Consider the following 110,876-nt stretch of genomic DNA (forward strand, 5'->3'; position numbering starts at 1 on the left):
GCGCTGGAACTTTGATTTCAACCCAGAGCACAGCCTGTATATCCAAGGCTCGGCCCAGCAATGGAACCGCCGGCAAATCTGGAAAGCCTGTGACGCCAAGGTCTCGTTCAGCCCCGAGCTGACCCAGTTGTGGCAGCTCAACCCCAACTACGCCGAACGGCTGGCCCGGCATATGGACACCTACAGCCAGGGCTCCGCGCCACCGGGCAGTGCTGCCGAACAAGCCTTGGCCAACCAGGTACTGGACCAGTGGCGCAACGGCGCCAACCAGAGCGTATGCGGCGACATCGACCAGAGCACCCGCGAAAGCCGCTACGACGTGGAAATTCAAGACACCCTCAGCCTGTCCGACAGCCTGCGCCTGGTCAGCGGCATGAACTACCGCTACGACCGCGCCGACTCCGACACCTACTTCAACGGCACCTTGGACGACACCACCTGGCGCCTGTTCGGCCAGTTGGAATGGCGCGCCAGTGAGCATTGGCTGCTGCAAGGCGGCGCCATGTTCGAAGACACGCACCTGAGCGGCCCTTCGCTGACGCCAAGGGTGGCAGTCAACTATTTGATCAACCCGCGCCACGGCTTGCGCGCGGTGTACTCGGAAGCCATCCGTTCGCCGGACATGTTCGAGAACAATGTCAACTGGAGCTACCGCGTTACCAACCTCAGCTCACCGGCCTATGGGCAGAGTTCCGGACAGTACTTCGTGAAGACGCGGGGCCCGGGCAATCTCGACAAAGAACTGATGCGCTCGCGGGAACTGGGCTACAACGGCTTCTTTGCCGACATCGGGCTGAACATGGACGTGAAGCTGTTCTACGACGAAATCACCGATATGATCAGCTCGCCGCTGCGCAATAACCAGTACATTGCCAGCAACGCCAACAGCTCACGGTTCACCGGCGCCGAGTCCCAGTTCGACTGGCGCGTGAGCAACGCCGACCGCCTGCGGCTGACTTACGCTTATGTCGACGCCACCACCAGCAACCCACTGGACAAAGCACAGACCGCGCGTAACAGTGGCTCGGCCGGCTGGTTGCGCGAATGGGGCCAAGGTTGGTCCAGCGCGCTGTTCTACTATGGCGACGACGCACTCAACCAATATCGTTTCGAACGGGTCGACCTGCGGGTGGCCAAGCGTATTGCCCTGGGCAAAGCCAACGTGGAGCTGGCCGGCATGTTGCAACAACGCCTCGATAACCAGCCCACTACCTGGGCCGACAACACTTACGACCATCGTCACGTACTCTACTTCAGCGCGGAGTTAGAGTTCTGACATGAGCGACTCGTCACGGATGACCTTCTTCCTTATCTATAAGCTGCGGCGACTTGCCGTGCTGCTGGCCGGCCTGTTGCTGTGCGCACCGGCGTGGAGCGCCGAGATCCTGCTGACCGCCGCCGAAGACGGTGCTGGGGTGCAGGCCTTTACCCAGGCGCTGGCCCAGCAACGCCCCGAAGACCGCGTCACCTTCACGTCCCTCGCCGACTTGCCAGCACCAAGCCACCTGCCCGCCGGCACGCGTCTGATCCTGCTCGACCTGCCCGGCCTCGACTGGCGCCTGCGGGATACCCAAGGGCCGCCGACGCTGGTACTGCGCATCAGCCGGCTACAAGCCCATCAGCGCCCGGAGGCCTCACGGCACGCGCGGGTCAGCCTGTTGTGGAGCGACCCACCGCTGGAGCGGCAGTTGCGCCTGATCACCAGCGTCATGCCCCAGGCACGGCGCATCGGCGTGCTCTACGGTGTCGACAGTGAATTCCTGCTGCCCGAACTGCGCCAGCATGCAGCGGCCCTGGAATTGGAGATCGTGCCGCAGCGCTGGGACAACACTAACGACAGTCGTCCGCTGCAAACCCTGTTCAGGAACAGCGACGTGCTGCTCGGCCTCGATGACCCGCAGCTGTACAACCCGAAGACCGCGAAGAACCTGCTGCTGAGCAGCTATGCCCAGCAATTGCCGCTGTTCGGGCCCAATGCAGGGTTTGTGCGCGCCGGCAGCCTCGCCAGCACCTACAGCGACCAGGACGATTGGCTGGCGGTACTCGATCGTTTGCTGGACCAGTCGCCGGCCGGTTGGCCACGCGCGCTGTACCCCGAACACTTCAAAGTCGTGGGCAACGCGCAGGTCGCACGCTCACTGGGCATCGAACAGGTGGACGAAACCAACGTCGCCGCCCGAATGGCCGAAGGAGAAAAACGCCCATGACCTTGCGTCGTCGTTGGGACATCAATACCCGCACCCAGCTCATCACCCTGGGCCCGGCGCTGTTGCTGACGTTGCTGTTGATCAGCTTCTTCACCTTCGTGCGTATCCAGGACCTGCGCCAGGAACTGGACCACACCGGCCAATTGATCGCCAACCAACTGGCACCGGCCACCGAATATGGGGTGATCTCGGGCAACAACGATGTGCTCGACAGCCTGCTGCGCGCCACGCTGGCCACGCCCCATGTGCGCTTCCTGGAGATTCAGGACAGCAGCGAAAATATCCTGGTGTACGTCGAGCAACCCTCGGAGAAGCACGACCGCGCGCTGTCGGTAAAAGTGTTCCAGGCGCCGATCCGCCTGCAGCATATCCAGCTGGGCAACGACTTTTTCCAGGACAACCTCAACGAACCCAAGGCCCCCCGCGCGGACTACCTGGGCCGGGTGATCGTCGGCATGTCCAATGACGCCTTCAGCCAGCGCCAGCAGGAGATCCTGTTCAAGGCCGGTATTCTCGCGCTGTTCGCCCTGCTGTTTACTTTCCTGCTCGCCCGGCGCCTGGCGGCGAGCCTGTCGCAACCGATCAGCGCCATGGGCAATGCGGTCAAGGCCATCCAACAGGGCGACTACAAGACGCAGTTGCCGATTGTGGATGACTCGGAGCTGGGCGACCTGTCGCGGCATATCAACAACCTCGCCGAAGGCCTCAACCAGGCCAGCCGCGAACAACAGCAGGCCATGGCCCAGTTGATCCAGACCCGCGAAGAGGCCGAACGGGCCAACAACGCCAAGTCAGACTTCCTGGCCATGATGAGCCACGAACTGCGTACGCCGATGAACGGCGTACTGGGCATGCTGCAACTGCTGGAAACCACCGAAATGACCGAGGAACAGACCGAGTACGCGGCGCTGGCCTCCGAATCCACCGAGCATTTGCTCAAGGTGATCAACGATATTCTCGACTTCTCGCGCATTGAACGCGCGGCCCTGGAGCTGGAACATATCCCCTTCAACCTGGCCGACCTGATCAACAGTTGCGCCCAGGCCTTCCAGCACAGCGCCCAGCAGCGCGGGCTGGCGCTCAAGCTGCCGATCCCGCCCGGCATGGACGCACTGCGGGTACAGGGCGATCCGACACGGATCCGCCAGGTACTGGTAAACCTGATCGGCAATGCCTTGAAGTTTACCGAACACGGCACCGTCAGCGTCGAGCCCCACTGGCAGGTGCTCGACCATGAGTTGGTGTGGTTCACCTGCACCGTGCGTGACAGCGGCATCGGGATTTCCGCCGAGCGCCTGGAATTGATGTTCGATGCGTTCCAGCAGGCCGACAGTTCCATTTCAAGACGTTACGGCGGTACCGGTCTCGGGTTGCCCATCGCCCGCACCCTCGCCGAACGCATGGGTGGCACCCTGCGCGCGCAGAGCGAGGAAGGCCGTGGCTCGGTGTTTACCCTGGAGATCCCCCTGGCCATCGACCAGCACAGCCAGCCGTCGATCGCCCTGGATGCCGAGGGCAAGCACAGCGCAGGCGAAGGTCGCCATGTGTTGCTGGTGGAGGACAACCCGGTCAATCGCACCGTGGTCGAAGCCATGCTGCGCAGCCTGGGCTTTGAAGTCAGCCTGGCCACCGATGGCGCCGAAGCGATCCGCAGTGCCGAGAGCCTGATTTTCACCGCGATCCTGATGGATTGTCGCTTGCCCTTGATCGACGGTTATGAAGCCACCCGGCAGATTCGCCAACTACCCGGCTGCGCCGATCTGCCGATCATCGCCCTGACGGCCAACGCCTTGCAGGGCGACCGGGAAGCGTGCCTTGCGGCCGGAATGAACGATTACCTGGCCAAGCCGTTCAAACGCACGGATTTGCAGCAAATCCTGCAGCGCTGGGTGCAATAGCGACGCGCCATCAGCCAACTGCGACTGGCGTGAAAGACGAAAGTGCGGCAGTCTTAGGCACCCGAACGGGCCCCTAAACAGGCTCGGTTTAAAATTTCAGTGAACAAGTGTACATTCAGTGCCTTGCCGCTGTGACTTTCACTACAACGCAATAGTCTATGTGTAGGCTGCCGACATGAGGCATGAACGCTTCATTCGGTTCGGGAAGATTTGCCCTACCCTGCCGCATGGGATTATTGAGGAGCTCGCATGACCAAACAAAACGCCTTTACTCGGGAAGACCTGCTGCGCTGCAGTCGCGGTGAGCTGTTCGGCCCAGGTAACGCGCAACTGCCCGCCCCGAACATGCTGATGGTGGATCGCATCACCCATATCAGCGAAGAGGGTGGCAAGTACGGCAAAGGTGAATTGGTCGCCGAGCTGGATATCACCCCGGACCTGTGGTTCTTCGCCTGTCACTTCGAAGGTGACCCTGTGATGCCGGGCTGCCTGGGCCTCGACGCCATGTGGCAACTGGTCGGCTTCTACCTGGGCTGGCAAGGCCTGCCAGGCCGTGGCCGCGCCCTGGGTTCGGGCGAAGTGAAGTTCTTTGGCCAGGTCCTGCCGACCGCCAAGAAAGTCACCTACAACATTCAAATCAAGCGCGTCCTCAAGGGCAAGCTGAACCTGGCAATCGCCGACGGTTCGGTGACTGTCGACGGTCGCGAGATCTATACTGCCGAAGGCCTTCGGGTCGGCGTATTTACTTCCACTGACAACTTTTAAGGGTTATCCGCATGCGCCGCGTCGTTATCACTGGTCTGGGCATCGTTTCTTGCCTGGGCAATGACAAAGAGACCGTCACCGCTAACCTGCGTGCAAGTCGCCCTGGCATCCGCTTCAACCCGGAATATGCCGAAATGGGTCTGCGTAGCCAGGTTTCCGGCTCCATCGACCTGCCCCTCGAAGAACTGATCGATCGCAAGATCTATCGCTTCGTGGGCCACGCTGCCGCCTACGCCTACCTGGCCATGAAAGACGCCATCGCCGACTCCGGCCTGAGCGAAGACCAGGTATCGAACGTACGCACCGGCCTGATCGCCGGCTCCGGCGGCGCATCGACCCTCAACCAGATGGAAGCGCTGGACATCCTGCGCGAAAAAGGCGTGAAGCGCGTTGGCCCGTACCGTGTCACGCGGACCATGGGCAGCACCGTTTCGGCCTGCCTGGCCACGCCGTTCCAGATCAAGGGCGTGAACTACTCGATCTCCTCCGCATGCGCCACCAGTGCACACTGCATCGGCACCGCCGTTGAACAGATCCAACTGGGCAAGCAGGACATCGTGTTCGCCGGCGGCGGTGAAGAAGAACATTGGAGCCAGTCGTTCCTGTTCGACGCCATGGGTGCCCTGTCCACCCAGTACAACGAAACCCCAGAAAAGGCCTCCCGCGCCTACGACGCCAAGCGTGACGGTTTCGTCATCGCCGGCGGTGGCGGCATGGTGGTGGTCGAGGAGCTGGAACACGCCCTGGCCCGTGGTGCCAAGATCTACGCGGAAATCGTCGGCTACGGCGCTACTTCCGATGGCTACGACATGGTTGCGCCAAGCGGTGAAGGCGCCATCCGCTGCATGCAGATGGCCATGTCCACCGTGGATACCCCGATCGACTACCTGAACACCCACGGCACTTCGACTCCGGTCGGCGACGCCAAGGAAATGGAAGGCGTGCGTGCGGTATTCGGCGACAAGGCTCCGAAAATCAGCTCCACCAAGAGCCTCTCCGGTCACTCCCTGGGCGCCGCCGGCGTTCACGAAGCGATCTACTGCCTGCTGATGATGGAAGGCAACTTCATGGCCGGCTCGGCCAACATCGACGAGATCGACCCGGTCGTCGCCGATATGCCGATCCTGACCAAGACGGTTGAAAACGTAAAAGTCGACACCGTGATGAGCAACAGCTTCGGCTTCGGTGGCACTAACGCCACCCTGGTGCTGAAACGCTGGCAGGGTAAGTAAGCCCCGCAGGTTGAGTAGATGAAAAAGCCCCGACTGGTTCGGGGCTTTTTTATGGGCGACTGGATGCCCCCGCCCTGCAGCCGGTCTCCTGGAAGTTATCAGCGCTCCGCCGCATTGGCGTAAGACGAAAACGAAATATCAACGCGCCCCCTCATCGCGACGAGGTTTAGGCAGGATGGCCAGGAAGTTATCCCTCGCCACTTTGTGGGCAACGTCTTCAGGCAATGCATCAAGGAACACATCAAAGCGGTGCATTTCCTTACCCAGCTTGTTGAAACGCCCGACGACGTCCGAACCCAGCATAAAGCGCTCCGGGAAGCGTTCCACCAGCGCTACCCACTCCGGCCGAGGCTTGCCCGCATCATCCAGTAAGTACGGCGTGAGCATGCTCCACGACAGGTCGATATACAGGTTGGGGTAAGCCTCGAGCATGCGGCTCAAGGTGGGCAGCAAAAAGTCCATCTGCACCTGGTGGCGATGAATTTCCTTGCTGGTGCCAGCGTGGGCCCAGATAAAGCGGGTGTGCGGATGGTTGCGCAGCGGCTCTTCGATTTCGGCCAAATACAGCGGGTTACGCTCGCGCTTGGAGGTGATGTTGGAGTGCAGCATCACCGGCAAGTCGTTTTCCGCCGCCAGATGATAGATGCGTGTCATGGCTTCGTTATTGGCGCGCGGGGTATCCCCCGATGTGAGGGCGGTAAGGTCGTCGTGACGGGTAAACACTTCACCGATGCCCTGCCACAGCCCCGGGTTGAGGTCGAGCATGCGCTGGATATGGGCATCCGAGTTCTTGTCGTTGGGGTTGAAGCCGGACAGAAACGGATGAAAGTGCTGGCGTTGTTCAGGTGTCAGTCTATTTACCGCTGCGGCAACAATCACGTCAGTGGCGCTGTACCAATAGGCATCCGCGTCATCACCGGCGTAGTAGCGTGGGCGCTTGGGTTCGTCTTCGTGCCATTTCTTTGCGACGGGAATGCCGGAAATCATGACATGCTCGATGCGATTTTCTGCCATCGCCTTGAGCAACTTGTCCATCCCCGCCGTTTCCTGGAAGAAATCCACGTAATGCAGGTGCGCATCGCTGTAGGCATAGTCGCGAGCCTGTGCGACAAGGCTGCTGGCGGCGAGCAACAGGGCGAAACTCAGGCGGGTCCAGGGCACGGTACAACCTCGATAAGGGCGAATACCGGTAGACCTTGCGCGCCATACCGGGGTTCAGCCAGCAAAAAATGTGGAACACCCCAGCGCCTGCATGCTCTATAACTGCATGACCTTCATTCTGCCACCCCGTGAGGTTTGCCATGCCTGTTACCGTCAATACGCTGAACGCAGACAACTTCCGCCACAGCGTCAATATCAATAACCACGAGCTGTTTACCGACCTGCCCAAGAGCCTGGGTGGTGACGACTCGGCGCCCTCTCCCCATGATTATTTCGACGCCGCGCTGGCATCATGCAAGGCGCTGACCGTCAAGCTCTATGCCCAGAAAAAAGACATCCCGCTGACCGGTGTCACCGTGGAAGTCACCCACGACGACACCGAAGAGCAAAAGGGCAAATACAAGCTCAACGTCAAGCTGACGCTCAAGGGCGTACTCACCGACGAACAGCGCGACGAGTTGCACCGTGTGGCCGATCGCTGCCCGGTACACAAGCTGATGACCACCGCCGAGGTCACCATTGAAACTCGCCTCTCTGAAGGCGCGTTCAGCCAATAGCGGCAACATCTCGTCGGGCGGGTTATGCTCAGCGCCATCTAACCCGCTCAGACTGGGACGCACCATGAACACCCTCACCGTGATCCGCCCACGCCCTGAAGATGTCGAAGGCCAACCCATCCTGCGCCCGCTGCCTTCGCGCGAATGCCGCAGCGTCGGGCCGTTCGTGTTCTTCGATCATATGCTGCCCACCCGTTATGCACCGGGGAGCGGCATGAATATCCGCCAGCACCCGCATATTGGCCTGTCCACCCTCACCTACTTGTTTGAAGGCGTACTGCAGCACAAGGACAGCCTGGGTTCCGACCAAGTGGTAGAGGCCGGGGACGTCAGTTGGATGACCGCCGGCAGCGCGATTGCCCATGTCGAGCGCACACCCGAGGCACTGAAGGCCAATGGTTTCACCCTGCATGGCCTGCAAGTGTGGCTGGCATCGCCCAAGGACCACGAAGAGGGGCCGGGGCATTACAGCCATCACCCTGCGGCGAGCCTGCCGGTGAGTGACAACCTGGGCGTGCGGATTCGCCTGATCGCCGGCAGTGGCTTCTGCCTCAAATCACCGGTGCCGGTGCTGTCGCCTACGTTGTATGCAGATGTGCACATGCAAACGGCCACGACCCTGCTGATTCCTGACGAGCACGAGGAACGCGCGGTGTATGTGCTGGAGGGTGAAGTACAGCTGGAGGGTGAGCGGCTTGAGGTGCACAGCCTGGTGGTATTGCCGGCCGGGCAGGAAATGACCCTATTCGCCGAAAGCGATTGCCACGTGGTGGTGTTTGGCGGGGCACCACTGGATGGGCCGCGGCGGATCAACTGGAATTTTGTCGCTAGCGATCCGCTGAAGATCGAGCAGGCCAGGCAGCGCTGGGCCGATGGGGATTGGCCGACGGTGCCGGGTGAAACTGAAAGAATTGAGTTGCCTGTGAGATAGCTATCGGGGGCAAGCCCCCTCCCACACTTGATTGGATTCACACGGTCAAAATGTGGGAGGGGGCTTGCCCCCGATGAAACCGGAACAGGCGCTGAAGATTTAGCCCTTGAACACTTCGTCCAGCAAGTTATGCATCGACTGGAAGGCCCGCGCAGCGGTCTTCGCGTCGTACATCATCTTGCCCGGCACATTGGCATCCGGGTCAGTGAAGGAATGCACCGCACCGCCGTAGCTCAGCAATTGCCAATCCACGCCCGCCGTGTTCATTTCAGCTTCGAACGCTGGCAGTTGCTCTTTCGGCACCAGCGGGTCGGAAGCCCCGTGCAGCACCAGCACTGAACCCTTGATGTTTTTCGCATCTGCCGGGTTCGGCGTGTCGAGGGTGCCGTGGAACGATACGGCTGCCTTCAATGGCGCACCGGTACGCGCCAGCTCCAGGGAGCAGCAACCGCCGAAGCAGAAACCAAAGGTGGCCAGCTTCGAGGTGTCCACTGCCGCTTCGGTCTGGCCCAGCAGCTGCTCAAGGGCAGCCTGCATGCGCTTGTTCAGCAACGGGCGATCATTCTTCAACGGCATCATTGCGGCACCGGCTTCATCGCCATTCGACGGGCGCACGGTTTGCCCGTAGAGGTCGGCGATCAGCACCACGTAGCCCTTGGCGGCAACGCTCTTGGCGATTTCTTCGGCACCCGCACTCACACCCATCCAGTTCGGCGCCATCAGCAGGCCGGGCAGCGGGTTCTTTTGGCTGGCATCGAACGCCAGGCGGCTTTCATAAGACTGGCCATCAATCTGATAGACCACGGAACGCACAGTAACTTGGCTCATCATTTACTCCAGTTGAAGATCACTAGAACGGAAATGGGCTGTAGGAGCGAGCTTGCTCGCTCCTACAAACGAAAAAACCCGCCGAAGCGGGTTTTTCTACAACGGTGTCAGATCGACAGTTCAACCAACAGCTTGTTCAGTCGGCGCACGTAGGCGGCCGGGTCTTTGAGGCTGTCGCCAGCGGCCAGGGCCGCCTGGTCGAAGAGGATGTGCGACAGGTCGCCAAACCGCTCTTCGCTCTGCTCGCCGTCGAGTTTCTCGATCAGCGGGTGAGCCGGGTTGAATTCGAAGATCGGCTTGGAGTCCGGGACCTTCTGGCCGCTGGCTTCGAGGATCTGGCGCATCTGCATGCCCAGGTCCTGCTCGCCAATGGCCAGGATCGCCGGGGAGTCGGTCAGACGGTGGGAAACCCGCACTTCGCTGACGGCATCGCCCAGGGACGCCTTGATCCGCTCAACCAGGCCTTCTTTGGCCTTCGCGACTTCTTCGGCTTCTTTCTTCTCTTCTTCGGAGTCCAGGTTACCCAGGTCCAGGTCGCCACGGGCTACGTCGACAAAGGATTTGCCGTCGAACTCGTTGAGGTAGCTCATCAGCCACTCATCGATACGGTCGGTCAGCAGCAGCACTTCGATGCCTTTCTTGCGGAAGACTTCCAGGTGCGGGCTGTTCTTGACCTGTGCGTAGGTTTCGCCGGTCAGGTAGTAGATCTTGTCCTGACCTTCCTTGGCACGAGCCAGGTACTCGGCCAGGGAAACGACCTGCTCGCCCTCTTCACCCTGGGTGGAAGCAAAGCGCAGCAGACCGGCGATTTTCTCCTTGTTGGCGAAATCTTCTGCCGGGCCTTCTTTCATGACCTGACCGAAGTTTTTCCAGAAGCCCTTGTATTGCTCAGGCTCGTTCTTCGCCAGTTTTTCCAGCATGTCGAGTACGCGCTTGGTCAGCGCCGACTTCATGGAGTCGATGATCGGGTCTTTTTGCAGGATTTCCCGCGACACGTTCAGCGACAGGTCATTGGAGTCGACCACGCCCTTGATAAAGCGCAGGTACAGCGGCAGGAACGACTCTGCCTGGTCCATCACGAACACGCGCTGCACGTACAGCTTCAGGCCTTTCGGCGCTTCACGCTGGTACAGGTCGAACGGCGCACGGGCCGGCACGTAAAGCAGCGAACTGTATTCCAGCTTGCCCTCGACCTTGTTATGGCTCCAGCTCAGCGGGTTTTCGTAGTCGTGACCGATGTGTTTGTAGAACTCCTGGTATTCCTCGTCCTTGATCTCGGTACGCGGACGGGTCCACAGGGCACTGGCGCGATTGACGGTTTCCCATTCCTCGGCAGGCTTCTCTTCACCTTCGGCAGCGGCTTGTTCTTTCGGCAGCTCGATCGGCAAGGCGATATGGTCGGAGTACTTCTTGATGATATTGCGCAGGCGCCAGCCATCGGCGAACTCGTCTTCACCGGATTTGAGGTGCAGGACGATGCGGGTACCACGGTCAGCCTTGTCGATGGTGGCGATTTCAAATTCGCCCTCACCTTTGGAAGCCCAATGCACGCCTTCGCTGGCGTCAAGGCCGGCACGACGGCTGAACACTTCAACCTTGTCGGCAACGATGAAGGCCGAGTAGAAGCCCACGCCGAACTGGCCGATCAGGTGCGAATCTTTCTTCTGGTCGCCCGACAGGTTTTTCATGAAGTCGGCGGTGCCGGATTTGGCGATGGTCCCCAGGTGGGTGATCGCATCGTCGCGGCTCATGCCGATACCGTTATCTTCGAGGGTGACGGTATTGGCGTCTTTGTCGAAGCTCACACGGATTTTCAGTTCCGCGCCACCTTCCAGCAGCTCAGGCTTGGACAGGGCTTCGAAACGTAATTTGTCGACAGCGTCAGAGGCGTTCGAGATCAATTCGCGAAGGAAGATTTCCTTGTTGGAATACAGCGAATGGATCATGAGGTGCAGCAGTTGCTTCACCTCGGTCTGGAAGCCCAGGGTTTCCTTTTGAGTTTCCACACTCATGGTCATCAAACTCCAATTGGATGGCAGTGGCCGCGCCCTTGAGGGTTGGCGGCGGGTTGTCATCAAAGTTGGGGGCTAAGACCAGGATTTCAAGGGCGGCTTCCTTCCTCGATCTTGAAATGCGCACGAGCGGTGGCAATCGGTTCGGCAGCGGTGCTTTGCCAGGCAGTGATCGCGACATTCGCCACCCGTCGGCCCTGGCGCCACACCTGGCATTTGGCGTAAGTGTCGCGAAACTGGCCGGCGCGCAGGTAATCGAGCGAGAAATCGATGATTTTCGGGATACCCGGCGCTCCGGTAAACACCAGCAGGTGCAACGCCGCTGCCAGCTCCATAAAGCCGGCGATCACCCCGCCGTGAAGCGCAGGCAATATGGGGTTACCAATATTGTCCTTGTGGGCCGGCAGGCGAAACAGCAATTCATCCCCCAGCCGGGTGCATTCGATACCGATCAGTTTGGCGTAGGGGATCAGGTCCAGCAGGGCCTCGTAGTTGCCTCGCTGATGGGCCTGTTCCAGGCGAGTCTTGAATCGATGTGTCATGCCTGCTCTCCCTTGATGGCGCTGCCCAATCCGTGGGTGCCCTTGAGACGCTTGCCCATGCGCATGAAGGTGCCCACCACATGGGCGATGGGTTGTTGCGGGTCGTCCTGGTAGGCAAAGCCACGGGTAAAGATCACGTCGGTGGTCACCCGGTAGCATTGGGCGAAACCATATACCGGCTTATGTGGCTCGGCGGGATGCATATAGTCGACACGCAGGTCCAGGGTCGGGCACACCTCGAACTCCGGCAGGACACACAGGGTGGCCATGCCGCAGGCAGTGTCCATTAAAGAGGTCAGCGCGCCACCATGGATCACGCCGGTCAGGGGATCTCCCACCAGTTGTGCGGCGTAGGGCATGACCAACGTGATGCCCTCCTCGCTGGCATGATGAGTGGTGATACCCAGCACCTGGCAATGGCGCAAGGCCGAGACAAAGCGCTTCGCGCGCTCTAACAAGGGATTTTCGGTCATTCGTTGCAGACTCTTATTAGTGTTGATGTGCGAAATAGACGGTACGCGCGAAAGTTCCTCTGAGACCGTTGTTTATATATCTGTGGAATAAAAGGAACTAATGCTGAACGCCCATGCTCGAAAGGCCAGTAGATATCTTCACTAAGGAGAAACACCCCATGCGTAAGACTTTAGCTATTTCCATGATGTTGGCCGCTGCCCTCGGTCTCGCTGCTTGCGACAAGAAATCCGAAGACAAAGCCCAAGATGCCGCAGCGCATTCTGAGCAAGCTCAAAAAGACATGGCGAAAGCTCAGGATAAAGTGAACGACGCTGCGAAAGAAAACGCCGATGCTGCCAAAGCTCAGGCTGAATCGAACGACGCCGCCGCAAAAGAAGCAGCACCTGCTACTCCTGCCACCGGTTCCTGATACCGCAGCATGAAATAGCTTCGCTGCAAAAAGAAAGCCCGCTTATATAGCGGGCTTTACTTTGTCTGCTGTTTTTAACCCGCCGCGTCACGCATTAAATCTCCTCTTTGGCGGCCTCAGGCATCGGTGTATCCGTCTGCGTATACACCATCACTTGCAGTACGTCGGAATGAAACTCCCGACGATACAACACGAACACCACCCCGGCACTCATCAACATGAACAACCAGGGGCTGACGAACCACGCCAGCATGGTCATGCCGAAGTAATAAGAACGCAGGCCAAAGTTGAACTGGTTGGCGGCCATGGAGATCACTCGCGCCGCACGCAGGGCAAACGCCTTGCGCTCCTGCTCCGACACATGCCGCTCACCGATCATCGGCGCCGACCCTACCAGCACCGCGGCAAAGTTGTACTGGCGCATGCACCAACTGAAGGTGAAGAAGGCATAGACAAAGACCAGCGCCAGGCAGAGCAGCTTGATCTCCGACATGCCCTGGGAGGCCTGCTGCACCATGGGTATGTCGGCCAGCAATGACACCGCCCGCTCGGAGGCCCCCAGCACCGTGAGAATGCCGGCGAGGATGATCAAGGTGCTGGAGGCGAAGAATGAGGCATTACGCTCCAGGTTGCCGATCACGCTGGCGTCGGCAATCCGGTTGTCGCGCAGCAGCATGCGGCGCATCCAGTCCTCGCGATACAAATGCAGCACACTGGCCAGGCAAGCAGTGTCTCGGGCTTTCCAGGTGGCATAACGGGTGTAGCCGCCCCAACACAGGACGAACCAGAGGGCAGCAAGCAGGTGAATCTGATTGGCTTCGACGAACGACATGCGGGTCCTTGCAGAAAGGAGATTGAAAAACTTTTTGCGTCTGTTCGACGTTAGCGCAAAGAAAAAGACACGGCCCGCCGCTCAAAAAAAATGCCCCGTATCGATTGATACGAGGCATTTCCGTACTGCATGAAACCCGCTTGTTATGCGATGGCTTCGCTGCGCTTACCCAGCATACGATCAATGACGACCGCCACACCCAGCGTCATCACCGACGGCACCAGCCACGCCAGGCCTTGCTCGCTCAGCGGCAGGTTCGCCAGCTGCGAAGGCATCCAGCCTGCCAGGCCTGCGCCCTTGAGCGCGTCGATGCAGCCAAAGATGAACGACACCAGCATCACCGGCCCGACGATACGGCCCTGCTCCTGCCAGAAGTCTTTGCAGAAGCTCAGGGCCACCAGCACGATGCACGGCGGGTAGATCGCGGTGAGTACCGGGATCGAGAACGCAATCAGCTTGGTCAGGCCCAGGTTCGACACGAACAGCGAGAACAGCGCCAGGATCACTACCAGAGTCTTGTAGGACAGCGGCAGGATTTTGCTGAAGTACTCGGCGCAAGCACACGTCAGGCCGACCGCGGTGACCAGGCACGCGAGCGAAATCAACACCGCCAGGAAACCACTGCCCAGGGAGCCGAAGGTGTGTTGCACATAAGCGTGCAATACAGCCGCGCCATTGGCAGCGCCGGCAGCGACTTCATGACTGCCCGCCCCGAGGCGGAACAGACTGATGTACACCAGCGCCAAACCTACGCCGGCAATCAACCCGGCAATGATCGCGTAGCGGGTGATCAGCTTGGGCGATTCGACACCACGGGAACGGATCGCGTTGACGATCACAATGCCAAACACCAGCGCACCCAGGGTGTCCATGGTCAGGTAACCATTGATAAAGCCCTGGGAGAACGGTGCAGCAACGTATTCCGGGGTGGCGACACCCACCTCACCGGCCGGCAGGGCAAACGCGGCAATGCCGAGGATGGCCAGCGCGATGATCTTCAGCGGCGCCAGGAAGCGACCCACGGTGTCCAGCAGTCGGCCTGGGTACAGGGAGACAAAGAACACCACCAGGAAATACACCGAGCTGTAGAGGAACAGCGCCAGCGGGCTTTCGCCGGTCAGCGGCGCCAGGCCCACTTCAAACGACACGGTCGCGGTACGCGGGGTGGCGAACAGCGGCCCTACCGCCAGATACGCAGCCGCCGCGAGCAGGCCACCGGCGATCTTGCCGATCGGGCTGCTCAACGCGTCCATGCCGCCGCCGACCTTGGCCAGGGCGATCACAGTGACCACCGGCAGGCCAACGGCAGTGATCAGGAAGCCCAGCGCCGCCATCCAGACATGAGGCCCGGACTGCAAACCAACGATAGGCGGGAAGATGATGTTGCCGGCGCCCACGAACAGGGCGAAGGTCATGAAGCCCAACGCCAGGATGTCCTGGCTTTTCAACACTTTCATTTGAGGAAATACCACACTACTGAATCGGAATTTAGAGAGGGATTCCCTATGGATGAGGGAAATGCTGCCGGCCCTTATGGGCACCGACCGGTCTAGCGCGCGGCTTCCTTTTGGGAGGCGGACGCATAAAGAGGCGGCTAGCCTAACGAATTTGCGGGTCAAACGCACTGTTGGGGGGCGAACTGTCCGATAAGCGACATTTTTATGTCGCGTTTTTATATCTAAATTTTGAAATGCGATCGGATGTGGGAGCGGGCTTGCTCGCGAAAGCGGCGTGTCAGTCAGCTCACGAGTGGCTGATACACCGCTTTCGCGAGCAAGCCCCCTCCCACATTTTGATCTTCGCCAACTTCAGAATGCACAAAGGCCACCCGAAGGTGGCCTTTGCTGGTAAAGCGTCAGCTAAGCGCGAGGCTTACTTGACAGCCCAACCGGTCAGCTCAGCCAAGGCCTTGCCGATGTCTGCCAACGAACGCACGGTTTTAACGCCTGCGTCTTGCAGTGCAGCGAATTTCTCGTCTGCAGTGCCTTTGCCGCCAGAGATGATTGCGCCAGCATGGCCCATGCGCTTGCCCGCAGGGGCAGTCACACCAGCGATGTAGGAAACAACCGGCTTGGTCACGTGTGCCTTGATGTAGGCAGCCGCCTCTTCTTCAGCCGAACCGCCGATCTCACCGATCATCACGATCGCTTCGGTCTTCGGGTCTTCCTGGAACAGCTTCAGGATGTCGATGAAGTTGGAGCCTGGGATCGGGTCACCGCCGATGCCGACGCAAGTCGACTGACCGAAACCGGCGTCAGTGGTCTGCTTCACAGCTTCGTAGGTCAGGGTGCCGGAACGGGAAACGATACCGACTTTACCTGGCAAGTGAATGTGACCTGGCATGATGCCGATCTTGCATTCGCCTGGAGTGATCACGCCTGGGCAGTTAGGGCCGATCAGGACTACGCCCAGCTCGTCGCACTTAACTTTAGCGTCCAGCATGTCCAGGGTAGGAATGCCTTCGGTGATGCAAACGATCAGCTTGATGCCGCCGAATGCCGCTTCCAGGATCGAGTCCTTGCAGAAAGGAGCTGGAACGTAGATCACGCTGGCGGTGGCGCCAGTGGCAGCTACAGCGTCTTTCACGGTGTTGAACACTGGCAGGCCCAGGTGCTCGGTGCCGCCTTTGCCCGGCGTTACGCCGCCAACCATCTTGGTGCCGTATTCGATGGCTTGCTGGGTGTGGAAACTACCTTGCGAACCGGTAATACCCTGGCAGATAACTTTGGTGTCTTTATTGATCAGGACGCTCATTATTTGCCCTCCGCAGCTTTGACAACTTGTTGAGCAGCGTCGGTCAGGCTGGTAGCCGCGATGATGTTCAAACCGCTTTCTGCCAGTACTTTAGCGCCCAGTTCAGCGTTGTTGCCTTCAAGGCGAACAACAACCGGGATTTTAACGCCGACTTCTTTCACTGCACCGATGATGCCTTCGGCAATCATGTCGCAACGAACGATGCCGCCGAAGATGTTGACCAGTACTGCAGCGACGTTGGAGTCGGACAGGATGATCTTGAAGGCTTCGGTTACGCGTTCTTTGGTAGCACCACCGCCCACGTCGAGGAAGTTGGCTGGTTTGCCGCCATGCAGGTTGACGATGTCCATGGTACCCATGGCCAGGCCAGCACCGTTGACCATGCAACCGATGTTACCTTCCAGGGCTACGTAGTTCAGTTCGAACTTGGCAGCGTGCGCTTCGCGCGGATCGTCTTGCGACGGATCGTGGAAAGTCTTCAGCTTAGGCTGACGGTACATGGCGTTGGCGTCGATGTTGATCTTGGCGTCGAGGCAGTGCAGATCGCCGTCAGCCTTGATCACCAGCGGGTTCACTTCCAGCAGGGCCAGATCGTGATCCTGGAACAGTTTGGCCAGACCTACGAAGATCTTGGCGAACTGGGCAACTTGCTTGCCTTCCAGACCCAACTGGAAAGCCAGCTCGCGACCCTGGAATGGCTGGGCGCCAACCAGTGGATCGATAGTGGCTTTCAGAATTTTTTCTGGGGTTTCGTGAGCGATCTTCTCGATGTCCACGCCACCTTCGGTGGAAGCCATGAACACGATGCGACGGCTCGAACGGTCAACGACAGCGCCCAGGTACAGCTCTTTAGCGATATCAGTGCACGATTCAACCAGGATCTTGGTGACTGGCTGGCCATTGGCATCAGTCTGGTAGGTCACCAGACGCTTGCCCAGCCACTGCTGTGCGAAGGCCTTGGCGTCTTCTTTGCTGCGAACCAGCTTAACGCCGCCCGCTTTACCGCGACCACCAGCGTGGACCTGGGCTTTGACAACCCACTCGGTGCCGCCGATCTTGTCGCAAGCTTCTGCTGCTGCTTCCGGGGTGTCTACTGCGTAGCCCTTGGAAACTGGCAGGCCGTATTCAGCGAACAGCTGCTTACCCTGATACTCGTGAAGATTCATGCTTTTTACCGTCTTCGTTAGGTACTGCGCATTCGGCGCTGCGCTCATTATGAGTGCCGCGCCACCTGTGACTGCTGCTTGCGCAACTTGCGGGGCTCAAGGCCCGTAAAGCTGCGCAAGACTGCGTCCAGCGGATATTCCGCGGTGAGTCTTGCGCGCAAGGCTCACGACGGGCAACTCCGCCGTGGTTTCTTATTATCTCGCTTAGCGCTTCTTCTTGTTGGCGATGTGGATGGCATGACCATTCACTGCCAACGCGGCTTCGTGCAGCGCTTCGGACAGGGTCGGATGGGAGAAGACCATCATGCCGATGTCCTCGGCACTGGTGCCGAATTCCATACCGATCGCGCCCTGCTGAACCAGTTCTGCTGCGCCTGGGCCAATCACGTGGACGCCCAATACGCGGTCAGTCTTGGCATCAGCGATGACTTTGACAAAACCACCGGTGTCGTTGGCTGCCATGGCACGGCCAGAAGCGGCAAACGGGAAGGTGCCGACGTTAACTTCAACGCCTTCAGCTTTCAACTGCTGTTCGTTCTTGCCGACCCATGCAATTTCCGGGTGGGTGTAGATAACCGACGGGATCAGGTCGTAGTTCATCTGGGTTTTGTGACCCTTGATGCGCTCGACAACCATGATGCCTTCTTCGGAAGCTTTGTGCGCGAGCATCATGCCGCGAACCACGTCGCCAATGGCGTAGACGCCAGGAACGGTGGTAGCGCAGTGATCGTCAACGTGGATGAAGCCACGCTCGTCGATGTTCACGCCGCTGTCGGAAGCCAGCAGGTCGGTGGTCACTGGACGGCGACCTACGGCTACGATCAGCTTGTCGAAAGTGATGGTCTGTTCGCCATCCTTGTCGGTGTAGGTCACAACGACTTCTTCGCCGTTAACCTTAGAGCCGGTCACGCGAGCGCCCAGCTTGATGTCCAGACCTTGTTTGGTCAGGGTTTTCAGCGCTTCCTTGGACACTGCGGTGTCGGCAGCCAGCAGGAACGTGTCCAGGGCTTCCAGCACGGTCACTTCGGAACCCAGGCGGGACCAGACCGAACCCAGTTCCAGGCCGATCACGCCAGCGCCGATCACGCCCAGGCGCTTAGGCACAGCCTGGAATTCCAGGGCGCCGGTCGAATCAACGATCACGTTCTGGTCGACAGGAGCCGGTGGAATGTCGATTGGACGCGAGCCTGGAGCCAGGATCACGTTCTCGGCTTCGATGATTTCTACCGAACCGTCCGGCTTGGTGATTTCAACTTTCTTGCCGGCCAGCAGTTTGCCGTGGCCTTGCAGGGAAGTTACGCCGTTAGCCTTGAACAAAGTCGCAACGCCGGAAGTCAGGCCTTTAACGATGTTGGCTTTACGGCCGACCATTGCTGGCACGTCCATGGTCACGCCAGCATGGTTGATGCCGTGGATCGCGAAGCCGTCTTGGGCTTCGTGGAATTTCCAGGAGCTGTCCAGCAGCGCCTTGGAAGGAATGCAACCAACGTTCAGGCAAGTACCGCCCAGTGCCAGTTTGCCTTCCTTGTCGGTGTATTTTTCGATGCAAGCAGTCGAGAGGCCCAGTTGTGCGGCCTTGATGGCGGCAACGTAGCCGCCAGGACCCGCACCAATCACTACAACGTCAAATTTCTGCGACATGAAAATAGTTCCTCTATTTAGCAGCAAGCTTTCAAGCCGCAAGCCCCAAGCCCAACTGCCTTATCCGGCAATCTGTCACTTGAGGCCTGCAGCTGCTTCTATCAGATATCCAGCAGCAGACGAGCCGGGTCTTCCAGCAGGTTCTTGATGGTCACCAGGAAAGTCACGGCTTCTTTACCATCGATCAGACGGTGATCGTAAGACAGCGCCAGGTACATCATTGGGCGGATCACGACTTGGCCGTTGATGGCCATCGGACGCTGGATGATGTTGTGCATGCCCAGGATTGCAGCTTGTGGCGGGTTAACGATCGGCGTCGACATCATCGAACCGAAGGTACCACCGTTGGTGATGGTGAAGGTACCACCGGTCATCTCGTCGATGGTCAGCTTGCCGTCACGGGCTTTCTTGCCGAAGCCGGCGATGCCGCCTTCGATTTCGGCCAGGCTCATCAGCTCGGCGTTACGCAGGACCGGAACCACCAGGCCACGGTCGCTGGACACGGCAACGCCGACGTCTGCATAGCCGTGGTAAACGATGTCGCCGCCGTCGATGGAAGCGTTGACTGCCGGGAAGCGTTTCAGCGCTTCGGTGGCCGCTTTCACGAAGAACGACATGAAGCCCAGGCGCACGCCGTTGTGGGACTTCTCGAACAGATCCTTGTACTTCGAACGCAGGGCCATGACTTCGGTCATGTCGACTTCGTTGAACGTGGTCAGCATCGCCATGTTCGACTGTGCTTCAACCAGACGCTTGGCCACGGTGGCGCGAACGCGGGTCATCGGTACACGCTTCTCGGTGCGGTCGCCGGCAGCGAACACAGGCGCGGCGGCAGCCGGTGCAGCAGCCTTGGCAGGCGCGGCAGCCGGAGCGTTTTTCTTCGCTTCAACCGCGGCAACCACGTCTTCCTTGGTCACACGGCCGTCTTTGCCAGTGCCTTTGATGGAAGCCAGGTTGATGCCGTTTTCTTCAGCCAGCTGACGCGCAGCCGGTGCAGCGATTGGATCTTCGCCACCCGCAGCCGGAGCGGCAGCAGGCGCCGAAGCAGCGGCCGGTGCAGCAGCGGCAGCAGGAGCAGCGGCAGCGCTGCCCTCTTCGATCGAGCCCAGCACCTGGTTCGACAGAACGGTAGCGCCTTCTTCGGCAACGATTGCGCCCAGCACGCCGTCAGCTTCGGCCAACACTTCCAGCACGACTTTGTCGGTCTCGATGTCGACGATCAGGTCGTCACGCTTGACGGCCTCACCTGGTTTCTTGTGCCAGGTGGCAACGGTGCCATCGGCAACCGATTCCGGGAATGACGGGGCTTTGATTTCGATAGCCATTATCTGTGGGTCCTTAAAATTCGGTTTCAGTCAGCGCGAAGGCGTTAAACAGTGAAAGCATCTTGCAGCAGTTTTTCCTGCTGCTCGGCGTGCATCGACGCATAACCACACGCAGGTGCAGCGGAAGCATCACGGCCGGCGTACTCCAGGCCCAGGGCCTTGTTGTGGTTACCGATGCTGCGACGCAGGTGATGCTGGCTGCTGTACCAAGCGCCCTGGTTCATCGGTTCTTCCTGACACCACACCACATTCGTGAGGTTGGTGTAAGGCGCGATGATCTCCATGAGGTCATCTTCCGGGAACGGGTAAAGCTGCTCGATACGCACGATGGCGATGTCTTCGCGGCCTTCGGCACGGCGTTTTTCCAGCAGGTCGTAGTAGACCTTGCCGCTGCACAGGATCAGGCGAGTGACCTTGGCCGCGTCCAGCGTATCGATTTCTGGAATCACGGTCTGGAACGAACCGTCCGCCAGATCTTCCAGGGTCGAGATGGCCAATTTGTGACGCAGCAGCGATTTCGGGGTCAGCACTACCAGCGGCTTGCGCAGCGGGCGGATCACCTGGCGACGCAGCAAGTGGTAGATCTGGGCCGGGGTGGTCGGCACGCACACCTGGATGTTGTGCTCGGCGCACAGCTGCAGGTAACGCTCCAGACGGGCCGAGGAGTGCTCCGGACCCTGACCTTCATAACCGTGTGGCAGCAACATGGTCAGACCGCACAGACGGCCCCACTTGTGCTCGCCGCTGGTGATGAACTGGTCGATCACCACCTGGGCACCGTTGGCGAAGTCGCCGAACTGGGCTTCCCAGATCACCAGCGCCTGCGGCGTGGTGGTCGAGTAACCGTATTCGAACGCCAGTACGGCTTCTTCGGACAGGAACGAATCGTACAGGTCGAAACGCGGCTGGCCTTCGTACAGGTTCTGCAACGGGATGTAGGTGCCCGCGTCTTTCTGGTTGTGCAATACCGCGTGACGGTGCGAGAACGTACCACGGCCGATGTCCTGGCCGGTCATGCGGATCGGGTGACCTTCGAACGCCAGGGTCGCGTACGCCATGGTTTCGGCATAACCCCAGTTGATCGGCAGGCCGCCGGCTTGCATCTTCTGACGGTCTTCGTAGATCTTCGCAACCTGGCGCTGCACCACGAAGCCTTCCGGAATTTCCAGCAGCTTGGCGGACAGTTCCTGCAGGGTCTTGAGGTCGAACGAGGTGTCGTGACGCGCGGTCCAGGTGTGACCCAGGTACGGACGCCAATCCACGAACAGCTCTTTGTTCGGCTCTTTGACCAGGCTTTTTACGACATGCAGGCCATTGTCCAGCGCGTTGCGGTATTCATCGATTTTCGCCTGAACACGCGCGTCATCCAATATACCGGCCTTGGTCAGGCTTTCGGCATACAGCTCACGGGTGGTGCGCTGCTTGGTGATCTGCTGATACATCAACGGCTGGGTGCCGCTTGGTTCGTCGGCTTCGTTGTGACCGCGACGGCGGTAGCAAACCAGGTCGATCACCACGTCACGCTTGAACTGCATGCGGTAGTCGACAGCCAGTTGGGTCACGAACAGTACGGCTTCCGGATCATCGCCATTCACATGGAGGATCGGCGCCTGGATCATCTTGGCAACGTCGGTGGCGTACTCGGTGGAACGCGCGTCCAACGGGTTGCTGATGGTGAAACCCACCTGGTTGTTGATGACGATGTGAACGGTACCGCCGGTCTTGAAGCCGCGAGTCTGCGACATCTGGAACGTTTCCAGGACCACGCCTTGACCGGCGAATGCCGCGTCACCGTGGATGGAAATCGGCAGGACCTTTTCACCGGTGGTGTCGTTACGACGATCCTGGCGAGCACGGACCGAACCCTCGACCACTGGAGAAACGATTTCCAGGTGGGATGGGTTGAAGGCCATGGCCAGGTGAACTTCACCGCCGGTGGTCATCACGTTGGACGAGAAGCCCTGGTGGTATTTAACGTCACCGGAACCCAGCTCGACCTTCTTCTTGCCTTCGAACTCGTCGAACAACTCACGCGGGTTCTTGCCGAAGGTGTTGACCAACACGTTCAGGCGACCACGGTGGGCCATGCCGATCACGATTTCCTTGGTGCCGTAGGAACCGGAACGCTGGATCAGCTCGTCGAGCATCGGAATCAGGCTCTCGCCGCCTTCCAGGCCGAAACGCTTGGTGCCCGGGTATTTGGTACCTAGGTATTTTTCCAGGCCCTCGGCTGCGGTCACGCGCTCAAGCAGGTGGCTGCGCACGTCGTCGGACAATACCGGGCGGCCGCGTACGCCTTCCAGGCGATGCTGGAACCAGTGGCGTTGCTCGGAATCGGTGATGTGCGTGAACTCAGCGCCGATGGTGCGGCAATATGTCTGCTGCAACGCTTCGTGAATTTCGCGTAGGCTCGCTTCCTCTTTGCCGATGAACAGGTCGCCGGCACGGAAGGTCGTATCAAGATCGGCATTGGTCAAGCCGTAATGATTGATCGACAGGTCTGCAGGTGCAGGACGCTGCCAGAGCCCCAGCGGGTCAAGCTGGGCCGCCTGGTGGCCACGCATCCGGTAGGCCTGGATCAGTCGCAGTACTTCAACTTGCTTCTTCTCGTGCTCACTGCTCACGCTTCCGGCGGAAACCGGCTGGGCGCGGCGCTGGTTCTTTGCCAGCAGCACGAACTGATCGCGAATTGTTGCGTGCGATACATCGGTGGCAGCGTTGCCGTCTGAAGACAACGTCTGAAATTTGGTGCGCCATTCTTCTGGCACAGCGTTAGGGTCGTGCAGGTAGAGCTCATAAAGCTCTTCCACATAGGCAGCGTTACCACCTGAAAGATAGCCGCTGTTCCACATGCGCTGCATCACGCTTTCTTGCATGCTTGGTCACCCTCGATTTGGGGACACCACCGGCGAAAACACCGAGTTTGCTTGCAAAAGGCCAAGTGCAGCGACCAAAACAAGCCACTTAGGATCACGCTGATAGTTCGGGTACCAACCCGAATGCCCCTGCTTGTCTCATTTCTTCAAAATAAGAGCCGCGGCTTTGTAAGTCGCTGCTCAAGTTAAAACTACGGCGCCGGTTGAAGCCTGCGCCGCAGCATTTACGGGCACAACGGTCCTGCCTTGTTACAACGTCAGTTACACGCCACTCTGCAGCAGCATGTTACGGATGTGACCAATGGCCTTAGTCGGGTTCAGGCCTTTGGGACATACGTTGACGCAGTTCATGATCCCGCGGCAGCGGAATACGCTGAACGGGTCATCCAGCGAAGCCAGGCGCTCGGACGTCTTGGTATCACGGCTGTCTGCCAGGAAGCGGTACGCTTGCAGCAGGGCAGCTGGACCCAGGAACTTGTGCGGGTTCCACCAGAAGGACGGGCAAGAGGTCGAGCAGCAGGCGCACAGGATGCACTCGTACAGACCGTCGAGCTTTTCACGCTCTTCAGGGGACTGCAGACGCTCGATGGCCGGAGCCGGCGTATCGTTCTGCAGGAACGGCTTAACTTTCTCGTATTGCTTGTAGAAGATGCTCATATCGACGACCAGGTCACGGATAACCGGCAAACCTGGCAGAGGACGAACGATCAGCTTGTTGCCTTTAACAACAGCAGACAGCGGCGTGATGCACGCCAGGCCGTTTTTGCCGTTGATGTTCATGCCGTCGGAACCGCAAACACCTTCACGGCAAGAGCGACGATAGGAGAAACCCTCGTCCTGCTCTTTGATCAGTGCCAATACATCCAGCACCATCAGGTCTTTACCACCGGTATCGACCTGGAACTCCTGCATGAACGGCGCAGCGTCCTGATCAGGGTTGTAGCGATAAACACTGACTTTCAACATGGCAGCCACCCTTAGTAAGTCCGAATTTTCGGTTCAAACGTCGGAACCGTCTTCGGCGAGAAGTTCACAGCACGCTTGGTTACGCGCTTGTCACCCGGGAAGTACAGGGTGTGGCACAACCAGTTTTCGTCATCGCGATCTTCAAAGTCTTCACGAGCGTGGGCACCACGGGATTCTTTACGAACCTCGGCTGCGATCGCAGTCGCTTCAGCCACTTCCAGCAGGTTTTGCAGCTCAAGGGCTTCGATACGAGCGGTGTTGAACGCCTGGCTCTTATCGTTGATCTTGACGTTGGCGATGCGCTTGCGCAGATCGGCCAGCTGGGCAATACCCTTCTGCATGTATTCGCCGGTACGGAATACACCGAAGTAGTTCTGCATGCAGTTCTGCAGTTCGCGACGCAGGGTTGCCACGTCTTCGCCATCAGTCCGCTCGTTCAGAGCGTTCAGACGCGCCAGGGCGGCCTCGATGTTGGCGTCGGTGGCGTCATCGTATTCGATGCCGTCGGTCAGGGCTTTTTCCAGGTGCAGGCCAGCTGCGCGGCCGAATACCACCAGGTCGAGCAGCGAGTTGCCGCCGAGACGGTTGGCACCGTGTACCGATACACAAGCCACTTCGCCTACTGCGAACAGACCGTGGATGATCTCGTCCACGCCGTCGGCGTTCTGGGTGATCGCCTGGCCATGAATGTTGGTCGGAACACCGCCCATCATGTAGTGGCAGGTTGGAACAACCGGAACCGGAGCAACCACTGGGTCAACGTGGGCAAAGGTCTTGGACAGTTCACAGATACCCGGCAGGCGGCTGTGCAGCACTTCTTCACCCAGGTGATCGAGCTTCAGCAGCACGTGGTCACCATTCGGGCCACAGCCGTTACCGGCGATGATTTCCTTAACCATCGAACGAGCAACAACGTCACGACCCGCCAGGTCTTTCGCGTTCGGAGCATAACGCTCCATGAAACGCTCGCCGTGCTTGTTGATCAGGTAACCACCTTCACCACGGCAACCCTCGGTCACCAGTACACCTGCGCCGGCGATGCCGGTCGGGTGGAACTGCCACATTTCGATGTCTTGCACCGGCACGCCGGCACGCAGAGCCATGCCGACGCCGTCACCGGTGTTGATCAGGGCATTGGTGGTCGACGCGTAGATACGACCTGCACCGCCAGTCGCCAGAACAGTAGCCTTGGCGCGGATGTAGGTGGTTTCACCGGTTTCGATGCAGATGGCGATCACACCGACGAACTCGCCTTGTGCGTTCTTGACCAGGTCAACCGCGTAGTACTCGTTCAGGAACGTGGTGCCGGCTTTCAGGTTGCCCTGATAAAGCGTGTGCAGCAACGCGTGACCGGTACGGTCGGACGCGGCGCAGGTACGGGCAGCCTGGCCGCCTTTACCGTAGTCCTTCGACTGGCCGCCGAATGGACGCTGGTAGATACGACCTTGTTCGGTACGGGAGAACGGCAGACCCATGTGGTCCAGCTCGAACACCGCGGCCGGGCCTTCCTGACACATGTATTCGATAGCGTCCTGGTCACCGATATAGTCGGAACCCTTGACGGTATCGTACATGTGCCAGCGCCAGTCGTCGTTCGGGTCGGCGGACGCGATGGCGCAGGTGATGCCACCCTGGGCCGATACGGTGTGGGAGCGCGTCGGGAACACCTTGGTGATCACGGCAGTCTTGTGACCGCCCTGGGCCAGCTGCAACGCCGCGCGCATGCCAGCACCGCCGCCACCAATAATGATGGCGTCGAATGAAATAGTTGGAATGTTAGCCATGAATCAGATACCCCAAAGAATCTGCACACCCCAGACGAAGTAAGCGAACATCGCGACGCCGCATACTGCCTGGAAGAGGAAACGGACTGCGGTCGCGGACTTGCCCAGCGCCATCGGCGTCAGGTAGTCAGTCGCGATGGTCCACATGCCGACCCAGGCGTGAGCGCCCAGGGCTACAAGGGCCAGCAGGCTGAAGATTCGCATCGCATTGTGGGAAAACAGCCCGTGCCATTGCTCGTAACCAATGCCCGGGTTTGCGACGAGGTATCCGATCAGGAAAATGAAATAAGCCGCGAGAACGACCGCAGACACACGCTGCGCCATCCAGTCATAGAGGCCCGAACGCGATAGGTTCGTAACGCTGGTTACCATATCCAAACTCCTGCCAGAACGATCAGCACCACGGAAATGGCGATGATGATTTTCGAGCCCAGGCGGCCGCCTTCCAGCGTCTCACCGATGCCCATATCCATGATCAAGTGGCGCACACCGGCTACCAGATGATAAAGCAGAGCGGACAGGAGGCCCCATGCTACGAACTTGGCCAGCGGGCTGGTCAAGCATGCCTTCACCTCGGCGTATCCTTCCTCGGAACCCAGGGATTTGCTCAATGCATAAAGCATGATGCCCAAGCCCAGGAACAGGATGATGCCGGAAACACGGTGCAGGAACGACGTAACGCCGGTGATGGGGAGTTTGATGGTCCTTAGGTCTAGGTTTACAGGTCGTTGGCTATTCACGGCTTTTTTTCACACTGAAGAGCCCCTAACAATCAGGGCAAAGTTGTTGGGGAGTGCACTGGTCAGGTAAGCACCACCCAGGGAGTGCGACCCCCAATGAAAGCAAGCCCAAAAGCCCTTGGCGGTCGGTGGCCGAGTATAGACAGTTAGGTTACTAATGACAACGCGCGCTCCTCACCCTAATAGCGGATTGCGCTGGCGAGATAAAAGGCGTAAATGGCAGGCAATTTCGAGGAAAAAGTACGCTTAAAGCCTTCTGGGGCAAGACTTTAGGCAAATTGACATCTGAATTTATCTCACTATAGTGGTGCGGGCCCTGCGTGGGGGGTCTGTCTGATGATTTGAAGCATAAATAGGAGGCCACATGGCTGACAAAAAAGCGCAGTTGATCATCGAGGGCGCAGCCCCCGTCGAGCTGCCCATTTTAACCGGCACCGTTGGTCCCGATGTTATCGACGTACGGGGCCTGACGGCCACGGGCCGTTTCACTTTCGACCCAGGCTTCATGTCGACCGCCTCTTGCGAGTCGAAGATCACCTATATCGACGGCGACAATGGCATCCTGCTGCACCGGGGCTACCCGATTGAGCAACTGGCTGAAAAATCGGACTACCTGGAAACCTGCTACCTGCTGCTAAATGGCGAATTGCCAACAGCCGAGCAAAAAGCCCAGTTCGTCAGCACCGTGAAGAACCACACCATGGTTCACGAGCAGTTGAAGACCTTCTTCAACGGCTTCCGTCGCGACGCCCACCCGATGGCCGTCATGTGCGGCGTGGTCGGCGCCCTGTCGGCCTTCTATCACGACTCTCTCGACATCAATAACCCGCAGCATCGCGAAATTTCCGCGATCCGCCTGGTTGCCAAGATGCCGACCCTGGCCGCAATGGTTTACAAGTACTCCATGGGTCAACCCATGATGTACCCGCGCAACGACCTGACGTACGCGGAAAACTTCCTGCACATGATGTTCAACACCCCGTGCGAGATCAAACCGATCAGCCCGGTGCTGGCCAAGGCAATGGACCGGATCTTCATCCTCCACGCCGACCACGAGCAAAACGCCTCGACGTCCACCGTGCGCCTGGCAGGCTCTTCGGGTGCCAACCCGTTCGCCTGTATCGCCGCCGGCATCGCCGCGCTGTGGGGCCCTGCCCACGGCGGTGCGAACGAAGCCGTATTGACCATGCTCGATGAAATCGGCGATGTGTCCAACATCGACAAGTTCATCGCCAAGGCCAAGGACAAGAACGATCCGTTCAAGTTGATGGGCTTCGGTCACCGGGTCTACAAGAACCGCGACCCGCGCGCCACCGTCATGAAACAGACCTGCGACGAAGTGTTGAAGGAACTGGGCATCAAGAACGATCCGCAACTCGAACTGGCCATGCGCCTGGAAGAGATCGCCCTGACCGACCCGTACTTCATCGAACGCTCGCTGTACCCGAACGTCGACTTCTACTCGGGGATCATCCTCAAGGCGATCGGCATTCCAACCAGCATGTTCACCGTGATCTTCGCCCTGGCGCGGACCGTGGGCTGGATCTCCCATTGGAAAGAAATGCTCTCCAGCCCGTACAAGATTGGCCGCCCGCGCCAGTTGTACACCGGCTACGAGTCGCGTGACATTACCAAGCTGGAAGATCGCAAGTAAGCACCTTTTAGCAGCACCGAAAACGGCCTCCCTCAGTGGAGGCCGTTTTTATTTGTGTCGACTGATCTACCCCCATCGGGGCAAGCCCCCCACATTGAACTGCATTCCAAATGATGTACTCGGTTAACTGTGAGAGGGGGGTTGCCCCCGATGGCATTGGCACAAGCACCTTCATAACCTCCAGACAAAAAAATGCCCCGGCCTTTCGACCGGGGCATCTCTTTGTCCAGCTACAACCTTAGTGATTAACCGCCCCACTCGCCCCCAGGCCAGTCTGCGAACGCACAAACTGCGGGAAGTACAGTGCACGCTCTTTCTCTGCCGCCGCCGACTTGTCGGTGATGGAGAAGAACCAGATGCCGACGAACGCGATGATCATCGAGAACAGCGCCGGGTACTCGTACGGGAAGATGGCTTTTTCGTGATGCAGGATCGAGACCCAGATGGTCGGACCCAGGATCATCAGGCCAACGGCACTGACCAGGCCCAGCCAGCCGCCAATCATCGCGCCACGGGTGGTGAGGTTTTTCCAGTACATGGAAAGCAGCAGTACCGGGAAGTTACAGCTGGCGGCAATCGAGAACGCCAGGCCGACCATGAACGCGATGTTCTGGCTTTCGAACAGGATACCCAGACCAATCGCCAGCACGGCCAGGGCGATAGTGGTGATCTTCGATACGCGGATCTCATCCTTCTCGTTGGCCTTGCCCTTCTTGATCACGCTGGCGTACAGGTCATGGGACACCGCCGAAGCACCGGCCAGGGTCAAACCGGCAACCACTGCCAGGATGGTGGCGAAGGCCACAGCCGAGATGAAGCCCAGGAAGATACTGCCGCCCACCGCGTTGGCCAGGTGCACCGCCGCCATGTTGTTACCACCGAGCAAGGCGCCTGCAGCATCCTTGAACGCCGGGTTGGTACTGACCAGCAGGATCGCGCCGAAGCCGATGATAAAGGTCAGGATGTAGAAGTAGCCGATGAAGCCAGTGGCATACAGCACGCTCTTACGCGCTTCCTTGGCGTCACTTACAGTGAAGAAGCGCATCAGGATGTGCGGCAGGCCGGCGGTACCGAACATCAGTGCCAGGCCCAGGGAGAACGCGGAAATCGGGTCTTTCACCAGGCCGCCGGGGCTCATGATCGCTTCACCTTTAGGGTGAACCTTGATCGCCTCGGAGAACAGCATGTTGAAGTCGAAGTTGACGTGCTTCATCACCATCAGCGCCATGAACGAGGCACCGGACAGCAACAGCACCGCCTTGATGATCTGCACCCAGGTGGTCGCCAGCATGCCGCCGAACAGCACGTACATGCACATCAGGATCCCTACCAGGATCACCGCCACATGGTAGTCGAGGCCGAACAGCAGCTGGATCAGCTTGCCCGCACCCACCATTTGCGCGATCAGGTAGAACGCCACCACGACCAGGGAACCACAGGCCGACAGGCTGCGGATCTGGGTTTGCCCGAGGCGATAGGACGCCACGTCGGCAAACGTGTACTTGCCCAGGTTACGCAGGCGCTCGGCGATCAGGAACAGAATGATCGGCCAGCCCACCAGGAAGCCGATCGAGTAGATCAGGCCGTCGTAGCCAGAGGTGAACACCAGTGCGGAAATACCCAGGAAGGACGCGGCCGACATGTAGTCGCCCGCAATCGCCAGGCCATTCTGGAAACCGGTGATCTTGCCGCCGGCCGCATAGTAGTCGGCCGCCGAGTTGTTGCGCTTGGACGCCCAGTAGGTGATGCACAACGTCGCTCCGACAAAGGCCACGAACATCAGGATCGCTGCGATATTCAGCGGTTGTTTGTGCACTTCACCGGTCAATGCATCCGCCGCCCAAACAGCGGGCGCGAAGACCGAAGCGCCGAATACAGCCAATAGACGACGGATCATTGCGCAGCCTCCTTGAGAATCGCATTGTTCAGGTCGTCGAATTCGCCGTTGGCGCGTCGCACATAGATGCCGGTGAGGACAAAGGCCGAGACAATCAGCCCTACCCCGATGGGGATGCCCCAGGTGATGGATGAGCCGGGGCTGAGTTTAGCCCCCAGTACTTGTGGCCCGTAGGCGATCAACAGAATGAATCCGGAGTACAGCCCTAGCATGATCGCCGAGAGAATCCAGGCGAACCTTTCCCTTTTTCTCACCAGCTCCTTGAAACGCGGGCTGTTTTGAATCGAGAGGTAAATGCTGTCGTTCATTGTTTTTATCCTCGCAGCACAGCTTTTTTATTATTGGAACGTATCCACTGTATGCGGCTACGGAACAGGTTCCAGACGACCTTAGTAGTAGACGGAGTGTAGCGAGGGATTGAGAGGGCGCAGAAACATTTGCGGGTGACGAAAATAATGTGGGAGGGGGCTTGCTCCCGGTAGCGGAGAGCCAGTCAGATCATTGACGACTGACACTCCGATATCGGGGGCAAGCCCCCTCCCACAGGGGGTGTATCAAGGCATTGGGGGGTTATTTACCGATCCATTCGGCAACGCGCTCAGGGTGCTTGGCAACCCAGTCCTTCGCGGCCGCATCAGGCTTGGCACCTTCCTGGATAGCGAGCATGACTTCGCCGATCTCATCCTTGGAGGCCCACTGGAATTTCTTCAGGAAGGCCGCGACTTCCGGCGCTTTCTTCTCCAGGCCCTTGCTGCCGATGCTGTTGACGGTTTCAGCAGCACCATAAATCCCTTTTGGATCGTCCAGGAAACGCAGTTTCCACTTGGCAAACATCCAGTGTGGCACCCAGCCGGTGACCGCAATGGATTCCTGTTTGTCTTCGGCACGGGTCAGCTCGGCGATCATCGCCGCACCCGAACTGGCTTGCAGTTTGTAGTCGAGGCCGTACTGCTTGATGGCTTCGTCGGTCTTGAGCATCACGCCTGAACCGGCATCGATGCCGACGATCTTGTTCTTGAAGGTGGTATCGGTCTTGAGGTCTTCAATAGACTTGGCCTTGACGTACTCCGGCACGATCAAGCCGATCTTCGCATCCTTGAAGTTGGGGCCGTAGTCGACCACTTTGTCCTTGTTCTTGGTCCAGTACTCGCCGTGGGTCACGGGCAGCCAGGCGGAGAGCATGGCATCGAGTTTACCGGTGGCCACGCCCTGCCACATGATCCCGGTGGCGACCGCTTGCAGTTTCACGTCATAACCGAGCTTTGCCTTGATCACCTCTGCCGCCACGTGCGTGGTGGCAACGCTGTCGGACCAGCCATCTACATAACCGATGCTCAGAGTTTTGCTGTCGGCGCTGGCCAGTGTGGAGCTCATCGCAACTACCAGAGTGGCAGCTGCGCCCAAGAGTCGTCGCATCTTCATCGTACTTCCCCGAAAGTGCTGCGCCCGACGGATGTCGAGCGACGTCAACCTGTTGTTATGTGGTGCGCCGCGCCCCCTTCACGCGCATCGATCCGGCTGCTGCGACATCAGTGGAGTGCTGACACGTCGATCATCAACCTGCCGGGGCCTTCGACCTGCTCTGTCAGCGACCTCATCCAAGCAAGAAACGACATCACATCGCCAGTAGGACTTTTTGTAGGACTTAACCCCACATTCCCGCCTGAACTTTGCATGTCAAAATTATGCAGCCCCACTGGGATAGCGCAAATCCGGGTAAGATGCGCGCCTTTGCTCCCCCAGATAAGCCGACCATGCCCGCGACTGCCCGCTTCCCTGCCCTGCCCTATTGCTTCGCTCTGATCCTCGGCCTGCTGGCCCTTGCTGGTTACTGGTATGGCCTCGGCCGGCCGGTGGTGCTGCCCGATGTGGCCAGTGCCAGTCACAAGCTGCAATGTGCGTCGTACACGCCGTTCGACAAGGACCAATCGCCCTTCGACCAACCGTTCAAACTGCGCCCCGAGCGCATGGACGCCGACCTCGCACTGCTGGCCACCCGCTTCGAATGCATCCGCACCTACTCCATGACCGGCCTGGAAGCCTTGCCGGACCTGGCGCGCAAGCACGGCCTAAAGGTGATGGCGGGCGCCTGGGTCAGCAGTGACCCAGTGACAACCGAAAAGGAGATCGACGAGCTGATCGCGTCCGCCAACGCCAACCCCGATGTGGTCACCTCGGTGATCGTCGGCAACGAAGCGCTGCTGCGCAAGGAAGTCACCGCCAAACAGCTGGTGACGCTGATCCATAAAGTCAAAAGCCAGATCAAGCAGCCGGTCACCTATGCCGACGTCTGGGAGTTCTGGCTGCAGCACCCGGAAATCGCTCCGGCGGTGGACTTCCTGACCATCCATCTGCTGCCGTACTGGGAAGATGCCCCCTCCGGCATCGACCAGGCCCTCAAGCATGTGGGCGATGTACGCCAGACGTTTGGCAACAAATTCGCGCCCAAGGACATATTGATCGGCGAGACCGGCTGGCCCAGCGAAGGTCGCCAGCGCGAAACCGCAGTGCCGAGCCGGGTCAATGAAGCCAAGTTCATGCGCGGTTTCGTGGCCATGGCCGAAGCCAATGGCTGGCACTACAACCTGATCGAAGCGTTCGACCAACCGTGGAAGCGCGCCAGTGAGGGCGCCGTGGGCGGTTACTGGGGCCTGTTCGATGCCGATCGCCAGGACAAGGGGATCCTCGCCGGGCCGGTGACCAATGTGCCGTACTGGCCGCTGTGGCTGGGGGTGGGCGGGATTATCCTGCTGGGCACGTTGGTGCTCGGTGGTCGCGTTCGCAGCACTCGTGCCGCAATGGCCTTGCCACTGCTGGGTGTGGTGGCTGCCTGCTCCATCGGTACCTGGGCTGAACTGACCCGCGTGACTGCGCGCTTCAACGATGAGTGGGTATGGGCCGGTTTAATCGTGGCGCTGAACCTGCTGGTGCTGGCCCACGCGGCCCTGGCCCTGAGTGCCCGGAAAGGCTGGCGCGAACGGCTGTTCAACTGGCTGGAAAAACACGCCGGCTGGCTGGTGGCAATCGCCGGGTTCGCCGGCGCAGTGATGATGCTGGCACTGGTGTTTGACCCACGCTACCGCAGCTTCCCAAGTGCAGCACTGCTGCTGCCGGCCTTGGTGTACCTGGTTCGCCCGGTGACCGGGCCACGCCGGGAGATCGCCCTGCTGACCTTTATCATCGGCGCCGGCATTGCGCCGCAACTGTACCGTGAAGGTCTGCTGAACCAGCAGGCATGGGGTTGGGCGCTGGTCAGCGGGTTGATGGTTGTGGCTTTGTGGCGGTGCTTGCGGGTGCGCAAGACTTAAAACCGCTATCGGGGACAAGCCCCCTCCCACATGAGAACGTATTCCAAAGGTGGGAGGGGCTTGCCCCCGATTGGCCTTATCAGGCGCCCCGCGGCTGCCTGACCAACCGCAACCCCGCAATCACTACCGCAAACACCGCAAACGTGGTGTTGTACAACGCCAGGGCCGGGAACCCGAACACCAGCCCCAGCACCGCCAAGCCCCATCCCGCACGGCCCGGTACGAAAAATGCCAGTACCGCCGTCACCAGCGCGGCCCAGCCCAGCACCTTGAAGTGGATCATCAAGCCCAGGTTCGAACGCACCTGGCATTCCCAGCGGCTGGCCTCGTCGGCACAGATGCCGACCCACTGGCCATCTTCCATAAAGCCATAACGTGCGCCATAACTGGCAGCCAGCCATAACGGCAGGGCAATAAGCAGCAGAATCAGCGGCAAGCGGCGGGACATGGAGCACTCCGGTAGGCAAAAACGGCGCTCAGCTTAATGCGCCGGCGGCCGTTAGCAAGGTGCATACACACAATTAGTGTTCACTAATGCATGGCAAAGTGTATCGTCTCGCTACTATTACCCCGATTCCGACGTTATTTTCCGACTTTTCGTGCCGAAGGCTGGCACTTCGGTGGCAACGCGGTGGTCATAGCCTGCGAACTTCATTAAGCACGTTTCCTCTTAGGGATTAAGTCATGCTCCGTTCCTTGCGCTGTGCTGCTCTGCTGGGCAGCCTTTTTTTGAGTGCGTCAGCACTGGCCGTCGATATCGACCAAGCCAGCTATGGCTACCCTTTGACCAACCCGTTCGAAGCGACCATCGCCACCACTCCGCCTGACCTTCGGCCTACATTGCCGACCGATGACGAGATCAATCAGTCCGACTACACCCTGAATATGCGCCCCGAGCGCGAGTTCAGCCTGCCGGACAATTTCTGGGCAGTGAAGAAACTCACTTACCGCATCGCCAAGCAGGATCGTGCTGCGCCGCTGATCTTCCTGATCGCGGGCACCGGTGCGCGGTTTGACAGCAGCATCAACGAATACCTGAAAAAACTGTATTACCAGGCCGGCTACCACGTGGTGCAACTGTCGTCGCCCACCAGCTTCGACTTCATCGCCTCTGCGTCGCGCTTCGCCACCCCCGGCATCAGCCAGGAAGATGCCGAAGACATGTACCGCGTGATGCAAGCCGTGCGCGCACAGAACGCTTCGCTGCCGGTGACCGACTTCTACCTCACCGGCTACAGCCTCGGCGCGCTGGATGCGGCGTTTGTCAGCAAGCTCGACGAGACCCGCCGCAGCTTCAACTTCAAGAAAGTGCTGCTGCTCAACCCGCCGGTCAACCTCTACACCTCGATCACCAACCTCGACAAGCTGGTACAGACCGAGGTCAAGGGCATCAACAACACCACCACGTTCTATGAACTGGTGTTGAACAAGCTGACCCGTTACTTCCAGCAAAAGGGCTACATCGACCTCAATGACGCCCTGCTCTACGACTTCCAGCAATCCAAGCAGCACCTGACCAACGAACAGATGGCCATGCTGATCGGCACCTCGTTCCGCTTCTCGGCGGCCGACATCGCCTTTACTTCGGACCTGATCAACCGCCGTGGCCTGATCATCCCGCCGAAGTACCCGATCAGCGAAGGCACCAGCCTCACGCCGTTCCTCAAGCGTGCGCTGCAGTGCGACTTCGACTGCTACCTCACCGAACAGGTGATCCCGATGTGGCGCGCCCGCTCCGACGGCGGCAGCCTGCTGCAACTGGTTGACCAGGTCAGCCTGTACGCCCTCAAGGACTACCTGCACGCCAGCCCGAAAATCGCCGTCATGCACAACGCCGACGACGTGATCCTCGGCCCCGGCGACCTTGGTTTCCTGCGTAAAACCTTCGGCGATCGCTTGACCGTCTACCCGCTGGGCGGCCATTGCGGCAACCTCAATTACCGCGTCAACGCCGACGCCATGCTGGAGTTCTTCCGTGGCTAAATATCTTCTGCTGCTCGCCGCCCTGATGTGTGCGGGCGTAGCCAATGCCGACAACAGCAAGGCTCACGCGCCTGTGGTGATGGACTCCGACGGTTTCAAGGAGCCATTGAGCAAACTCAAGTTCAACCCGGGCCTGGACCAGCGTGAGTTCGAACGCTCATCGGTCAACGCGCTGAATGTGTATGACCCGTTGGAGTCGTGGAACCGCCGCGTGTACCACTTCAACTACCGCTTCGACCAATGGGTGTTCCTGCCGGTGGTCGACGGCTACCGCTACGTCACGCCAAGCTTCCTGCGCACCGGCGTGAGCAACTTCTTCAACAACCTGGGCGACGTGCCCAACCTGTTGAACAGCCTGCTGCAGCTCAAAGGCCACCGCTCCCTGGAAACCACCGGGCGCCTGCTGCTTAACACCACCGTCGGCATCGCCGGCCTGTGGGACCCGGCGACCGCCATGGGCCTGCCGCGCCAGAGCGAAGACTTCGGCCAGACCCTGGGCTTCTACGGCGTGCCCGGCGGTGCCTACCTGATACTGCCGATCTTCGGCCCGTCGAACCTGCGCGACACCGGCGGCTTGCTGGTGGACTACACCGCCGAGTCGCAGATCAACTTCCTGAACGTCTCCGAAGTCAGCTCCAACCACCCGGAAATCTGGGCCCTGCGCGCGGTGGACAAGCGCTACCAGACCAGCTTCCGTTACGGTCAGATGAACTCGCCGTTCGAGTATGAAAAGGTGCGGTATATCTATACGGAATCACGCAAATTGCAGATTGCCGAGTAAGTAACGCCGACAAAAAAGGCCATTCGAATGAATGGCCTTTTTTTTGCGCGGAGTGGCGGCAACAGCAGCATGACTGGAACCACCCGCACAGGAATGCGACGGACCATCCGACCGAGCTTCCGGGTCAGCAACAGCCCATAGACACCGATGGTCATAAGCTTGGTTACGCAAACCGGTAATTTCCCCCACACGCAGCTCACTAAATTTCCTAGATATCCGGGAACCGTTTCTTTTTATAAAACCACCTAAGGCGCGAACCCACGGGTTCCCTAATCAGATGCCTAATCATTAAAAACGGAAAACCTTGATGAATGTAGACCGCCCCAGCCCTAGCGGCTCCAATCAATACAATACCGGATACGCCCAGGCAAACGGCCCGTCAGGCCCCCAGTCGTCGATAGACCGGCAGGGGCACGACTCTATCAGTGCACCTACCGGCAATACGGGCAGGGCACCTGGCGATCATCGCAGCGTCGACGCCATCACCAGCACCCCGCTTTTTGCGAGCGCGCGCGAGGCGCTCAAGGATGACAATCTGACGGGGATCAAGTCTCAGACAGGTGACTGGGACGACGTGAATGCATCGGACGATACTCGGGCCGACCGGGCCGCAAATGCCGAGCGCGTATTCCGATACACCGACGCCAAGGGCGGCACCGAGTCGACACCAAATAACAACCAGATAGAAGGGGCGATTTACACCCGGCCAATGATGCTAGGCGCCAGTTCTGACAGTAGCTATGACTACGTGGAGGGTTCGGAAGCAAACACGCTTTCTAACTTCGCGCAGAACGGCTACAAAGCCTTCGCTCAGTAATCGGCAGGCTGCAAGCAGCGGGCGTGACGACGCTCGCTGCGCTAATACACGTCGGTGGCCTGACTGAAATGTCAGTCCCTCGCAGTCCGCCATAACCGACCGACCACCGACACCACAACCAATACCGCCGCCCCGGCGACAATCCCCACACCCGCGTTCAACAGGGTCGGCATCAGCCACGCCACCCCACCGACACTCTGGCTCACCGTTTCCACCCAATGATGCACCACCGGCACGCCATGGGTAAGGATGCCGCCACCGACCATGAACATCGCCGCCGTGCCAATCACCGACAGGCTCTTCATCATGTACGGCGCCGTCCGCAGAATCCCGCCGCCGATACTGCGTGCCACCTGGCCGGGCTTTTGGGTGAGCCACAGGCCCAGGTCATCCAGCTTGACGATGCCGGCCACCAGCCCGTAAACGCCGATGGTCATGACGACGGCAATGCCCGATAGGACGATCACTTGCTGCATCAACGGCGCATCGGCCACAGTGCCGAGGGTGATGGCGATGATTTCCGCGGAGAGAATGAAGTCGGTACGGATCGCGCCTTTGATCTTGTCCTTTTCAAAGGCCACCAGATCAGTGGCCGGGTCGGCCACCGCTTCAACCAGCTGCGTATGTTCGGCCTGGACTTCAGCCTTGCTGTGCAGGAACTTATGCGCGAGTTTCTCGAAACCTTCGAAACACAGATACGCGCCACCGAGCATCAACAACGGTGTCACGGCCCAAGGGGCGAAGGCGCTGATCAACAACGCGGTGGGCACCAGGATCAACTTGTTGATGAAGGAACCCTTGGCAACGGCCCATACCACCGGAATTTCGCGCTCGGCACGCACGCCGGAAACCTGCTGGGCATTTAGCGCGAGGTCATCGCCGAGCACCCCGGCGGTCTTCTTCGCGGCCACTTTTGTCATCAGGGCAACGTCATCGAGTACTGCGGCGATGTCGTCGATCAACACCAACAAGCTGCTTCCTGCCATGAATCGGGCTTCCTTAAGAGAGGGATGGGCGGAGCATAACGCGGCGCAGGGCTTTGCGGGCACATTGTTGAGGCCCGCGGATGGCCGGTGCTACCATGCTCGACCGCCTGTCCTGGCAAGGAAACCTCCCGTGCTCAGTTTCATAGATACGTTTCTCTTTTGGCGAATGGCTGTTGTCGTCAGGCAAGGAGCCGCGATGACTCATAGCTCGCTATGGGGAGGAGCGGCGACGCAGAATGGCGGCAACAGACGCCGTCAAAAAGAAACCGTATCTGTGAGACTGAGCACTTTATGAGCACCATTCGCGAGCGCAACAAAGAAAAGATCCTGCGGGCGGCGAGCGAGGAGTTTGCCGACAAGGGCTTCGCCGCGACCAAAACCAGCGACATCGCCGCCAAGGCCGGGCTGCCCAAGCCCAACGTCTATTACTACTTCAAGTCCAAGGACAACCTCTACCGCGAGGTGCTCGAAAGCATTATCGAGCCGATCCTGGTGGCTTCCACGCCGTTCAATCCCGAGGGTGAGCCTTCGGTGGTGCTGAGTAATTACATCCGCTCGAAAATCCGCATCTCCCGCGACCTGCCTTTCGCCTCCAAGGTGTTCGCCAGCGAAATCATGCATGGCGCACCGCACCTGAGTACCGAGCAGGTCGAACAACTCAATGCCCAGGCCAAGCACAATATCGACTGCATCCAGAGCTGGGTGGATCGCGGGTTGATTGCGGCTATCGACCCCAACCACCTGATGTTCAGCATCTGGGCGGCGACGCAGACGTATGCGGATTTCGACTGGCAGATTTCGGCGGTGACCGGTAAGGCCAAGCTGGATGAGGCCGATTATGAAGCGGCGGCGCAGACGATTATTCGGTTGGTGCTCAAGGGCTGTGAACCCGACTGACACACCGAGGGGCCTGTGCCAATCGGGGGCAAGCCCCCTCCCACATTTTGAACTGCGAACACAGCCAACAGTGTGGGAGGGGGCTTGCTCCCGATGAGGCCCTTACAGTCACACACGACTTAAGCTGACACCCCCGCATCCGCCATCAACCCCACCCCCTCGATCGCCGTGATCGCACACTGCTCATCAATATCCGACGTATCCCCGCTGATCCCGATCGCCCCCAGCACCACCCCGGCCTGATCCCGAATCAACACCCCACCGGGTGCCGGCACTACGCTGCCCTGCCCCAGGCTATTTAACGCCGCGATAAACGCCGGCCGTTGCTGCGCATCCAGCGCCAGCAAGCGCGAGCCCTTGCCCAGCGCAATCGCGCCCCAGGCCTTGCCGATGGCGATTTGCGGGCGCAGCAGGCTGGCACCGTCTTCGCGCTGCAGGGTGATCAAGTGGCCGCCGCTGTCGAGGACCGCGATGGTCAGCGGCGCGGCCGAAAGGGTGCGGCCGGCGCTGAGGGCCTGGCTGGCCAGTTGGGTGGCAATCTTCAAGGTTAAAGCGCTCATGGTGCAGTCCTTCTTTTGTTATTGGGAAAGCGGTGGAGGTCTGTTTGATCAGATGCTCAACCAAACAAATAGAACACAATAATATTTGTTTTTGTATACAATATTTTCAAACAAAGGCTCCACACGTCGAAAAAAGCCATTCCGACGAACGCAAAGACCAATCAATAAAATGGATTGACCTGCGCCGCCCGCCGTGAATACACTTTGGACAGACACCACTTGTATACAATTACAAAACGCAAGAGGCACCAAAATCATGAGCAAAATGAGAGCAATCGAAGCCGCCGTCCTCGTCATGCGCCGTGAAGGCGTGGACACCGCCTTCGGTATCCCAGGCGCTGCGATCAACCCGCTGTATTCGGCCTTGCAGAAGGTGGGTGGCATCGATCACGTCCTTGCTCGCCACGTTGAAGGCGCCTCGCACATGGCCGAGGGGTACACCCGCACCAAGGCCGGCAATATCGGCGTGTGCATCGGCACCTCGGGCCCGGCGGGCACCGACATGGTCACCGGCCTCTACAGCGCCTCGGCCGATTCGATCCCGATCCTGTGCATCACCGGCCAGGCGCCACGGGCCCGCATGCACAAGGAAGACTTCCAGGCCGTGGACATCACCAGCATCGTCAAGCCGGTGACCAAGTGGGCGACCACCGTGCTCGAGCCGGGCCAAGTGCCATACGCCTTCCAGAAAGCCTTCTATGAAATGCGCTCCGGCCGCCCTGGCCCGGTACTGATCGACCTGCCGTTCGACGTGCAGATGGCCGAGATCGAATTCGACATCGACGCCTACCAGCCGCTGCCACTGGCCAAGCCACTGGCCACGCGCATCCAGGTCGAAAAGGCACTGGCGCTGCTGGATCAGGCTGAACGCCCGTTGCTGGTGAGCGGTGGCGGTGTGATCAACGCCGACGCCAGCGAGCTACTGGTGGAGTTCGCCGAATTGACCGGCATCCCGGTGATCCCGACGCTGATGGGCTGGGGCACCATTCCCGACGATCACCCGCAGATGGTGGGCATGGTCGGCCTGCAAACCTCCCACCGCTACGGCAACGCGACGATGCTCAAGTCCGACGTGGTGCTGGGGATCGGTAACCGCTGGGCCAACCGCCATACCGGTTCAGTGGAGGTGTATACCGAAGGGCGTAAATTCATTCACGTCGACATCGAACCGACGCAAATTGGCCGCGTATTCACCCCGGACCTGGGCATCGTGTCCGACGCGGGCTCCGCGCTGACGATGTTTATCGAAGTAGCCCGCGAGTGGAAAGCCGCCGGCAAGCTCAAGGACCGCAGCGCTTGGCTGCATGACTGCCAGCAGCGCAAGGCGACCCTGCACCGCAAGACCCACTTCGACCACGTGCCGGTCAAGCCGCAACGGGTCTACGAAGAAATGAACCAGGTGTTCGGCAAAGACACCTGCTACGTCAGCACCATCGGCCTCTCGCAGATTGCCGGCGCGCAGTTCCTGCATGTGTACAAGCCACGCCACTGGATCAACTGCGGCCAGGCCGGCCCGTTGGGCTGGACCATTCCGGCGGCGCTGGGCGTGGTCAAGGCCGACCCGAGCCGCAAGGTGGTGGCGCTGTCCGGCGACTATGACTTCCAGTTCATGATCGAAGAGCTGGCCGTGGGCGCGCAATTCAAGCTGCCGTACATCCACGTGGTGGTGAACAACTCCTACCTGGGGCTGATCCGCCAGGCCCAGCGCGGGTTTGAAATGGACTACTGCGTGCAGTTGTCTTTCGACAACCTCAACGCGCCGGAGCTGAACGGGTATGGCGTCGACCACGTCGCGGTCGCCGAAGGCCTGGGTTGCAAGGCCCTGCGCGTGTTCGAACCGGGACAGATCGCGCCGGCGTTGCGCAAGGCCGAACAAATGATCGAGGAGTTCAAGGTGCCGGTGATCGTCGAGATCATTCTGGAGCGCGTGACCAATATTTCCATGGGCACCGAGATCAACGCCGTCAACGAATTCGAAGACCTGGCCCTGGTCGGCAACGATGCGCCGACTGCCATTTCCCTGCTCGATTAAGGAGAGCCCTATGCCGCGCTTTGCCGCCAACCTGTCCATGCTGTTTACCGAGCAGGACTTTCTCGCCCGCTTCAAGGCCGCAGCCGATGCCGGCTTCCGGGGTGTCGAGTACCTGTTCCCCTACGAATTCAGCTCGGCTGACATCAAAGCCCAGCTCGACGCTCACGGCCTGACCCAGGTGCTGTTCAACCTGCCGGCCGGTGACTGGGCCAAGGGCGAACGCGGCCTGGCGTGCCACCCGGACCGGGTCGAGGAATTTCGCGCCGGGGTCACGTTGGCTATCGCCTACGCCCAGGTACTGGGCAATACCCAGATCAACTGCCTGGCGGGGATTCGGCCCCAGGGTGTGGATGATGAAACCGTGGAAAAGACTTTTGTCGCCAACCTCAAGTACGCCGCCGACAAGCTGCAAGCGGCGGGCATCAAGCTGGTGATGGAGGCGATCAACACCCGCGATATCCCTGGCTTCTACCTGAACAACACAACACAAGCCCTGTCGATTCGCGAGCAGGTGGGCAGTGACAACCTGTTCCTGCAGTACGACATCTACCACATGCAAATCATGGAAGGCGACCTGGCCCGAACCATGGCCGCGCACCTGGGGGAGATCAACCACATCCAGTTGGCGGACAACCCTGGGCGCAATGAGCCGGGAACGGGGGAAATCAACTACCGCTTCCTGTTCGAACATCTGGACCGCATCGGGTACGCGGGCTGGGTCGGCTGTGAGTACAAGCCGTTGACCACTACCGAAGCGGGTTTGGGCTGGCTTAAAACCCACAATGCCATCTGACAAACACCACATAAGAAGAGGCATTCATCATGGCTAAAATCGGATTTATCGGCACCGGCATCATGGGCCAACCCATGGCCGCGAACCTGCAGAAAGCCGGGCATCAACTGTTTCTTTCCGAGCACCACGGCAAGGCGCCGGCCGAGCTGATCAGCGCCGGCGCAGTGGCCTTGGCCAACCCGCAGCAAGTCGCCCAGGAAGCCGAGTTCATTATCGTCATGGTCCCCGATACCCCGCAGGTCGACGACGTGCTGTTCCGCGCCGACGGCGTGGCCGCGGGCCTGTCGCCGCACAAGGTGGTGATCGACATGAGTTCGATCTCGCCCACCGCCACGAAAGCGTTTGCCGCCAGGATCAATGAAACCGGCGCGCAGTACCTTGATGCACCGGTGTCCGGCGGTGAAGTCGGCGCCAAGGCCGGCACCTTGAGCATCATGGTCGGTGGCGAGCCGCAGACCTTCGAACGCGCCCTGCCGCTGTTCCAGAGCATGGGCAAGAACATCACCCTGGTGGGCGGCAATGGCGACGGCCAGACCGCCAAAGTGGCCAACCAGATCATCGTCGCGCTGAATATCCAGGCGGTGGCCGAAGCGCTGCTGTTTGCCTCCAGGAACGGCGCCGACCCGGCCAAGGTGCGTGAAGCGCTGATGGGCGGCTTTGCCTCATCGAAGATCCTCGAAGTGCATGGCGAACGCATGATCAAGGGCACCTTCGATCCGGGCTTTCGCATCAACCTGCACCAGAAGGACCTGAACCTGGCCCTGGCCGGTGCCAGGGAACTGGGAATCAACCTGCCGAACACCGCCGGCACCCAGCAGGTGTTCAGCACGTGCGCGGCGATTGGCGGCGGGAATTGGGACCACTCGGCGTTGATCAAGGGGCTGGAGCATATGGCGAACTTCTCGATTCGCGATAAATAACCCCCCGTTGAAATGGCTGCACCTCTAATAACAAAAATCCCCCGGGAGCCCGCTTATGTCGGTCGATCCGCAACACCTGCTTCGCGAGCTGTTTGCCACAGCCATCGACGCCGCCCACCCCCGGCACGTCCTTGAACCCTACCTGCCGGCCGACCGTAGCGGCCGTGTGATCGTGATCGGCGCCGGCAAGGCGGCGGCCGCCATGGCGCTGGTCGTCGAGAACTGCTGGCAGGGCGACGTCTCGGGCCTGGTGGTGACCCGCTACGGCCATGGTGCGCCGTGCCAGAAAATCGAAGTGGTCGAAGCCGCCCACCCGGTGCCCGATGCCGCCGGCCTTGCAGTGGCCAAGCGCGTGCTGGAACTGATCAGCAACCTCGGCGAAGACGACCGGGTTATTTTCCTGCTCTCCGGCGGCGGTTCCGCCTTGCTGGCGCTGCCCGCCGAAGGCATCAGCCTGGCCGACAAGCAGGCCATCAACAAAGCCCTGCTCACCTCCGGCGCCACCATTGGCGAGATGAATTGCGTGCGCAAGCACCTCTCGGCGATCAAGGGCGGTCGGCTGGCCAAGGCCGCCTGGCCGGCAATGGTCTACACCTACGCGATTTCCGATGTGCCGGGCGACCAGGCCACGGTCATCGCCTCCGGCCCCACGGTCGGCGACCCGAGCACCTCGCAACAGGCGCTGGCGATCCTCAAGCGCTACGGCATCGACGCACCGGCCGCCGTGCGCAACTGGTTGCAGAATCCGGCCTCGGAAACCGTCAAGCCCGGCGACCCGGTGCTCGCCCGCAGCTACTTCCAGCTGATCGCGCGCCCGCAACAATCGCTGGAAGCGGTGGCGGTGAAAGCGCGCCAGGCCGGTTTCAGCCCGCTGATCCTCGGCGACCTGGAAGGCGAAGCGCGGGAGGTGGCCAAAGTACACGCCGGCATCGCGCGGCAAATCGTGCAGCACGGCCAGCCGCTGGCGGCGCCGTGCGTGATCCTCTCGGGCGGTGAAACCACCGTCACCGTGCGCGGCGCCGGCCGTGGCGGACGCAACGCCGAATTCCTGCTGAGCCTGACCGACAGCCTCAAAGGCCTGCCCGGCGTGTACGCCCTGGCCGGTGATACAGACGGCATCGACGGTTCCGAAGACAACGCCGGCGCGATCATGACCCCGTGCAGCTATGCGCGAGCCGAAGCCCTGGGCCTGTCGGCCAGCGACGAGCTGGATAACAACAACGGTTATGGCTACTTCGCCGCCCTCGACGGCTTGATCGTTACCGAGCCGACCCGCACCAATGTCAACGACTTGCGTGCCATCCTGATCCTTGAGACTGCCCACCATGACGCCTGACAGGAAGGTCAAGATCCTCGCCACCCTCGGCCCGGCCACCGACGGTATCGACGACATCCGCGAGCGGGGGCACGCCGGGGTGAATATCTTCCGCCTCAACTTCAGCTACGTTGACCATGCCGATCACGCCCGGCGCTACCAACGGATTCGCCAGGTGGATGAGGTGTGCTCCACAGCGCTGGAGATTGCCCAGGCCCAGGGCATGGCGCAGCGCGGGCAGCCGGGGCCGACCAACTCCTTGCGTATAGAGACGCTGATCCAGCGCCTGTAGAGGCCCCATCGGGGGTAAGCCCCCTCCCACATTGGATGGCATTCACACATCTAACTATGTGAACCCAATCAAGTGTGGGAGGGCTTGCCCCCGATGGGCCCAACTCGGTCCCACTGAATACCCATCATGCACAACCCAACCTGCCCCGACTGGGCCGAAGCCCTGCTCAACGGCTTCAGCCAGATCTTCCTGCAACGCCATCCGCTGTGCGGCCTGCTGTGCCTGTTGGCGATCCTGATCGGCGCTCCGGCCTTGTTTGGCGGAGCGTTGCTGGGTGGCGTCGCGGGGTTGCTCACGGCCCAGCGTCGCGACTATCCCAAGGCCGAGCGGCAGGCCGGGCTGTATAGCTATAACGGCGTATTGCTGGGCCTGTTGATCAGCCAGCATTTCGCCTGGTCAGCGTTGTTGCCGCCGCTGATCCTCGCGTGCGGCGGCTTGAGCGCGATCCTCACGCGGCAGTGGTTGAAACACGCTACGCAGCCCGACGACCTGCCCGCCTATACCGCGCCCTTTGTCGGCCTGGGTTGGCTGCTGTTGGGCAGCGTTCCGCACAGTACCTTGGCCCTGAGCGAGGCCGATACCCTGGCTGCGCTCGGCGCGCCGTTCACCGGCCTGGCGCAAATCATGCTGCTGGACCAGCCGCTGGCAGGCGCGCTGATTGCCCTCGGCCTGTGGCTGGCGAACCGGCGCGCCGCGGTCTGGGCCGTGATCGGCGCCAGCAGCGGCGTACTGATCGCCCTGTTGCTGGACGAAACCACCGCCGCCCTCCTCGGCCTGCACAGCTACAACCCGGCTCTCGCGGCCCTGGCGCTGAGCCAGGCAAGGCACCAACCGTGGCTGCCGCTGCTCGGCATCCTCCTGGCGATCGTCCTCACACCGGGCTTTGCCGCCCTGCACCTGCCCGCACTCACCGCGCCGTTTATCCTCGCCTGCTGGCTGGTACGTGCCGGCGGCCGAATACTCAGGAAACCCCGCATGGACAGCCCCTTCGAATCCCCCTAGGCTTGCTCGATATTCGATTCAGGCGGGTTTTATGGACAGCAATAACGACTGGCGTCAGCGGCTCTACGTCATGGTTTTTCAAAGCGACACCGTCGCCGGGCGGCGCTTTGACGGCATCCTGCTGTTGATCATCCTCGCCAGTCTGGTGATCGTGATGCTCGACAGCATCGACCAGGTCCACCAGAACTACGCCGATGTGCTGGCCTACATTGAATGGGGCTTCACGCTGATCTTCCTGATCGAGTACGGGTTGCGCCTGTACTGCTCGCCCAAGCCGTTGCGCTACGCCTTCAGCTTTTACGGGCTGGTGGATTTGCTTGCCATCGTGCCCGGCATCCTTGCGCTGTATTACAGCGACGCGCAGTACCTGCTGATCATCCGCATCATCCGGATGCTGCGAATTTTCCGCGTGCTCAAGCTCAGCCCGTACCTCAAGCAGGCCAACTACCTGATGGCGGCGCTGCGCGGCAGCAAGCAGAAGATCGTGGTGTTCCTGGTCAGCGTGTGCACCCTGGTGACGGTGTTCGGCACCTTGATGTATGTGATCGAAGGCCCGGAGCACGGCTTCACCAGTATCCCCAAGGGCATCTATTGGGCGATCGTGACGCTGACGACCGTGGGCTTTGGCGATATCGTGCCCAAGACGCCGTTGGGCCAGGTGATTTCGTCGCTGGTGATGATCACCGGTTACTCGATCATCGCCGTGCCCACGGGTATTTTTACTGCCGAGCTGGCCAGTGCCATGCGCGGTGAACAACTGCAACACGACTGCCCGGTGTGCAGGAAAAACAGCCATGAGCCCAACGCGGCGTTCTGTTCGCGCTGTGGCAGCGCTCTTTTTAAGAAAGTGGAATAAGCAAAGGTCTTTTTAATCTTTAAGCGACTAAGTGCCCCCGGCTATAGTCGCTGGCAATGTGCCTCCCCTCTTCTCCCGAACAACAAGGAATGAGCAGTGAAAAAACTCGTAAGCGCCTCTCTCCTGGCCGCCGGCCTTGCCCTGGCGGGCGTCGTCCAGGCCGCCCCGGTCACTCTGCTCAACGTCTCCTACGACGTGATGCGCGATTTCTACAAGGACTACAACACCGCCTTCCAGAAGCACTGGGAAGCCGAGCACCCGAATGACAAGCTGACCCTGCAGATGTCCTTCGGCGGTTCCAGCAAACAAGCGCGCTCGGTAATCGACGGCCTGCCGGCTGACGTGATTACCATGAACATGGCCACAGACATCAACGCCCTGGTCGACAACGGCAAACTGGTGCCGGACAACTGGGTCAGCCGCCTGCCGAACAACAGCGCGCCGTTCACCTCGGCCACTGTGTTCATCGTGCGCAAGGGCAACCCGAAAGCCCTGAAAGACTGGCCGGACCTGTTGAAAGATGGCGTGCAAGTAATCGTGCCCAACCCGAAAACCTCGGGTAACGGCCGCTACACCTACCTGTCGGCCTGGGGTTATGTGCTCAAGAACGGCGGCGATGAAGAGAAGGCCAAGGCCTTTGTCGGCAAGCTGTTCAAACAGGCGCCAGTGCTGGACACCGGTGGCCGTGCCGCCACCACCACGTTCATGACCAACCAGATCGGCGACGTGCTGGTGACCTTCGAGAACGAAGCGGAAATGATCGCGCGGGAATTCGGCCGTGACCAGTTCGAAGTGGTCTACCCAAGCGTCTCCGCCGAAGCCGAGCCGCCGGTGTCGGTGGTGGATAAAGTGGTCGAGAAGAAAGGCACCCGCGTGGCGGCTGAAGACTACCTGAAGTACCTGTGGTCGCCGGAAGGCCAGGAAATCGCCGCCAATAACTACCTGCGCCCACGTGATCCGAAGGTGCTGGCCAAGTACACCGACCGCTTCCCGAAAGTCGACTTCCTGTCGGTAGAAAAGACCTTTGGTGACTGGCGCACCGTGCAGAAAACCCACTTCAATGATGGTGGCGTTTTCGACCAGATCTACAGCGGCCAGTAACCCGACCTGACTGAATAAACTCGGTCAACATGTGGGAGGGGGCAAGCCCCCTCCCACATTTGGATCTGTGTTTTGCAGTTACATCGGCGGCGTCACGCCATCCTTGCCGGCTGAGATAGCTTGGGCAGTGATTTTCCCATCCGCCCCCTGCGCCGCAAACAACACCACCTTCACCCCCGGCTTGAGCAAGCTGCGGTCCCCCGGTTCCAGGTTGACGATCGGTACATCCTCCGGCACCACGATCTTCTGTTCGCCGCCTTTGTATTTCACGGTCAACGTCCGTCCTTTGCTGACCACCAGGTCGCCGACAGTGCCGTTGGTCATGCTGCTGCCTTCCTTCAGGTCAAATGCCCGATGCCCGTCGCCCGTGCCGGCCATGGCCGGTGGGAACACATGCACTTCCAGCGCCGTCAGGGTGCCGTCGGCGTTGGGCATGGCGGCCGAGCCGATGTAGCTGCCAGGCTTGATTTCATCGATCTTGGCCAGGGTGACGGCGCGCACCTGGGTCGCTTGGGTCAGGTGCACGGTGACTTCTTCACCGCTGTTGACCTTGACGTGCAGGGCGTCGCCGTCGACTGCCGTGATGGCGCCACGCACACCGACGCGCGGCGCCTCGGCCGCATTCGCCAGCCCCACCGCCATCGCGGCGGCAAGGGTGGAAGCCAGGAGCATCTTGTTCAACGTGATCTTCATTGCAATGGATTTCCTGTTTCGGCAATTGGGACTGACTGTATCATTGCCGTTCGCGCAGAAAATTAACGATTCACTCATCATTACCGGGCATGAGTGTTATCACTGCCGGCGGCCTACCCGGGCTACGGTGTTGTCTTTAGGCTCGCCTCACTTTCCCTCGCTTTTATGAGAACACCATGAACGCTACTTCCCACGCTACAAGCACCATGACCCGGAGCATGGTGATGCTGTTTGCGTTTTGCTGCGGCGCCATCGTCGCCAACATCTACTACGCCCAGCCGATCATCGAACTGATCGCACCGGACGTCGGCCTCACCCCCGCGATGGCCAGCCTGATCGTGTCGCTGACGCAGATCGGCTATGCCCTCGGCCTGTTTTTCCTGGTTCCCCTGGGTGACCTGCTGGAAAACCGCAAGTTGATGATCATCACGACCGTGGTGGCAATTGCCAGCCTGTTGGGCGCGGCCTTTACCGAACAACCGAACCTGTTCCTGCTGGTGTCGTTGCTGATCGGTTTCAGTTCGGTGTCGGTCCAGATCCTGATCCCGCTGGCCGCACACCTGGCGCCCGCCGAGTCTCGGGGTCGGGTGGTCGGCAGCATCATGGGCGGCCTGCTGCTGGGCATCCTGCTGGCACGGCCAGTGTCCAGCGTCGTGGCTGACCATTTTGGCTGGCGCGCGATGTTCATGGCCGCAGCCGCGTTGATGGCGCTGATCAGCGTGGTGCTGATGCTGACCATCCCCAAGCGCCAACCGGATCACAGTGCCAGTTATGGCCAACTGCTGCGCTCCCTGGGCACCCTGCTGCGTGAACAACCGCTGCTGCGCCAACGCGCGTTTTACCAAGGCTGCATGTTCGCCACGTTCAGCCTGTTCTGGACCGCCGCCCCGCTGGAACTGGTGCGCAACCACGGCCTGAGCCAGACCCAGATCGCGATCTTCGCCCTGGTCGGTGCCATCGGCGCCATTGCCGCCCCCATCGCCGGGCGCCTGGCCGATGCCGGCCACACCCACCGCGCGTCGCTGCTGGCCATGGTATTTGCAGTGTTGAGCTTCCTGCCGGCCTTTGTACACCCGCTGTACAGCGTGATCGGCCTGGCGGTGACCGGCGTGGTCCTGGACTTCTGCGTGCAGATGAACATGGTCCTCGGTCAACGCGCCATCTACGCCCTTGACGCCAACAGCCGCAGCCGTTTGAACGCGCTGTACATGACCAGCATCTTCATCGGCGGTGCCTTCGGCTCGGCGATTGCCAGCAGCGTGTACGAACACGGCGGCTGGCTGGGTGTGATGCTGGTGGGCAGCGCGTTTCCGCTGGTGGCGTTGTTGCGGTTCCTGAGCGCCTCGCGCCGGGGAGCCGTCGCCACAGCCTGATTGCCCTTAAGAACGCACCAACTTCTCCAAAGCCGCATCCGCCAGAAATGACGAGCGGCTTTTGACCTTGTGCTCGCGCACATACCGATCGATGCGCTGGATGACATAACCGGGCAAGGTCACATTGACCTTCTCGGTCTTGCCCAGATAGGGCGAGATGTCCAGCTCCAGCATGCCCCAGCCCATCCCGACATAGTCTTCGTGGGTGTGATGATTGGCCACCGATGTTGGCATCGGAATCATCCCACCCTCCGCGGCGATCTCCTGCAGCAGGATGTGCGCGACTTCCACAGCGGCGTTGTACGCCTCTTCGAAACTGTCCCCGGCAGTGGCTGCGCCTGGAATATCGGGGATCTGGATACCGGTGGCGGTGAAGTCATCGCCCCATTCGATACAGATTGGGTATTGCATGAATGCTCTCCTTAAAACTGAAACAGCCCGGCGCGTTTCCTGATGCTTCTGACGGTGCCCAAGGGCAGATCCTTCTTCGGATGCGGCACCGGGATCGTGTACAGGTTATAGCGGTGGGTAAAAATATGATGACTGCCCGTGACCCGATCCAGCACCCAACCCGCCTCTTGCAGCTCCTTGATCAATAGCCTGCTCTGCACCCCAGCCTCCTTGGCTTGGCCCGAATAAAAGTAACCCTAGAGTTATCTTTACTCAAGCACAGATTGGGTCAGCCTGACTGACGGGTGTTTTGCCACAAGTTGAAAACCGCCAACCGGATGACACCCCATGGGCATTACCCTTAGGCTGGTACGCCGCGCTGCATCGCGATGCGCCCAATCCAGCAAGGAACACCCGATGGACCGTCTCACCGCCATGGAAACCTTCGTCCACGTTGTCGAGACCGGCTCGTTCTCCGCCGCGGCCAAGCGCCTGGGCATCGGCCAACCGGCCGTGTCCAAGAGCGTCGCGCAATTGGAGGCACGCCTGGCGGTACGCTTGGTGATGCGTTCGACAAGGGGTCTGACGCCAACCGAGGCAGGGCTGGCGTTTTTCGATAAAGCCAAGCGCGCCATTGATGAAGCCAACGCGGCCGACGAGGCTGCGCGCGGTGCAGGCTCCGGGCTCTCGGGGAACCTGCGGATCAGCGCGCCGGTGACCTTCGCACGCCTGCACATCATTCCGCACCTGGGGCCGTTCCTGGCGCAATATCCGGGGATGAACGTGGACGTGGTGCTCGATGACCGCAGCCTCAACCTGGTGGAGGAAGGCATCGACGTCGCCCTGCGCATGGGCAACCTGAATGACTCAAGCCTTACGGCGCGCAAGATTGGCGAATCGCCCTGCGTCATCCTCGGCACCCCGGCCTACTTCGCACGCTTCGGCGAACCCGCCACCCCCGCCGACCTGATGCAACACCAGGCAATCATCTATACCCGCGCTGAAGGCTCACACTGGCGCTTCAGCCAAGGCGACAGCCAATACCCCGTCGTCGCCCATGGCCGTGTGCATGTCACCGCAGCAGAAGGGGTGCGCGCCGCCGTGCTGAGTCATCTGGGGCTCACCCTGTCGTCCTCCTGGATGTTCGCGCCGGAGCTGGCCAGCGGCGAGGTCAAGACGGTACTGACCGACTGGGAATTGCCGCCCAGGGATCTATGGGCGGTATTCCCCACCGGGCGTATGGCCAGTGCCAAGGCGCGGGCATTTGTGGAGTATGTGCAGGCGCTGATCAAGGCTTGACGACGCGCTGCAGTATCTGCAGCAATGTCGATAATATCTTGACGATTACCTCGTTCAATGCCGAAAGGGCATCGGTTTTCGACTCAGGCGGTGAAGGTGACGGTAAGGGCGCAGGTGCAGGTAACGGTGAAGGTGGCGTCGGGGCAGGCAGCGGCCTGACCTGCGGCTTTTGCCCTTGCCACAGCACGTCCCCGGGCTTGATCTGGCCGACGCTCTTGACCATGAAATCGGCATTGCCGCGGCCCTTCAGGTCGATCTCCAGGCTGGAGCGGCCGGTGGCGGCATCGTGTTTGAGCACAGCCTCGCCTGCCCGGGCACTGAAGCGATCAGTAAACACCAGGGCGCCGATACCTGCTTCTTTCAAGACACCCGCGACGTCGAGCTTATCGGTGCCGCTGGTGAAGTCCTCAATAAGGTCCGGCTGCTGCGAGGTGGAGTCACTGGCCTTATCGTAGGTAAACGTGTCTGCACCACCACCACCGCGCAACGTGTCAGCCCCCGCCCCGCCCTTGAGCCGGTTGTCGGCGTCATTGCCGGTCAGCACATCCCGTCCGGAACCGCCGATGGCGTTTTCAACTGTAACGCCTTTGGCGATCGAAACATTGCCCTTCAAACCGCCTACATCAGAAAACGATTCGGCCTTCAAATTGATGTTCTGGTTTTGGGAAAACCCGGAAAAATCCAGGGTATCGTCACCGCCGCCATCCCAGACGCAAAAGATGGGTTTATCGCTGGCGCTGGTGAGGGTCATGGCTTCGCGGTCGGTATTGGAATTGAAGCCGTAGGTCGTGTCGGTGTTGCGGGTTTGGTGATTGGCCCCATATAGCCGCTGAACCGCAGCGATGTCGTCCATCATCGGGGCAGAAGGGTTCGAATTCCGAAAGTCGTGGCCGGCCTGGTTTTTCTCCGACCAGTAACTCATCACACTGCGTGCCTTTGTATCACCGGCATACACGGCGCCACTGTTGTAATCAGAACCGCCGCCGTTGTAGTTGCCCGGATGCTGCAGGCCGATGGCGTGGCCGATTTCATGCACGGCGGTCACTGAAAAGTGGCTGCCCAACGCAGGCGAACTACTTTCTCGCAGGGTGCCAACCGTGGCCGTGGTGCTGGCAGTGGAGCGCGTGGGTGAGGTGGCGACGCCACGGTCACCGCGTGGGTTGTTTTTGATATGTACCGTGCCGTCGGCGCCGGCGGCCCGCTCCTTGAAACTGATGTTGGCCACGTCCTCCCAGGATTGCGCCGCCTGGCGCACACGGCGTTGCTGCGCGGCGCTGAACGTCGGGTCTACCGTATAGGAGAGGTCGATCCGCTTGTCGCTATTACGGTCGTGGAAATGCAGGTTGTCGCGGGTGATGTGCTTTCCGGCCTGCTCCGTCGTGAAGGTGGGTTTGCGACCGGCGCCCACACCGAAGGGGCCGGGATCGGAAGGTGGTAAATTTTCAAGCGAGAAGCTTAGCGGATTACGTTCAGAGTTAATCATGGGACAGTGCGCTCTTGAGAGTGAGTGAATGAGCCGAATCAATCAGCATCGGGGCAGTAACCTCCCATGCAGAAAACCCTCGGAACAGCACTGATTTAGTTCGCACTGAAACATTCTAACGTGGCGCAACATGCGCTAAGAGACGCAATAAAACACTTTCAATTTAAACAACTGAACACACACTTTCGCGTAAAAAAACTTATTGGTTTATCAGGAAAAAAACGAAATCCTACAAAACTGTCCTCATTCGACTACGCAAAATCCGCCCGCCCCCAGATACATGCTCTTAACCTTTTCCGACGAGTTCTCAGCATGTCAGAATCTCGCCGCTTGACATGACCTTATGCTAAAGCGCAGGTCACCGCGCGTCATCGGTGCCGAGCAGGCTCAGGCGCATACCGAGTGCCCCTGGCTCAGGCAACATAACAAGCGTTCGACCGTGTGTTCCAGTGGGCCGGAGTTATCCAACACGAACAACCCGGCGCCATTGCCGGCGATCAGCTCTTGGGTAAACCGCGCATTGCGCGCCAGGCGCGCCTCGATATCCGCCAAAGACTCACGGCCCCGCGCTATTAAGCGCTGGCGCAAGACGGCTTGATCCACCGTCAGCAACAGCACCAACACCTCCGGATAGCGCTCGCGGGTCTGCGCCAGGTGTGCGCGTGAGCCGTTGACCAGCACGTCTTCCCCCGTCGCCAGCCATTCGTCGATGACCTCAGGGATGCCGTAAGACAACCCGTTGGCGTGCCAGCTGAGGGCAAACGCGCCCTCGGCCTGCATCACGGCGAACTGCTCCGGGCTTACGCCCTGGGCCGCCTCGCCCACCGCTTCCGCCGAGCGCGTGATCACGCGGCGCACAATCCGGCAACCGCGCTCGGCCAACCGCGGGCGTGCAGCCTCCAGCAGGCTGTCCTTGCCCGAACCCGATGGCCCGATGAGATAGATCAACCTGCCCACCATCAAAACACCCTCTTCGCTTGTCGCCAGACGTGTTGCACCACAGGAAGCCCTTCGCGGCTCCTGGCTTGGACCAGGTCGGCGCGCAGGCCAATGGCGATTTTCCCCGCACTGGAAAGTATATCCAGCAATCCCTCGGCAGCCAGACCTGCGGCGGCCACATTACCGAAGTGCCGCTCCAATATTTGCTAGGCGTAGTGCTTGCTCAACCCTGACGGGTTGGTGAGGTTTTTTGAAAGTCACCTGTGGCGGTGATTCAGTGCGTTTCAAAGGGCGAGACAGCCTGTTCCCTGCCCCGCTCGGTCAGTTCCGGGTCGAGTGCGCCGAGGTAGCGGTGTTCCGCGTTGATCCACGTTTCGCCGTGGCGTATGACGTAGAGGTTCATGAGGGTCCGTCTTGTTGAAGGGTGGGGAGTTAAGCTGGTCCTGATGATATTGCCGACTATCGCATAATGATCGTTCCCATGCTCCGCGTGATCAATCAAATCAACGATCAGGCTTGGTCGCCTGGATTAGAATGGCGCACAGTGCCGCGCCAGCGGCATTATTGTGTTCGCGTGATGGAGAGCTGTGCGTGGGAGGGCTTAGCCGAGCACTTGGATAATTCAAGCCGCAAGCAGGTGCTGGCGGTGGTGCAGATGGTTGAGATTGCGCAGTTTTTAGTGGGTGCGGCACTGGAGCGGGAGTGCCCTGTGGCTTGATGGCTGAGGAGATCTCCTGTGGGAGGGGGCTTGCTCCCGATAGAGGTATGTCAGTCAGACATTCATTAACTGAAACACCGCTATCGGGGGCAAGCCCCTCCCACATTTGCCCTCCAGTGTTTAGAAGAATGGGGTTCACAGGCATGAAAAAAGCGACCCGAAGGTCGCCTTTTGTCATTGCGCGTACTGCTTGCTCAACCCCGGCGGCACGCCCTGCACGTCGGTGTCTTCCCAGGGCCCGTTGGGGCTGATGGAGCGGCTCCAGCCGTTGCTCCAGCGGTAGTAGGTGCGCTGGCGGTAGAAGGTGTCGGGCTGGTCGTCCAGCACGTACACCTGCATCTTGCCGTCCCAGTGGCTGGCCGCGCCCGGTGGTGGGGCGAAGGTCGGCGATTTGGTCGGCAGTGGCTTCGGCGACGGGGTCACCGGGCCCGAAGGCGTGGTGCTTGGCTGGGTGGATGGGCCTGACGGCGGAATGGTCGGGCCGGTCGGCGCGGGAGGTGGGCGGTGGACCGCACAGGCGCTCAGGCCCAATACCAGGCTGAGCAGGGTGATGCGTGCAAATGCGGTCATAGGCGTTTCCTCGAATTACTTGTCCGGACTGTCGATGGTCAGCTGCTGCAGTGCAGTGGTGGTGCTGGCCAAGGGTTGGCTGCGGCCGATCCACTCGCCAGTGGTCGGTTGACCGGCCCGGGATATGCGCGCAACCAGTTGGACTTCGGGGAAGTTGGACAGTTTCAACTGCGGCATCATCGCGTCGGCATCGCCGAGTTCGACGGTGACGGGCAACTCGGCAACGGTGACGCGCTTGGCCGCCAAGGGGGCCGGCGGGCCTTTTACCGCGCGGGCGAAGATGAATACGCTGTCGGTTGGCAGGGCCTTGGCCTTGACCTCGGCGGACAGGTCCACGCGGACTTTCATCACCGCCTTTTGCGCAACGGTGCCGCCGCTTTCCTTGAGCTTCTCGGCGGCACGGTCGATGCCGCCTTGCAGCGCCACGCGGGAATTGTCTTGCGGTGGCAGTTGCGCCAGCAAGCGGCTCCAGTAGTCGATTGCCTCTTGATAACGCTGGCCTTCGAAGGCGGCGATACCGAGCAGGCCGAGACTGGTGACTTCGTTCGGGTCGAGCTTCAAGGCTTCGTCGGTCAGCGCCTGGACCTTGGGCGACCACTGTTTATTGTCGGCAAAGTACTGCGCCTGGGCCCATTGCCCCAGCAGTTCCGGCTGACGCCCGGCCAAAGCCACGGTGCGTTCGAAGACCTTGGCGGCATCGGCGGAACGATCCTGGGCCATATAGGCGCGGCCGAGGAAGTACAAACCTTCCGCCGAGTCCGGTTGGGCGGCGGCGGCGCGTTCCAGGCGCTGGGTCATGTCTTCCATGGACACCGGCGGCTGGGAAAATTCGCGGGTCAGTTCAACCTTGTCGCTGGCGCCGAAGTGCATATACAGGCCAAGACCAAGCACCGGGACGAGGACGGCGGCGAGCAACGGCAGCGGTTTGCCCAGGCGTGATTCGCGGGGTTTTTCCACGCCTTCGGTGTCGGCCAGCAGCTCGCGGGCGGCTTCGGCGCGGCCGGTGTCGAGCTGCGCGGCGTTGAGCACGCCTTCGTCCTGCTGCACTTGCAGCTCTGCCACACGTTCTTGGTAAAGCGCCACGTTCAGCGCGGTGCGATCCTCTTCACGCTGGGCACGGCGGCCGCGCAACACAGGAATCAACAGGAAACTCAGGGCAATCAGAAGCAGCAAGCCGGCTGCGAGCCAGAAATCAATCATCAGTCTTGGTGTCCAGCAATTGGTCGAGGCGTTGGCGCTCTTCGGGGGATAGCGCGTCGGAACCATCGGTAGGCGCGGCGCGGCGACGGCGGACGATCACGGCCATGACGACCACGCCGGCCAGCAGCAGCCCGGCGGGGCCGAACCAGAGCAGCGCGGTCTTGCCGGTGAGGGCCGGTTTGTAGCGCACGAAATCACCGTAGCGGTCGACCATGAAGTCGATGATCTGCTGGTTGTCCTTGCCCTCCCCCAGCATGCGGAAGATTTCTTTGCGCAGGTCGGCGGCGATGGGCGCGTTGGAGTCGGCGATGTCCTGGTTCTGGCACTTGGGGCAGCGCAGCTCCTTGGTCAATTCGCGGAAACGCTCGCGGTCACCGTCCTTGGCGAATTCGTAAGTGTCGATGGCGGCGTGGGCCACCCCGGCCAAGCCCAGCGCCAGGACGGCAGCGGCTAACAGGCGCTTCATGGCTTGGCCTCGTCGACCAGTGCCTGGTACTTGGCGGCCAGTTGCTCGCGCCACACCACTTCGTCGATCACGCCGACGTATTTGTCGCGGATCACACCTTTGGCGTCGATAAAGAAGGTTTCCGGGGCGCCGTACACGCCGAGGTTCAAACCGAGGTTGCCGTCTTCATCACGAATATCCAGCTGGTACGGGTTGTGGAACTCCGCCAGCCACTTCAAGGCCGCTGCATTGTCGTCCTTGTAGTTGATGCCGTAGATCACCACGCCCTTCTCGGCCAGCTTGTTCAGCACCGGGTGCTCGACGCGGCAGGAGATGCACCAGGTGCCCCACACGTTGACCAGCGCCGGTTTGCCGAGCAGGTCGGCCTGGGTCAGGGTCTTGTCACCCTGCACGGTCGGCAGGCTGAACGCGGGGAACGGCTTGCCGATCATCGCCGAGGGCAGTTCGGCCGGGTCCAGGTACAAGCCGCGATACAGAAACACCGCTACCACCAGGAACAATGCCAGCGGCAACACCATCAACCAACGCTTCATACCGCCGCTCCTTGCATGCCCAGCGCTTCACGCACCCGGCTCTTGACCTTGACCCTATACCTGCGGTCCAGCGCCGCGAGCAAACCACCAAAGCCGGTGAGCAAACCACCGAACCAGATCCAGCGCACGAACGGTTTCACATGCACGCGCACGGCCCAGGCGCCATCGCCCAGGGGTTCACCCAAGGCCACATAGAGATCACGGGTGAAACCGGCATCGATGCCGGCTTCGGTCATCATCGAGCTTTGTACGGTGTACAGGCGTTTTTCCGGGTGCAGCACGGCGATCTCTTTACCGTTACGGACTACGCGCACGGTGCCTTTGTCTGACGTGAAGTTCGGCCCTTCGAAGTGCTTGGCGCCGTCGAAGATGAAGTGGTAACCGGCCAGGTCCATGGACTCGCCCGGCGCCAGGCGCAGGTCGCGCTCGGCACTGTTCTGGCTGGACAGCACCACGCCGAGGGCGCACACGGCGATGCCGATGTGGGCGATCTGCATGCCCCAGTAGCTGCGGGTCAGGGTCGGCAGGCCTTTGACCAGGCCTTTGTGGCGGGTCTTGTCGAAGATGTCACGCACACCGGCCAGCAACACCCAGGCGGCGAGCAGGAAGGTGGCGAGCACCGCCCAGTTGAAGTCGCCATAGGCAATGCCGGCGACCACGGCCAGGGCCACGCTGCCGAGCAGCACCGGCATCAACATGCCAGCCAGCCATTTGACCGGGGTGTCCTTCCAGCGCACCAGCATGCCGACCGCCATCACCACCATCAACAGGCCCATCAACGGGATAAACAACGCGTTGAAGTACGGCGGGCCGACGGACAGTTTGGCGCCGCTCAGGGCATCCAGCACCAAGGGGTACAAGGTGCCGAGCAGGATCATCGACGCGGCCACCACCAACACCAGGTTATTGCCCAGCAGCAGGGTTTCCCGCGACCACAGGTTGAAGCCGACCTGGCTCTTGACCACCGGCGCGCGCAGGGCGAACAGGGTAAGGGAGCCGCCGACCACAAACAGCAGGAAGATCAGGATGAACACGCCGCGCTCCGGGTCGGAGGCGAAGGCATGCACCGAGGTCAACACGCCCGAACGCACGAGGAAGGTGCCGAGCAGGCTGAGGGAAAAAGCCGCGATGGCCAGCAACACGGTCCAGCTCTTGAACACGCCGCGTTTTTCGGTGACGGCCAACGAGTGAATCAGTGCGGTACCCACCAGCCATGGCATGAACGAGGCGTTTTCCACCGGGTCCCAGAACCACCAGCCGCCCCAGCCGAGTTCGTAGTAGGCCCACCACGAACCGAGGGTGATGCCGATGCCGAGGAAGGCCCAGGCGACGATGGTCCAAGGCCGCGACCAGCGCGCCCACGCCGCATCAAGGCGCCCGCCGAGCAAGGCGGCGATGGCGAAGGCAAAGGCCACGGAGAAACCGACATAGCCCATGTAGAGCATCGGCGGGTGCACGATCAGGCCGATGTCTTGCAGCAGCGGGTTGAGGTCGTGACCGTTCGCCGGGATCTGCGGCAGGATGCGGGTGAACGGGTTGGAGGTCATGATCAGGAACAGCAGGAAGCCGATGCTGATCATGCCCATCACCGCCAGCACCCGGGCGAGCATGACTTGCGGCAACTGGCGCGAAAACACCGACACCGCGAAGGTCCAGCCCCCGAGGATCAACGCCCACAACAGCAGCGAGCCTTCGTGGGCGCCCCACACCGCGCTGAACTTGTAGTACCAGGGCAAGGCGCTGTTGGAGTTATTGGCCACATAAGCGACGGAAAAGTCGTCGGTCATAAAGGCGTAGGTCAGGCAGCCAAACGCGAACACCAGGAACGCGCACTGGCCCCAGGCGGCCGGCTGCGCCAGGCTCATCCACAGGCGGTCACCACGCCAGGCGCCGAGCAACGGCACCACGGCCTGGACGATGGCAAAGCACAGGGCGAGGATCATCGCCAACTGGCCCAGCTCCGGAATAAACAGTGCGGACGTCATGGCTTAGCCCTCCTTGGCGGGGGTGGGTGCGGACTGGCCGCTGTCCTTGAGGGCTTTGGTCACCTCAGGCGGCATGTATTTTTCATCGTGCTTGGCCAGCACTTCATCGGCCACCACCACGCCGTCGGCGTTGAGCTTGCCCAGGGCGACGATGCCCTGGCCTTCGCGGAACAGGTCCGGGAGGATGCCGCGATAAGTGATGGTCACGGCCTTGTTGAAATCGGTGACCACGAAGGTGACGTCGAGGGAATCGCCGGAGCGTTTCAGGGAGCCCTTCTCCACCATGCCGCCGGCGCGGATGCGCGTGTCCAGCGGCGCTTCGCCGTTGGCGATCTGGGTCGGGGTGTAGAACAGGTTGATGTTCTCCCGCAGGGCGCTCATCGCCAGGCCCACGGCAATACTGACGCCGGCCAGAATGGCAAGGATGATCAACAGACGCTTTCTACGCAGCGGATTCACTTTTCGGTCTCCCGGCGCAGACGACGCGCCTCTTGTTGCAGGTAACGCTTGCGGGCCAGGATCGGCGCGACGACGTTGAGGGCCAGCACGGCAAGGCAGATGCCATAGGCCGTCCAGACATACAGGCCGTGGTGGCCCATGGCGAGAAAATCACTGAAAGAAGCAAAGCTCATCCACGCACTCCCAGGCAGGTTTGCACTTCAGCCTTGACCCAGCTGGCGCGGGCTTCACGCTTGAGCACTTCGAGGCGCATGCGCATCAGCAGTACGGCGCCGAAGAAACAGTAGAAGCCCAGCACCATCAACAGCAGCGGCGCCCACATTTCCACGGGCATCGCCGGCTTTTCGGTGAGGGTGAAGGTGGCGCCCTGGTGCAGGGTGTTCCACCACTCCACCGAGTACTTGATGATCGGGATGTTGATCACGCCGACAATCGCCAGCACCGCGCAGGCCTTGGCGGCGCTGTCACGATTGCTGATCGCGTTGCCCAGCGCAATCAGACCGAAGTACAGGAACAGCAGGATCAACATGGACGTTAGTCGCGCATCCCACACCCACCACGAGCCCCAGGTGGGTTTGCCCCAGATCGCGCCGGTGACCAGCGCCACGGCGGTCATCCACGCACCGATGGGCGCGGCGCATTGCAGGGCGACGTCCGCGAGTTTCATCTTCCAGACCAGGCCGACGACACCGCATACCGCCAGCATCACGTAGCAGGACTGGGCCAGCATCGCGGCAGGCACGTGGATGTAGATGATGCGAAAGCTGTTGCCTTGCTGGTAGTCCGGCGGCGCAAAGGCCAGGCCCCAGACCAGGCCTATGCCGATCAGCAACACGGCTGCGATGCTGAACCAAGGCAGCAGTTTGCCACTGATGCCGTAGAACCATTTGGGCGAGCCGAGCTTGTGAAACCAGGTCCAGTTCATTGCTGTTTCTCACGGTTGCTTCTCGTCATTGCGAGAAGCGTAGGGTCTTTCTTATGTTGAAGAGCTGACAATGTCGCTGGGTCAGACCTCATTATTCGCCGACGCTGATCTTCAGGCCGGCGGCTATAGCAAAGGGTGTCAGGGTTACCGCCAGGGCGGTCAGGCTGCCAAGCCACAGGAGGTAACCGGTCGCCGGCATGCCCATGAGCGCGGCTTGCAACGCGCCGCTGCCCAGGATCAGTACCGGGATGTACAACGGCAGAATCAACAGGGCCAATAGCAGGCCACCACGCTTCAAACCGACGGTCAGTGCCGCGCCCACCGCCCCCAGCAAGCTCAAGGCTGGCGTGCCGAGCAGCAAGGAAAGGAGCAACACCGGCAGGCACTCGGAGGGCAACCCTAGCATCATCGCCAGCAACGGTGAGAGCAGCACCAGTGCCAAGCCGGAAAAAGCCCAGTGTGCCAGCACCTTGGCCAGTACCAGAAGTGGCAGGGGGTGCGACGAAAGGACCCACTGTTCGAGGGAACCGTCTTCGAAATCACTGCGAAACAGCCCGTCCAGCGAGAGCAGGACAGACAAAAGGGCCGCGACCCACACCAGTCCCGGCGACAAGGTTTGCAACAGTTTAGTCTCGGGGCCGACCGCCAACGGGAACAGCGCGATCACGATGGCAAAGAACACCAGCGGGTTGGCCAATTCGGCCGGGCGACGGCACAGCAACCGGGCTTCGCGGGCGACCAACAGGGCGAACACACTCATACCGACCACCGGCCCAGGTCGAGGTCACGGTAACCGACGGGAATGCGCGCCAGGGTGTGGTGGGTGGTGAGCACCACCTGGCCGCCCTGCTCGCAGTGCCGCGCCAGGTGTTCTTCCAATTGGGTGACGCCTTGTTTGTCGAGGGCGGTGAAGGGTTCGTCGAGAATCCACAGTGGCGGGCCCGGCAGGTACAGGCGCGCCAGGGCCACGCGGCGCTGTTGGCCTGCAGACAGGGTGTGACAGGGAACGTCTTCGAAACCCTTGAGGCCGACGGCGGCCAGGGCCTGCCAGATGGCGTCGCGGGTCGCGGGATGATGCAGGGCACTGAGCCAGCTGAGGTTTTCTTCGGCGGTGAGCACATCTTTGATGCCGGCGGCGTGGCCGATCCAGATCAGGTTGCGCGCAAGTTCGGTGCGTTGTTCGTGGAGCGGCTTGCCGTTCAGTCGAACTTCACCGGCCGTGGGCTGCATCAAGCCGGCCAGCAGGCGCAGCAGACTGGTCTTACCGCTGCCGTTGGGGCCGCTGATCTGCAGCATGTCGCCGCCCGCCACACGCAGGTCGAGGTGCTCGAACAGCAGACGCAGGTCGCGTTCACAGGAGAGCGCTACGGCTTCAAGAAGAGGGCTGGTCAAGAGATCGCGGGCCTTTACGGTTCAAGTCGGCGGTGCAGCGGCCGTTATAGAAAGAAGCACAATAACGGCTTTGGCGACCGATTTTAGAGAGCTGGATCAAATAGTTGTGAGGTTTTTACCGCTCTCTTTGCAGACGGGCGGCATTATACATGCGATGCCCTACGCTAAAGAGGGCTATTTCCCCAGAGACGATGCGCACGATGACCGGCGAGATCAACCTTCCTACGCTTCCTCCCACCCCGGCAGCCGGGCAAAGCCCTGCGCCTGTGCCTGGGGCACTGCTGAAACTGCTGGAGCCGCAGACCGGGCTGATCGACCCAGGGAAAACCGCGAATGCCGAAGTCATCGCCCTTAAACAAGGCGGTGAGGCCTTTCAGTTGCTGCTCAAGCTGACCTTGGACGGCGGCCGCCAGACGCTGGTGCAGGCCAGCAGCGCGCAGCCCTTGCCCTTAGGCAGCAATGTGGCGGTGAGTCAGACGCCAGCGGGCAACCTGACCCTCAGCCTGCAACAGGCCTTGAGTGCCAACGTCGCCGCCCTCACCCGCATCGATACCGCCAAGGTCCCGGAAGGTACGCTGTTGCAAGCCAAGGTATTGACCACTCAGGTGCTGCCCCAGGGCACGGCGCAACCGGCGATCTATCGTTCGCTGGTGACGGTGCTGAATAACGCCTTGGCCGGCGCGACACTGACGGTGGAAAGCCCACAGCCGTTGCGCGTAGGCAGTTTGCTGAGCGCTGTGGTGCAGAACGCGCAGACCCTGAATTTTGTGCCGCTGAGCGGGCTCAAGGATCAATTGGCGGTCACCCAGCAACTGTCGACCCAGCAAAGTCGCCAGGGCTCCCTGGATGCGGTCTTCACCGCACTGCAAAACCTGCCCCGTGGCGACAGTACTTCCGCCGACCTGCGCGCCGCCGCCGACCGTTTGCTCGCCGCGTTGCCCGACCTGGCACAGGTCAGTAACCCCAAAGTCCTGGCTCAAGTGATCCAGAACAGCGGCGCCTTTCTGGAAGCCAAATTACTCGCAGGGCAGAATCCTCAGATACCACCCCTGGACATGAAGGGCGCACTGCTGCGCCTTGTCGCGGACTTATTGCCCGCCCTGCCCGCCAGTACCAACCTGAACGCCATTCTTGCGGCCAACACGCTGGCCCAGGTATTGCCCAATTTTGTGCGCAGCCCACTGAACACGCTGGGCCAAGTCAGCGCGCGGCAGGCACCGGTCAGCTTTCCACTGCCCGAGCGGCTGATGGCGAAGCTTGAAGGCGAAGGCGACCTGGAAAACCTGCTGCGTCTGGCCGCCGGGGCCATTTCCAGGTTGCAGAGTCACCAGCTGTCGAGCCTGGAGCAAACCGGCACCACCGCCGACGGCCGCCTGCAAACCACTTGGCAGTTGGAAATCCCCATGCGCACCCTGCAGGACATCGTGCCGTTGCAGGTCAAGTTCCAGCGCGAAGAGCCGGCGCCGGACAAGGACCAACCCGAACGCAAGGACAAAAAAGATCCGAAGCAGATGCTCTGGCGCGTCGAACTGGCCTTCGATATGGAGCCTCTGGGGCCGTTGCAGGTCCAGGCGCAACTGACCCAGGGCAAACTGTCCAGCCAGCTGTGGGCAACGCGACCTTTCACCGCCAGCCTGATCGAAAGTCATCTGGGCAATCTGCGCGAACGGCTGGTGACTTCGGGCATCAACGTCGGCGACCTGGATTGCCACCTCGGCACGCCACCCCGCGGGCCAAAAACCGGACTGGAACAACGCTGGGTGGATGAAACCGCATGAATAACCCCAACCCGCCACGCCAGGCGATTGCCCTCAAGTACGACGGCCAACAAGCCCCGACCCTGTCCGCCAAGGGCGATGACGCCCTGGCTGAAGCCATCCTCAAGTTGGCGCGGGAAAATGAAGTGCCTATCTATGAGAACGCCGAGCTGGTGAAACTGCTGGCACGCATGGAGTTGGGCGACAGTATTCCGGAAGAGTTGTACCGCACCATCGCCGAAATCATCGCGTTTGCCTGGACCTTGAAAGGCAAGTTCCCGGTGGGCTATGACCCGGATGCGGGGCCGGTGGAGCGGGATGTGACCGAGCGTGGCGACGACTACTGAATAGCCACAGGCACACACAGATCCAAATGTGGGAGGGGGCTTGCTCCCTCCCACATTTGGATCTGTGGTCAGTTGAGGACTTCGCTTAGAGGGATGAAATTGACTCGATCACCCACCTCCAGCGTTGTGCCCTCCAACACCTCCACCAACCCCTCCGCCCACGCCGCGCTGCGCAGCACGCCGGAGCTCTGGTTGCGGTAGATGATCGCCTTGCCCTGCTCGATGCGCCCGCGCAGATACTCGCGGCGGTTACCCGGCTTGGGCCAGGTGAACCCCACCGGCACTGCGAAACGCAGCGGCTCGACGTCGGCCACTCCCTGGCGGCGCAGCAAATACGGACGCGCCAACAGCGCAAAGGTCACCAGGGTCGAGGCCGGGTTGCCCGGCAGGCCGATCACCGGCACGCCACGGAAATGACCAAAGGTCAGGGGTTTACCCGGCTTGATCGCCAGCTTCCATAACGCCAGCTCACCGTCTTCGCGCAGGGCGATACCGAGGAAGTCCGCCTCGCCCACCGACACACCGCCCGTGGACAAAATCAGGTCAACCGCGCTCAAGCCTGCCAGTCGGGAACGGGTCTGCTCCAGGTCATCCGGCAGGATGCCCGCGTCGATGACTTCGCAGCCCATGCGCTCAAGCCAGGAACACAACACGCGGCGGTTGCTGTTGTAGATCTGGCCCGGACCGAGTGGCAAACCGGGTTCGATCAGTTCATCACCGGTGGACAACACCGCGACACGCGGGCGGCGGATCACGTCCAGCCGATCACGGCCAAGGGAAGCCGCGAGGCCCAGTTCGATCGGGCCCAGGCGCGTACCCGCCGCGAGCACCAAGTCGCCGACGGTGGTTTCCTGGCCTTGGGGGCGAATGTTCTGGTTGAGCTGCAACGGCTCGCTAAAGCTCACGCGTTCGTCGGCGTGGACCACGGCGTTTTCCTGCATTTCCACGCAGTCCGCGCCTTCCGGTACCGGCGCCCCGGTGAAGATGCGCGCACAGGTTCCAGCCGCCAGCGGCTGTGGCGCCTGGCCAGCGAAAATACGTTGGCTGACAGGCAACGGTTCACCGGTCCAATCCGCCAGGCGCACGGCGTAACCGTCCATGGCGCTGTTGGGCCAGGGCGGCAGGTCGAGGGTGGAGACCAGGTCCTGGGCCAATACGCGGCCATCGCACTCGGCCAGGGGCAGCACGTGCTGCTCGCGGATCGGCGCGCCTTCGGCCATCGCCAGCAGCTGTTGCAGGGCTTGTTCTACCGGCATCAGGGCGCCGGTCTTGCCGGGCTTACCCACGGGATTCACAAGGTTCGGCCAGCTTCAGGTGCGGCACGAAGTTGCACGGCCGGTGACGGTTATCCAGTTGTTCGGCGAGGATGCCATCCCAACCGGTGCGCACTGCATTGGTGGAGCCCGGCAGGCAACACACCAGGGTGCCGTTGGCCAGCCCGGCCAGGGCGCGGGATTGCACGGTGGAGGTACCGATGTCAGCCACGGAGATCTGGCGGAACAGTTCGCCAAAGCCGTCGACCTGTTTGTCGAGCAGGCAACTGACCGCTTCGGGGGTGCTGTCGCGGCCGGTGAAGCCGGTGCCGCCGGTGATCAACACCACTTGCACCACGTCTTCGGCTATCCAGTGGGCGACCTGGGCGCGGATCTTGTAGAGGTCGTCCTTGAGCAGCACGCGCTCGGCCAGGTTGTGCCCGGCGGCGGTGAGGCGGTCGACGAAGACCTGGCCCGAGGTGTCGGTGTCCAGGGTGCGGGTGTCGCTGACGGTCAATACCGCGATATTCAGGGGTACGAAGGGTGCATCGGCCTTGGCTTTCATGGCACGGTCCGGTTGTCGAAGGAACAGCCCGATGTTATATCACAGGCCCCTGTTCAGCTGCCTGCGCGGAACCCACATGCCACTCGATTCAATGCCCCTGCCCTGTTCGATCCTGCTGTTGGCCGGTGGCCGCGGCCAGCGCATGGGCGGCCAGGATAAAGGCCTGCTGGACTGGCACGGCCAGCCCTTGATCGCACACTTGCAGCGCCTGGTGCGACCACTCACCGATGACCTGATCATCTCGTGCAACCGCAACCAGGCGCAGTACGCCCCCTATGCCGACCAGTTGGTGAGCGACGACAGCCCGGACTTCCCCGGGCCGTTGGCCGGTATCCGCGCGGGACTGGCCGCCGCGCGCCATGAGCACCTGCTGATCCTGCCGTGCGATGTGCCACACATCGATGCCCGACTGCTCGCCGACCTGCGTGAAACCGCACAACGCAATCCATCGTTGCCGGTGATGGTGCGCCACGGTGAATTCTGGGAACCCTTGATCTGCATCATCCCCATCGGTCTGCGAACCGAGGTAGAACAGGCCTGGCATGCCGGTGAACGCAGCCCACGAAAGATCCTCCTGCAATTGGGCGGTGTGGGCCTGGAATGCCCAACCGATGACCCACGCCTGGCCAACCTGAATACACCAGAGCTGTTGCGCCAAAGGTCTGACGTGTCAGAATGAACCTTCGCACAAGGAACTTTGGCGACGTCTCACACGTCACAAGGTCAGTAATCAAAAAAGTATTCTCTCGGAGACAACACCCATGACTCAACGGACCATCGCCGCTCTCATGCTTGCACTGGGCCTGGCTACCCTCGCCGGTTGCGCCTCGCCGACAGTGATCACCCTGAATGACGGTCGCGAAATCCAGGCCGTCGACACCCCGAAATACAACGAAGATTCGGGTTTCTACGAATTCGAACAACTTGACGGCAAGCGTACCCGCATCAACAAAGATCAGGTTCGCACCGTTAAAGACCTGTAAGTCTCAGCGCTTGCACATAAGGCCCGCCTCGCGCGGGCCTTGTCGTTTCCGGGGTCACCAGTCGAGGGTGATCCGGCTGCGAAAAAGGCGTTCTTCAGCGGTGACCGGGTCGACAAACCGCACGCCCTGGGCCAGCAGCTTGAGAGGGTTGGCGTAATCGTCGACGGCATCCTTGATCACCTCCGGGTAGAACGGATCGTTGCAGATGCTCGCCCCCAGCGCGGTCATGTGCACGCGCAACTGGTGCTTCTTGCCGGTCACGGGAAACAGGCCGTAGCGCCATAAGTCGCCATTCTTTTCCCGCACCTCCACCGCTGTTTCGGTATTGCTGGCGCCCGGGCCCTCCTGCATGCGGAAGAACGGTTCGCCATCCACCAGGCGGCTTTTGTGTACCAATGGGAACGTCAGCCCAGGCAAAGCCGGGGCAATGGCTTCGTAGAATTTATCGATCTGGCGCGTGGGAAACAGCTGCTGATAGGCCGAGCGGCTGGACGGGTTGGCCGAGAACAACACCAGCCCGGCGGTGTGCCGGTCGATGCGGTGCAGGGGCACCAGTGCAGGGTTGTCCAGGCGGCGAATCAGGCGGCGCAGCAGGGTTTGCTCGACGTACTCGCCGGCCGGGGTCACGGGCAGGAAGTGCGGTTTGTCCGCCACCACCAGGTGCTCGTCGGCGTAGAGGATGGTTTCCTGCACCGGGATGACTTTTTCGTTGGGTACTTCACGGAAGTAATAGATGCACAGGCCTTCCTTGTAGGCCAGGTCCAGGGGGATGGGGTTGCCATTGACATCCAGCACCCGCCCCCGGGCGATGCGGTCCAGCCAGTGTTCGCGGCTGATCGCCGCAAAGTGCTCGCACAGACACTCCAGCACCGTTGTCCAGGGGCCAGGTGGCAGGTACAGGGTGCTGGCTTGGTGCTGGGACGCGGAAAAAGCGGATGTGGACATGAAGTGCTCGAAGCCTGGGAAAAACAGGCAGGCATTATCCCGCATGAAGCGGGACTCGGCCTAGGGCGGATCTCAGGCCTTGGCCAATTCCGCCCGCAGGATCGGCGAAGCACTCGCCGCCTCGGTGAACTCCTTGAGCCAGCGCAGCACGTCCACCGCCTCCCAGCGGCCGGGATCGTAAAGCGCGTACAACAGGCCCTGGTAGCCCACCACATCGAGCTGCTTGTGATAACCGGCGCGCTGGAACAACGCTTCGATCTCGGCAAAGCAGGTATTGAAATGCACTTTGTTAAACGGCGTCTTGCCTTCCGTGACCAGGCCGTCGAGGCGCAGCTCGTTCACCGCGTCGCGCACGACATCGGCAGACATGCGATTGACGCTGCTTTTCAGTTGTTCAACATTCACCACGGGCGTTCCCTCTATTCAATCGCTGTACAAACATACAGTAACGTAATATTCGGAAACCCGCCATCGCATAAACGTCAGCGCAGGAAGGCGACAACCTGATCCGCATCGAAGGGCCAATCCAGTTCAGCCCCCGTGTCCACCCGCCGAAGCACCGGAATCCTTAGGCCGTAGGCGTCGGTCAGGTCTTCGGGGTCGGTGATATCAACCAACTCAACCAGCAACCCGCGCTCGACGAGCGGCATGATTTCGGCTTCGGCAATTTCACAAAGATGGCAACCCAGGGTGCCGAACAACTGGCATTCAGGAAGCATGACGAATGGCCCTGATCAGTAAGTAGACAAGTATTCTAAGCCTGACAAAAACCTGTGGCGAGCGGGCTTGCCACAATAAACCCTGACCCAGATCACCATGGCCTATAACTGATTCAGCGATTCTCGCGGCTTTTTGCCCGCTCACCCTGCAATGGAGATGCTTGTGTTCGCCAACCTGCTGATCATTCTGGCCTCATCCCTGGTGGTGATTGCGCTGTTTCGCCGTCTGCAACTGCCACCCGTGCTGGGCTACCTGTGCGTGGGCCTGGCCGTGGGGCCCACTGCCCTGGACTGGGTGAATGACAGCGAGGATCTGCCCGACCTCGCCGAACTGGGCGTGGTGTTCCTGCTGTTTTCCCTGGGCCTGGAGTTTTCCCTGACCAAGATGCTCGCCCTGCGCCGCGTAGTGTTTGGCCTGGGCAGCTTGCAGGTGCTGGGTTGCAGCGTGCTGCTGGGGGGCTTGTTGATAGCCTTTGGTGTGACGCCGGGCATCGCCTTGTTGCTGGGTGCAGGGCTGGCGCTGTCGTCCACAGCAATCGTCAGCAAGGAACTGACCAGCCTCGGCGAAATCTTCAGCAGCCATGGCCAGAACGCGATCGGTGTGTTGCTGTTCCAGGATGTGGTGGCGGTGTTGCTGCTGACGTTGGTACCGGTGTTCGCCGGCAGCAGCGAGCAGGCCTGGTACTGGGCATTGCCGCTGACGCTGGGCAAAACCGTGGTGTTGTTCGTGGGCCTGTTGCTCGCCAGCCGCTGGTTATTGCCGCGCTTGTTTCATGAGGTCGCCGCGTCCCATTCGGCGGAGCTGTTTGTGCTGCTGGCGCTGGTGATCGTCTTGCTGACCGCCTGGCTCACCCACTTGCTGGGCCTCTCCCCTGCCCTCGGCGCCTTCCTGGCCGGCATGCTGCTGGGCGAAAGCCATTACCGCCATCAGATCGAAGCGGATATCCGCCCCTTTCGCGACATCCTGCTGGGGCTGTTTTTCGTCAGCATCGGCATGCTCATCGACCTGCAGTTGTTCGTCAGCCACAGCCTGTTGATCCTCGGCATGACCCTCGCGCTGATGCTGATCAAAGGGTGTGTGGTGGCTGCGTTGGTCAAGCTGCGCGGCAGCGACAGTGAGACTGCCTGGCGCAGCGGCCTGGCCCTGGCCCAGGGCGGTGAGTTCTGTTTTGCGCTGATGGCGCAGATGCAGCAGAGCCGGTTGATACCCGATGAATTCAACGGCTTGCTGCTCGCCGCTACGTTCTGTTCGATGCTGCTGACCCCACTGCTGTTGCGCGCCGCACCGGCGATTGCCCTACGCCTGCACCGCAAGCCCAACCAACAGGTGCAATTGGAACAGATCACCGCCCTCAACGCCCAATTACAAGGGCATGCGGTCATCTGCGGCTATGGCCGGGTCGGGCAATCCATCGGGCGCTTTCTGCGCAATGAGCAACAGGCGTTTATCGCCCTGGATGACGACCCGGAACGGGTGCAGGAAGCCGCCACCGAAGACAGCAGCGTGCATTACGGCGATTGTCGCCGTGGCGCGTTGCTCAGTGCAGTGGGCCTGGAACGCGCGCGCCTGGTGGTGATTGCCGTGGACAACAGTGATGTCGCCCTGGCGGTGCTCAAGGAAGCACGCCATATCAACCCCGACGTGCCGATCCTGGTGCGCACCCGCGATGACAGCCAGTTGGCTGAATTAAAAGCCGCGGGCGCCAACGAAGTGGTGCCCGAGTTGCTGGAGTCGAGCCTGATGCTCGCCTCCCACGCCTTGATCCTGCTGGGCCTGCCGGACCACCAGGTGCAGGCGCGGGTCGATGAAGTACGGCATAACCGCTATCGCCTGCTGCACGGTTTTTACACGCATCCGAGCACCGACGAAGAGGCGCCGATCAATCCTGACTGACCGCACCGATCTTGTGGATCGACAGGTCTGCGCCGTAATACTCCTCTTCCTGGCTCAGGCGCAGCCCGTGCACGCGCTTGATCACGCCGTACACCAGCAGGCCGCCGCCGAACGCGACGGCCACACCGAGCCCCGTGCCGATCAATTGGCTGATCAGGCTCACGCCGCCCAATCCACCCAGCGCCGTCTGGCCAAAGATGCCGCACGCAATCCCGCCCCATACACCGCACAGGCCGTGCAGTGGCCATACACCCAGCACGTCGTCGATCTTCCAGCGATCCTGGGCGGCGATAAAGCACCACACAAACAGCCCGCCCGCGACCACACCGGTGACCAGCGCGCCCACCGGATGCATCAGGTCGGAACCCGCGCAGATCGCCACCAGCCCGGCCAACGGACCGTTATGCAGGAAACCGGGGTCATTGCGGCCGATCACCAGGGCGGCAACGGTGCCACCGACCATGGCCATCAGCGAGTTGACCGCCACCAGACCGCTGACACCGTCCAGGGTCTGCGCGCTCATCACGTTAAAACCGAACCAGCCGACAATCAGGATCCACGACCCCAGCGCCAGGAACGGAATGCTCGACGGCGCGAAGGCCACCAGGCGCCCTTCGCGGTAGCGCCCGTTGCGTGGGCCCAGCAGCAACACCGCCGCCAGCGCCAGCCAGCCGCCCATGGCATGCACCACCACGGAGCCGGCAAAGTCATGGAAGCTGGCGCCAAACGTCTTGAGCAGCCAGGCCTGCAAACCGAAATTGCCGTTCCACACCATGCCTTCGAAAAACGGATAGATAAATGCCACGATCAACGCAGTGGCGCACAACTGCGGAGCGAACTTTGCACGCTCCGCAATACCGCCGGAGATGATCGCCGGGATCGCTGCCGCAAACGTCAGCAGGAAGAAGAACTTCACCAGGCCATAACCATGATCGGCACTGATCACGGCCGCCGGTTGCATGAAGCTCACACCGTAGGAGATCCAATAGCCTATAAAGAAATAGGCCAGGGTGGAGATGGCGAAGTCGCTGAGGATCTTCGACAGGGCGTTGACCTGGTTTTTCTGGCGCACCGTCCCGACTTCCAGAAACGCGAAGCCGGCGTGCATGGCCAGGACCATGACCGCACCAATCAGGATGAACAGGGTGTTGGAACTGTGGACGAGGGTATCCACTGCACTTTGCAAATTTTCCATGGAGGGTGGCAGGCCTGCATTAAAGGCAAAAAGCACCAAAGCGGTTCAAGCCAGGGTTTCGCGCACTAAATTGGCACCACCGGCCCCACCCCTCTTCAGAGGGCATGAACCGCTTTAGCGCAGCGAAAAACACAACAGGCCATTGCCGACAGGGTTTTTCCGCGAGTTTCAGTTATTTAGGGTAAGGTTTTTAAGGCACTGGCCTTAGGCCGCCCAGATTCAGCGCAGGCCCAGGAGCCTGCGCACCAAGGCAAAGCAAAAGCTGTACCACACAATTGCACTGAACCTTCACCGAAGCCGGTGACTCGAAACCACACGTACCGATCAGCCAATCACGGAGATAACCATGGCCAGAAGAACTGCAAAGACTGCTCAAGAAATACTGATGGCGGATTTTCAAACCCTGGTGACTGACACCGAAAGGTTGCTGGACGACACTAAGGTGCTTGCGGGAGACCAGGCCGATGAACTGCGCGCCAAGATTCATGACACGCTGTTACAGGCCCGCGAAACCCTCAAGCAAACCGAAGACTCCCTGCGCGAGCGCGGCCAGGCGGCGGTCACCGCGACGGAAGATTACGTGCAGGCCAACCCTTGGCAGTCGGTAGGCATTGCCGCTGGCGTGGGCTTTCTGATCGGCCTGCTGGCCACAAGGCGCTAATCATGTCTATCGGCGAAACTGGCTCGTCCACGGGTACCACCTCACGACGCCTGGGCGCGGCCGTTCTAGGCTTGCTGCACAGCCACGTCGAACTGTTTGGCATCGAATTGCAGGAACAGAAGGCCCGCACCGTCAGCCTGCTGCTGTTTGCCGGCCTGGCACTGGTGTTTGCCCTGTTGCTGCTGGTGGGGTTGTCGACGCTGGTGATGATCCTGGTATGGGACACGGGCTACCGCCTGACCGGGATCATTTGCCTCTGTGTGTTCTATACCCTGGCCGCCGCCTTCTGCGGGGTGCGCTTGAAAGCGGCAGTGTTCGATGAGTCCACGCCGTTCCATGCCACCCTCGAAGAACTGGCCAATGATCGGGAGCGCCTGCTGCCATGAGCTCGAATGAAACCCAGCAAACCTCCCGCCGGGAAATGCGCAAGGCCTTGATCCGCCTGCGCATGGAGATGCACCGCCAGGAGATTCGCCACGAGTCCCAGCAATTGATGGTGCCGCTGAACAAGGTGCGCAACATGGGCCAAAGCTTTCAGGGCGGCCTGGGCATCAAGCACGCGCCGCTGTGGGGCGTGGCCGCTGTAACGCTGATCGGTTTCTTCACCGGTAAGGGCGCCAAGGGCGGCGGGATCAGCAGTGTGACGCGCCTGGTTCGGCTCGGTGCCGGATTAATCCCGCTGATCAAACTGGCCATGCAAGGCAATTCACGCAAAGGTTGAGCCGGCTGGCTGCATTCTTGCTAACAGAATCGGCCCGGTCCCCGTTTTCGAGGGCCGGGCCTTTTTTCGCCACCTCTCTTAAGGAGGCCCCGTGATCGACGGGCAACCGCTCGCCTGCTTCCAGCCGTTTATCGACACCGCCACCGGTCGCATTGCTGGCGTCGAAGCCTTGGGCCGTCTACGCCAGGCTGATGGCAGTTTGCACTCCGTTGGCCCGTTGTTCGCCGACCCACGCACGCCAGGCGCGACCTTGCGCCGTCTCGACCGGCAGATTCGCGACAATGCGTTAAGCCGCCTGCATGAAGCCCCGCAAGACTGGTTCCTGAGCCTGAATATCTCGCCGCGCTGGATTAACCAACTGCGCCCGGGCCAGGCGCTGCCGAGTCTCAAACAGATTCACAGCCATGGCGTCGACCCGCAGCGCATTGTGTTCGAGATCACCGAACTGGGCGGCGACATCCAGCGCCTGGCCGAGGTGGTGGCACGTTATCGCGAGGCCGGTGCGCGCATCGCCATCGATGACTTCGGCGCCGGCTATTCCCAGCTTGACCGGGTATTGGCGCTGCAGCCGGACATTCTCAAGCTGGACATGCGCCTGTTCCAGCAAGCCGCCAGGGGCGGGCCGAGCAGTGACGTAGTGCGAGCGCTGGCGCAGATGGCGGAAAAAACCGGCTGCTGGATCATTGCCGAAGGCGTGGAAACCGAGGCGCAGCTGAGCTTCGCCCTGGAATGCGGGTCGCGCTATGTGCAGGGCTATCTGTTTGCCCAGGCGCAATTGGACTGGTTCGCCACCGACGCCTTCGTGCCGCGTTTTGACCAACTGCGCGCGGCGTATGTCCAGCAGAAACTGGCCGAACGCGGCCGCATCATGCAACTGCGCCAGCAATTGACCGAACTGATGAAGATTCTGCAATCCTGGGCACAAGCCCAAGCCCCGCTGGATCACTTGCCCCAACTGCCAGCCTTCCCCTGGCTGCTGCGCTTTTACCAGTGCGACCGGCATGGCACCCAGTTGACCCCCAACTTCGAATGGCGCCAGGACGCCTGGCAGGCCGACAGCCGCTATCTGGGCCACAACTGGTCGTGGCGCCCGTACTTCTATCACCTGCTGGCCGAAGGTTGGGAGGAGCGTCGCCTGACGTTGTCCTCGACCTACCGTGACGCCACCACCAACCAGTACTGCCTCACCGCCGGACAATTCTTCCATAACGGTCAGCGCTTGCTGTTAATCGATATCGACGCGGCCGGCCTGTAGATTTTCGCTTGCCCCGTCAGGGCGGAACCGGGAAGCTGGGAGGGTCATTCACCGTACGGAGAGTACCCGCCTTGGATTGGCCCACCCTGCTTACCCGCGAACGCCTTGGAAAACCCCTGCACAGCCCGGAAGAACTCGGCCGCAGCCCGTTTCACAAAGACCATGACCGCATTATCTTCTCCGGCGCGTTTCGCCGCCTGGGCCGCAAGACCCAAGTGCACCCGGTGTCCAGCAACGACCATATCCATACCCGCCTGACCCACTCCCTGGAAGTCAGCTGCGTAGGCCGCTCCCTCGGCATGCGCGTGGGCGAAACCCTTCGCAGCGCCCTGCCCGACTGGTGCGACCCGAGCGACCTGGGCATGGTGGTGCAATCGGCCTGCCTGGCCCATGACATCGGCAACCCGCCGTTCGGGCATTCCGGCGAAGACGCCATCCGCCACTGGTTCCAGCAGGCAGCGGGGCGCGGCTGGCTGGACGACATGAGCACCGCCGAGCGCAATGATTTCCTCAACTTCGAAGGCAATGCCCAAGGGTTCCGGGTACTGACCCAGTTGGAATACCACCAGTTCGACGGCGGCACGCGCCTGACTTACGCGACCTTGGGCACGTATCTCAAGTACCCCTGGACTGCCCGCCACGCCGATTCCCTGGGTTACAAGAAACACAAGTTCGGCTGCTACCAGAGCGAATTGCCGATCCTCGAACAGATCGCCAGCAAGCTCGGCCTGCCGCAACTCGAGGAACAACGCTGGGCTCGCCATCCCCTGGTCTATCTGATGGAGGCAGCAGACGACATCTGCTACGCCTTGATCGACCTGGAGGACGGCCTGGAAATGGACCTCCTGGAGTACGCCGAAGTCGAGTCGCTGCTGCTCGACCTGGTGGGCGACGACCTGCCGCAGACTTACCGCCAACTGGGCTCCCAGGATTCGCGCCGACGCAAGCTGGCGATCCTGCGCGGCAAGGCCATCGAGCACTTGACCAACGCTGCGGCGCGCGCCTTCGTCGAACAACAGGATGCCTTGTTGGCTGGCACCTTGCCCGGCGACCTGGTGGAGCATATGCACGGCCCCGCCAAACGCTGCGTGCTGGATGCCAAGGACATGGCGCGCAAAAAGATCTTCCAGGACAAGCGCAAGACTCTGCACGAGATCGGCGCCTACACCACCCTGGAAATCCTGTTGAACGCCTTCTGCGGCGCGGCCCTGGAGCAGCACGGCGGACGCACGCCGTCGTTCAAGAACCGGCGCATTCTCGACCTGCTGGGCAACAACGCGCCGGACCCTGCGTGGCCGCTGCACAGGTCGTTCCTGCGGATGATCGACTTCATCGCCGGCATGACCGACAGCTATGCCACCGAGATGGCACGGGAGATGACCGGGCGCTCCAGCCCTCAATAGCCTGACTGATCAGGCCGCCTGTTCACTGAACAGAATCTGCCTACGACGGGAACAGAGCGGCCTGATCGAATTCGCACAAGCACCCGAAGAATAATCGCGCACGCTCCGGGCAGGTCTGGTGAACAGTTCCTACGTGCCCCCTATCGACGCTTGACTCACCGTGTGCCTTCTATGCCCAGTTACCCTCTTCGTATCCTGTTGGTGGAGGACCATCCCTTTCAACTGCTCGCCACCCAATGCCTGCTGAGAAGCTTCGGCTTCGAACACCTCGCCCCGGCCGAAAACGCCGAGCAGGCAATCCGTTTGATGACCCAGGCCGAGGTGCCCTTCGACATCATCCTGTGTGACCAGTGCCTGCCCGACCTGCCTGGGCTTGAACTGATTGAAATTGCCAGTCGCCAATGCTTTATCAAGGCCGCCATCTTGCTCAGCGGACTTCCCGAGACAGAACTTTCAGCGTTGCAAACCCAAGCCCTCAAACGTGGCCTGCCATTGCTCGGCTACTTGCCAAAGCCGTTGAATAAAGATGAGCTTGCACATTTGACCCATACATTACTGACGTTATAAATGTAGGACTTTAAACAAATCGTCCGGTCGGAAAATTCTCGCACAACCACCGTAAAGTTCTTGCCATGCCCCTTCAACCCATGCCCCTGCGAAACGTTGACCTGTCGCGTTACAACTCCTTAGAGACAGGTAGGCTTTTACCTTTTTTAATGTAGGAACTTTCCTGTTTTATACCTGTTGCCACCCAAGTTCATGCTTACCCGTCGGCTTCTGAGCTAATGTGCCCGCTTTATTTGTACTTGCATGGAATATGATCATGAACACAGTTTTTATTATTGACGACCATCCCGTTATAAGGCTGGCCATACGAATGTTGTTGGAGCACGAAGAAAATTTCAAAGTAGTCGGCGAAACGGATAACGGATGCGACGCCATACAAATGGTCCGCGAATGCATGCCGGACCTGATCATCCTGGACATCAGCATTCCAAAACTCGATGGCCTGGAAGTGCTTTGCCGCTTCAACGCCATGAACGCCTCGATGAAAACCCTCGTTCTGACGGCTCAATCCCCCACCCTGTTTGCCACTCGATGCATGCGTTCGGGCGCCGATGGCTACGTGTGCAAGGAAGGTGACCTGAGCGAGCTGATGAGCGCCATCCGCGCCGTACTGTCCGGTTACAACTACTTCCCCAGCCAAGCCTTGACCCCCTGCGATGAAAGCGGCAAGGAACTTGAACTGTTCAAGGCCGTTAATGATCGTGAGTTGATGGTATTGCAACTTTTTGCACAAGGCCGTACCAACAAGGAAATCGCTAAAGGTATGTTCCTGAGCAACAAAACAGTAAGCACATATAAAAAGAGGCTGATGCAAAAACTTCAAGCCAAGTCCTTGGTAGAACTTATCGAGATGGCAAAACGAAACGCGCTAGTGTGAGAAAGCGGATGCCCAGGCGTATAAAGGACTATTTGATTATATTGAGTGCCGGTTTGTGCTTCAGCACCGCCGTACCTGCAACCCTTCCAGCAAGCCCGGAGCATTTCAACCTATTGAGTCGCGCGAGCTCCGTGCAGCTGGAGCCCCACCTGAACAAGGCCCAGCGCCAATGGCTCCAGAACAAACGCGAACTGGTACTGGGCGCGGCGTTTCCTGACTACCCGCCTTTTGACCTCACCTCCAGCGGGCGTGACTATGAGGGACTCACCGCCGACTACGCCGGCTTGCTGGCAATGGCGCTGGACGTGCCGGTAAAAGTGTTGCGCTACCCCTCTCGGGAGGCCGCCATTCGTGCCCTCGAAGCGGGGGATATCGACCTACTGGGCTCTTCCAACAGTTTTGAAGCGGCAAACCCCAACCTGACCCTGTCGGAGCCGTACGCCGTAGACCGGCCGGTACTGGTGACCCGCGAAGGCGAAACTCGCAGCCTGAATGATGGGCTGGCAGGCATGCGGCTGGCACTGGTCTATCACTATCTGCCACTGCACGAGGTGGAAAAGCTGTACCCCAAGGCAATCATCCGTGCCTACCCCTCTTATCAAAACGCCTTGAATGCAGTGGCTTTCGAGCAGGCTGACGTTTTTCTCGGCGATACCATTTCCACCCACTACATGATCAACAAGGGTTATCTGAAAAACATTCGCATGGCTAACTTCGGTAGACATGAAGCCTATGGATTCAGCTTTGCAATGCCCCAGGACCAGCGAATGCTGTTGAGCATCGTCGACGCCGTACTGAGGGCCGTGCCCACCTCCGAACGGGAAACGATCGCCAAACGCTGGAGTGCCGGCAGCGACATCCTCTTGACCGACCAAAAGCTGCAGCTGACCCTTCGCGAAGAACGTTGGCTGAGAGAAAACCCAGTAGTCAAAGTGATCGTGAACCCCACCTTTGCGCCGCTGACCTTCTTCGACGCCGATGGTAATTTTCGCGGCATTACGGCCGACCTGCTGGAGTTGATTCGCCTGCGCACAGGGCTGCGCTTCGAAGTCCAGCGCGGGCGTGATGTGAACACGATGATCGAGCACGTAGAGACCGGCAAAGCGGACATCATCGGAGCAGTCATCCCCAGCGTCGAGCGAGAAGCCCAACTGAACTTCAGTCGTCCCTATCTGGAAAACTCCTACGTGATGTTGACACGCAAGGACGGCCAGGCACCTACAGGTCTGGAGGAAATGGAAGGCAAGCGCCTGGCGGTCACTCAAGGCAGTCCACTGAAAAAATTCCTGCGTGAGCACTTCCCAAAGATTCAGTTGGTAGAAACCGGCGACACATTCAAGTCAGCCGAACTGCTGGTACAAGGCCATGTAGAGGGCGCAGTTAATACGCTGGTGGTCGCCAATTACTTCCTGTCCTCGCAGATGCTTCAGGACAAGATTCAAATCAGCTTCAGCATTGGCACGATGCCGGCCACCTTCGGGCTGGCGACATCACGCAGCGCCACCGAACTCAGCTCGATTCTCGACAAGGCTTTGCTCAGCATCGCACCGGATGAACTGGGCGTGATCAACAGTCGTTGGCGCGGCTATACCGCCGCCTCAGACAGCTACTGGCGTGATTATCACCAACTGATTGCGCGCATCATCATCGGGACCGGGCTGCTGCTGCTGATCTCCCTGAGCTGGAACGCGTACATGCGCCGCCAGATCAAGCACCGGAAAATGGCCGAGCGCGCCCTCAATGATCAGTTTGAGTTCATGCGCGCCCTGGTCAATGAAACCCCGCACCCGATCTACGTACGTGACAACAAGGGGCTGCTGCAGACCTGCAACGACAGTTACTTGCAGGCGTTCGACGTCAAGCGCGAAGACGTGATAGGTAAAAGCGCGGTCCAGATCAGCACAGCCCTCGCAGTCGAGGCGGCGCAATACCATGCCGACTATCAGCGCGTGGTGGCCGAAGGCAACCCGCTGATCCTGGATCGCACCCTGCATATTCGCGGAAAAAAACTGACGATCTACCACTGGATCCTGCCGTACCGCGACTCCGTCGGTGAAGTTCAGGGCATCATCGGTGGCTGGATCGATATCAGTGAACGACGCCAGTTGTTCGACGAACTTCGCACAGCCAAGGAGCGAGCCGACGAAGCCAATCGGGCCAAGAGCACGTTCCTCGCCACCATGAGCCACGAAATCCGCACGCCGATGAACGCGGTGATCGGCATGCTGGAGTTGACCCTGAAGCGGGCGGACCAGGGCCACCTCGACCGCCCCGCCATCGAAGTTGCCTACAACTCGGCCAAGGATCTGCTGGAGCTGATCGGCGACATCCTGGACATCGCACGGATTGAATCCGGTCGCCTCAGCCTGGCACCGGAACGCGTGAACCTGAGGGAGGTGATCGAGTCGGTAGTGCGTGTCTTCGACGGCCTGGCACGCCAGAAGACCCTTAGCCTGTTGCTGGAGTTCACGCCTGATCTTGAACACACCGAAGTCCTGATCGACCCACTGCGCTTCAAGCAGGTGCTGTCCAATCTGATCAGCGATGCCATCAAGTTCACCGAACGTGGCCAGGTAAAGATCAAGGTGGAAGTATCAGCCACCGAATTGCCGCAGCAGGTCGAGATGAAACTGGTGGTGGAGGACACCGGCATCGGTATCAGCCGGGACGACCAGATGCGCCTGTTCGAACCCTTTGCCCAGGCGGACAACTCAGGACAGTTGGCCAGGAGCGGTGCCGGCCTTGGGCTGGTGATCTGTCGCAGCCTGTGCGCCATGATGGGCGGGCAACTGAGCCTGAGCAGCGTGCCCATGGTGGGCACCCAGGTGCATGTGAACCTGAAGATGAATCGCCTGCAGGCAGCGCAGGTAGTCGACGAACTCAAGCCTGCCGCAACCACAGATGTGCCTGTGCTCAATGTGCTGGTAGTGGACGACCATCCGGCGAATCGCCTGTTGATGTGTCAGCAGCTCGGCTACCTGGGCCACCAGTTCACCGCCGCCCAGAACGGCGCTGCCGGCTTCCAGGCCTGGCGCCAGGAGCACTTCGACCTGGTAATCGCCGATTGCAACATGCCGATCATGAATGGCTACGAGTTGAGCCGTTCGATCCGCGAATACGAGCAACGCGAACAGCTGACGCCTTGCGTAGTACTGGGTTTTACGGCCAATGCCCAGCCAGAAGAGAAGCAACGCTGTGCACAGGCGGGCATGGATGACTGCCTGTTCAAGCCTATCAACCTCACGGCGCTGGAGCGGCAACTGGCAAAGATCAGCCCCCAGCCCACCGGCCTGATCCTGGACATCGGCAATTTCGAGGCCCTTACCGGTGGCGATCCACATATGTGCCGCCTGCTGCTGAAGGAGTTGCTGAGCAGCAGTCGCCAGGATCGCCAGGAGTTGGTCGCGTTGATGGCTGCGCAGACCGGCGTCGAGGACATCATCGAACAGGCTCACAAGATCAAGGGAGCCGCTCGCATCGTTCAGGCCAGTGCGCTGGCCTCGCAGTGCGAAGCCCTCGAACAGGCCTGTGCCCGGGGCGATGATCGGCCCCTGATCGAAGCGAGTGTGAAGTCCCTGGAGAAGCTGATGCTGGAGCTGGAGAGGATGCTGCAAGTGCGGCTTGACGAGCTGGATGGCCAATAAGGGGCGGGCGCGCCCCCTATTTGATCAGCAGTCGGTCAAGCGCAGGAAAATCGCCGCCAGCTGTTCGATACCGGCCTGGTCCTGAGGGGTAAAGCGGGCCAACGACGGGCTATCGAGGTCAAGGACACCAATCAATGTGCCGTCCTTGACCAGTGGCACCACCAGTTCGCTATTGGACGCGCTGTCACAGGCGATATGCCCGGGAAATGCGTGAACATCGTCTACTCGCTGGGTTTGCCGCGAGGACGCGGCCGCGCCGCACACCCCACGGCCGAACGGAATACGCACACAGGCGATCTGCCCCTGGAACGGGCCAAGCACCAGCTCTTCATTGCGGTTGAGGTAAAAGCCCGCCCAGTTCAGGTCACCCAGCTGGCTGAACAGGAAAGCGGAAAACTGGGCGCTGTTGGCGATGAAATCGCGCTCATCGGCCAGCAGCGACTCCAGCTGGGCACCCAGCAGGGCATAGCCACCGAGGCCGGTACCGGCTTGTTGTAAATCGATCATGGTTGACGCTCCAGCAATTTGAGACCCACCCAGTAACGGGCGAATTGATACGCGCAGCGACCGTTGCGGTTGCCGCGCCCGGTAGCCCAGCGCACGGCGAGAATATCGAGGGCCTCATCGCGCTGCCACTGCAAACCCGCCTTGTTCGCCAGCTCACCGATCCAGTGCTCGACCACGTCCAGGAAATGTTCCTGGGTGAACGGGTAGAACGATAGCCACAAGCCAAAGCGGTCGGACAGGGCAATCTTGTCTTCCACCGCCTCGCTCGGGTGCAACTCACCGTCCACGCGCTTCCAGTTATCGTTGTCGCTCTGGTTTTCCGGCACCAGATGGCGGCGGTTGGACGTGGCATACAACAGCACGTTTTCAGGCGCCTGCTCCAGGGAGCCGTCCAGCACGCTCTTGAGTACCCGATAGTCACCTTCGCCGGCTTCGAACGACAAGTCGTCGCAGAACAGGATGAAACGTTGCGGCAACTTGAGCAGTTGCTCAACCACGCGCGGCAGATCGGCCAGATGGTCACGCTCGATTTCGATCAGGCGCAAACCGGCCTTGGCGTGCTGGGCGAGCAAAGCGCGGACCATGGACGATTTACCGGTGCCCCGCGACCCCCACAGCAACGCATGGTTGGCAGGCAGGCCATCCAGAAACTGCTGGGTGTTACGCGCAAGGGTTTCACGTTGCTTGTCTACGCCGATCAGGTCGGACAGGCGCATGTCCAGGCTCACGTCCAGCGGCAACAGGAAACCACTGCGGCCCTCACGTTGCCAACGGGCGGCCAGGCACTGATTCCAGTCGATGGTTTGGCGTGGCGCGGGCAACAAGGGTTCCAGGCGAGCGAGCACTGCATCGGCTCGCTCTAGAAAAGCACTCAATCGAGAATCCACGATTATTCCTCTGGCAAGTTCTTGCAAAAGATGGCGTATTGGCAACCCTGCGACAGACCGCTTGGGGCTGCGTAAAAAACGATTCATGCCGGGCAAGCGTTAGCTTGTGGATGTTCAGCTATGCTTGCCGGGCGAAGGGAAACGTGAAGTGGTTCAACACTCAATGGATATCAAGTTCGCCCACCGCTTGTCTTATAAACAAGCCAGATTGACTGTGCTGGTCGGTTTCGTCTTGGGAACCTTACTCAGCCTGATCCAAATCGGCATTGATTATGCCAGCGAAGACGCATCCATCAACCGCGAAATACGTTCGCTGATCGAAATCAGCCATAACCCCGCGTCACGTATCGCCTACAACATCGATGCCGAACTGGCCCAGGAACTGACCCTGGGCCTGCTGCACTCCCCCGCCATCATTCGCGCGCAGTTGATCGACAACAACGGCGTGGTACTGGCCGATGTCGACCGACCACGCAAGGAAAGTACCTACCGGCCTATCAGTGACTTTATGTTTGGCGCCAACCGTCAGTTCGAAGACAAACTGTTCCTGGGCCACATGCCCAATGAGTCACTTGGTGTACTGCGTCTGGACGTCGACACCTACGCCTTTGGTAGCCGGTTCCTACGCCGCGCTGAGATCACCCTGCTCAACGGGTTCGTGCGCAGCCTGCTGCTGACCGGGATTTTGCTGGGCCTGTTCTACGTGATGCTGACCCAGCCACTGGTGCGCATTATTCGTGAGCTGAGCACACGCAATCAGGCACGCCTGGACTGCCCGCCAGGGCATGAGCACGATGAAATCGGCGTGCTGGTAAACGTCGCCAACCAGCAATTCGAAAACATGGAAACCGAAATCCAGCAGCGCCGCCACGCCGAAGACCGGCTGACTGAATACTTGGGGCAACTGGAAGACATCGTTTCCGCGCGCACCCTTGAACTCAAGGCCAGCAACCAGCGACTGACCCAGTCCAACGATGAACTGGAAGCGGCGAAGATGAAGGCATTGGGCATGGCCCAGGCCCGGGCGGCCTTCCTGGCGAATATGAGCCACGAAATCCGCACCCCGCTCAACGGCCTGCTGGGCATGATCGCGCTATCGCTGGACAGTCCGTTGAACGCCGAGCAACGCCAGCAACTGTCTATCGCCCATGACTCCGGCAAAGTGCTGGTGGAGTTACTCAACGATATTCTCGACCTGTCCAAGTTCGACGCCGGCCAGTTGGAGTTGGAGCGCATCCCGTTCGACTTGGGCGCACTGGTGGAAGACACCGCCAACCTGTTATCGCAGAACGCCGCACCGAGCGTGGAACTGAGCTGCCTGATCGACCCGCAGTTCCCGGCCCACGTGCTGGGTGACCCGACCCGTGTGCGGCAGATTGTCAGCAACCTACTCTCCAACGCCCTGAAGTTCACGCGCTTTGGTCGGGTTGATGTGCGCCTGCGTACCCACGACGGCGGGGTGCGCATTGAAGTCTGCGATACCGGCATCGGCATTGCGCAGGAGGCCCAGGTGAAAATCTTCCAACCGTTCACCCAGGCAGGCGCAGGTATCACTCGCCAGTTTGGTGGGACGGGCCTGGGCCTGGCGCTGACGCACAACCTGTGCGAAGCGATGAAGGGGCGTTTGAGTATCAGCTCGGAAGTGGGCTTTGGCAGCCAGTTCTGCGCCGACCTGCCACTGCCTGCCCACTTGCCCGCCTTGCAGCCACCGCCGCTCAAAGGTGAGGTCATCGCCATCACCAACGCCGGCAGCGGCCTGACAGAGTTGCTCACGACCCTGCTGCCCAGCTGGGGACTGGCCCCCCGTTGTTTCACCATGGAAGACGACTTGAGCGGGCAAACGCCTGACCTGCTGATTACCGACTGCCCGGAATGCCTGTTCCGCATACGACCGGGCATTACCACACCCATCCTGCTGGTGACCGCCTATGGCAATTTCATGCCCAGCGAAGAAGTGGCAGCACTCGCGCCGCTGCACCAACAGGCGCGCCCCTTGAGCCGCAACGCGCTGTACCAGATCCTGCACCGCAACTTACGCACCGACGCACATCTGATGCCTGACCCAATCCAACTGGATGCCGCGCCACTCGCACATCGGGCGCGCATCCTGCTGGTGGAGGACAACCCGGTCAACCAACTGGTGGCCAAGGGTATGCTCAGCAAGCTGGGCTGCGAAGTGATTGTCGCCGCCCATGGTGGCGAAGCACTCAAGTTTCTTGAAGAACAGCGCTTCGATATGGTGCTGATGGACTGCAACATGCCGGTGATGGATGGCTATGAGGCCAGCCGGCAGATTCGTCGCAGCGGGCGCTGGCCGGACCTGCCGATTGTCGCATTGACCGCCAACGCCCTGTCCGAAGAACGCGAGCGCTGCCGTGCGGCGGGGATGAATGACTACCTGGCCAAGCCGTTCCGCCGCGAAGAACTCAATGCGCTGCTGGACTTGTGGGTGCCTGGGACGACAAGTCTTTAAGCTGCGCAAGCAACTGGTCGAGGCCATCGCGCAAGGCATCGGCTTGATTCAGGTCGATGCCGCGATCACACAACAAGCGGGTCTTCAAACCATGGGCCTGGTCCCGCAGTTGCACACCGGCCGCGCTCAGGCTCAAATGCACTTCACGCTCATCCCTGGCACTGCGCCGGCGCTTCACTAACTCAAGCTGCTCAAGGCGCTTGAGCAGCGGCGTCAGCGTGCCCGAGTCGAGCATCAGGCGTTCACCCAAGGCCTTGACCGTCGGCTGCAGCGCAGGCGTGGCGTGCCACTCCCATAACACCAGCATCACCACATATTGCGGGTAGGTCAGGCCCAACTGGTCGAGCATCGGCTTGTAGGCGCGGGTGACAGCGCGTGACGCTGCGTAGAGCTTGAAACACAGCTGGTTGTTCAGGGCCAGGGACACGCTGGGCAGGTCGGTCATTTGAGCAAGGCTTCGATCTCTTGGGTCAAGTCCTGCGGCTTGGTGGCAGGACCGAAGCGCTTGACCACCTGGCCGTCGCGGCCGATGAGGAACTTGGTGAAGTTCCACTTGATGCCTTTGGAGCCCAGCAGTCCGGGCGCCTGTTTTTTCAGTTGCACGAACAGTGGATGGGCATCACTGCCATTGACGTCGATCTTCTTGAACAACGGGAAGCTGACACCGAAGTTCAGCTCGCAGAATTCGGAAATCGCACCTTCGTCACCGGGCTCCTGCTTGCCGAACTGGTTGCAAGGGAAGCCCAGCACCACCAGGCCCTGGTCCTTGTACTGCTGCCAAAGTTGCTCCAGGCCCTTGTACTGCGGGGTGAAGCCGCATTTGCTGGCGGTGTTGACCACGAGGACGGCCTTGCCGGCGAAATCCGCCAAGGTCTTTTGCTCACCCTTGATGGTGGTGCAAGGGATACTCAGCAGGTTGTTGCTCATGGCAGTGCCTCGATAAAGGGGGAAGAAGGTGAAACATAGTAGGCAATTCAATTGTGTGCAATTTAATTGACCAGACTGATGGCATCCCATCAACACTCTGTAGGAGCGGGCTTGCTCGCACCTACAGAGGCCCGCCGTCAGTCGAGTTAACGGGGTACAAGGTCCAGGCACACCGAGTTGATGCAATAACGCAGCCCCGTCGGCGGCGGACCGTCCGGGAACACATGCCCGAGGTGCGCATCGCATTTGGCGCAGGTCACTTCGGTGCGGATCATGCCGTGGCTGACGTCACGGATCTCGATCATCGCGCTGTCGGCGATCGGCGCGTAGAAGCTGGGCCAGCCGCAGCCGGAATCAAACTTGGTGGTCGAATCGAACAGCGGCTCATTGCAGCAGATGCAGTGATACACACCCTCAGTCTTGGTCTCATTGTACTTACCGCTGAAAGGACGCTCGGTGCCCTTGAGGCGGCACACGTTGTACTGCTCTGGATCGAGCATTGCCTTCCATTCTTCAACGGTTTTCTGCAACTTTTCCATCGGTACACCTCGGCAACTGAAAAAGCCTGATCTGTATCTTTTCCACGGATCAGGCGGCACGTATGATTGCGCCTCTTCAAAACGCCAGTCTGGCACCCGCGCTACCGGCATTCAAACGTATTTATGGGTGCGGACCTTGCAGCATTCACAGTACGGTAGTGCCCATACCGTCTGGATCGTTCATTTTCAGGATCACATCGCCATGCAGGTCAGCAAATCGAACAAGCTCGCCAACGTCTGCTACGACATTCGCGGCCCAGTGCTCAAGCACGCCAAGCGCCTGGAAGAGGAAGGTCATCGCATCCTCAAGCTGAACATTGGCAACCCGGCGCCCTTTGGTTTCGAAGCGCCGGAGGAAATCCTCCAGGATGTGATCCGCAACCTGCCCACCGCCCAGGGCTACAGCGATTCCAAAGGCCTGTTCAGCGCGCGCAAGGCCGTGATGCAGTACTACCAGCAGAAGCAGGTCGAAGGCGTCGGCATCGAAGACATCTACCTGGGTAATGGCGTATCCGAGCTGATCGTGATGTCCATGCAGGCCCTGCTCAACAACGGTGACGAAGTGCTGGTGCCGGCACCGGACTACCCACTGTGGACCGCCGCCGTGACCCTGGCCGGCGGCCACCCGGTGCACTACCTGTGCGACGAGGGCGCCGACTGGTTCCCGGACCTGGCCGACATCAAGGCCAAGATCACACCGAACACCAAGGCCCTGGTGATCATCAACCCGAACAACCCCACCGGCGCCGTGTATTCCAAGGAAGTGCTGCTGGGCATGCTCGAGCTGGCACGCCAGCACAACCTGGTGGTGTTCTCCGACGAGATCTACGACAAGATCCTCTACGACGATGCGGTGCATATCTGCACCGGCTCCCTGGCGCCGGACCTGCTGTGCCTGACCTTTAACGGTCTGTCCAAGTCCTACCGCGTGGCGGGCTTCCGCTCCGGCTGGATCGCCATTTCCGGGCCCAAGCACAACGCCCAGAGCTACATCGAAGGCATCGACATGCTGGCCAACATGCGCCTGTGCGCCAACGTGCCGAGCCAGCATGCGATCCAGACCGCCCTCGGCGGCTACCAGAGCATCAATGACCTGATCCTGCCCCAGGGCCGCCTGCTGGAACAGCGCAACCGTACGTGGGAGCTGCTCAATGCGATCCCGGGCGTGAGCTGCGTGAAGCCCATGGGCGCGCTGTACGCCTTCCCAAGGATCGACCCGAAGGTCTGCCCGATCCTCAACGACGAGAAGTTCGTGCTCGACCTGCTGCTGTCGGAAAAGCTGCTGGTGGTCCAGGGCACGGCGTTCAACTGGCCGTGGCCGGATCACTTCCGTGTGGTGACCTTGCCGCGCGTGGATGACCTGGACATGGCGATTGGCCGAATTGGCAACTTCCTCAAGTCCTATCGCCAGTAGCGGTGCGGCGCCGTACGACCGACATTCGGTCGTACGGCGATTATCTGGCAACACTTCTCTGGCTATCTGTTCTCCCCGCGCTGCACTTGTGACTCCACATCCACAAAACCCTGTAGTTACGGGGCCCCAAGGCAAAAAGTGGCATTTCACGGGTGGCATTCCTCATCGGAAAATCCCTTCAAGACTGTACATTCAAGCTGTAGGACACAGTTTGAAATAGTCGCTCGGTTGAATCACCCTAAGCCGCACCTTATATACCCCGCAGTACGCGACATATTAAGCATGAGGAGAACTCTACAACCATGATGCGCATCCTGCTGTTCTTGGCCACCAACCTGGCGGTCGTGCTGATTGCCAGCATCACCCTGAGCCTCTTCGGCTTCAACGGGTTCATGGCGGCCAACGGGGTTGATCTGAACCTCAATCAGCTGCTGATTTTCTGTGCGGTCTTTGGTTTTGCAGGCTCGCTGTTCTCGCTGTTCATCTCCAAGTGGATGGCGAAGATGAGCACCAGCACCCAGATCATCACTCAACCACGCACGCGCCATGAACAATGGCTGATGCAAACCGTGGAGCAGTTGTCTCAAGAAGCAGGTATTAAAATGCCCGAAGTCGGGATTTTCCCTGCTTACGAGGCCAATGCCTTTGCAACGGGCTGGAACAAGAACGACGCCCTCGTGGCGGTCAGCCAAGGGCTGCTCGAACGTTTTTCACCCGATGAAGTGAAGGCGGTACTCGCCCACGAGATTGGCCACGTAGCCAACGGCGACATGATTACCCTCGCGCTGGTGCAAGGCGTGGTGAACACCTTCGTGATGTTCTTCGCGCGGATCATCGGCAATTTTGTCGACAAGGTGATCTTCAAGAACGAAGGCGGCCGCGGTATCGCCTACTTTGTAGCGACCATCTTTGCCGAAGTGGTACTGGGCTTCCTGGCCAGCGCGATTGTGATGTGGTTCTCGCGCAAACGAGAGTTCCGCGCAGACGAAGCCGGCGCACGTCTGGCTGGCACCAGTGCAATGATCAGTGCGCTGCAGCGCTTGCGCTCCGAACAGGGCCTGCCGGTGCATATGCCCGACAGCCTGACCGCCTTTGGCATCAACGGCGGCGTCAAGCAGGGCCTGGCTCGCATGTTCATGAGCCACCCGCCGCTGGAAGAGCGTATCGACGCGCTGCGTCGCCTGGGCTGATACCCGGTAATGCAAAAGGGGCGATTGGATCGCCCCTTTTTTGTGCGCGGGTTTTACACCTTGGTGAGCCGATAAGCGCGCTCTTCGAGGCGCGTGACACCGTCCTGCACGAACTTCCAGCTCTCATCCAGAATATCCTGAGCTTCGAGCACCTCCAGGCACCACTGCAAACCCAGCAGTACCTTCACCTCATCGTCCGTCACCGCAAAGGGTGGGCCGGTTTTTTGCGTCTGGTCATAGTCCAGGGTGATCAGCAGCCCCTGGCAGCCCGGCCGCAACAGGCTGTTCAACTGCTCGGCGTACTGCGCACGCATCAGCGGCGGCAAGGCAATCAGTGCGGCACGGTCGTAAAGCGCCGTGCAATCAGCCAGTGCCCCAGCATCCAAGGCAAAGAAATCGCCGCACCATATCTCGATCAAATCGGCCTGGTACACCTTGAATACGCCGTGCCAAGTGATTCGCGGCGTCAGGTTCTGCTCGCGGAAAAACGCATCAACCGCCTGCTCCGACAGTTCAACGCCGAGTACGTGATAGCCGTTGCTGGCCAGCCACATCAGGTCCAGGCTTTTGCCGCACAGCGGCACCAGCACCTTGGCGCCCTGAGCAAGGGTCAGCGAAGGCCAATAACGCAGCAGGTAAGGGTTAACTTCGGGCAAGTGAAAGCCGATCTGATTACGCGCCCAGCGCTCCTGCCAAAATTTGGGCTCCATGAAATCACCTCCGAGAATTCGATCAAAAAGCGCTAAAACTTATATTAGATTTAGATCAATGATCTGATTGAAGATGGGCCCATGTTAAACCTCAGGACCTTCCTTATGTTACCCAGCCTGTTTATCTCCCACGGATCACCCATGCTTGCCCTGCAACCCGGCGCCAGCGGCCCTGCCCTGCAGCGCCTGGCCGCTGAACTGCCACGGCCGAAGGCAATTGTGGTGGTGTCGGCGCATTGGGAAAGCCAGGAACTGCTGGTCAGCGGCAGCGCTGCGCCCGAGACCTGGCACGACTTCGGCGGTTTCCCCCGCGAGCTGTTCGCCGTGCAGTACCCGGCGCCGGGCGACCCGCAATTGGCCAACCAAATCGTCGACCTGCTTCATGCCGACGGCTTGAATGCGCGAATCGATGAGCGCCGCCCGTTTGACCATGGCACCTGGGTGCCGCTCTCGCTGATGTACCCGGCAGCGGACATTCCAGTGGTGCAAGTCTCCTTGCCCAGTCGCATGGGCCCTGCCCTGCAAACCCGCGTCGGGCAAGCCTTGGCCAGCTTGCGCGAACAGGGCGTACTGTTGATCGGCTCCGGCAGCATCACCCACAACCTGGGCGAGCTGAACTGGCAGGCCGGACCTGAGAGTATCGAACCCTGGGCACGCGATTTCCGCGACTGGGTAGTGGACACACTCGCTGCCAACGACGAAGCGGCGTTGCATGATTACCGTCGCCAGGCGCCACACGCCGTGCGCAGCCATCCCAGCGATGAACATTTGTTGCCGTTGTACTTTGCGCGCGGCGCTGGGGGTGACTTCAGCGTGGCGCATCAAGGGTTCACCATGGGCGCGCTGGGCATGGACATCTACCGCTTCGGTTAACACCGGACAAAAAAATCCCCGAACCAGTCGGGGATTTTTTATGTGCGATCAATCAGCCCAGGGGCGGATCAATCTTCGCGGTAACGACGCAGCTTCAATTGCTTGCCGGCAACGCGAGTGTCTTTCAGCTTGGTCAGCAGTTTTTCCAGACCGTCTTCCGGCAACTCCACCAGGGAGAAGCTGTCACGGACCTGGATGCGACCGATGGCTTCACGTGCCAGGCCACCCTCGTTGAGGATAGCGCCCAGCAGGTTCTTGGCAGCGATACCATCACGCGCGCCCAGCGCGGTACGGCAACGAGCACGGCCTTCAGCCAATGGAACCGGAGCACGACGCTCACGATCGCCACGGTCCGGACGGTCGCCGGTACGTTCTGGACGATCACCGCGCGGCGCGTTGTTCGGCACCAGCGGGCGCTCTTTCTCGATGGCTGCCAGGGTCAGGGCCTGACCGTTGGTAGCCTTGCGCAGCAGGGCTGCGGCCAGGGCGCGTGGAGTGCAACCGATATCGGCGGTCAGGCGGTCCAGCAGGTCGCCGTGGGTCGATTCAGCGTCAGCCACCAGTGGCGACAGGCTGTTGGTCAGTTTCTTGATGCGGGCATCGAGAACGGCCTGGGCATCCGGCAGGCGGACTTCAGCCACTTTCTGACCGGTTACACGCTCGATCACTTGCAGCATGCGGCGCTCACGTGGAGTCACCAGCAGCAGTGCACGACCTTCGCGACCGGCACGGCCGGTACGGCCGATACGGTGAACGTAGGACTCTGGATCGTAAGGCATGTCAACGTTGAACACGTGGGTGATACGCGGAACGTCGAGACCACGAGCGGCTACGTCGGTCGCAACAACGATGTCCAGACGGCCATCCTTGAGGGAGTCGATCACGCGCTCACGTTGGTTCTGGGCGATGTCACCGTTCAGCGCAGCGGCTTTGTAGCCTTTGGCTTCCAGGGCACTGGCCAGGTCCAGGGTCGCTTGCTTGGTACGCACGAACATGATCAGGGCGTCGAAGTCTTCGACTTCCAGCAGGCTCAATACAGCCGAGGTCTTCTGGTCAGCGTGAACCAACAGGTGAGCCTGTTCGATCGCGGTAACGGTCTGAGTCTTGGTCTGGATCTTCACGTGTTGCGGATCGCGCAGGTGGCGTTCGGCAATGGCACGGATCGACTGTGGCAGGGTGGCCGAGAACAGCACGGTCTGACGGGTCGGTGGCAGCGCCTTGAAGATGACTTCCAGGTCATCCATGAAGCCCAGCTTCAACATTTCGTCGGCTTCGTCCAGAACCAGGTGGTTCACGGTCGACAGGACTTTCTCGTCACGACGCAGGTGGTCGCACAGACGGCCCGGGGTGGCGACAACGATCTGAGCGCCATTACGGATGGCTTTCAGTTGCGGGCCCATCGGCGCGCCGCCGTAAACGGCAACAACGGTAACGCCTGGCATTTGCTTGGCGTAGGTTTCAAAAGCGGTTGCTACTTGCAGCGCCAACTCACGAGTTGGCGCCAGGATCAGGGCTTGCGGTTCGCGCTTGGCAGGATCGATGCAGTGCAGGATAGGCAGGGCGAACGCGGCGGTTTTACCGGTACCGGTTTGCGCCTGGCCAATCATGTCCTGGCCGGCCATGATGATCGGGATCGATTGCTGCTGAATCGCCGAAGGTTCTTCGTAGCCGGTCGCGATGACGGCAGCGAGAATGTTCGGGTTAAGATTAAAAGCGGCGAAGCCGCCGGTTTCCTGGGTCATGGGTCTGCCTCTAAGTGCATCCGCAAAGACCCATGCTCCAAAGCTGCGCATGCCGTGTTGAGACTCAAGAGTCGCCCTGGCTGCTTTGTCGGCGGGGATTTGCGAAAACGAATGAATGAAAAAGATTCGTCAAGGGAGAGTCCGCTGTGCGGACGCGCAGCCGAAGCTGACTTCGGGGAATTGCACTACCTAAACGCGGCCCGGTTAAAGGCCGGCGCGCACTATACCGGAAATACCTGAAAAAGGGAGCTTTTTTTATCGCCAGGCGCCGATAAACCGCACGGCATCACAGTCTTTGCAGATAAGCGCGGCAGGGTCTATTTTTCAAAGGCCCGGCCCTGCTGGTCATGACGCTTAAACGGTTCACCTTCCATTGGTCTGAAACTTTTCCCCCGTCCGAGGACACGTCCGATGAATCAAGCCAGCAGTAGTCGCGTCAGCCGTGAACTGCAGGGTCATGTCCTGTTGTTGGGCCTGGATCGGGTCGCCAAGCGCAACGCCTTTGACCTGGACTTGCTCAATGAGCTCAGCCTGGCTTATGGCGAATTTGATCGAAATGATGACGCACGGGTGGCCGTTGTATTTGCCCATGGCGACCACTTCACCGCCGGCCTGGACCTGGCCAATGTCAGCGGGGTAATGGCAGGCGGCTGGCAACCGCCGCTGGGAGGCTGTGACCCTTGGGGCGTTTTCGCAGGCCCCAGGATCAGCAAACCGGTGATCGTCGCCGCCCAAGGCTACTGCCTGACCATCGGTATCGAGTTGATGCTCGCTGCAGATATCAATCTGTGCGCGAGCAATACACGCTTTGCACAGATGGAAGTGCAACGTGGGATTTTTCCGTTTGGAGGCGCGACATTGCGTTTTCATCAGATCGCCGGCTGGGGCAACGCCATGCGCTGGCTGCTCACCGGCGATGAGTTCGACGCCCATGAAGCCCTGCGCCTGGGTTTGGTGCAGGAAGTCATGGCCAGTGAAGACCTTCTGCCCCGCGCCATCGAGCTGGCCAGTCGCATCGCGCGCCAGGCACCGCTTGGCGTCCAGGCCACCTTGATGTCGGCCCGCCTGGCACGGATGGAAGGCGAAACCGTTGCGGCCGCTGCGCTGCCGCCGATGGTGGATCAATTGCTGAACAGCGAGGATGCCAAGGAAGGCGTGCGCGCGATGGTCGAGAAGCGGCCGGGGGTGTTCAAGGGCATTTGAGTCGCCTGTACCGACGCTATCGGGGGCAAGCCCCCTCCCACATTTGAAATGAGTTCCAAGTGTGGGAGGTGTGGTGCGACGATTCGAGTTGCCCCCGATGGCGTCGGCACAGGCGACTACGTAGCCGGCCGAATCGCCTTGATCAACGCCTGCAACGAATACCCCAATTGCGGTGCCAGGGCTTCGGCGCGGGCCCAGAGCGCATCAAGATCCAGCGCCTGGTCCAGCTCCGAAGGCACCAACAGGATCACATTGCCCTCCTTCACCGGTAGTTCCCAGTAATGCCGGTGGTACAAACCACGCAGCAACGCCGCGCCCAAGGGTTTGCCATCATCGGTCGCCCACTGGTTGATCACCAGCCAACCGCCGGGGTTGAGTTTCTTCTGGCAGTTTTCCAGGAACGTCCAGGCCAGGTGTCCGACGCCCGGGCCGACATCGGTGTAGAGGTCGACGAAAATCAGGTCGGCCGATTCAGCGGTCTCCAACAGCTCCAGGGCGTCGCCGATGCGGATATACAAGCGCGGATCATCATCCAGCCCCAGGTATTCGATGGCCAGGCGCGGCACATCGGGGCGCAGCTCGATAGCTTCGACGTCTTCCAGAGGCAGGAACTTGAGGCAGGCCTGGGTCAACGTCCCGGCCCCCAGGCCGAGGAACAGCGCGCTCTCCGGCTGCTCATGGCACAACGCGCCGATCAGCATCGCGCGGGTGTAGTCGTACTCCAGCCAGCTCGGGTCAGCGGTGAACACGCAGCTTTGCTCGATGGCATCGCCAAACTCGAGAAACCGGTAATCGGCAACCTCAAGCACACGGATCATGCCGAAATCATCATGGACTTCGGCCAGCAGGCGCTCGACACGCTCCTCGGTCATCACAACTCCTAAAGGGTTTACCGCACGGCAAAGGCGCGATTGTCGGCCAACCGGCGGCAACAGGTCACGCACTAATTGCTGATAACATTGACGCCCGACCGTCAACCACCCAATCGAGTTCATGATGAGCCAACCCTGGAGCCCCGACAGCTGGCGCGCCCTGCCAATCCAGCAACAACCCCAGTACCCGGACGCTGCGCACTTGTTGCAAGTGGAGCAGAGCCTGGCCAGCTATCCGCCGCTGGTGTTTGCCGGGGAAGCCCGCGAGTTGCGCCGTCAGTTTGCCGAGGTGACCCAAGGTCGCGCGTTCCTGCTGCAAGGTGGCGACTGCGCCGAGAGCTTTGCCGAGTTCTCCGCCGCAAAAATCCGCGACACCTTCAAGGTGCTGTTGCAGATGGCAATCGTGATGACCTTCGCCGCCGGCTGCCCGGTGGTGAAAGTCGGGCGCATGGCCGGCCAGTTCGCCAAGCCGCGCTCGGCCAACGATGAGACCATCGACGGCATCACCCTGCCCGCCTACCGTGGCGATATCGTCAACGGCATCGGCTTCGACGAAAAAAGCCGCGTGCCGGACCCGGACCGCCTGCTGCAGTCCTACCACCAGTCCACCGCCACCCTCAACCTGCTGCGCGCCTTCGCCCAGGGCGGTTTTGCCGACCTGCACCAGGTGCACAAGTGGAACCTGGACTTTATCGCCAACTCCGCCCTGGCCGAAAAATACAGCCAGTTGGCCGACCGCATCGACGAAACGCTGGCTTTCATGCGCGCCTGCGGCATGGACAGCTCGCCGCAGTTACGCGAAACCAGCTTCTTCACCGCCCATGAAGCGCTGCTGCTCAACTACGAACAAGCCTTCGTGCGCCGCGACAGCCTGACCAACGACTACTACGACTGCTCGGCCCACATGCTGTGGATCGGCGACCGCACCCGTCAGTTGGATGGCGCTCATGTCGAATTCCTGCGCGGGGTGAATAACCCGATCGGCGTCAAAGTCGGCCCGAGCATGAACCCCGATGACCTGATCCGTCTGATCGACATCCTCAACCCCGACAACGACCCCGGCCGCCTCAACCTGATCGCGCGCATGGGTGCAGGCAAGGTCGGCGACCACCTGCCCAACCTGATACGCGCCGTGCAGCGCGAAGGCAAGCAGGTGCTGTGGAGCTCCGATCCGATGCACGGCAACACCATCAAGGCCAGCAGCGGCTACAAGACCCGCGACTTCGCGCAGATCCTCGGCGAGGTCAAGGAGTTCTTCCAGGTCCACCAGGCCGAGGGCACGTATGCCGGCGGGATTCATATCGAGATGACCGGGCAGAACGTCACCGAGTGCATCGGCGGCGCGCGGCCGATCACCGAAGATGGCTTGTCGGACCGCTACCACACCCACTGCGACCCACGGATGAACGCCGATCAGTCGCTGGAGTTGGCGTTCCTGATTGCCGAGACATTGAAGCAGGTCAAACGCTAGCAGACGTTTTGAAATAGGGCTTCCTGTGGCAACAAAGCCCCGTGTGGCGAGCGGGCTTGCCCCGCGTTGGGTGGCGAAGCCACCCCAAAACCCACGCCGCAATTCTGCCAGAACTAATACAGTGATCCACTGGGGCTGCTTCGCAGCCCAACGCGGGGCAAGCCCGCTCGCCACGAAAGTACCTTCCTCCTACAAGTGCAGCATGGCTAACCGCAAGCGGTCGGCACTCGGCCGCTGGCAATTGAGCTGGATATGTTCGAGCCCCAGCCAGTCGGCCATTTGCCGCAGGTTCAACGCCAGCACCAACATCCCCTTCTCATCCAGCCCCGGCTCTTCCTCATGCACCGCATGCACGGCCAGGCGTCCGTTGGCGCGTTCGGCCCGCAGGTCGATACGTGCGGCGATCCGCTCGTTGTGCAAAAACGGCAGCACGTAGTAGCCGTACACCCGTTTGTCTTGCGGGGTGTAGATCTCCAGCCGGTAGCGGAAATCGAACAGGCGCTCGGTACGGCTGCGCTCCCAGACCAGCGAGTCGAAGGGCGACAGCAGTGCGCTGGCCGACACCTTGCGCGGCACTTTGGGCTCGGGCAGACAGTAGGCTGCCTGCTTCCAGCCTTGCACCTGGCAAACCTGCAAGTGCCCGTCCTCGACCAATTCCGCCAGGCGACTGCGACTGTCGGCGGGGTCAAGACGGAAGTAGTCGCGTAGGTCTTTTTCGGTACCTACACCCAAGGCGGTGGCGCTGTGCAGCAACAGGCCACGTTGGGCCTCGGCCTCGGTCAACGGCACCTGCTGGAGGATGTCGCCAGGGATGACGCGCTCGGGCAAGTCATAGAGCCGCTCGAAACCACGCCTGCCGGCAACGGTAACCAGGCCGGCGGCGAACAGCCACTCAAGCGCATGCTTTTCATCGCTCCAGTCCCACCAGGGTCCGGCCCGCTCTTCGCGGGTCGACAAACTGCCCGCGCCGAGCGCGCCCTGCTGTTCGACGGTCTGCAAAACGCGCTGGATCGTGGCCTGTTGCTCACGACCGAAGCGCGCCATCTGCGAATAGATGCCGCGCCCCTGCTGCGCTCGCTCCATACGCCAACGCATCAACGGGTACAACGCCATTGGCAGCAGCGAGGCCTCGTGCCCCCAATACTCAAACAACGAGCGTCGTCGGCCCTGGCTCCAGGCCGCTTGTTCAAGCATCAATGGGGAGTAATTGCCCAGGCGGGAAAACAGCGGCAAGTAGTGAGAGCGCACCAGCGCATTGACCGAGTCAATCTGCAACACGCCCAAGCGCTCGATCACGCGGTTGAGGTGCGCAGCTTTTATCAGCGCAGGCGCCTGGCGCCCTGAAAATCCCTGGGCCGCCAGCGCCATGCGTCGAGCTTGCTTGAGGGAAAAGGACAAGTCGGCGGGCATGGGAATCTCCTTGAATGCTCGCGACCTACCCTACTGCATCCGGGGTCATTTTCGCAGTGGATCTTCCCAGAAATGCCGATGGCTCTCACGCTCCACATCGGCACGGCTGAGGCCGATGTCCTTGAGCGCATCATCGTTCATGCTTGCCAGCACCTGCCGTTCGTGGCGCAACACCTGCCAACGCAATACCACTTGCAGCAGCCTGGAAAACGGCCGTTTGGTGATCAACACGAAACCTTTCTGACCTTTCATCTTCTCGCCCTCCAGTGGGGATGACGCAAGTGTGTGCCGTGCAATATGATCAATCCAACGAATGTTTCTTATGCAACACATCTCGGAGATTGATCAATTGTCCGGCTACCCGAGCATCGACACTGAAGTGCTGCGTACCTTCGTCGCCATCGCCGACCAGGGCGGTTTCACCCGCGCCGGTGAACTGGTTAACCGCACCCAATCGGCGGTGAGCATGCAGATGAAGCGTCTGGAAGAAGACGTGTTGCAGCGCAAGCTGTTCGAGCGCGATGGCAGGCAGGTGCGGCTGACGCCCGAGGGCCAGGTGTTGCTGGGTTATGCGCGGCGCATCTTGAAGCTCCACAGCGAGGTGTTCAACACCCTACGCGAGCCGCATATGGTGGGGTTGGTACGTATCGGTACGCCGGACGACTACGTGATGCGTTTCCTTCCAGGGATCCTCAAGCGGTTCTCCAAGGCCTACCCGCTGATCCAGATCGAGCTGCATTGCGAGTCGTCAACGGTGCTGATGCAGCGACGGGATCTGGCGCTGACCGTTATCAGCCGCGAGCCTGGCAAGGAAATCGGCGAGCTTTTGCGCACAGAGCGCATGGTATGGGCAGCGGCGCCATGTTTTTGTGTGGAAGAGCACGATGCCGTGCCCCTGGCGGTGTCCGGTGCCGACTGCGTATACACGCAGTGGACCCAGGCCGCACTGGATGCAACCGGGCGGGATTATCGCCTGGCGTATCACAGCACCAACGTCGCGGCGATCCTGGCAGTGGTGAGTGCCGGCCTGGCTGCCATGATCTGCATGGAAAGCCTGGTGACTGAAGACTTGCGCGTACTCGGCAGCGACGAGGGTTTCCCAGCGCTGCCCTCTATGAATCTGCACTTGCTGCGCAATCCGCAAATGACCTCGCCCATCACCGAATGCCTGGCCGAATACATCGTCGAAGGCTTCAGACTTTAAACGTCAGCATCACCGCACACACCACCAGGAAGCCGCAAAACAGGCCGCGCAAGACACGCTCCGGCAACGCATGGGCAACCTTCACGCCCCAGCTGATACTGAGCAGGCCGCCGACGGCGAGCGGCACGCCGATCATCCAGTCCACCTCGTGGTGCCAGGCATAGGTGACCAGCGTCACACCCGTGCTGGGCAACGCCAAGGCCAGGGACAAACCTTGGGCGACGACCTGGGTGGTGCCGAACAGGCTTGTGAGCACGGGAGTGGCCACCACCGCGCCGCCAACCCCGAACAAACCGCCCATGGAACCGGACGCCGCGCCCAACACGCCAAGCCAAGGCCAGGAGTAACGCATGTGTGCCGTCGGCGGCGCATTCCGCGTGAACATACGCAGCAGGTTGTAAGCCGAAAGCGTCAGCAGGAACACAATAAAGCCGATGCGCATGGCACCTGCGTCGAGCCCCACGGCCCAGATCGAACCAAGCCAGGCAAAGCTGAACCCCATGATGCCCAAGGGCAGCGCGTGCCGCAGTTCGATGCGATTGCGCTGGTGGTAACGCCACAGGGCGAGCATCACGTTCGGCACCACCATGACCAACGCCGTGCCTTGGGCAAGTTGTTGGTCCAGGCCGAACCATACGCCGAGTACCGGGATCGCAATCAACCCACCGCCAATACCAAACAGGCCACCCACCGTGCCGAGGGCCACGCCCAATACCAGGTACACCGCTAAATCCAACACCGCTCGCTACTCCCCATTCTCAAGACCTGCATGCTACGCAGTCGACTCTGGCGCGGAAACGCACAGCAACGCACAATGGCTATGCCAATCTCGCATAAGCGCGTACCGATGAATCCCAATACGCTGACCGATCAACTGAGCCTGTTTCTGGATGTATTGGAAACGGGCAGCTTTTCCGCCGCAGCACGTCGCCATCCGCTGACACCCTCGGCGGTGGCGCGGCGCATCGACAGCCTGGAAAGCTCCGTGGGCAGCCGCTTGTTCCAGCGCAGCACCCACGCGGTGGTGCCGACCCCGGCGGGCCTGGCCTTCGCTGAACGGGCACGGCGGATTGTCAGCGAGTTGCAACTCGCACGGGCAGAGGCCGCTTCCCTGAGTCATGCGCCGGAAGGGCTGATTCGCGTGGATGCACCGGCAGCGTTCGGTCGCCGGCACCTGGCGCCGGTGATTGCCGACTTCTTGAACGTTTACCCCGGATTGGATGTGCACCTGCATCTGATCGATAGTTTTGTCGATATGCAGGGCGCGCACTTGGGCAAGGTCGACTTGGTGCTGCGCGCCGGGCATATCGTCGATACACGGCTGATCGCCACGCCCCTGGCCAGTATCGTGCGTATCGCCTGCGCCAGCCCGGCCTACCTGAAAAGCCGTGGCACCCCGGCTCACCCCCGCGAATTGAGCGAGCATGACGGCCTGGATTGGGACGGCCTGGCGCCGATGTTCGCGTGGCGCTTTGAGTTGGACGGGCGACGTGCAACGCATCGCCCGCGGCGCATCCGCATGAGCGCCAACAACGCTGAAGCGCTGCTATCGGGCGCTCTCGCCGGGCTGGGCATCGCCCATCTTCCCACCTGGCTGGCCAGTGAATACCTGGTGCGCGGGGAATTGCTGCCGCTGTTTTGCGAGGACGGCCTGCCCAGCCCGGAGACCACCGGGATCTACGCACTGCGGCTGGAACAGCAGCCCAATGCGCGCAGCCGCTTGTTGCTGGAATACCTCAAGTCCCGATTCAGCCCCGTGCCGCCTTGGGATCTGGCCCTGCAAAGCGGGTTGGTCTGACCGCTGGGACAGAATTATCTGGCGCATTAAAGATTTGCCCGCTAGATTCCAGCGTAGACACGCTTTTTTTGAGGCACCACCATGAGCAAAAATCCCACCGCGTGCGATTCCCTGTTGCTGGACAATCAACTGTGTTTCGCCCTGCACTCCACATCGCTGCTGATGACCAAGGTCTACAAACCGCTGCTGCAAGCCCTCGGTCTGACCTACCCGCAGTACCTGGCCATGATGGTGCTGTGGGAAGAAGATGGTTTGACCGTCGGCGAAATCAGCAGCCGCCTGCTGACCGACCCGGGCTCCCTGACGCCACTGCTCAAGCGCCTGGAAGCCGAAGGCCTGCTCAGCCGCACCCGCAGCCGTGAAGATGAGCGCGTGGTGGTGGTGGAACTGACCGGCGCTGGGCGTGCCTTGCAGGAAAAGGCCATGGGTATTCCACAGTGCATTCTCGGCGCCAGCGGTTTGGAGCTGGACCAATTGCGCAAGCTGCAGGCTGACTTGCTCGCGTTGCGGGGCAACCTGCAGAACGCGATCTAAACACAGCAAAACACTCAACATGTGGGAGGGGGCTTGCTCCCGATGACGGTTTATCAGTCGACGAATCTTTTGACTGAAACACCGCTATCGGGAGCAAGCCCCCTCCCACATTGGTTTGCAGCGACTGAAAAAATATTTACACATTTATATTGCGCGCAAAACATTAGCGCTATACATTTGCTCCACCAACTACTTAGCGCACAAAACTTTAGCGCTAATAACCAAGAGGACGACACCATGCAAACGCTCTATACCGCAGTAGCCACCGCCACCGGCGGCCGTGATGGTCGCGCTGTTTCCAGCGACAACATCCTCGACGTCAAACTCTCCACCCCCAAAGAATTGGGCGGAGCCGGCGGCCAGGCTACCAACCCGGAACAACTGTTCGCCGCCGGTTACTCGGCCTGCTTTATCGGCGCCCTGAAATTCGTCGCCAGCCAGACCAAACGCAAAATCCCGGATGATGCCTCCATCACTGCCCACGTCGGCATCGGCCAGATCCCTGGTGGTTTCGGCCTGGATATCGACCTGCACGTCAGCCTGCCAGGCCTGGCCCAGGACGACGCGCAAAGCCTGGTCGACGCCGCTCACCAAGTCTGCCCGTACTCCAACGCCACCCGTGGCAACGTCGATGTGCGCCTGCACGTAACCGTCTAACCCCTGCCGATGTCACTGGAGAAGAACATGAACACATTTGCCAAAGTGCTGACCGGCAGCCTGCTCGCCCTGTCCGTCACTCACGCTTTCGCCGCCAATGGCGACGTTGAACACAACACCCAGGCCTTCCTGGATGTGTTGAACGCCGGCACCGGCAAACCGATGGAACAACTGACGCCCAAGGAAGCCCGCGCCGTACTGACGGGTGCCCAGGCCAGTGTGAAGTTGACCCTGCCCAAGGCGGACGTGAGCCAGAAGACCATTCAGGTCGATGGCCAGCCGCTGGACCTGACCATCGTGCGGCCAGCCGGGGTCAAGGGCACATTGCCGGTGTTCATGTTCTTTCACGGCGGCGGCTGGGTCTTGGGGGATTACCCGACTCACGAGCGCCTGGTGCGCGATCTGGTGGTGGGTTCGGGAGCCGTGGCGGTCTTCGTCAACTACACGCCTTCACCGGAAGCGCACTACCCGGTGGCGATCAACCAGGCCTACGGCGCAACCAAGTGGGTCGCCGAGCATGGCAAGGACATCAACGTCGACGGCAAACGCCTGGCGGTCGCGGGCAATAGTGTCGGCGGCAATATGGCAGCCGTCGTCAGCCTGATGGCGAAGGACAAGGGCACACCCGCGATCAAGTTCCAGTTGCTGTTGTGGCCGGTGACCGATGCCAACTTCGAGACGGCGTCCTACAACCAGTACGCCGAAGGGCACTTCCTCACCAGGAACATGATGAAGTGGTTCTGGGACAACTACACCACCGACGCCAACCAGCGGGCCGAGATCTACGCCTCGCCGTTGCGGGCGACCACGGATCAGCTCAAGGGCTTGCCGCCCGCGCTGATTCAGACTGCCGGTGCCGATGTATTGCGTGACGAAGGCGAAGCCTATGCGCGCAAGCTGGACCAGGCCGGGGTTCCCGTGACGGCCGTGCGCTATAACGGCATGATCCACGACTACGGTTTGCTCAATGTGGTCAGCCAGGTACCAGCCGTGCGTTCGGCCTTGCTGCAGGCATCGGACGAGCTGAAGCAGCACCTGAAGTAAAAAGCAGCGCTCACGAAAAAGCCCGACGCAAGGTCGGGCTTTTTTCGTATCGGCGAGGCCAGAATTACTTCTTGGCGCGACCTTTGTACGAACCACCTTCGCGGGTGTCGATCTCGATCAGGTCGTCGATTTCGATGAAATCGGCTACTTGCAGTTCGGTACCGTTGCTCAGTTTGGCAGGCTTCATCACTTTGCCCGAAGTGTCGCCGCGAGCGGAACCTTCGGTGTAGGCAACCTTACGCACGATAGTGGTCGGCAGCTCTACGGAAACCAGGCGCTCTTCGAAGAAAATAGCTTCGCAGACGTCTTCCATGCCTTCTTCGATGAACGGCAGAACAGCTTCGATATCTTCAGCGTTCAGCTCGTACATGGTGTAGTCGGTGGTGTCCATGAACGTGTAGGTGTCGCCGCTGATGAAGGACAGGGTCGCTTCTTTGCGGTCGAGGATCACGTCATCCAGTTTGTCATCGGCGCTGTAGACGATCTCGGTTTTGTAACCGGTCAGCAGGTTCTTCAGCTTGGTCTTCATGATTGCGCTGTTACGACCAGACTTGGTGAACTCAGCTTTCTGAACCAGCCAAGGGTCGTTTTCGAGACGGATCACTGTACCGGGTTTCAGTTCTTTACCAGTTTTCATTGCGTATATCCGAAATTTGGATGGGATTTACAAAAATCAAGGTCGCGTATCATATCCAACTTTCATAAAACTGTACCAGCGCCGTCGCAAGATCTGCCTGCAAGCCCTGTTCCAGACACCACGTCTGCGCGTGCTGACTCAACTCAGGCCAGTGCTCCAGCAGCATTTTCCACGGTTGTGCCATATCGCCATCAGTGTTCCAGGCTTGCCAGAGTTCAACCAGGGCAGCCTTTGCGGCCGGCGACAGGGCGGCGGTGTACAGGTCGAGGAAGGCATCGAGCTTGTCCAGATGGATGTCTTCGTCCTGGCGATAGATATGCCACAACAGCGGCCGCCCGGCCCATTGGGCGCGCACGAACGAGTCTTCGCCGCGTACGGCGTTGAAGTCGCAACACCACAGCAGGCGGTCATATTGCTCCTGGCGCACAAACGGCAGCACCTGCACAGTCAGGGCGTCGCGCTGATGCAGGTCCCCCACCGACAGGCCTTCGACACCGAGCCAATGCTGCACATCCCCGAGGACGCGCCCTTCAGGGACCAAGAGATGAGTGGCATGCCCGTCGGTCGAGAGTACGTCCAGCCAACTGGCCAGCCCAGCGTTTTCGTAGGCGAACAATGAGATCAGCCGTACACCCGCTGCCGGAAACACACCCAACGCTTGCAGGAATTGCCGCTGCGCAGCGGCATCCTGTTGAAACGCCTGACGCTGTTCCAGCAACCCTGCCTCGCGTAACAGCCCCCCCGTGCCGGGTCGGAACCCCGGAAAAAAGAAGTACTTCTGCACGCCCTTGAACTTCACAGACGGCAACCGATGACACCCCACCACCCAGTCTTCGGCACTGAGGTAATCCAGGTTCATCCACAAAGGCGTGCGTTCACGCGCGGCCATGGCTTCCATGTAATCAGGCGGCAACTGGCAGGCGAAGGCGGCGATCACCACATCGGCTGCCGGGGCGCTCGACCACACAGCTGGCCAATGGCGCACATCGACACCCTCTTGCCATTGCTGGTCAAGACGCACATCAATCTCGGGACACATACGCTCGAAGGCGCGCAGGTCGTCGACCCACAAGCGCACCTCGCACCCCTGCTCTGCCACCAATTGCCGGGCCAGGCGCCAGGTCACGCCAATGTCGCCGTAGTTATCGACGACGCTGCAAAAAATATCCCAGCGGGCTTTCATTCCGGGCTCCAACGCTCAAAGGCTCGATTGTCCGCATAAATGCGCCGATGCAGAAGGCTTGATCGCGATTATTCTGCACAGTGGCTGTGCGACAATCGCCGCCATGCCGTTAATGCCTGCCAGGAGGCCATCATGTCTGATCGCTCGTTGTCGCTGCCCAAGCTCACGCTCGCCATTGCCCTGGGGGTGTGGCTGGGGTTTATCGCCATTGCACTGACCACCTGGCTGGCGTCGCGCTATCTGTTCCCGCAAAGCCTGGCGCCTGTAGCCCAGGCCGTTCAGCAACTGGGTAAACCTGCGCCGGTTGCGCCGGAGCCGCCGAACCGTATGTTCGAGCAGTACCAACAGAACCTGCAGAAGCAAGAACAACAGCAGGCCCTGGACCAGGCCCGCAACAACGCACGCAACCTGTCCAACCCAAAATGCCAGTTCTGGCTGCAGCAGGACCAGAACGCACCGAATGAAAAGACCCGGGCCAATGTCCTGCAATTCTGCGATTGATGATCATGAATAAACACGCTGTTCACCAGATGATCCTGGAAAAGCTCACCGCCGACCTCGACATCGCCCGGCGCGCCGCGCAGACCGCCTACGAAACCGCGACCCACGAAGAAAATATCGCCGAGAACAAATACGACACCCTCGGGCTGGAGGCGTCTTATCTGGCAGCCGGACAAGCCAAGCGCGTCGAGGAAATCAAGCAGGCGCTGGTGCTGTGCCAGAACCTTCCTCTGCGTGGGTACGATGATCAACGTGGCATAGAAGTCGGCACACTGCTGGGCCTGGAAGACGAGAACGGCCGCCAGCAGTGGCTGTTCCTGGCACCGGATGCAGCGGGTTTGAAGGTGGACGTGGTCGGGCAACCGGTGACAGTCATCACCCCACGCTCACCCTTGGGCAAAAGCCTGCTGGGCAAGTTCGAAGGGGATGAGGTGGAGATTCTGGTGGCAGGCGCCCGGCAACACTTTACGGTTACCGAGGCCAAATAACCCCCTTAATGGACGGGCAATTCCACGCCGTCGAACAGCTCTTCCAGTTCCTGTTTGTTGTGGCACTGGATCGCCTTGGCCATGACTTCACGGGTCAGGTGCGGCGCGAACTTCTCGATGAAGTCGCACATGAAGCCCCGCAGGAAGGTGCCACGACGGAAGCCGATCTTGGTCACGCTGGACTCGAACAGCTCGCTGGCATCGAGCACCACCAAGTCTTTATCGAGGTTGGTATCGACTGCCATCTTGGCAACGATACCCACGCCCAGGCCCAGGCGAACATAGGTCTTGATGACGTCGGCGTCGGCGGCGGTGAACACCACTTTCGGCGTCAGGCCCCGATGGCTGAAGGCTTCGTCGAGCTTGGAGCGGCCGGTGAAACCGAAGACGTAGGTCACGATCGGGTATTCGGCCAGGGCTTCCAGGGTCAGCTTCGGCAATTTGGCCAATGGGTGGCCTTGGGGCACGACCACGCAACGGTTCCAGCGATAGCACGGCATCATCACCAGGTCACCGAACAGCTCCAGGGCTTCGGTGGCGATGGCGAAATCGACGGTGCCGTCAGCGGCCATCTCGGCGATCTGCATCGGTGAACCCTGGTGCATGTGCAGCGCGACGTCCGGGTATTGCTTGATAAAATCACGAATTACCGGCGGCAACGCATAACGCGCCTGGGTGTGGGTAGTGGCAATCGACAGGGTGCCTTTCTTCTCGTTGGAGAACTCCTGGGCGATCTGCTTGATGCTCTCGACTTTGCGCAGGATCTCGCCGGCGGTGGTGATGATGCGTTCACCGGCCGGGGTGACACGGGTGAGGTGCTTGCCGCTGCGCGCGAACACTTCGACGCCCAACTCGTCTTCGAGCAGGCGGATCTGCTTGCTGATACCCGGTTGCGAGGTGTAAAGGCTTTGAGCGGTAGCGGAAACGTTGAGGTCGTGGTGCGCCACTTCCCAGATGTAGCGCAGTTGTTGAAGCTTCATATGTATCCCTCAAAGCAGGTAGACGCCGTGGGTATCAGCGACGGTATATAACTATATTAAAGGTTAGACAGATAAATCTAGAACCTTTTATCATTTTCTATCCCTCACACGTCATCGCTGCGTCGACGCTGTAAGGAAGGCACCAGATAAACCGGCACGTTAGACAGCTGCAGCACCCGTGCAGCGGTGCGCCCAAGCGGTGTGGCGGCCGCCGCGGCATGGCTGTGACTGCCGACGATCAGCAGGTCGACGGACAGTTTGCGCAACTGGTCGAGAATCACCTCACACGGGTCCCCCTGGATCACCCGTACCGAGCGGATCAACTTCAAATCCTGCTCACCCTCTCCCAACTCCTCGCGAAAGCTGTCGAGCACCCGCTGCTCGATAGTCGCCATCACCGTGCTCAAACCCTGGGTCTGCCACTCACTCAAGGCCTGTTCATCAAGGTAGCTCTGCAACACCGATTCGGCGAACAGCCCAATCGGTTCAACCGCGTGAATCACATACAGGTCAGCCTTGAACGTCCGCGCCAGCGCCAGTGCATGTTGCATCACATACGGCGCATACAGACCAAGGTCCGTGGCGTACAGCATCGAACGAATCATAAAACCTCCTGGACAGCCGGAATGGAGGAGATTGAATGAGCTTAGCAGCGCCCCTAACTCTCGGCCTGAATCCTCACCTCGTTACTGATGCCATGGGGCACATGCCCGGTGGCCACCACCTCCCGGGCCTTCTCGCAATGCCCGGCCTGGTCATCGAAAAACACATCAGCGGCAAACGCCTCCAGGAATGCGGACTTCTCCAGGCCGCCGAGAAACAATGACTCATCCAGTCGGATATCCCACTCACGCAAGGTACGAATCACCCGCTCGTGAGAAGGCGCCGAACGGGCGGTGACCAAGGCTGTGCGGATCGGGCAGGCCTCGTCTGGAAACTCACGCTGCAACAAGTTGAGTGCCGCCAGGAACCCCTTGAAGGGACCGCCGTGCAAAGGTTGCCGCGCCGACTCGCGCTCGCTGGCCTGGAACGCCTCCAACCCGCCGGCCTGATACACGCGCTCCGACTCATCGGAGAACAGCACCGCGTCACCGTCAAAGGCGATCCGCAGCTCCTCGCTGGACGCCCGGCGCGGACCGCCCGACAGAATCGTCGCGGCGGCAAAGCCGGCATCGAGGGCACTGCGTACATCTTCAGCATGGGTGGAAAGAAACAGATGGCAGCCAAACGCAGCTAAATAAGGATAAGGACTACGTCCGCCTACGAAAGCGGCACGGGAAATATCCAGGCCGTAGTGCTGAATCGAGTTGAATACACGCAGGCCGGTGTCGGCACTGTTACGCGATACCAGTACCACCTCGACCCGAGCACGGCCCAGGCTGGCATTGAGGCTCAGCAGCTTCTTGACCAGCGGAAAAGCGTCACCGGGCTCAAGGGTCTCTTCCTCGTGTTCGATCTGATATTTACGGTAGGCCTCCACCCCTTGGGCCAGGTAGACCTTGTGGCTGTCGCTCAGGTCGAACAGCGCCCGCGAAGAAATCGCCAGCACCAGTTTGTCGCCCAATCCCTTTGCCATGGTACGTCCCCCCAATCAGCGGTTATGCCGATCAATAAAACTCAAGGCCTGGTACAGCGCCTGCATTCGCGGCAATTCGCAACCCGCGGCCTTGGCGGCAGCAAGCGGTCGCGCATAGATCGCCGCCAGCTCCAGCGGGCGTTTGTGTACATGGTCGTGGTACATGCTGGGCAGGTAATCGTCCATGGTTTCCGTCATGGCGAACATCTGCTCCGCGTAACTGGCGGGGATTTCATGGCCGCAGGCATGGGCGCCCTGCACCACTTCGGCCATCAGCGCCTGGATCAGCTCACGGCTGGATTGGTCCGCCATCATCGCCGTGGTGCCCGCGCCCAGCAACACCGAGAGGCCGTTGTAGGGGACGTTCCACACCAACTTGTGCCAGCGCGCCTGATGCACATTGGCCATGGCTTGGGATTCGATGCCGGCCTTATGAAACAACGCAGCGCCGGCTTCGACAATCGCTTTCTGACGAGCCTCATCGTTGGCAGCCGAACCGCTGTGATAGCCCAGGTTGACCCGACCCAGGGCTTGATGTTCAACCACACCCGGACCGGAGCGGTGCACGCCGATGTAGCACAGCCCGCCGAGAAGATGCAGCGACGCTGGCAGGTGTTCACGCAGACTGTCTTCGACATCCAGGCCGTTTTGCAGCAACACCACCTTGGCGTCCGGCGCCGCGACCTGGGCGAGGGTCGGGGCCAGCTCGACATTGCCCGTGGACTTGGTGCCCACCAGCAGCCAGTCGCACGGCGGCATGTCCGCGGCACGGGCGTAGGCCTGCACCGGGTGCAGCAGCAGGTTGCCATGCACACTGCTATTGACGCGCAGGCCGTGCTCGCTGACCGCCGCGTATTCGCTGCGCAGCAGGAAGTGCACGTCGAAGCCCGCGCGTGCCAGCATCACTCCATAGAAGCCACCAATGGCGCCGGTTCCGATAATGCCTATACGTGGCGTCTGGGGTGCAAGTGCAGTCATGGCAAATCCTCCGGGGTGCGGGTAAGCGCTATTTTTACTGCTTCGCAGGTGTCAGCAGGCGTAAGACGTGTCTGTATCTGCCCGAAGAATTGACCCTCGCACACCACAAACAACGCCGGCAAATGAAAGATCTGGTAGCGTTCGACCGCACCGCCGTTGTGCCCGGCATCCACCCAGCACACGCGGTCCACCGGCAAACGCCAGCCCGGCAATTGCTGGCGCGCCCAACGGCAACTGGAACACCCCACGCTGGTGAACACCACCAGCGAAATACCTGGCAATCCCAGCAATTGCTGGTCAATATCCAGGTCGGTCAATTCCAGTTCCTTCACTATACTGCTGCCACCGCCGTCAACTGGACGGTGCTCGGAGTCCGTGTACATGGGTCGTTTTTTACCTCACCCTGATGATGTCGCTGTCGAGTTAATCCAACGCCCCTCTCCTGCCATCCCCCGCCAACGCCTGCTCACTATCGGCCTGGGCGGCGTCGCCTGCAATTGGCCGCGCGCGTGGCGCCAGGGCACGGCCGTTGATCTGCTCATTCCCTCCCTGGGCGCCAGCGCCCGCTATCCAGGTTATGTGGCGTGGTGTCGCAAGGTGGAAAACGGCTACCGCGTGGGCATTTCGTTTACCGATGAACATGCGTTGTTCGGTGCGCGAATGGGTGAGCAAGCATGCCGGATAGAGCGCTACTGCCGCCAGCATGAAGATGCCGAACCGACCCCGCAGCAACTCGAAGCCCTGGCCCGTGAGTGGGTGGCGCGCCATGCGGGCGAGTTCTCCCATGAGACATTTGTGCGACCAGCGCGGGATTAAAGCGGGCTTTGCCCATTGTCGCGGGCCCGTGTTACGCGCTAAGGTTCCTCCCCCTGTATTCCAATCATGCTGTGCCCGCCGCACGGGGATGGCTGGCGGCCGGCACCCGTGACCCTGGCGAGTAACACGATGGCTGATTTACCGATCAATGACCTAAACGTCGAATCCAACGAGACCCTGATCACACCCGATCAGCTCAAGCGCGAAATCCCTTTGAGCGACGCTGCCCTGCAGACCGTCACCAAGGGCCGCGAAGTCATCCGTGACATTCTCGATGGCACCGACCACCGCCTCTTCGTCGTGATCGGGCCTTGCTCGATCCACGACCTCAAGGCTGCTCACGAATACGCCGAGCGCCTAAAAGTACTGGCGGCAGAAGTGTCCGACACCTTGTACCTGGTGATGCGCGTCTATTTCGAGAAACCGCGTACCACCGTCGGCTGGAAAGGCTTGATCAACGACCCGTACCTGGACGACTCGTTCAAGATCCAGGACGGTTTGCACATCGGTCGGAAATTGCTGCTGGACCTGGCCGAAATGGGCCTGCCCACTGCCACCGAAGCCCTCGACCCGATTTCCCCGCAGTACCTGCAGGACCTGATCAGCTGGTCGGCCATCGGCGCGCGCACCACCGAGTCGCAGACCCACCGCGAAATGGCATCCGGCCTGTCTTCGGCCGTAGGCTTCAAGAACGGCACCGACGGCGGCCTGACCGTGGCGATCAACGCGCTGCAATCGGTCTCCAGTCCTCACCGTT

At 60.5% G+C, this 110,876-nt stretch carries 114 protein-coding genes and 2 pseudogenes (2 of these 116 running past the window's edge); 53 read left to right on the top strand and 63 right to left on the bottom strand.

Annotation, left to right across the window (positions count from 1 at the left end; all coding sequences use genetic code 11):
• The 5 genes from FBY10_RS22860 to fabB form a co-directional block, all read left to right on the top strand.
• A protein-coding gene (locus FBY10_RS22860; protein ID WP_371920993.1) for a TonB-dependent receptor plug domain-containing protein crosses the window boundary here: on the top strand, positions 1 to 1,276 show its 3' portion. Its footprint begins 845 nt before the window's first position; 1,276 of the gene's 2,121 nt are visible here — the last part of the coding sequence; the start codon falls outside the window, past its left edge; it ends in the stop codon at positions 1,274 to 1,276.
• A gap of 1 nt (position 1,277) precedes the next feature.
• Positions 1,278 to 2,207, top strand: a complete 930-nt coding sequence (locus FBY10_RS22865; protein WP_131699455.1) for an ABC transporter substrate-binding protein — start codon at positions 1,278 to 1,280, stop codon at positions 2,205 to 2,207.
• Positions 2,204 to 4,105 (top strand): ATP-binding protein, encoded by a 1,902-nt coding sequence (locus FBY10_RS22870; RefSeq protein WP_145338007.1) that lies wholly within the window; start codon positions 2,204 to 2,206, stop codon positions 4,103 to 4,105. The genes FBY10_RS22865 and FBY10_RS22870 overlap by 4 nt, the downstream gene beginning before the upstream one ends.
• 249 nt (positions 4,106 to 4,354) lie before the next feature.
• A complete protein-coding gene (gene fabA, locus FBY10_RS22875) occupies positions 4,355 to 4,870 on the top strand; it encodes a 3-hydroxyacyl-[acyl-carrier-protein] dehydratase FabA (RefSeq protein ID WP_003210552.1) in 516 nt (171 codons plus the stop codon).
• A gap of 11 nt (positions 4,871 to 4,881) precedes the next feature.
• Positions 4,882 to 6,102 carry a beta-ketoacyl-ACP synthase I gene (gene fabB, locus FBY10_RS22880; protein ID WP_074844724.1) on the top strand — a complete coding sequence of 407 codons (1,221 nt, stop codon included), beginning with the start codon at positions 4,882 to 4,884 and terminating at the stop codon, positions 6,100 to 6,102.
• A 138-nt stretch (positions 6,103 to 6,240) separates the two neighbouring features.
• On the opposite strand, the gene FBY10_RS22885 is transcribed toward fabB, so the two are convergent.
• Complete coding sequence (locus FBY10_RS22885; protein ID WP_131699457.1) at positions 6,241 to 7,263, bottom strand: amidohydrolase family protein; 1,023 nt, start codon at positions 7,261 to 7,263, stop codon at positions 6,241 to 6,243.
• 140 nt (positions 7,264 to 7,403) lie between these two features.
• Here FBY10_RS22885 and FBY10_RS22890 point away from each other — a divergent pair, with 140 nt between their 5' ends.
• Complete coding sequence (locus tag FBY10_RS22890; protein ID WP_145338009.1) at positions 7,404 to 7,820, top strand: OsmC family protein; 417 nt, start codon at positions 7,404 to 7,406, stop codon at positions 7,818 to 7,820.
• A 64-nt stretch (positions 7,821 to 7,884) separates the two neighbouring features.
• Positions 7,885 to 8,751 carry a pirin family protein gene (locus tag FBY10_RS22895; RefSeq protein ID WP_131699458.1) on the top strand — a complete coding sequence of 289 codons (867 nt, stop codon included), beginning with the start codon at positions 7,885 to 7,887 and terminating at the stop codon, positions 8,749 to 8,751.
• 99 nt (positions 8,752 to 8,850) lie between these two features.
• On the opposite strand, the gene FBY10_RS22900 is transcribed toward FBY10_RS22895, so the two are convergent.
• From FBY10_RS22900 to FBY10_RS22915, 4 genes are all read right to left on the bottom strand, one after another.
• On the bottom strand, positions 8,851 to 9,579 hold the full coding sequence (locus tag FBY10_RS22900) for a dienelactone hydrolase family protein (protein WP_145338011.1): 729 nt from the start codon (positions 9,577 to 9,579) through the stop codon (positions 8,851 to 8,853).
• A gap of 107 nt (positions 9,580 to 9,686) precedes the next feature.
• The gene (gene htpG / locus FBY10_RS22905) at positions 9,687 to 11,591 is read right to left on the bottom strand and encodes a molecular chaperone HtpG (RefSeq protein ID WP_145338013.1); all 1,905 of its coding nucleotides are present in this window, start codon (positions 11,589 to 11,591) and stop codon (positions 9,687 to 9,689) included.
• A gap of 89 nt (positions 11,592 to 11,680) precedes the next feature.
• Positions 11,681 to 12,133: a PaaI family thioesterase gene (locus FBY10_RS22910; RefSeq protein ID WP_090407082.1), complete on the bottom strand. Its 453-nt coding sequence runs from the start codon at positions 12,131 to 12,133 to the stop codon at positions 11,681 to 11,683.
• Positions 12,130 to 12,606 carry a PaaI family thioesterase gene (locus FBY10_RS22915; protein ID WP_131699461.1) on the bottom strand — a complete coding sequence of 159 codons (477 nt, stop codon included), beginning with the start codon at positions 12,604 to 12,606 and terminating at the stop codon, positions 12,130 to 12,132. Before FBY10_RS22915 ends, FBY10_RS22910 begins: the two co-directional genes overlap by 4 nt.
• A gap of 158 nt (positions 12,607 to 12,764) precedes the next feature.
• Here FBY10_RS22915 and FBY10_RS22920 point away from each other — a divergent pair, with 158 nt between their 5' ends.
• Positions 12,765 to 13,016 carry a hypothetical protein gene (locus tag FBY10_RS22920; RefSeq protein WP_090407089.1) on the top strand — a complete coding sequence of 84 codons (252 nt, stop codon included), beginning with the start codon at positions 12,765 to 12,767 and terminating at the stop codon, positions 13,014 to 13,016.
• A gap of 94 nt (positions 13,017 to 13,110) precedes the next feature.
• On the opposite strand, the gene FBY10_RS22925 is transcribed toward FBY10_RS22920, so the two are convergent.
• The 11 genes from FBY10_RS22925 to sdhC all read right to left on the bottom strand — a co-directional run bounded on the left by FBY10_RS22925 (position 13,111) and on the right by sdhC (position 27,100).
• Entirely contained in the window at positions 13,111 to 13,848 is a 738-nt protein-coding gene (locus FBY10_RS22925; RefSeq protein WP_145338015.1) for a DUF599 domain-containing protein, read from the bottom strand.
• A 143-nt stretch (positions 13,849 to 13,991) separates the two neighbouring features.
• Positions 13,992 to 15,305, bottom strand: coding sequence for a branched-chain amino acid transport system II carrier protein (brnQ, locus tag FBY10_RS22930; protein WP_024074306.1), 1,314 nt, complete (start codon positions 15,303 to 15,305; stop codon positions 13,992 to 13,994).
• A gap of 415 nt (positions 15,306 to 15,720) precedes the next feature.
• Positions 15,721 to 16,602 (bottom strand): succinate--CoA ligase subunit alpha, encoded by an 882-nt coding sequence (gene sucD / locus FBY10_RS22935; protein WP_003172813.1) that lies wholly within the window; start codon positions 16,600 to 16,602, stop codon positions 15,721 to 15,723.
• Positions 16,602 to 17,768, bottom strand: a complete 1,167-nt coding sequence (gene sucC, locus FBY10_RS22940; protein WP_003233235.1) for an ADP-forming succinate--CoA ligase subunit beta — start codon at positions 17,766 to 17,768, stop codon at positions 16,602 to 16,604. The genes sucD and sucC overlap by 1 nt, the downstream gene beginning before the upstream one ends.
• A gap of 204 nt (positions 17,769 to 17,972) precedes the next feature.
• Positions 17,973 to 19,409, bottom strand: a complete 1,437-nt coding sequence (gene lpdA, locus FBY10_RS22945) for a dihydrolipoyl dehydrogenase (protein ID WP_065924490.1) — start codon at positions 19,407 to 19,409, stop codon at positions 17,973 to 17,975.
• 101 nt (positions 19,410 to 19,510) lie between these two features.
• Complete coding sequence (gene odhB, locus FBY10_RS22950; protein ID WP_065924489.1) at positions 19,511 to 20,734, bottom strand: 2-oxoglutarate dehydrogenase complex dihydrolipoyllysine-residue succinyltransferase; 1,224 nt, start codon at positions 20,732 to 20,734, stop codon at positions 19,511 to 19,513.
• A gap of 44 nt (positions 20,735 to 20,778) precedes the next feature.
• Positions 20,779 to 23,610, bottom strand: a complete 2,832-nt coding sequence (locus tag FBY10_RS22955) for a 2-oxoglutarate dehydrogenase E1 component (RefSeq protein WP_131699465.1) — start codon at positions 23,608 to 23,610, stop codon at positions 20,779 to 20,781.
• 261 nt (positions 23,611 to 23,871) lie between these two features.
• The gene (locus tag FBY10_RS22960; RefSeq protein WP_145338017.1) at positions 23,872 to 24,576 is read right to left on the bottom strand and encodes a succinate dehydrogenase iron-sulfur subunit; all 705 of its coding nucleotides are present in this window, start codon (positions 24,574 to 24,576) and stop codon (positions 23,872 to 23,874) included.
• A gap of 11 nt (positions 24,577 to 24,587) precedes the next feature.
• Positions 24,588 to 26,360: a succinate dehydrogenase flavoprotein subunit gene (gene sdhA, locus FBY10_RS22965; RefSeq protein ID WP_053130512.1), complete on the bottom strand. Its 1,773-nt coding sequence runs from the start codon at positions 26,358 to 26,360 to the stop codon at positions 24,588 to 24,590.
• Between the two features lie 3 nt (positions 26,361 to 26,363).
• The gene (sdhD, locus tag FBY10_RS22970) at positions 26,364 to 26,732 is read right to left on the bottom strand and encodes a succinate dehydrogenase, hydrophobic membrane anchor protein (RefSeq protein ID WP_003172805.1); all 369 of its coding nucleotides are present in this window, start codon (positions 26,730 to 26,732) and stop codon (positions 26,364 to 26,366) included.
• On the bottom strand, positions 26,726 to 27,100 hold the full coding sequence (gene sdhC, locus FBY10_RS22975) for a succinate dehydrogenase, cytochrome b556 subunit (protein WP_003172804.1): 375 nt from the start codon (positions 27,098 to 27,100) through the stop codon (positions 26,726 to 26,728). Before sdhC ends, sdhD begins: the two co-directional genes overlap by 7 nt.
• A gap of 364 nt (positions 27,101 to 27,464) precedes the next feature.
• On the opposite strand from sdhC, the gene gltA reads away from it, so the two are divergent.
• A complete protein-coding gene (gene gltA, locus FBY10_RS22980; protein WP_003172803.1) occupies positions 27,465 to 28,754 on the top strand; it encodes a citrate synthase in 1,290 nt (429 codons plus the stop codon).
• 238 nt (positions 28,755 to 28,992) lie between these two features.
• Here the strand turns inward: gltA and FBY10_RS22985 are convergent, their stop codons facing one another.
• From FBY10_RS22985 to FBY10_RS22995, 3 genes are all read right to left on the bottom strand, one after another.
• Complete coding sequence (locus tag FBY10_RS22985) at positions 28,993 to 30,651, bottom strand: cation acetate symporter (RefSeq protein WP_131699466.1); 1,659 nt, start codon at positions 30,649 to 30,651, stop codon at positions 28,993 to 28,995.
• Positions 30,648 to 30,959 (bottom strand): DUF485 domain-containing protein, encoded by a 312-nt coding sequence (locus FBY10_RS22990; RefSeq protein ID WP_027607054.1) that lies wholly within the window; start codon positions 30,957 to 30,959, stop codon positions 30,648 to 30,650. The genes FBY10_RS22985 and FBY10_RS22990 overlap by 4 nt, the downstream gene beginning before the upstream one ends.
• A gap of 262 nt (positions 30,960 to 31,221) precedes the next feature.
• Positions 31,222 to 32,073 carry a glycine betaine ABC transporter substrate-binding protein gene (locus tag FBY10_RS22995; protein ID WP_131699467.1) on the bottom strand — a complete coding sequence of 284 codons (852 nt, stop codon included), beginning with the start codon at positions 32,071 to 32,073 and terminating at the stop codon, positions 31,222 to 31,224.
• A 332-nt stretch (positions 32,074 to 32,405) separates the two neighbouring features.
• On the opposite strand from FBY10_RS22995, the gene FBY10_RS23005 reads away from it, so the two are divergent.
• A complete protein-coding gene (locus FBY10_RS23005; RefSeq protein ID WP_145338019.1) occupies positions 32,406 to 33,959 on the top strand; it encodes a glycosyl hydrolase family 17 protein in 1,554 nt (517 codons plus the stop codon).
• 79 nt (positions 33,960 to 34,038) lie between these two features.
• Here the strand turns inward: FBY10_RS23005 and FBY10_RS23010 are convergent, their stop codons facing one another.
• A complete protein-coding gene (locus FBY10_RS23010; RefSeq protein WP_145338021.1) occupies positions 34,039 to 34,407 on the bottom strand; it encodes a hypothetical protein in 369 nt (122 codons plus the stop codon).
• A 236-nt stretch (positions 34,408 to 34,643) separates the two neighbouring features.
• Between FBY10_RS23010 and FBY10_RS23015 the strand changes: the two genes are divergently transcribed.
• The 3 genes from FBY10_RS23015 (at position 34,644) to FBY10_RS23025 (ending at position 37,540) form a co-directional block, all read left to right on the top strand.
• Entirely contained in the window at positions 34,644 to 35,942 is a 1,299-nt protein-coding gene (locus tag FBY10_RS23015; RefSeq protein WP_027607050.1) for a serine/threonine protein kinase, read from the top strand.
• Entirely contained in the window at positions 35,935 to 36,723 is a 789-nt protein-coding gene (locus FBY10_RS23020; RefSeq protein ID WP_145338023.1) for a VacJ family lipoprotein, read from the top strand. Before FBY10_RS23015 ends, FBY10_RS23020 begins: the two co-directional genes overlap by 8 nt.
• Before the next feature lie 307 nt (positions 36,724 to 37,030).
• Positions 37,031 to 37,540, top strand: a complete 510-nt coding sequence (locus FBY10_RS23025) for a hypothetical protein (protein ID WP_145338025.1) — start codon at positions 37,031 to 37,033, stop codon at positions 37,538 to 37,540.
• Between the two features lie 71 nt (positions 37,541 to 37,611).
• Here the strand turns inward: FBY10_RS23025 and FBY10_RS23030 are convergent, their stop codons facing one another.
• Positions 37,612 to 38,526: a DUF808 domain-containing protein gene (locus tag FBY10_RS23030; protein ID WP_145338027.1), complete on the bottom strand. Its 915-nt coding sequence runs from the start codon at positions 38,524 to 38,526 to the stop codon at positions 37,612 to 37,614.
• Between the two features lie 291 nt (positions 38,527 to 38,817).
• On the opposite strand from FBY10_RS23030, the gene FBY10_RS23035 reads away from it, so the two are divergent.
• Positions 38,818 to 39,423 (top strand): TetR/AcrR family transcriptional regulator, encoded by a 606-nt coding sequence (locus tag FBY10_RS23035; protein ID WP_145338029.1) that lies wholly within the window; start codon positions 38,818 to 38,820, stop codon positions 39,421 to 39,423.
• A gap of 119 nt (positions 39,424 to 39,542) precedes the next feature.
• Here FBY10_RS23035 and FBY10_RS23040 read toward each other — a convergent pair whose 3' ends face one another.
• Complete coding sequence (locus FBY10_RS23040) at positions 39,543 to 39,983, bottom strand: heme-binding protein (RefSeq protein ID WP_131699473.1); 441 nt, start codon at positions 39,981 to 39,983, stop codon at positions 39,543 to 39,545.
• A gap of 256 nt (positions 39,984 to 40,239) precedes the next feature.
• Here FBY10_RS23040 and gcl point away from each other — a divergent pair, with 256 nt between their 5' ends.
• The 8 genes and pseudogenes from gcl (at position 40,240) to FBY10_RS23080 (ending at position 48,294) form a co-directional block, all read left to right on the top strand.
• Positions 40,240 to 42,015 carry a glyoxylate carboligase gene (gene gcl, locus FBY10_RS23045; protein WP_131699474.1) on the top strand — a complete coding sequence of 592 codons (1,776 nt, stop codon included), beginning with the start codon at positions 40,240 to 40,242 and terminating at the stop codon, positions 42,013 to 42,015.
• 10 nt (positions 42,016 to 42,025) lie between these two features.
• Positions 42,026 to 42,808: a hydroxypyruvate isomerase gene (hyi, locus tag FBY10_RS23050; protein WP_145338031.1), complete on the top strand. Its 783-nt coding sequence runs from the start codon at positions 42,026 to 42,028 to the stop codon at positions 42,806 to 42,808.
• A gap of 29 nt (positions 42,809 to 42,837) precedes the next feature.
• Positions 42,838 to 43,728, top strand: coding sequence for a 2-hydroxy-3-oxopropionate reductase (locus FBY10_RS23055; protein WP_145338033.1), 891 nt, complete (start codon positions 42,838 to 42,840; stop codon positions 43,726 to 43,728).
• Between the two features lie 55 nt (positions 43,729 to 43,783).
• Positions 43,784 to 45,064: a glycerate kinase gene (locus FBY10_RS23060; RefSeq protein WP_145338035.1), complete on the top strand. Its 1,281-nt coding sequence runs from the start codon at positions 43,784 to 43,786 to the stop codon at positions 45,062 to 45,064.
• A pseudogene (locus FBY10_RS31870) lies at positions 45,054 to 45,251 on the top strand (pyruvate kinase); the annotation flags it as partial. The gene FBY10_RS23060 and the pseudogene FBY10_RS31870, both read left to right, overlap by 11 nt.
• 210 nt (positions 45,252 to 45,461) lie before the next feature.
• A complete protein-coding gene (locus FBY10_RS23070) occupies positions 45,462 to 46,337 on the top strand; it encodes an urea transporter (RefSeq protein WP_145338036.1) in 876 nt (291 codons plus the stop codon).
• Positions 46,338 to 46,368: 31 nt separating this feature from the next.
• A complete protein-coding gene (locus FBY10_RS23075) occupies positions 46,369 to 47,193 on the top strand; it encodes an ion transporter (protein ID WP_115488098.1) in 825 nt (274 codons plus the stop codon).
• 96 nt (positions 47,194 to 47,289) lie between these two features.
• Entirely contained in the window at positions 47,290 to 48,294 is a 1,005-nt protein-coding gene (locus FBY10_RS23080) for a sulfate ABC transporter substrate-binding protein (RefSeq protein ID WP_145338038.1), read from the top strand.
• Between the two features lie 78 nt (positions 48,295 to 48,372).
• On the opposite strand, the gene FBY10_RS23085 is transcribed toward FBY10_RS23080, so the two are convergent.
• The gene (locus tag FBY10_RS23085) at positions 48,373 to 48,987 is read right to left on the bottom strand and encodes a DUF5666 domain-containing protein (RefSeq protein ID WP_131699480.1); all 615 of its coding nucleotides are present in this window, start codon (positions 48,985 to 48,987) and stop codon (positions 48,373 to 48,375) included.
• A 176-nt stretch (positions 48,988 to 49,163) separates the two neighbouring features.
• Between FBY10_RS23085 and FBY10_RS23090 the strand changes: the two genes are divergently transcribed.
• Positions 49,164 to 50,360 (top strand): MFS transporter, encoded by a 1,197-nt coding sequence (locus tag FBY10_RS23090; RefSeq protein WP_145338040.1) that lies wholly within the window; start codon positions 49,164 to 49,166, stop codon positions 50,358 to 50,360.
• Between the two features lie 6 nt (positions 50,361 to 50,366).
• On the opposite strand, the gene FBY10_RS23095 is transcribed toward FBY10_RS23090, so the two are convergent.
• Both FBY10_RS23095 and FBY10_RS23100 read right to left on the bottom strand, forming a co-directional pair.
• Entirely contained in the window at positions 50,367 to 50,771 is a 405-nt protein-coding gene (locus FBY10_RS23095; RefSeq protein ID WP_131699482.1) for a type II toxin-antitoxin system HicB family antitoxin, read from the bottom strand.
• Between the two features lie 11 nt (positions 50,772 to 50,782).
• Complete coding sequence (locus tag FBY10_RS23100; protein ID WP_145338042.1) at positions 50,783 to 50,971, bottom strand: type II toxin-antitoxin system HicA family toxin; 189 nt, start codon at positions 50,969 to 50,971, stop codon at positions 50,783 to 50,785.
• A gap of 196 nt (positions 50,972 to 51,167) precedes the next feature.
• Between FBY10_RS23100 and FBY10_RS23105 the strand changes: the two genes are divergently transcribed.
• A complete protein-coding gene (locus tag FBY10_RS23105; protein ID WP_145338044.1) occupies positions 51,168 to 52,049 on the top strand; it encodes a LysR family transcriptional regulator in 882 nt (293 codons plus the stop codon).
• Here FBY10_RS23105 and FBY10_RS23110 read toward each other — a convergent pair.
• From FBY10_RS23110 to FBY10_RS23125, 4 genes and pseudogenes are all read right to left on the bottom strand, one after another.
• Positions 52,039 to 53,574 carry a M10 family metallopeptidase C-terminal domain-containing protein gene (locus tag FBY10_RS23110; RefSeq protein WP_371920994.1) on the bottom strand — a complete coding sequence of 512 codons (1,536 nt, stop codon included), beginning with the start codon at positions 53,572 to 53,574 and terminating at the stop codon, positions 52,039 to 52,041. The two genes, FBY10_RS23105 and FBY10_RS23110, sit on opposite strands and share 11 nt — an antisense overlap.
• A gap of 345 nt (positions 53,575 to 53,919) precedes the next feature.
• Positions 53,920 to 54,492, bottom strand: a complete 573-nt coding sequence (gene phnN, locus FBY10_RS23115; RefSeq protein WP_131699485.1) for a phosphonate metabolism protein/1,5-bisphosphokinase (PRPP-forming) PhnN — start codon at positions 54,490 to 54,492, stop codon at positions 53,920 to 53,922.
• Positions 54,492 to 54,662 (bottom strand): annotated as a pseudogene (locus tag FBY10_RS31875) (alpha-D-ribose 1-methylphosphonate 5-triphosphate diphosphatase); the annotation flags it as partial. The gene phnN and the pseudogene FBY10_RS31875, both read right to left, overlap by 1 nt.
• A gap of 83 nt (positions 54,663 to 54,745) precedes the next feature.
• Positions 54,746 to 54,874, bottom strand: a complete 129-nt coding sequence (locus tag FBY10_RS23125; protein ID WP_237683152.1) for a histidine phosphatase family protein — start codon at positions 54,872 to 54,874, stop codon at positions 54,746 to 54,748.
• Positions 54,875 to 54,952: 78 nt separating this feature from the next.
• On the opposite strand from FBY10_RS23125, the gene FBY10_RS23130 reads away from it, so the two are divergent.
• The gene (locus FBY10_RS23130; protein ID WP_145338048.1) at positions 54,953 to 55,189 is read left to right on the top strand and encodes a DUF6124 family protein; all 237 of its coding nucleotides are present in this window, start codon (positions 54,953 to 54,955) and stop codon (positions 55,187 to 55,189) included.
• A gap of 174 nt (positions 55,190 to 55,363) precedes the next feature.
• Here the strand turns inward: FBY10_RS23130 and FBY10_RS23135 are convergent, their stop codons facing one another.
• The 10 genes from FBY10_RS23135 to ccmA all read right to left on the bottom strand — a co-directional run bounded on the left by FBY10_RS23135 (position 55,364) and on the right by ccmA (position 62,719).
• Positions 55,364 to 55,759 carry a hypothetical protein gene (locus FBY10_RS23135; RefSeq protein ID WP_145338050.1) on the bottom strand — a complete coding sequence of 132 codons (396 nt, stop codon included), beginning with the start codon at positions 55,757 to 55,759 and terminating at the stop codon, positions 55,364 to 55,366.
• Positions 55,760 to 55,774: 15 nt separating this feature from the next.
• Positions 55,775 to 56,959, bottom strand: coding sequence for a c-type cytochrome biogenesis protein CcmI (gene ccmI, locus FBY10_RS23140; RefSeq protein WP_131699488.1), 1,185 nt, complete (start codon positions 56,957 to 56,959; stop codon positions 55,775 to 55,777).
• Positions 56,952 to 57,425: a cytochrome c-type biogenesis protein gene (locus FBY10_RS23145; RefSeq protein ID WP_053130594.1), complete on the bottom strand. Its 474-nt coding sequence runs from the start codon at positions 57,423 to 57,425 to the stop codon at positions 56,952 to 56,954. The genes ccmI and FBY10_RS23145 overlap by 8 nt, the downstream gene beginning before the upstream one ends.
• Positions 57,422 to 57,958: a DsbE family thiol:disulfide interchange protein gene (locus tag FBY10_RS23150; RefSeq protein WP_090407195.1), complete on the bottom strand. Its 537-nt coding sequence runs from the start codon at positions 57,956 to 57,958 to the stop codon at positions 57,422 to 57,424. The genes FBY10_RS23145 and FBY10_RS23150 overlap by 4 nt, the downstream gene beginning before the upstream one ends.
• Positions 57,955 to 59,943: a heme lyase CcmF/NrfE family subunit gene (locus FBY10_RS23155; RefSeq protein ID WP_145338052.1), complete on the bottom strand. Its 1,989-nt coding sequence runs from the start codon at positions 59,941 to 59,943 to the stop codon at positions 57,955 to 57,957. The genes FBY10_RS23150 and FBY10_RS23155 overlap by 4 nt, the downstream gene beginning before the upstream one ends.
• Positions 59,944 to 59,946: 3 nt before the next feature.
• Positions 59,947 to 60,402, bottom strand: a complete 456-nt coding sequence (gene ccmE / locus FBY10_RS23160) for a cytochrome c maturation protein CcmE (RefSeq protein WP_027607026.1) — start codon at positions 60,400 to 60,402, stop codon at positions 59,947 to 59,949.
• Complete coding sequence (gene ccmD, locus FBY10_RS23165; protein WP_065924460.1) at positions 60,399 to 60,575, bottom strand: heme exporter protein CcmD; 177 nt, start codon at positions 60,573 to 60,575, stop codon at positions 60,399 to 60,401. Before ccmD ends, ccmE begins: the two co-directional genes overlap by 4 nt.
• A complete protein-coding gene (locus FBY10_RS23170) occupies positions 60,572 to 61,327 on the bottom strand; it encodes a heme ABC transporter permease (RefSeq protein ID WP_131699491.1) in 756 nt (251 codons plus the stop codon). Before FBY10_RS23170 ends, ccmD begins: the two co-directional genes overlap by 4 nt.
• A 91-nt stretch (positions 61,328 to 61,418) precedes the next feature.
• Entirely contained in the window at positions 61,419 to 62,087 is a 669-nt protein-coding gene (gene ccmB, locus FBY10_RS23175) for a heme exporter protein CcmB (protein WP_057014556.1), read from the bottom strand.
• Positions 62,084 to 62,719: a cytochrome c biogenesis heme-transporting ATPase CcmA gene (gene ccmA / locus FBY10_RS23180; RefSeq protein WP_131699493.1), complete on the bottom strand. Its 636-nt coding sequence runs from the start codon at positions 62,717 to 62,719 to the stop codon at positions 62,084 to 62,086. The genes ccmB and ccmA overlap by 4 nt, the downstream gene beginning before the upstream one ends.
• A gap of 200 nt (positions 62,720 to 62,919) precedes the next feature.
• On the opposite strand from ccmA, the gene FBY10_RS23185 reads away from it, so the two are divergent.
• Both FBY10_RS23185 and FBY10_RS23190 read left to right on the top strand, forming a co-directional pair.
• A complete protein-coding gene (locus tag FBY10_RS23185; protein WP_145338054.1) occupies positions 62,920 to 64,497 on the top strand; it encodes a flagellar hook-length control protein FliK in 1,578 nt (525 codons plus the stop codon).
• Positions 64,494 to 64,823, top strand: coding sequence for an EscU/YscU/HrcU family type III secretion system export apparatus switch protein (locus FBY10_RS23190; RefSeq protein WP_145338056.1), 330 nt, complete (start codon positions 64,494 to 64,496; stop codon positions 64,821 to 64,823). The genes FBY10_RS23185 and FBY10_RS23190 overlap by 4 nt, the downstream gene beginning before the upstream one ends.
• Positions 64,824 to 64,891: 68 nt before the next feature.
• Here FBY10_RS23190 and glp read toward each other — a convergent pair whose 3' ends face one another.
• Together glp and moaB are read right to left on the bottom strand one after the other, a co-directional pair.
• The gene (gene glp, locus FBY10_RS23195; RefSeq protein WP_145338058.1) at positions 64,892 to 66,118 is read right to left on the bottom strand and encodes a gephyrin-like molybdotransferase Glp; all 1,227 of its coding nucleotides are present in this window, start codon (positions 66,116 to 66,118) and stop codon (positions 64,892 to 64,894) included.
• Positions 66,102 to 66,641, bottom strand: a complete 540-nt coding sequence (gene moaB, locus FBY10_RS23200) for a molybdenum cofactor biosynthesis protein B (protein WP_131699497.1) — start codon at positions 66,639 to 66,641, stop codon at positions 66,102 to 66,104. The genes glp and moaB overlap by 17 nt, the downstream gene beginning before the upstream one ends.
• 76 nt (positions 66,642 to 66,717) lie before the next feature.
• Between moaB and mobA the strand changes: the two genes are divergently transcribed.
• Together mobA and FBY10_RS23210 are read left to right on the top strand one after the other, a co-directional pair.
• Positions 66,718 to 67,320, top strand: coding sequence for a molybdenum cofactor guanylyltransferase MobA (gene mobA, locus FBY10_RS23205; protein ID WP_145338060.1), 603 nt, complete (start codon positions 66,718 to 66,720; stop codon positions 67,318 to 67,320).
• An 82-nt stretch (positions 67,321 to 67,402) separates the two neighbouring features.
• The gene (locus FBY10_RS23210) at positions 67,403 to 67,624 is read left to right on the top strand and encodes a YgdI/YgdR family lipoprotein (protein ID WP_010211805.1); all 222 of its coding nucleotides are present in this window, start codon (positions 67,403 to 67,405) and stop codon (positions 67,622 to 67,624) included.
• Positions 67,625 to 67,678: 54 nt separating this feature from the next.
• Here the strand turns inward: FBY10_RS23210 and FBY10_RS23215 are convergent, their stop codons facing one another.
• The 3 genes from FBY10_RS23215 to FBY10_RS23225 form a co-directional block, all read right to left on the bottom strand.
• The gene (locus FBY10_RS23215; protein ID WP_145338062.1) at positions 67,679 to 68,569 is read right to left on the bottom strand and encodes a pseudouridine synthase; all 891 of its coding nucleotides are present in this window, start codon (positions 68,567 to 68,569) and stop codon (positions 67,679 to 67,681) included.
• A gap of 72 nt (positions 68,570 to 68,641) precedes the next feature.
• Positions 68,642 to 68,977: a hypothetical protein gene (locus tag FBY10_RS23220; protein ID WP_010565034.1), complete on the bottom strand. Its 336-nt coding sequence runs from the start codon at positions 68,975 to 68,977 to the stop codon at positions 68,642 to 68,644.
• A 74-nt stretch (positions 68,978 to 69,051) separates the two neighbouring features.
• Complete coding sequence (locus FBY10_RS23225; RefSeq protein ID WP_131699500.1) at positions 69,052 to 69,288, bottom strand: glutaredoxin family protein; 237 nt, start codon at positions 69,286 to 69,288, stop codon at positions 69,052 to 69,054.
• Between the two features lie 157 nt (positions 69,289 to 69,445).
• Between FBY10_RS23225 and FBY10_RS23230 the strand changes: the two genes are divergently transcribed.
• Entirely contained in the window at positions 69,446 to 71,182 is a 1,737-nt protein-coding gene (locus FBY10_RS23230) for a monovalent cation:proton antiporter-2 (CPA2) family protein (RefSeq protein ID WP_205885751.1), read from the top strand.
• On the opposite strand, the gene FBY10_RS23235 is transcribed toward FBY10_RS23230, so the two are convergent.
• The gene (locus tag FBY10_RS23235) at positions 71,169 to 72,377 is read right to left on the bottom strand and encodes an ammonium transporter (RefSeq protein ID WP_090410096.1); all 1,209 of its coding nucleotides are present in this window, start codon (positions 72,375 to 72,377) and stop codon (positions 71,169 to 71,171) included. The genes FBY10_RS23230 and FBY10_RS23235 overlap by 14 nt on opposite strands.
• 346 nt (positions 72,378 to 72,723) lie before the next feature.
• Here FBY10_RS23235 and FBY10_RS23240 point away from each other — a divergent pair, with 346 nt between their 5' ends.
• The 8 genes from FBY10_RS23240 to FBY10_RS23275 all read left to right on the top strand — a co-directional run bounded on the left by FBY10_RS23240 (position 72,724) and on the right by FBY10_RS23275 (position 81,505).
• Positions 72,724 to 73,038, top strand: coding sequence for a YqjD family protein (locus FBY10_RS23240; RefSeq protein ID WP_012723021.1), 315 nt, complete (start codon positions 72,724 to 72,726; stop codon positions 73,036 to 73,038).
• Between the two features lie 2 nt (positions 73,039 to 73,040).
• Complete coding sequence (locus FBY10_RS23245; RefSeq protein ID WP_033901397.1) at positions 73,041 to 73,424, top strand: phage holin family protein; 384 nt, start codon at positions 73,041 to 73,043, stop codon at positions 73,422 to 73,424.
• Positions 73,421 to 73,759, top strand: a complete 339-nt coding sequence (locus tag FBY10_RS23250) for a hypothetical protein (RefSeq protein ID WP_131699502.1) — start codon at positions 73,421 to 73,423, stop codon at positions 73,757 to 73,759. Before FBY10_RS23245 ends, FBY10_RS23250 begins: the two co-directional genes overlap by 4 nt.
• 91 nt (positions 73,760 to 73,850) lie before the next feature.
• The gene (locus FBY10_RS23255) at positions 73,851 to 75,014 is read left to right on the top strand and encodes an EAL domain-containing protein (RefSeq protein ID WP_131699503.1); all 1,164 of its coding nucleotides are present in this window, start codon (positions 73,851 to 73,853) and stop codon (positions 75,012 to 75,014) included.
• Positions 75,015 to 75,085: 71 nt separating this feature from the next.
• On the top strand, positions 75,086 to 76,417 hold the full coding sequence (locus tag FBY10_RS23260; RefSeq protein ID WP_145338064.1) for a deoxyguanosinetriphosphate triphosphohydrolase: 1,332 nt from the start codon (positions 75,086 to 75,088) through the stop codon (positions 76,415 to 76,417).
• Between the two features lie 171 nt (positions 76,418 to 76,588).
• Entirely contained in the window at positions 76,589 to 76,984 is a 396-nt protein-coding gene (locus FBY10_RS23265) for a response regulator (protein WP_145338066.1), read from the top strand.
• A 256-nt stretch (positions 76,985 to 77,240) separates the two neighbouring features.
• Positions 77,241 to 77,861 (top strand): response regulator transcription factor, encoded by a 621-nt coding sequence (locus FBY10_RS23270; protein WP_065939963.1) that lies wholly within the window; start codon positions 77,241 to 77,243, stop codon positions 77,859 to 77,861.
• 8 nt (positions 77,862 to 77,869) lie between these two features.
• Positions 77,870 to 81,505 carry a transporter substrate-binding domain-containing protein gene (locus tag FBY10_RS23275; protein ID WP_145338069.1) on the top strand — a complete coding sequence of 1,212 codons (3,636 nt, stop codon included), beginning with the start codon at positions 77,870 to 77,872 and terminating at the stop codon, positions 81,503 to 81,505.
• 24 nt (positions 81,506 to 81,529) lie between these two features.
• On the opposite strand, the gene FBY10_RS23280 is transcribed toward FBY10_RS23275, so the two are convergent.
• A complete protein-coding gene (locus FBY10_RS23280; RefSeq protein WP_145338071.1) occupies positions 81,530 to 82,012 on the bottom strand; it encodes a GAF domain-containing protein in 483 nt (160 codons plus the stop codon).
• Complete coding sequence (locus tag FBY10_RS23285; RefSeq protein ID WP_131699508.1) at positions 82,009 to 82,899, bottom strand: ATP-binding protein; 891 nt, start codon at positions 82,897 to 82,899, stop codon at positions 82,009 to 82,011. Before FBY10_RS23285 ends, FBY10_RS23280 begins: the two co-directional genes overlap by 4 nt.
• A gap of 163 nt (positions 82,900 to 83,062) precedes the next feature.
• Between FBY10_RS23285 and FBY10_RS23290 the strand changes: the two genes are divergently transcribed.
• Positions 83,063 to 85,372, top strand: coding sequence for a response regulator (locus FBY10_RS23290; RefSeq protein WP_145338073.1), 2,310 nt, complete (start codon positions 83,063 to 83,065; stop codon positions 85,370 to 85,372).
• Here FBY10_RS23290 and FBY10_RS23295 read toward each other — a convergent pair.
• From FBY10_RS23295 to msrB, 3 genes are all read right to left on the bottom strand, one after another.
• On the bottom strand, positions 85,326 to 85,817 hold the full coding sequence (locus FBY10_RS23295) for a MarR family winged helix-turn-helix transcriptional regulator (RefSeq protein ID WP_131699510.1): 492 nt from the start codon (positions 85,815 to 85,817) through the stop codon (positions 85,326 to 85,328). The genes FBY10_RS23290 and FBY10_RS23295 overlap by 47 nt on opposite strands.
• Positions 85,814 to 86,299, bottom strand: a complete 486-nt coding sequence (locus FBY10_RS23300; RefSeq protein ID WP_027607003.1) for a glutathione peroxidase — start codon at positions 86,297 to 86,299, stop codon at positions 85,814 to 85,816. Before FBY10_RS23300 ends, FBY10_RS23295 begins: the two co-directional genes overlap by 4 nt.
• A gap of 146 nt (positions 86,300 to 86,445) precedes the next feature.
• Positions 86,446 to 86,838, bottom strand: a complete 393-nt coding sequence (msrB, locus tag FBY10_RS23305) for a peptide-methionine (R)-S-oxide reductase MsrB (RefSeq protein WP_131699511.1) — start codon at positions 86,836 to 86,838, stop codon at positions 86,446 to 86,448.
• A gap of 202 nt (positions 86,839 to 87,040) precedes the next feature.
• Between msrB and FBY10_RS23310 the strand changes: the two genes are divergently transcribed.
• Both FBY10_RS23310 and htpX read left to right on the top strand, forming a co-directional pair.
• A complete protein-coding gene (locus FBY10_RS23310) occupies positions 87,041 to 88,252 on the top strand; it encodes a pyridoxal phosphate-dependent aminotransferase (protein WP_145338075.1) in 1,212 nt (403 codons plus the stop codon).
• Positions 88,253 to 88,554: 302 nt separating this feature from the next.
• Positions 88,555 to 89,442: a protease HtpX gene (gene htpX, locus FBY10_RS23315; RefSeq protein WP_145338077.1), complete on the top strand. Its 888-nt coding sequence runs from the start codon at positions 88,555 to 88,557 to the stop codon at positions 89,440 to 89,442.
• Between the two features lie 53 nt (positions 89,443 to 89,495).
• Here htpX and FBY10_RS23320 read toward each other — a convergent pair whose 3' ends face one another.
• A complete protein-coding gene (locus FBY10_RS23320; protein ID WP_145338078.1) occupies positions 89,496 to 90,152 on the bottom strand; it encodes a thiopurine S-methyltransferase in 657 nt (218 codons plus the stop codon).
• Positions 90,153 to 90,257: 105 nt separating this feature from the next.
• Between FBY10_RS23320 and FBY10_RS23325 the strand changes: the two genes are divergently transcribed.
• Positions 90,258 to 91,025 (top strand): class III extradiol ring-cleavage dioxygenase, encoded by a 768-nt coding sequence (locus tag FBY10_RS23325; RefSeq protein WP_145338079.1) that lies wholly within the window; start codon positions 90,258 to 90,260, stop codon positions 91,023 to 91,025.
• Between the two features lie 68 nt (positions 91,026 to 91,093).
• Here FBY10_RS23325 and FBY10_RS23330 read toward each other — a convergent pair whose 3' ends face one another.
• A complete protein-coding gene (locus FBY10_RS23330; RefSeq protein WP_027606997.1) occupies positions 91,094 to 92,767 on the bottom strand; it encodes a DEAD/DEAH box helicase in 1,674 nt (557 codons plus the stop codon).
• A gap of 411 nt (positions 92,768 to 93,178) precedes the next feature.
• On the opposite strand from FBY10_RS23330, the gene FBY10_RS23340 reads away from it, so the two are divergent.
• On the top strand, positions 93,179 to 93,970 hold the full coding sequence (locus tag FBY10_RS23340; protein WP_145338080.1) for a crotonase/enoyl-CoA hydratase family protein: 792 nt from the start codon (positions 93,179 to 93,181) through the stop codon (positions 93,968 to 93,970).
• A gap of 116 nt (positions 93,971 to 94,086) precedes the next feature.
• Here FBY10_RS23340 and FBY10_RS23345 read toward each other — a convergent pair whose 3' ends face one another.
• The gene (locus FBY10_RS23345; protein WP_145338081.1) at positions 94,087 to 94,842 is read right to left on the bottom strand and encodes a spermidine synthase; all 756 of its coding nucleotides are present in this window, start codon (positions 94,840 to 94,842) and stop codon (positions 94,087 to 94,089) included.
• Between the two features lie 124 nt (positions 94,843 to 94,966).
• Between FBY10_RS23345 and FBY10_RS23350 the strand changes: the two genes are divergently transcribed.
• Positions 94,967 to 96,313, top strand: coding sequence for a class II 3-deoxy-7-phosphoheptulonate synthase (locus FBY10_RS23350; protein WP_053130664.1), 1,347 nt, complete (start codon positions 94,967 to 94,969; stop codon positions 96,311 to 96,313).
• Positions 96,314 to 96,502: 189 nt separating this feature from the next.
• On the opposite strand, the gene FBY10_RS23355 is transcribed toward FBY10_RS23350, so the two are convergent.
• Positions 96,503 to 97,723: a winged helix-turn-helix domain-containing protein gene (locus FBY10_RS23355; protein ID WP_145338082.1), complete on the bottom strand. Its 1,221-nt coding sequence runs from the start codon at positions 97,721 to 97,723 to the stop codon at positions 96,503 to 96,505.
• A gap of 45 nt (positions 97,724 to 97,768) precedes the next feature.
• On the bottom strand, positions 97,769 to 97,975 hold the full coding sequence (locus FBY10_RS23360) for a DUF1127 domain-containing protein (protein ID WP_237683153.1): 207 nt from the start codon (positions 97,973 to 97,975) through the stop codon (positions 97,769 to 97,771).
• A 70-nt stretch (positions 97,976 to 98,045) separates the two neighbouring features.
• Between FBY10_RS23360 and FBY10_RS23365 the strand changes: the two genes are divergently transcribed.
• Positions 98,046 to 98,927: a LysR substrate-binding domain-containing protein gene (locus tag FBY10_RS23365; RefSeq protein WP_131699519.1), complete on the top strand. Its 882-nt coding sequence runs from the start codon at positions 98,046 to 98,048 to the stop codon at positions 98,925 to 98,927.
• Here the strand turns inward: FBY10_RS23365 and FBY10_RS23370 are convergent.
• A complete protein-coding gene (locus tag FBY10_RS23370) occupies positions 98,917 to 99,666 on the bottom strand; it encodes a sulfite exporter TauE/SafE family protein (RefSeq protein WP_131699520.1) in 750 nt (249 codons plus the stop codon). The genes FBY10_RS23365 and FBY10_RS23370 overlap by 11 nt on opposite strands.
• 108 nt (positions 99,667 to 99,774) lie before the next feature.
• On the opposite strand from FBY10_RS23370, the gene FBY10_RS23375 reads away from it, so the two are divergent.
• The 4 genes from FBY10_RS23375 to FBY10_RS23390 all read left to right on the top strand — a co-directional run bounded on the left by FBY10_RS23375 (position 99,775) and on the right by FBY10_RS23390 (position 102,960).
• Complete coding sequence (locus FBY10_RS23375; RefSeq protein WP_145338083.1) at positions 99,775 to 100,725, top strand: LysR family transcriptional regulator; 951 nt, start codon at positions 99,775 to 99,777, stop codon at positions 100,723 to 100,725.
• A gap of 81 nt (positions 100,726 to 100,806) precedes the next feature.
• Positions 100,807 to 101,259, top strand: a complete 453-nt coding sequence (locus FBY10_RS23380; RefSeq protein ID WP_131699522.1) for a MarR family winged helix-turn-helix transcriptional regulator — start codon at positions 100,807 to 100,809, stop codon at positions 101,257 to 101,259.
• Between the two features lie 237 nt (positions 101,260 to 101,496).
• Positions 101,497 to 101,916 carry an organic hydroperoxide resistance protein gene (locus FBY10_RS23385; RefSeq protein ID WP_034126737.1) on the top strand — a complete coding sequence of 140 codons (420 nt, stop codon included), beginning with the start codon at positions 101,497 to 101,499 and terminating at the stop codon, positions 101,914 to 101,916.
• 27 nt (positions 101,917 to 101,943) lie between these two features.
• Complete coding sequence (locus FBY10_RS23390; protein WP_145338084.1) at positions 101,944 to 102,960, top strand: alpha/beta hydrolase; 1,017 nt, start codon at positions 101,944 to 101,946, stop codon at positions 102,958 to 102,960.
• A gap of 64 nt (positions 102,961 to 103,024) precedes the next feature.
• On the opposite strand, the gene FBY10_RS23395 is transcribed toward FBY10_RS23390, so the two are convergent.
• Together FBY10_RS23395 and earP are read right to left on the bottom strand one after the other, a co-directional pair.
• Positions 103,025 to 103,597, bottom strand: a complete 573-nt coding sequence (locus FBY10_RS23395; RefSeq protein WP_003172723.1) for an elongation factor P — start codon at positions 103,595 to 103,597, stop codon at positions 103,025 to 103,027.
• A 49-nt stretch (positions 103,598 to 103,646) separates the two neighbouring features.
• A complete protein-coding gene (gene earP, locus FBY10_RS23400) occupies positions 103,647 to 104,780 on the bottom strand; it encodes an elongation factor P maturation arginine rhamnosyltransferase EarP (RefSeq protein ID WP_145338085.1) in 1,134 nt (377 codons plus the stop codon).
• A gap of 132 nt (positions 104,781 to 104,912) precedes the next feature.
• Between earP and FBY10_RS23405 the strand changes: the two genes are divergently transcribed.
• Both FBY10_RS23405 and FBY10_RS23410 read left to right on the top strand, forming a co-directional pair.
• The gene (locus FBY10_RS23405; RefSeq protein WP_131699525.1) at positions 104,913 to 105,281 is read left to right on the top strand and encodes a hypothetical protein; all 369 of its coding nucleotides are present in this window, start codon (positions 104,913 to 104,915) and stop codon (positions 105,279 to 105,281) included.
• Between the two features lie 5 nt (positions 105,282 to 105,286).
• Positions 105,287 to 105,769 (top strand): GreA/GreB family elongation factor, encoded by a 483-nt coding sequence (locus tag FBY10_RS23410; RefSeq protein WP_131699526.1) that lies wholly within the window; start codon positions 105,287 to 105,289, stop codon positions 105,767 to 105,769.
• Positions 105,770 to 105,774: 5 nt separating this feature from the next.
• On the opposite strand, the gene cysB is transcribed toward FBY10_RS23410, so the two are convergent.
• From cysB to FBY10_RS23435, 5 genes are all read right to left on the bottom strand, one after another.
• On the bottom strand, positions 105,775 to 106,749 hold the full coding sequence (cysB, locus tag FBY10_RS23415) for an HTH-type transcriptional regulator CysB (protein WP_003189876.1): 975 nt from the start codon (positions 106,747 to 106,749) through the stop codon (positions 105,775 to 105,777).
• A gap of 104 nt (positions 106,750 to 106,853) precedes the next feature.
• The gene (locus FBY10_RS23420; protein ID WP_131699527.1) at positions 106,854 to 107,354 is read right to left on the bottom strand and encodes a universal stress protein; all 501 of its coding nucleotides are present in this window, start codon (positions 107,352 to 107,354) and stop codon (positions 106,854 to 106,856) included.
• A gap of 53 nt (positions 107,355 to 107,407) precedes the next feature.
• The gene (locus tag FBY10_RS23425) at positions 107,408 to 108,325 is read right to left on the bottom strand and encodes a 5'-nucleotidase (RefSeq protein ID WP_131699528.1); all 918 of its coding nucleotides are present in this window, start codon (positions 108,323 to 108,325) and stop codon (positions 107,408 to 107,410) included.
• 15 nt (positions 108,326 to 108,340) lie between these two features.
• Positions 108,341 to 109,303: a putative 2-dehydropantoate 2-reductase gene (locus tag FBY10_RS23430; RefSeq protein ID WP_145338086.1), complete on the bottom strand. Its 963-nt coding sequence runs from the start codon at positions 109,301 to 109,303 to the stop codon at positions 108,341 to 108,343.
• Complete coding sequence (locus tag FBY10_RS23435; RefSeq protein ID WP_131699530.1) at positions 109,300 to 109,686, bottom strand: thioredoxin; 387 nt, start codon at positions 109,684 to 109,686, stop codon at positions 109,300 to 109,302. Before FBY10_RS23435 ends, FBY10_RS23430 begins: the two co-directional genes overlap by 4 nt.
• Between FBY10_RS23435 and FBY10_RS23440 the strand changes: the two genes are divergently transcribed.
• The gene (locus FBY10_RS23440) at positions 109,685 to 110,119 is read left to right on the top strand and encodes a PilZ domain-containing protein (RefSeq protein ID WP_131699531.1); all 435 of its coding nucleotides are present in this window, start codon (positions 109,685 to 109,687) and stop codon (positions 110,117 to 110,119) included. The two genes, FBY10_RS23435 and FBY10_RS23440, sit on opposite strands and share 2 nt — an antisense overlap.
• A 129-nt stretch (positions 110,120 to 110,248) precedes the next feature.
• A protein-coding gene (locus FBY10_RS23445; RefSeq protein ID WP_053130701.1) for a 3-deoxy-7-phosphoheptulonate synthase crosses the window boundary here: on the top strand, positions 110,249 to 110,876 show its 5' portion. The gene runs 449 nt beyond the window's last position; only the first 628 of its 1,077 coding nucleotides appear in the window; it begins with the start codon at positions 110,249 to 110,251; its stop codon lies off the right edge, out of view.

Origin of the sequence: Pseudomonas sp. SJZ103 (assembly GCF_007828335.1) — a bacterium.
Classification (GTDB): Bacteria; Pseudomonadota; Gammaproteobacteria; order Pseudomonadales; family Pseudomonadaceae; genus Aquipseudomonas.

Bases quoted from the DNA above. Each gene is read 5' to 3' on its own strand.
- FBY10_RS22865 (WP_131699455.1), top strand. From the start codon at position 1,278: ATGAGCGACTCGTCACGGATGACCTTCTTCCTTATCTATAAGCTGCGG.
- FBY10_RS22870 (WP_145338007.1), top strand. From the start codon at position 2,204: ATGACCTTGCGTCGTCGTTGGGACATCAATACCCGCACCCAGCTCATC.
- fabA (WP_003210552.1), top strand. From the start codon at position 4,355: ATGACCAAACAAAACGCCTTTACTCGGGAAGACCTGCTGCGCTGCAGT.
- fabB (WP_074844724.1), top strand. From the start codon at position 4,882: ATGCGCCGCGTCGTTATCACTGGTCTGGGCATCGTTTCTTGCCTGGGC.
- FBY10_RS22890 (WP_145338009.1), top strand. From the start codon at position 7,404: ATGCCTGTTACCGTCAATACGCTGAACGCAGACAACTTCCGCCACAGC.
- FBY10_RS22895 (WP_131699458.1), top strand. From the start codon at position 7,885: ATGAACACCCTCACCGTGATCCGCCCACGCCCTGAAGATGTCGAAGGC.
- FBY10_RS22900 (WP_145338011.1), bottom strand. From the start codon at position 9,579: ATGAGCCAAGTTACTGTGCGTTCCGTGGTCTATCAGATTGATGGCCAG.
- htpG (WP_145338013.1), bottom strand. From the start codon at position 11,591: ATGAGTGTGGAAACTCAAAAGGAAACCCTGGGCTTCCAGACCGAGGTG.
- FBY10_RS22910 (WP_090407082.1), bottom strand. From the start codon at position 12,133: ATGACACATCGATTCAAGACTCGCCTGGAACAGGCCCATCAGCGAGGC.
- FBY10_RS22915 (WP_131699461.1), bottom strand. From the start codon at position 12,606: ATGACCGAAAATCCCTTGTTAGAGCGCGCGAAGCGCTTTGTCTCGGCC.
- FBY10_RS22920 (WP_090407089.1), top strand. From the start codon at position 12,765: ATGCGTAAGACTTTAGCTATTTCCATGATGTTGGCCGCTGCCCTCGGT.
- FBY10_RS22925 (WP_145338015.1), bottom strand. From the start codon at position 13,848: ATGTCGTTCGTCGAAGCCAATCAGATTCACCTGCTTGCTGCCCTCTGG.
- brnQ (WP_024074306.1), bottom strand. From the start codon at position 15,305: ATGAAAGTGTTGAAAAGCCAGGACATCCTGGCGTTGGGCTTCATGACC.
- sucD (WP_003172813.1), bottom strand. From the start codon at position 16,602: ATGAGCGTCCTGATCAATAAAGACACCAAAGTTATCTGCCAGGGTATT.
- sucC (WP_003233235.1), bottom strand. From the start codon at position 17,768: ATGAATCTTCACGAGTATCAGGGTAAGCAGCTGTTCGCTGAATACGGC.
- lpdA (WP_065924490.1), bottom strand. From the start codon at position 19,409: ATGTCGCAGAAATTTGACGTTGTAGTGATTGGTGCGGGTCCTGGCGGC.
- odhB (WP_065924489.1), bottom strand. From the start codon at position 20,734: ATGGCTATCGAAATCAAAGCCCCGTCATTCCCGGAATCGGTTGCCGAT.
- FBY10_RS22955 (WP_131699465.1), bottom strand. From the start codon at position 23,610: ATGCAAGAAAGCGTGATGCAGCGCATGTGGAACAGCGGCTATCTTTCA.
- FBY10_RS22960 (WP_145338017.1), bottom strand. From the start codon at position 24,576: ATGTTGAAAGTCAGTGTTTATCGCTACAACCCTGATCAGGACGCTGCG.
- sdhA (WP_053130512.1), bottom strand. From the start codon at position 26,360: ATGGCTAACATTCCAACTATTTCATTCGACGCCATCATTATTGGTGGC.
- sdhD (WP_003172805.1), bottom strand. From the start codon at position 26,732: ATGGTAACCAGCGTTACGAACCTATCGCGTTCGGGCCTCTATGACTGG.
- gltA (WP_003172803.1), top strand. From the start codon at position 27,465: ATGGCTGACAAAAAAGCGCAGTTGATCATCGAGGGCGCAGCCCCCGTC.
- FBY10_RS22985 (WP_131699466.1), bottom strand. From the start codon at position 30,651: ATGATCCGTCGTCTATTGGCTGTATTCGGCGCTTCGGTCTTCGCGCCC.
- FBY10_RS22990 (WP_027607054.1), bottom strand. From the start codon at position 30,959: ATGAACGACAGCATTTACCTCTCGATTCAAAACAGCCCGCGTTTCAAG.
- FBY10_RS22995 (WP_131699467.1), bottom strand. From the start codon at position 32,073: ATGAAGATGCGACGACTCTTGGGCGCAGCTGCCACTCTGGTAGTTGCG.
- FBY10_RS23005 (WP_145338019.1), top strand. From the start codon at position 32,406: ATGCCCGCGACTGCCCGCTTCCCTGCCCTGCCCTATTGCTTCGCTCTG.
- FBY10_RS23010 (WP_145338021.1), bottom strand. From the start codon at position 34,407: ATGTCCCGCCGCTTGCCGCTGATTCTGCTGCTTATTGCCCTGCCGTTA.
- FBY10_RS23015 (WP_027607050.1), top strand. From the start codon at position 34,644: ATGCTCCGTTCCTTGCGCTGTGCTGCTCTGCTGGGCAGCCTTTTTTTG.
- FBY10_RS23025 (WP_145338025.1), top strand. From the start codon at position 37,031: ATGAATGTAGACCGCCCCAGCCCTAGCGGCTCCAATCAATACAATACC.
- FBY10_RS23030 (WP_145338027.1), bottom strand. From the start codon at position 38,526: ATGGCAGGAAGCAGCTTGTTGGTGTTGATCGACGACATCGCCGCAGTA.
- FBY10_RS23035 (WP_145338029.1), top strand. From the start codon at position 38,818: ATGAGCACCATTCGCGAGCGCAACAAAGAAAAGATCCTGCGGGCGGCG.
- FBY10_RS23040 (WP_131699473.1), bottom strand. From the start codon at position 39,983: ATGAGCGCTTTAACCTTGAAGATTGCCACCCAACTGGCCAGCCAGGCC.
- gcl (WP_131699474.1), top strand. From the start codon at position 40,240: ATGAGCAAAATGAGAGCAATCGAAGCCGCCGTCCTCGTCATGCGCCGT.
- hyi (WP_145338031.1), top strand. From the start codon at position 42,026: ATGCCGCGCTTTGCCGCCAACCTGTCCATGCTGTTTACCGAGCAGGAC.
- FBY10_RS23055 (WP_145338033.1), top strand. From the start codon at position 42,838: ATGGCTAAAATCGGATTTATCGGCACCGGCATCATGGGCCAACCCATG.
- FBY10_RS23060 (WP_145338035.1), top strand. From the start codon at position 43,784: ATGTCGGTCGATCCGCAACACCTGCTTCGCGAGCTGTTTGCCACAGCC.
- FBY10_RS23070 (WP_145338036.1), top strand. From the start codon at position 45,462: ATGCACAACCCAACCTGCCCCGACTGGGCCGAAGCCCTGCTCAACGGC.
- FBY10_RS23075 (WP_115488098.1), top strand. From the start codon at position 46,369: ATGGACAGCAATAACGACTGGCGTCAGCGGCTCTACGTCATGGTTTTT.
- FBY10_RS23085 (WP_131699480.1), bottom strand. From the start codon at position 48,987: ATGAAGATCACGTTGAACAAGATGCTCCTGGCTTCCACCCTTGCCGCC.
- FBY10_RS23090 (WP_145338040.1), top strand. From the start codon at position 49,164: ATGAACGCTACTTCCCACGCTACAAGCACCATGACCCGGAGCATGGTG.
- FBY10_RS23095 (WP_131699482.1), bottom strand. From the start codon at position 50,771: ATGCAATACCCAATCTGTATCGAATGGGGCGATGACTTCACCGCCACC.
- FBY10_RS23105 (WP_145338044.1), top strand. From the start codon at position 51,168: ATGGACCGTCTCACCGCCATGGAAACCTTCGTCCACGTTGTCGAGACC.
- phnN (WP_131699485.1), bottom strand. From the start codon at position 54,492: ATGGTGGGCAGGTTGATCTATCTCATCGGGCCATCGGGTTCGGGCAAG.
- FBY10_RS23125 (WP_237683152.1), bottom strand. From the start codon at position 54,874: ATGAACCTCTACGTCATACGCCACGGCGAAACGTGGATCAACGCGGAA.
- FBY10_RS23130 (WP_145338048.1), top strand. From the start codon at position 54,953: ATGCTCCGCGTGATCAATCAAATCAACGATCAGGCTTGGTCGCCTGGA.
- FBY10_RS23135 (WP_145338050.1), bottom strand. From the start codon at position 55,759: ATGACCGCATTTGCACGCATCACCCTGCTCAGCCTGGTATTGGGCCTG.
- ccmI (WP_131699488.1), bottom strand. From the start codon at position 56,959: ATGATTGATTTCTGGCTCGCAGCCGGCTTGCTGCTTCTGATTGCCCTG.
- FBY10_RS23145 (WP_053130594.1), bottom strand. From the start codon at position 57,425: ATGAAGCGCCTGTTAGCCGCTGCCGTCCTGGCGCTGGGCTTGGCCGGG.
- FBY10_RS23150 (WP_090407195.1), bottom strand. From the start codon at position 57,958: ATGAAGCGTTGGTTGATGGTGTTGCCGCTGGCATTGTTCCTGGTGGTA.
- FBY10_RS23155 (WP_145338052.1), bottom strand. From the start codon at position 59,943: ATGACGTCCGCACTGTTTATTCCGGAGCTGGGCCAGTTGGCGATGATC.
- ccmD (WP_065924460.1), bottom strand. From the start codon at position 60,575: ATGAGCTTTGCTTCTTTCAGTGATTTTCTCGCCATGGGCCACCACGGC.
- FBY10_RS23170 (WP_131699491.1), bottom strand. From the start codon at position 61,327: ATGAACTGGACCTGGTTTCACAAGCTCGGCTCGCCCAAATGGTTCTAC.
- ccmB (WP_057014556.1), bottom strand. From the start codon at position 62,087: ATGAGTGTGTTCGCCCTGTTGGTCGCCCGCGAAGCCCGGTTGCTGTGC.
- FBY10_RS23185 (WP_145338054.1), top strand. From the start codon at position 62,920: ATGACCGGCGAGATCAACCTTCCTACGCTTCCTCCCACCCCGGCAGCC.
- FBY10_RS23190 (WP_145338056.1), top strand. From the start codon at position 64,494: ATGAATAACCCCAACCCGCCACGCCAGGCGATTGCCCTCAAGTACGAC.
- moaB (WP_131699497.1), bottom strand. From the start codon at position 66,641: ATGAAAGCCAAGGCCGATGCACCCTTCGTACCCCTGAATATCGCGGTA.
- mobA (WP_145338060.1), top strand. From the start codon at position 66,718: ATGCCACTCGATTCAATGCCCCTGCCCTGTTCGATCCTGCTGTTGGCC.
- FBY10_RS23210 (WP_010211805.1), top strand. From the start codon at position 67,403: ATGACTCAACGGACCATCGCCGCTCTCATGCTTGCACTGGGCCTGGCT.
- FBY10_RS23215 (WP_145338062.1), bottom strand. From the start codon at position 68,569: ATGTCCACATCCGCTTTTTCCGCGTCCCAGCACCAAGCCAGCACCCTG.
- FBY10_RS23225 (WP_131699500.1), bottom strand. From the start codon at position 69,288: ATGCTTCCTGAATGCCAGTTGTTCGGCACCCTGGGTTGCCATCTTTGT.
- FBY10_RS23230 (WP_205885751.1), top strand. From the start codon at position 69,446: ATGCTTGTGTTCGCCAACCTGCTGATCATTCTGGCCTCATCCCTGGTG.
- FBY10_RS23235 (WP_090410096.1), bottom strand. From the start codon at position 72,377: ATGGAAAATTTGCAAAGTGCAGTGGATACCCTCGTCCACAGTTCCAAC.
- FBY10_RS23240 (WP_012723021.1), top strand. From the start codon at position 72,724: ATGGCCAGAAGAACTGCAAAGACTGCTCAAGAAATACTGATGGCGGAT.
- FBY10_RS23245 (WP_033901397.1), top strand. From the start codon at position 73,041: ATGTCTATCGGCGAAACTGGCTCGTCCACGGGTACCACCTCACGACGC.
- FBY10_RS23250 (WP_131699502.1), top strand. From the start codon at position 73,421: ATGAGCTCGAATGAAACCCAGCAAACCTCCCGCCGGGAAATGCGCAAG.
- FBY10_RS23265 (WP_145338066.1), top strand. From the start codon at position 76,589: ATGCCCAGTTACCCTCTTCGTATCCTGTTGGTGGAGGACCATCCCTTT.
- FBY10_RS23270 (WP_065939963.1), top strand. From the start codon at position 77,241: ATGAACACAGTTTTTATTATTGACGACCATCCCGTTATAAGGCTGGCC.
- FBY10_RS23275 (WP_145338069.1), top strand. From the start codon at position 77,870: ATGCCCAGGCGTATAAAGGACTATTTGATTATATTGAGTGCCGGTTTG.
- FBY10_RS23280 (WP_145338071.1), bottom strand. From the start codon at position 82,012: ATGATCGATTTACAACAAGCCGGTACCGGCCTCGGTGGCTATGCCCTG.
- FBY10_RS23290 (WP_145338073.1), top strand. From the start codon at position 83,063: ATGGATATCAAGTTCGCCCACCGCTTGTCTTATAAACAAGCCAGATTG.
- FBY10_RS23295 (WP_131699510.1), bottom strand. From the start codon at position 85,817: ATGACCGACCTGCCCAGCGTGTCCCTGGCCCTGAACAACCAGCTGTGT.
- FBY10_RS23300 (WP_027607003.1), bottom strand. From the start codon at position 86,299: ATGAGCAACAACCTGCTGAGTATCCCTTGCACCACCATCAAGGGTGAG.
- msrB (WP_131699511.1), bottom strand. From the start codon at position 86,838: ATGGAAAAGTTGCAGAAAACCGTTGAAGAATGGAAGGCAATGCTCGAT.
- FBY10_RS23310 (WP_145338075.1), top strand. From the start codon at position 87,041: ATGCAGGTCAGCAAATCGAACAAGCTCGCCAACGTCTGCTACGACATT.
- htpX (WP_145338077.1), top strand. From the start codon at position 88,555: ATGATGCGCATCCTGCTGTTCTTGGCCACCAACCTGGCGGTCGTGCTG.
- FBY10_RS23320 (WP_145338078.1), bottom strand. From the start codon at position 90,152: ATGGAGCCCAAATTTTGGCAGGAGCGCTGGGCGCGTAATCAGATCGGC.
- FBY10_RS23325 (WP_145338079.1), top strand. From the start codon at position 90,258: ATGTTACCCAGCCTGTTTATCTCCCACGGATCACCCATGCTTGCCCTG.
- FBY10_RS23330 (WP_027606997.1), bottom strand. From the start codon at position 92,767: ATGACCCAGGAAACCGGCGGCTTCGCCGCTTTTAATCTTAACCCGAAC.
- FBY10_RS23340 (WP_145338080.1), top strand. From the start codon at position 93,179: ATGAATCAAGCCAGCAGTAGTCGCGTCAGCCGTGAACTGCAGGGTCAT.
- FBY10_RS23345 (WP_145338081.1), bottom strand. From the start codon at position 94,842: ATGACCGAGGAGCGTGTCGAGCGCCTGCTGGCCGAAGTCCATGATGAT.
- FBY10_RS23350 (WP_053130664.1), top strand. From the start codon at position 94,967: ATGAGCCAACCCTGGAGCCCCGACAGCTGGCGCGCCCTGCCAATCCAG.
- FBY10_RS23355 (WP_145338082.1), bottom strand. From the start codon at position 97,723: ATGCCCGCCGACTTGTCCTTTTCCCTCAAGCAAGCTCGACGCATGGCG.
- FBY10_RS23360 (WP_237683153.1), bottom strand. From the start codon at position 97,975: ATGAAAGGTCAGAAAGGTTTCGTGTTGATCACCAAACGGCCGTTTTCC.
- FBY10_RS23365 (WP_131699519.1), top strand. From the start codon at position 98,046: ATGCAACACATCTCGGAGATTGATCAATTGTCCGGCTACCCGAGCATC.
- FBY10_RS23375 (WP_145338083.1), top strand. From the start codon at position 99,775: ATGAATCCCAATACGCTGACCGATCAACTGAGCCTGTTTCTGGATGTA.
- FBY10_RS23380 (WP_131699522.1), top strand. From the start codon at position 100,807: ATGAGCAAAAATCCCACCGCGTGCGATTCCCTGTTGCTGGACAATCAA.
- FBY10_RS23385 (WP_034126737.1), top strand. From the start codon at position 101,497: ATGCAAACGCTCTATACCGCAGTAGCCACCGCCACCGGCGGCCGTGAT.
- FBY10_RS23390 (WP_145338084.1), top strand. From the start codon at position 101,944: ATGAACACATTTGCCAAAGTGCTGACCGGCAGCCTGCTCGCCCTGTCC.
- FBY10_RS23395 (WP_003172723.1), bottom strand. From the start codon at position 103,597: ATGAAAACTGGTAAAGAACTGAAACCCGGTACAGTGATCCGTCTCGAA.
- earP (WP_145338085.1), bottom strand. From the start codon at position 104,780: ATGAAAGCCCGCTGGGATATTTTTTGCAGCGTCGTCGATAACTACGGC.
- FBY10_RS23405 (WP_131699525.1), top strand. From the start codon at position 104,913: ATGTCTGATCGCTCGTTGTCGCTGCCCAAGCTCACGCTCGCCATTGCC.
- FBY10_RS23410 (WP_131699526.1), top strand. From the start codon at position 105,287: ATGAATAAACACGCTGTTCACCAGATGATCCTGGAAAAGCTCACCGCC.
- cysB (WP_003189876.1), bottom strand. From the start codon at position 106,749: ATGAAGCTTCAACAACTGCGCTACATCTGGGAAGTGGCGCACCACGAC.
- FBY10_RS23420 (WP_131699527.1), bottom strand. From the start codon at position 107,354: ATGATTCGTTCGATGCTGTACGCCACGGACCTTGGTCTGTATGCGCCG.
- FBY10_RS23425 (WP_131699528.1), bottom strand. From the start codon at position 108,325: ATGGCAAAGGGATTGGGCGACAAACTGGTGCTGGCGATTTCTTCGCGG.
- FBY10_RS23430 (WP_145338086.1), bottom strand. From the start codon at position 109,303: ATGACTGCACTTGCACCCCAGACGCCACGTATAGGCATTATCGGAACC.
- FBY10_RS23440 (WP_131699531.1), top strand. From the start codon at position 109,685: ATGGGTCGTTTTTTACCTCACCCTGATGATGTCGCTGTCGAGTTAATC.
- FBY10_RS23435 (WP_131699530.1), bottom strand. From the start codon at position 109,686: ATGTACACGGACTCCGAGCACCGTCCAGTTGACGGCGGTGGCAGCAGT.